At 46.2% G+C, this 112,681-nt stretch carries 133 protein-coding genes, 1 tRNA gene, 1 pseudogene and 1 riboswitch (2 of these 136 running past the window's edge); of the genes and pseudogenes, 30 read left to right on the top strand and 105 right to left on the bottom strand.

Going from position 1 to position 112,681, the window contains the following annotated elements:
• Positions 1–374, bottom strand: partial view of a sigma-54 interaction domain-containing protein gene (locus tag HWY38_RS16370; RefSeq protein ID WP_063636704.1) — the beginning only. It extends 1,696 nt beyond the left edge of the window; 374 of the gene's 2,070 nt are visible here — the first part of the coding sequence; the start codon lies at positions 372–374; the stop codon falls past the left edge of the window.
• 153 nt (positions 375–527) lie between these two features.
• On the opposite strand from HWY38_RS16370, the gene HWY38_RS16365 reads away from it, so the two are divergent.
• Positions 528–770 (top strand): DUF2627 domain-containing protein, encoded by a 243-nt coding sequence (locus HWY38_RS16365; RefSeq protein ID WP_007408378.1) that lies wholly within the window; start codon positions 528–530, stop codon positions 768–770.
• Between the two features lie 27 nt (positions 771–797).
• Here HWY38_RS16365 and prpB read toward each other — a convergent pair whose 3' ends face one another.
• The 10 genes from prpB to ytaF all read right to left on the bottom strand — a co-directional run bounded on the left by prpB (position 798) and on the right by ytaF (position 10,370).
• On the bottom strand, positions 798–1,703 hold the full coding sequence (gene prpB, locus HWY38_RS16360) for a methylisocitrate lyase (protein WP_052827637.1): 906 nt from the start codon (positions 1,701–1,703) through the stop codon (positions 798–800).
• A gap of 18 nt (positions 1,704–1,721) precedes the next feature.
• The gene (locus HWY38_RS16355) at positions 1,722–3,149 is read right to left on the bottom strand and encodes a bifunctional 2-methylcitrate dehydratase/aconitate hydratase (RefSeq protein WP_224182204.1); all 1,428 of its coding nucleotides are present in this window, start codon (positions 3,147–3,149) and stop codon (positions 1,722–1,724) included.
• Positions 3,150–3,174: 25 nt separating this feature from the next.
• Positions 3,175–4,272, bottom strand: coding sequence for a citrate synthase (gene mmgD / locus HWY38_RS16350; protein WP_007612474.1), 1,098 nt, complete (start codon positions 4,270–4,272; stop codon positions 3,175–3,177).
• A 23-nt stretch (positions 4,273–4,295) separates the two neighbouring features.
• Positions 4,296–5,429, bottom strand: coding sequence for an acyl-CoA dehydrogenase (locus HWY38_RS16345; protein WP_224182203.1), 1,134 nt, complete (start codon positions 5,427–5,429; stop codon positions 4,296–4,298).
• A 29-nt stretch (positions 5,430–5,458) separates the two neighbouring features.
• Positions 5,459–6,310 carry a 3-hydroxybutyryl-CoA dehydrogenase gene (locus HWY38_RS16340; RefSeq protein ID WP_224182202.1) on the bottom strand — a complete coding sequence of 284 codons (852 nt, stop codon included), beginning with the start codon at positions 6,308–6,310 and terminating at the stop codon, positions 5,459–5,461.
• A gap of 19 nt (positions 6,311–6,329) precedes the next feature.
• Entirely contained in the window at positions 6,330–7,511 is a 1,182-nt protein-coding gene (locus HWY38_RS16335; RefSeq protein WP_015417795.1) for an acetyl-CoA C-acetyltransferase, read from the bottom strand.
• 140 nt (positions 7,512–7,651) lie between these two features.
• Positions 7,652–8,389, bottom strand: coding sequence for a glycerophosphodiester phosphodiesterase (locus HWY38_RS16330; RefSeq protein ID WP_032874064.1), 738 nt, complete (start codon positions 8,387–8,389; stop codon positions 7,652–7,654).
• Positions 8,390–8,476: 87 nt separating this feature from the next.
• The gene (locus HWY38_RS16325) at positions 8,477–9,103 is read right to left on the bottom strand and encodes an N-acetylmuramoyl-L-alanine amidase (RefSeq protein WP_224182201.1); all 627 of its coding nucleotides are present in this window, start codon (positions 9,101–9,103) and stop codon (positions 8,477–8,479) included.
• A gap of 18 nt (positions 9,104–9,121) precedes the next feature.
• On the bottom strand, positions 9,122–9,439 hold the full coding sequence (locus HWY38_RS16320; protein WP_014721488.1) for a hypothetical protein: 318 nt from the start codon (positions 9,437–9,439) through the stop codon (positions 9,122–9,124).
• 307 nt (positions 9,440–9,746) lie between these two features.
• Positions 9,747–10,370, bottom strand: coding sequence for a sporulation membrane protein YtaF (gene ytaF / locus HWY38_RS16315; RefSeq protein ID WP_007408366.1), 624 nt, complete (start codon positions 10,368–10,370; stop codon positions 9,747–9,749).
• 146 nt (positions 10,371–10,516) lie between these two features.
• On the opposite strand from ytaF, the gene HWY38_RS16310 reads away from it, so the two are divergent.
• The 6 genes from HWY38_RS16310 (at position 10,517) to alr (ending at position 14,829) form a co-directional block, all read left to right on the top strand.
• Entirely contained in the window at positions 10,517–11,149 is a 633-nt protein-coding gene (locus HWY38_RS16310; RefSeq protein ID WP_014418348.1) for a helix-turn-helix domain-containing protein, read from the top strand.
• Positions 11,150–11,445: 296 nt separating this feature from the next.
• Positions 11,446–11,583, top strand: a complete 138-nt coding sequence (locus tag HWY38_RS16305; protein WP_014470646.1) for a hypothetical protein — start codon at positions 11,446–11,448, stop codon at positions 11,581–11,583.
• A gap of 93 nt (positions 11,584–11,676) precedes the next feature.
• Entirely contained in the window at positions 11,677–12,795 is a 1,119-nt protein-coding gene (locus HWY38_RS16300; protein WP_032863662.1) for an NADH-dependent flavin oxidoreductase, read from the top strand.
• A gap of 126 nt (positions 12,796–12,921) precedes the next feature.
• On the top strand, positions 12,922–13,134 hold the full coding sequence (locus HWY38_RS16295) for a spore germination protein (RefSeq protein ID WP_007408362.1): 213 nt from the start codon (positions 12,922–12,924) through the stop codon (positions 13,132–13,134).
• A 125-nt stretch (positions 13,135–13,259) separates the two neighbouring features.
• Positions 13,260–13,472: a spore germination protein gene (locus HWY38_RS16290; RefSeq protein ID WP_014418351.1), complete on the top strand. Its 213-nt coding sequence runs from the start codon at positions 13,260–13,262 to the stop codon at positions 13,470–13,472.
• Positions 13,473–13,647: 175 nt separating this feature from the next.
• Positions 13,648–14,829: an alanine racemase gene (alr, locus tag HWY38_RS16285; RefSeq protein WP_224182200.1), complete on the top strand. Its 1,182-nt coding sequence runs from the start codon at positions 13,648–13,650 to the stop codon at positions 14,827–14,829.
• A 148-nt stretch (positions 14,830–14,977) separates the two neighbouring features.
• On the opposite strand, the gene spo0A is transcribed toward alr, so the two are convergent.
• The 26 genes from spo0A to HWY38_RS16155 form a co-directional block, all read right to left on the bottom strand.
• The gene (spo0A, locus tag HWY38_RS16280) at positions 14,978–15,778 is read right to left on the bottom strand and encodes a sporulation transcription factor Spo0A (RefSeq protein WP_003153177.1); all 801 of its coding nucleotides are present in this window, start codon (positions 15,776–15,778) and stop codon (positions 14,978–14,980) included.
• A 280-nt stretch (positions 15,779–16,058) separates the two neighbouring features.
• Positions 16,059–17,339, bottom strand: a complete 1,281-nt coding sequence (gene spoIVB, locus HWY38_RS16275; protein ID WP_007408360.1) for a SpoIVB peptidase — start codon at positions 17,337–17,339, stop codon at positions 16,059–16,061.
• Positions 17,340–17,502: 163 nt separating this feature from the next.
• Entirely contained in the window at positions 17,503–19,233 is a 1,731-nt protein-coding gene (recN, locus tag HWY38_RS16270) for a DNA repair protein RecN (protein ID WP_007408359.1), read from the bottom strand.
• A gap of 31 nt (positions 19,234–19,264) precedes the next feature.
• Positions 19,265–19,714 carry a transcriptional regulator AhrC/ArgR gene (gene ahrC, locus HWY38_RS16265; protein ID WP_003153173.1) on the bottom strand — a complete coding sequence of 150 codons (450 nt, stop codon included), beginning with the start codon at positions 19,712–19,714 and terminating at the stop codon, positions 19,265–19,267.
• Between the two features lie 96 nt (positions 19,715–19,810).
• Positions 19,811–20,656: a TlyA family RNA methyltransferase gene (locus HWY38_RS16260; RefSeq protein WP_224182199.1), complete on the bottom strand. Its 846-nt coding sequence runs from the start codon at positions 20,654–20,656 to the stop codon at positions 19,811–19,813.
• Positions 20,653–22,554 (bottom strand): 1-deoxy-D-xylulose-5-phosphate synthase, encoded by a 1,902-nt coding sequence (dxs, locus tag HWY38_RS16255; RefSeq protein ID WP_224182198.1) that lies wholly within the window; start codon positions 22,552–22,554, stop codon positions 20,653–20,655. Before dxs ends, HWY38_RS16260 begins: the two co-directional genes overlap by 4 nt.
• 143 nt (positions 22,555–22,697) lie before the next feature.
• Complete coding sequence (locus tag HWY38_RS16250; RefSeq protein ID WP_007408353.1) at positions 22,698–23,588, bottom strand: polyprenyl synthetase family protein; 891 nt, start codon at positions 23,586–23,588, stop codon at positions 22,698–22,700.
• Complete coding sequence (locus HWY38_RS16245) at positions 23,578–23,832, bottom strand: exodeoxyribonuclease VII small subunit (protein WP_007408352.1); 255 nt, start codon at positions 23,830–23,832, stop codon at positions 23,578–23,580. The genes HWY38_RS16250 and HWY38_RS16245 overlap by 11 nt, the downstream gene beginning before the upstream one ends.
• Entirely contained in the window at positions 23,829–25,175 is a 1,347-nt protein-coding gene (gene xseA / locus HWY38_RS16240; protein ID WP_015388015.1) for an exodeoxyribonuclease VII large subunit, read from the bottom strand. Before xseA ends, HWY38_RS16245 begins: the two co-directional genes overlap by 4 nt.
• Before the next feature lie 123 nt (positions 25,176–25,298).
• Positions 25,299–26,150 (bottom strand): bifunctional methylenetetrahydrofolate dehydrogenase/methenyltetrahydrofolate cyclohydrolase FolD, encoded by an 852-nt coding sequence (folD, locus tag HWY38_RS16235; protein WP_007408350.1) that lies wholly within the window; start codon positions 26,148–26,150, stop codon positions 25,299–25,301.
• Positions 26,151–26,161: 11 nt separating this feature from the next.
• Positions 26,162–26,554 (bottom strand): transcription antitermination factor NusB, encoded by a 393-nt coding sequence (gene nusB / locus HWY38_RS16230; RefSeq protein ID WP_007408349.1) that lies wholly within the window; start codon positions 26,552–26,554, stop codon positions 26,162–26,164.
• 264 nt (positions 26,555–26,818) lie between these two features.
• A complete protein-coding gene (locus tag HWY38_RS16225; protein ID WP_003153156.1) occupies positions 26,819–27,226 on the bottom strand; it encodes an Asp23/Gls24 family envelope stress response protein in 408 nt (135 codons plus the stop codon).
• 21 nt (positions 27,227–27,247) lie between these two features.
• A complete protein-coding gene (gene accC / locus HWY38_RS16220; protein ID WP_007408348.1) occupies positions 27,248–28,600 on the bottom strand; it encodes an acetyl-CoA carboxylase biotin carboxylase subunit in 1,353 nt (450 codons plus the stop codon).
• A 14-nt stretch (positions 28,601–28,614) separates the two neighbouring features.
• Positions 28,615–29,094: an acetyl-CoA carboxylase biotin carboxyl carrier protein gene (gene accB, locus HWY38_RS16215; RefSeq protein WP_007612510.1), complete on the bottom strand. Its 480-nt coding sequence runs from the start codon at positions 29,092–29,094 to the stop codon at positions 28,615–28,617.
• Positions 29,095–29,247: 153 nt separating this feature from the next.
• Positions 29,248–29,898 (bottom strand): SpoIIIAH-like family protein, encoded by a 651-nt coding sequence (locus tag HWY38_RS16210; RefSeq protein ID WP_007408346.1) that lies wholly within the window; start codon positions 29,896–29,898, stop codon positions 29,248–29,250.
• Positions 29,899–29,901: 3 nt separating this feature from the next.
• On the bottom strand, positions 29,902–30,594 hold the full coding sequence (spoIIIAG, locus tag HWY38_RS16205; RefSeq protein ID WP_224182197.1) for a stage III sporulation protein AG: 693 nt from the start codon (positions 30,592–30,594) through the stop codon (positions 29,902–29,904).
• Positions 30,587–31,207 carry a stage III sporulation protein AF gene (spoIIIAF, locus tag HWY38_RS16200; RefSeq protein ID WP_003153146.1) on the bottom strand — a complete coding sequence of 207 codons (621 nt, stop codon included), beginning with the start codon at positions 31,205–31,207 and terminating at the stop codon, positions 30,587–30,589. The genes spoIIIAG and spoIIIAF overlap by 8 nt, the downstream gene beginning before the upstream one ends.
• A 16-nt stretch (positions 31,208–31,223) precedes the next feature.
• Positions 31,224–32,432 (bottom strand): stage III sporulation protein AE, encoded by a 1,209-nt coding sequence (gene spoIIIAE, locus HWY38_RS16195; RefSeq protein ID WP_003153145.1) that lies wholly within the window; start codon positions 32,430–32,432, stop codon positions 31,224–31,226.
• 32 nt (positions 32,433–32,464) lie between these two features.
• Positions 32,465–32,854: a stage III sporulation protein AD gene (spoIIIAD, locus tag HWY38_RS16190; protein ID WP_071392571.1), complete on the bottom strand. Its 390-nt coding sequence runs from the start codon at positions 32,852–32,854 to the stop codon at positions 32,465–32,467.
• A 12-nt stretch (positions 32,855–32,866) separates the two neighbouring features.
• Positions 32,867–33,073 (bottom strand): stage III sporulation protein AC, encoded by a 207-nt coding sequence (spoIIIAC, locus tag HWY38_RS16185; protein ID WP_003153142.1) that lies wholly within the window; start codon positions 33,071–33,073, stop codon positions 32,867–32,869.
• Between the two features lie 22 nt (positions 33,074–33,095).
• Entirely contained in the window at positions 33,096–33,611 is a 516-nt protein-coding gene (gene spoIIIAB / locus HWY38_RS16180; protein WP_032874046.1) for a stage III sporulation protein SpoIIIAB, read from the bottom strand.
• Complete coding sequence (gene spoIIIAA, locus HWY38_RS16175; protein WP_015417804.1) at positions 33,605–34,528, bottom strand: stage III sporulation protein AA; 924 nt, start codon at positions 34,526–34,528, stop codon at positions 33,605–33,607. Before spoIIIAA ends, spoIIIAB begins: the two co-directional genes overlap by 7 nt.
• A 77-nt stretch (positions 34,529–34,605) precedes the next feature.
• Positions 34,606–34,887 (bottom strand): YqhV family protein, encoded by a 282-nt coding sequence (locus tag HWY38_RS16170; protein ID WP_003153124.1) that lies wholly within the window; start codon positions 34,885–34,887, stop codon positions 34,606–34,608.
• Positions 34,888–35,034: 147 nt separating this feature from the next.
• Positions 35,035–35,592 carry an elongation factor P gene (gene efp, locus HWY38_RS16165; RefSeq protein ID WP_003153123.1) on the bottom strand — a complete coding sequence of 186 codons (558 nt, stop codon included), beginning with the start codon at positions 35,590–35,592 and terminating at the stop codon, positions 35,035–35,037.
• 24 nt (positions 35,593–35,616) lie between these two features.
• Positions 35,617–36,678 (bottom strand): M24 family metallopeptidase, encoded by a 1,062-nt coding sequence (locus HWY38_RS16160; RefSeq protein WP_032874041.1) that lies wholly within the window; start codon positions 36,676–36,678, stop codon positions 35,617–35,619.
• 131 nt (positions 36,679–36,809) lie between these two features.
• Entirely contained in the window at positions 36,810–37,340 is a 531-nt protein-coding gene (locus HWY38_RS16155) for a YqhR family membrane protein (RefSeq protein WP_224182221.1), read from the bottom strand.
• Between the two features lie 220 nt (positions 37,341–37,560).
• Here HWY38_RS16155 and HWY38_RS16150 point away from each other — a divergent pair, with 220 nt between their 5' ends.
• Both HWY38_RS16150 and HWY38_RS16145 read left to right on the top strand, forming a co-directional pair.
• Complete coding sequence (locus tag HWY38_RS16150) at positions 37,561–38,517, top strand: DUF1385 domain-containing protein (RefSeq protein ID WP_003153120.1); 957 nt, start codon at positions 37,561–37,563, stop codon at positions 38,515–38,517.
• 34 nt (positions 38,518–38,551) lie between these two features.
• Complete coding sequence (locus HWY38_RS16145) at positions 38,552–38,947, top strand: SA1362 family protein (RefSeq protein ID WP_007408340.1); 396 nt, start codon at positions 38,552–38,554, stop codon at positions 38,945–38,947.
• Here HWY38_RS16145 and HWY38_RS16140 read toward each other — a convergent pair.
• The 3 genes from HWY38_RS16140 to HWY38_RS16130 form a co-directional block, all read right to left on the bottom strand.
• Positions 38,944–39,819, bottom strand: coding sequence for a patatin-like phospholipase family protein (locus HWY38_RS16140; RefSeq protein ID WP_012117971.1), 876 nt, complete (start codon positions 39,817–39,819; stop codon positions 38,944–38,946). The two genes, HWY38_RS16145 and HWY38_RS16140, sit on opposite strands and share 4 nt — an antisense overlap.
• Before the next feature lie 114 nt (positions 39,820–39,933).
• Entirely contained in the window at positions 39,934–40,362 is a 429-nt protein-coding gene (gene mntR / locus HWY38_RS16135; RefSeq protein ID WP_007408338.1) for a transcriptional regulator MntR, read from the bottom strand.
• A gap of 99 nt (positions 40,363–40,461) precedes the next feature.
• Positions 40,462–41,298: a biotin/lipoate A/B protein ligase family protein gene (locus tag HWY38_RS16130; protein WP_003153114.1), complete on the bottom strand. Its 837-nt coding sequence runs from the start codon at positions 41,296–41,298 to the stop codon at positions 40,462–40,464.
• Between the two features lie 192 nt (positions 41,299–41,490).
• Between HWY38_RS16130 and HWY38_RS16125 the strand changes: the two genes are divergently transcribed.
• Complete coding sequence (locus HWY38_RS16125; protein WP_224182196.1) at positions 41,491–41,871, top strand: rhodanese-like domain-containing protein; 381 nt, start codon at positions 41,491–41,493, stop codon at positions 41,869–41,871.
• A 52-nt stretch (positions 41,872–41,923) separates the two neighbouring features.
• On the opposite strand, the gene gcvPB is transcribed toward HWY38_RS16125, so the two are convergent.
• The 3 genes from gcvPB to gcvT are packed head-to-tail and all read right to left on the bottom strand — an operon-like array spanning position 41,924 to position 45,853.
• Entirely contained in the window at positions 41,924–43,399 is a 1,476-nt protein-coding gene (gene gcvPB / locus HWY38_RS16120; RefSeq protein WP_224182195.1) for an aminomethyl-transferring glycine dehydrogenase subunit GcvPB, read from the bottom strand.
• Positions 43,392–44,738, bottom strand: coding sequence for an aminomethyl-transferring glycine dehydrogenase subunit GcvPA (gcvPA, locus tag HWY38_RS16115; RefSeq protein ID WP_105937525.1), 1,347 nt, complete (start codon positions 44,736–44,738; stop codon positions 43,392–43,394). Before gcvPA ends, gcvPB begins: the two co-directional genes overlap by 8 nt.
• Positions 44,739–44,752: 14 nt before the next feature.
• Complete coding sequence (gcvT, locus tag HWY38_RS16110) at positions 44,753–45,853, bottom strand: glycine cleavage system aminomethyltransferase GcvT (protein WP_224182194.1); 1,101 nt, start codon at positions 45,851–45,853, stop codon at positions 44,753–44,755.
• A gap of 178 nt (positions 45,854–46,031) precedes the next feature.
• A riboswitch (glycine riboswitch) is annotated at positions 46,032–46,132 on the bottom strand.
• 144 nt (positions 46,133–46,276) lie between these two features.
• Between gcvT and HWY38_RS16105 the strand changes: the two genes are divergently transcribed.
• From HWY38_RS16105 to sinR, 4 genes are all read left to right on the top strand, one after another.
• Positions 46,277–47,947, top strand: coding sequence for a DEAD/DEAH box helicase (locus HWY38_RS16105; RefSeq protein ID WP_224182193.1), 1,671 nt, complete (start codon positions 46,277–46,279; stop codon positions 47,945–47,947).
• A 21-nt stretch (positions 47,948–47,968) separates the two neighbouring features.
• Positions 47,969–48,763, top strand: coding sequence for a YqhG family protein (locus tag HWY38_RS16100; protein WP_224182192.1), 795 nt, complete (start codon positions 47,969–47,971; stop codon positions 48,761–48,763).
• 176 nt (positions 48,764–48,939) lie between these two features.
• Entirely contained in the window at positions 48,940–49,113 is a 174-nt protein-coding gene (gene sinI, locus HWY38_RS16095) for an anti-repressor SinI (protein WP_003153105.1), read from the top strand.
• Positions 49,114–49,146: 33 nt separating this feature from the next.
• Positions 49,147–49,482 carry a transcriptional regulator SinR gene (gene sinR, locus HWY38_RS16090; RefSeq protein WP_003153104.1) on the top strand — a complete coding sequence of 112 codons (336 nt, stop codon included), beginning with the start codon at positions 49,147–49,149 and terminating at the stop codon, positions 49,480–49,482.
• A 47-nt stretch (positions 49,483–49,529) separates the two neighbouring features.
• Here sinR and tasA read toward each other — a convergent pair whose 3' ends face one another.
• The 3 genes from tasA to tapA form a co-directional block, all read right to left on the bottom strand.
• A complete protein-coding gene (tasA, locus tag HWY38_RS16085; protein ID WP_003153102.1) occupies positions 49,530–50,315 on the bottom strand; it encodes a biofilm matrix protein TasA in 786 nt (261 codons plus the stop codon).
• A 63-nt stretch (positions 50,316–50,378) separates the two neighbouring features.
• Positions 50,379–50,963 carry a signal peptidase I SipW gene (gene sipW / locus HWY38_RS16080; RefSeq protein WP_012117977.1) on the bottom strand — a complete coding sequence of 195 codons (585 nt, stop codon included), beginning with the start codon at positions 50,961–50,963 and terminating at the stop codon, positions 50,379–50,381.
• Positions 50,935–51,606: an amyloid fiber anchoring/assembly protein TapA gene (tapA, locus tag HWY38_RS16075; RefSeq protein WP_003153099.1), complete on the bottom strand. Its 672-nt coding sequence runs from the start codon at positions 51,604–51,606 to the stop codon at positions 50,935–50,937. The genes sipW and tapA overlap by 29 nt, the downstream gene beginning before the upstream one ends.
• Before the next feature lie 258 nt (positions 51,607–51,864).
• On the opposite strand from tapA, the gene HWY38_RS16070 reads away from it, so the two are divergent.
• Positions 51,865–52,194, top strand: a complete 330-nt coding sequence (locus HWY38_RS16070; RefSeq protein ID WP_003153097.1) for a DUF3889 domain-containing protein — start codon at positions 51,865–51,867, stop codon at positions 52,192–52,194.
• Between the two features lie 39 nt (positions 52,195–52,233).
• On the opposite strand, the gene HWY38_RS16065 is transcribed toward HWY38_RS16070, so the two are convergent.
• From HWY38_RS16065 to HWY38_RS16025, 9 genes are all read right to left on the bottom strand, one after another.
• Positions 52,234–52,413 carry a YqzE family protein gene (locus tag HWY38_RS16065; protein ID WP_003153093.1) on the bottom strand — a complete coding sequence of 60 codons (180 nt, stop codon included), beginning with the start codon at positions 52,411–52,413 and terminating at the stop codon, positions 52,234–52,236.
• A 56-nt stretch (positions 52,414–52,469) separates the two neighbouring features.
• Complete coding sequence (comGG, locus tag HWY38_RS16060; RefSeq protein ID WP_014305410.1) at positions 52,470–52,847, bottom strand: competence type IV pilus minor pilin ComGG; 378 nt, start codon at positions 52,845–52,847, stop codon at positions 52,470–52,472.
• On the bottom strand, positions 52,848–53,243 hold the full coding sequence (gene comGF / locus HWY38_RS16055) for a competence type IV pilus minor pilin ComGF (protein WP_046559876.1): 396 nt from the start codon (positions 53,241–53,243) through the stop codon (positions 52,848–52,850).
• Between the two features lie 13 nt (positions 53,244–53,256).
• Entirely contained in the window at positions 53,257–53,571 is a 315-nt protein-coding gene (comGE, locus tag HWY38_RS16050; protein WP_015388003.1) for a competence type IV pilus minor pilin ComGE, read from the bottom strand.
• Positions 53,555–53,992, bottom strand: a complete 438-nt coding sequence (gene comGD / locus HWY38_RS16045; protein ID WP_043867285.1) for a competence type IV pilus minor pilin ComGD — start codon at positions 53,990–53,992, stop codon at positions 53,555–53,557. The genes comGE and comGD overlap by 17 nt, the downstream gene beginning before the upstream one ends.
• On the bottom strand, positions 53,982–54,290 hold the full coding sequence (gene comGC, locus HWY38_RS16040) for a competence type IV pilus major pilin ComGC (protein WP_003153087.1): 309 nt from the start codon (positions 54,288–54,290) through the stop codon (positions 53,982–53,984). The genes comGD and comGC overlap by 11 nt, the downstream gene beginning before the upstream one ends.
• A gap of 4 nt (positions 54,291–54,294) precedes the next feature.
• Positions 54,295–55,332, bottom strand: a complete 1,038-nt coding sequence (comGB, locus tag HWY38_RS16035) for a competence type IV pilus assembly protein ComGB (protein ID WP_024085602.1) — start codon at positions 55,330–55,332, stop codon at positions 54,295–54,297.
• The gene (gene comGA, locus HWY38_RS16030) at positions 55,319–56,389 is read right to left on the bottom strand and encodes a competence type IV pilus ATPase ComGA (protein WP_003153083.1); all 1,071 of its coding nucleotides are present in this window, start codon (positions 56,387–56,389) and stop codon (positions 55,319–55,321) included. The genes comGB and comGA overlap by 14 nt, the downstream gene beginning before the upstream one ends.
• Before the next feature lie 191 nt (positions 56,390–56,580).
• On the bottom strand, positions 56,581–57,531 hold the full coding sequence (locus HWY38_RS16025) for a magnesium transporter CorA family protein (RefSeq protein ID WP_014305415.1): 951 nt from the start codon (positions 57,529–57,531) through the stop codon (positions 56,581–56,583).
• A 145-nt stretch (positions 57,532–57,676) separates the two neighbouring features.
• On the opposite strand from HWY38_RS16025, the gene HWY38_RS16020 reads away from it, so the two are divergent.
• On the top strand, positions 57,677–58,978 hold the full coding sequence (locus tag HWY38_RS16020; RefSeq protein WP_224182191.1) for a hemolysin family protein: 1,302 nt from the start codon (positions 57,677–57,679) through the stop codon (positions 58,976–58,978).
• A 37-nt stretch (positions 58,979–59,015) separates the two neighbouring features.
• Here the strand turns inward: HWY38_RS16020 and HWY38_RS16015 are convergent, their stop codons facing one another.
• A complete protein-coding gene (locus HWY38_RS16015; RefSeq protein WP_224182190.1) occupies positions 59,016–59,846 on the bottom strand; it encodes an STAS domain-containing protein in 831 nt (276 codons plus the stop codon).
• Between the two features lie 71 nt (positions 59,847–59,917).
• On the opposite strand from HWY38_RS16015, the gene HWY38_RS16010 reads away from it, so the two are divergent.
• Positions 59,918–59,988: transfer RNA gene (locus HWY38_RS16010), tRNA-Gln, on the top strand.
• A 64-nt stretch (positions 59,989–60,052) separates the two neighbouring features.
• Here the strand turns inward: HWY38_RS16010 and HWY38_RS16005 are convergent.
• On the bottom strand, positions 60,053–60,433 hold the full coding sequence (locus HWY38_RS16005; protein WP_003153079.1) for a Spx/MgsR family RNA polymerase-binding regulatory protein: 381 nt from the start codon (positions 60,431–60,433) through the stop codon (positions 60,053–60,055).
• A 236-nt stretch (positions 60,434–60,669) separates the two neighbouring features.
• Here HWY38_RS16005 and HWY38_RS16000 point away from each other — a divergent pair, with 236 nt between their 5' ends.
• Positions 60,670–60,915 (top strand): DUF2626 domain-containing protein, encoded by a 246-nt coding sequence (locus HWY38_RS16000; protein ID WP_003153078.1) that lies wholly within the window; start codon positions 60,670–60,672, stop codon positions 60,913–60,915.
• 38 nt (positions 60,916–60,953) lie between these two features.
• Here HWY38_RS16000 and HWY38_RS15995 read toward each other — a convergent pair whose 3' ends face one another.
• The gene (locus tag HWY38_RS15995) at positions 60,954–61,592 is read right to left on the bottom strand and encodes an MBL fold metallo-hydrolase (protein WP_224182189.1); all 639 of its coding nucleotides are present in this window, start codon (positions 61,590–61,592) and stop codon (positions 60,954–60,956) included.
• Positions 61,593–61,746: 154 nt separating this feature from the next.
• Here HWY38_RS15995 and HWY38_RS15990 point away from each other — a divergent pair, with 154 nt between their 5' ends.
• Positions 61,747–61,920 carry a DUF2759 domain-containing protein gene (locus tag HWY38_RS15990; protein ID WP_003153076.1) on the top strand — a complete coding sequence of 58 codons (174 nt, stop codon included), beginning with the start codon at positions 61,747–61,749 and terminating at the stop codon, positions 61,918–61,920.
• A gap of 32 nt (positions 61,921–61,952) precedes the next feature.
• Here HWY38_RS15990 and HWY38_RS15985 read toward each other — a convergent pair whose 3' ends face one another.
• The 5 genes from HWY38_RS15985 to HWY38_RS15965 form a co-directional block, all read right to left on the bottom strand.
• Positions 61,953–62,267: an MTH1187 family thiamine-binding protein gene (locus HWY38_RS15985; protein ID WP_003153073.1), complete on the bottom strand. Its 315-nt coding sequence runs from the start codon at positions 62,265–62,267 to the stop codon at positions 61,953–61,955.
• 5 nt (positions 62,268–62,272) lie between these two features.
• The gene (locus tag HWY38_RS15980; protein ID WP_224182188.1) at positions 62,273–63,310 is read right to left on the bottom strand and encodes a hypothetical protein; all 1,038 of its coding nucleotides are present in this window, start codon (positions 63,308–63,310) and stop codon (positions 62,273–62,275) included.
• Between the two features lie 72 nt (positions 63,311–63,382).
• Positions 63,383–64,510, bottom strand: a complete 1,128-nt coding sequence (locus tag HWY38_RS15975) for a M14 family metallocarboxypeptidase (protein WP_224182187.1) — start codon at positions 64,508–64,510, stop codon at positions 63,383–63,385.
• An 82-nt stretch (positions 64,511–64,592) separates the two neighbouring features.
• The gene (gene glcK / locus HWY38_RS15970; protein ID WP_224182186.1) at positions 64,593–65,555 is read right to left on the bottom strand and encodes a glucose kinase GlcK; all 963 of its coding nucleotides are present in this window, start codon (positions 65,553–65,555) and stop codon (positions 64,593–64,595) included.
• Between the two features lie 34 nt (positions 65,556–65,589).
• Positions 65,590–65,799, bottom strand: coding sequence for a YqgQ family protein (locus HWY38_RS15965; RefSeq protein ID WP_007612586.1), 210 nt, complete (start codon positions 65,797–65,799; stop codon positions 65,590–65,592).
• Positions 65,800–65,996: 197 nt separating this feature from the next.
• Between HWY38_RS15965 and nhaC the strand changes: the two genes are divergently transcribed.
• A complete protein-coding gene (gene nhaC / locus HWY38_RS15960) occupies positions 65,997–67,361 on the top strand; it encodes a Na+/H+ antiporter NhaC (protein WP_224182185.1) in 1,365 nt (454 codons plus the stop codon).
• Between the two features lie 75 nt (positions 67,362–67,436).
• Here nhaC and HWY38_RS15955 read toward each other — a convergent pair whose 3' ends face one another.
• The 3 genes from HWY38_RS15955 to rpmG form a co-directional block, all read right to left on the bottom strand.
• A complete protein-coding gene (locus HWY38_RS15955; protein WP_007408311.1) occupies positions 67,437–67,610 on the bottom strand; it encodes a hypothetical protein in 174 nt (57 codons plus the stop codon).
• Between the two features lie 70 nt (positions 67,611–67,680).
• Complete coding sequence (locus HWY38_RS15950) at positions 67,681–68,235, bottom strand: 5-formyltetrahydrofolate cyclo-ligase (RefSeq protein ID WP_224182184.1); 555 nt, start codon at positions 68,233–68,235, stop codon at positions 67,681–67,683.
• Positions 68,236–68,313: 78 nt separating this feature from the next.
• Entirely contained in the window at positions 68,314–68,463 is a 150-nt protein-coding gene (gene rpmG, locus HWY38_RS15945; protein WP_003153056.1) for a 50S ribosomal protein L33, read from the bottom strand.
• Between the two features lie 346 nt (positions 68,464–68,809).
• Between rpmG and HWY38_RS15940 the strand changes: the two genes are divergently transcribed.
• Both HWY38_RS15940 and HWY38_RS15935 read left to right on the top strand, forming a co-directional pair.
• Positions 68,810–69,163 (top strand): hypothetical protein, encoded by a 354-nt coding sequence (locus tag HWY38_RS15940; RefSeq protein WP_003153047.1) that lies wholly within the window; start codon positions 68,810–68,812, stop codon positions 69,161–69,163.
• Complete coding sequence (locus tag HWY38_RS15935) at positions 69,160–69,624, top strand: endolytic transglycosylase MltG (RefSeq protein WP_007408308.1); 465 nt, start codon at positions 69,160–69,162, stop codon at positions 69,622–69,624. The genes HWY38_RS15940 and HWY38_RS15935 overlap by 4 nt, the downstream gene beginning before the upstream one ends.
• 98 nt (positions 69,625–69,722) lie before the next feature.
• Here HWY38_RS15935 and pstB (HWY38_RS15930) read toward each other — a convergent pair whose 3' ends face one another.
• From pstB (HWY38_RS15930) to HWY38_RS15890, 9 genes are all read right to left on the bottom strand, one after another.
• Positions 69,723–70,505, bottom strand: coding sequence for a phosphate ABC transporter ATP-binding protein PstB (pstB, locus tag HWY38_RS15930; protein WP_003153040.1), 783 nt, complete (start codon positions 70,503–70,505; stop codon positions 69,723–69,725).
• A gap of 11 nt (positions 70,506–70,516) precedes the next feature.
• Entirely contained in the window at positions 70,517–71,323 is an 807-nt protein-coding gene (gene pstB / locus HWY38_RS15925; RefSeq protein WP_224182183.1) for a phosphate ABC transporter ATP-binding protein PstB, read from the bottom strand.
• An 18-nt stretch (positions 71,324–71,341) separates the two neighbouring features.
• On the bottom strand, positions 71,342–72,226 hold the full coding sequence (pstA, locus tag HWY38_RS15920; RefSeq protein WP_224182182.1) for a phosphate ABC transporter permease PstA: 885 nt from the start codon (positions 72,224–72,226) through the stop codon (positions 71,342–71,344).
• Positions 72,226–73,155 (bottom strand): phosphate ABC transporter permease subunit PstC, encoded by a 930-nt coding sequence (gene pstC / locus HWY38_RS15915; protein ID WP_012117997.1) that lies wholly within the window; start codon positions 73,153–73,155, stop codon positions 72,226–72,228. Before pstC ends, pstA begins: the two co-directional genes overlap by 1 nt.
• 49 nt (positions 73,156–73,204) lie before the next feature.
• The gene (locus tag HWY38_RS15910) at positions 73,205–74,107 is read right to left on the bottom strand and encodes a phosphate ABC transporter substrate-binding protein (protein ID WP_224182181.1); all 903 of its coding nucleotides are present in this window, start codon (positions 74,105–74,107) and stop codon (positions 73,205–73,207) included.
• A gap of 155 nt (positions 74,108–74,262) precedes the next feature.
• Positions 74,263–76,410, bottom strand: coding sequence for a penicillin-binding protein 2A (gene pbpA, locus HWY38_RS15905; protein WP_224182180.1), 2,148 nt, complete (start codon positions 76,408–76,410; stop codon positions 74,263–74,265).
• Positions 76,411–76,511: 101 nt separating this feature from the next.
• Positions 76,512–77,801, bottom strand: coding sequence for an MFS transporter (locus HWY38_RS15900; RefSeq protein ID WP_007612614.1), 1,290 nt, complete (start codon positions 77,799–77,801; stop codon positions 76,512–76,514).
• 119 nt (positions 77,802–77,920) lie between these two features.
• A complete protein-coding gene (gene sodA, locus HWY38_RS15895; protein WP_003153025.1) occupies positions 77,921–78,526 on the bottom strand; it encodes a superoxide dismutase SodA in 606 nt (201 codons plus the stop codon).
• Positions 78,527–78,691: 165 nt separating this feature from the next.
• Entirely contained in the window at positions 78,692–79,174 is a 483-nt protein-coding gene (locus tag HWY38_RS15890) for a DUF456 domain-containing protein (protein WP_015387996.1), read from the bottom strand.
• A gap of 158 nt (positions 79,175–79,332) precedes the next feature.
• Here HWY38_RS15890 and HWY38_RS15885 point away from each other — a divergent pair, with 158 nt between their 5' ends.
• From HWY38_RS15885 to ispG, 3 genes are all read left to right on the top strand, one after another.
• Positions 79,333–80,097: a DUF1189 domain-containing protein gene (locus HWY38_RS15885; RefSeq protein ID WP_411908476.1), complete on the top strand. Its 765-nt coding sequence runs from the start codon at positions 79,333–79,335 to the stop codon at positions 80,095–80,097.
• Between the two features lie 91 nt (positions 80,098–80,188).
• Complete coding sequence (locus tag HWY38_RS15880) at positions 80,189–80,491, top strand: LysM peptidoglycan-binding domain-containing protein (RefSeq protein ID WP_025285006.1); 303 nt, start codon at positions 80,189–80,191, stop codon at positions 80,489–80,491.
• A gap of 132 nt (positions 80,492–80,623) precedes the next feature.
• Positions 80,624–81,742 carry a flavodoxin-dependent (E)-4-hydroxy-3-methylbut-2-enyl-diphosphate synthase gene (ispG, locus tag HWY38_RS15875; RefSeq protein WP_169510269.1) on the top strand — a complete coding sequence of 373 codons (1,119 nt, stop codon included), beginning with the start codon at positions 80,624–80,626 and terminating at the stop codon, positions 81,740–81,742.
• A gap of 33 nt (positions 81,743–81,775) precedes the next feature.
• Here ispG and HWY38_RS15870 read toward each other — a convergent pair whose 3' ends face one another.
• Positions 81,776–82,153, bottom strand: a complete 378-nt coding sequence (locus HWY38_RS15870; protein ID WP_087920773.1) for a DUF308 domain-containing protein — start codon at positions 82,151–82,153, stop codon at positions 81,776–81,778.
• Positions 82,154–82,286: 133 nt separating this feature from the next.
• Here HWY38_RS15870 and HWY38_RS15865 point away from each other — a divergent pair, with 133 nt between their 5' ends.
• Entirely contained in the window at positions 82,287–82,868 is a 582-nt protein-coding gene (locus tag HWY38_RS15865) for a hypothetical protein (protein WP_224182179.1), read from the top strand.
• A gap of 30 nt (positions 82,869–82,898) precedes the next feature.
• On the opposite strand, the gene HWY38_RS15860 is transcribed toward HWY38_RS15865, so the two are convergent.
• Positions 82,899–83,309 (bottom strand): Fur family transcriptional regulator, encoded by a 411-nt coding sequence (locus tag HWY38_RS15860; protein ID WP_003153018.1) that lies wholly within the window; start codon positions 83,307–83,309, stop codon positions 82,899–82,901.
• Between the two features lie 123 nt (positions 83,310–83,432).
• Entirely contained in the window at positions 83,433–84,314 is an 882-nt protein-coding gene (locus HWY38_RS15855; RefSeq protein ID WP_007408296.1) for a YitT family protein, read from the bottom strand.
• 118 nt (positions 84,315–84,432) lie between these two features.
• On the opposite strand from HWY38_RS15855, the gene HWY38_RS15850 reads away from it, so the two are divergent.
• A complete protein-coding gene (locus HWY38_RS15850) occupies positions 84,433–84,687 on the top strand; it encodes a DUF2624 domain-containing protein (protein ID WP_003153013.1) in 255 nt (84 codons plus the stop codon).
• 32 nt (positions 84,688–84,719) lie between these two features.
• Here the strand turns inward: HWY38_RS15850 and HWY38_RS15845 are convergent, their stop codons facing one another.
• Both HWY38_RS15845 and HWY38_RS15840 read right to left on the bottom strand, forming a co-directional pair.
• Positions 84,720–85,613 carry a deoxyribonuclease IV gene (locus tag HWY38_RS15845; protein ID WP_224182178.1) on the bottom strand — a complete coding sequence of 298 codons (894 nt, stop codon included), beginning with the start codon at positions 85,611–85,613 and terminating at the stop codon, positions 84,720–84,722.
• Positions 85,614–85,624: 11 nt separating this feature from the next.
• Positions 85,625–86,941, bottom strand: coding sequence for a DEAD/DEAH box helicase (locus HWY38_RS15840; RefSeq protein ID WP_224182177.1), 1,317 nt, complete (start codon positions 86,939–86,941; stop codon positions 85,625–85,627).
• Between the two features lie 165 nt (positions 86,942–87,106).
• Between HWY38_RS15840 and vrrA the strand changes: the two genes are divergently transcribed.
• Both vrrA and HWY38_RS15830 read left to right on the top strand, forming a co-directional pair.
• Positions 87,107–87,799, top strand: coding sequence for a VrrA/YqfQ family protein (vrrA, locus tag HWY38_RS15835; protein ID WP_224182176.1), 693 nt, complete (start codon positions 87,107–87,109; stop codon positions 87,797–87,799).
• Positions 87,800–87,921: 122 nt separating this feature from the next.
• Positions 87,922–88,866, top strand: coding sequence for a 4-hydroxy-3-methylbut-2-enyl diphosphate reductase (locus tag HWY38_RS15830; RefSeq protein WP_029326068.1), 945 nt, complete (start codon positions 87,922–87,924; stop codon positions 88,864–88,866).
• A gap of 20 nt (positions 88,867–88,886) precedes the next feature.
• Here HWY38_RS15830 and HWY38_RS15825 read toward each other — a convergent pair whose 3' ends face one another.
• The 25 genes and pseudogenes from HWY38_RS15825 to rpsU all read right to left on the bottom strand — a co-directional run bounded on the left by HWY38_RS15825 (position 88,887) and on the right by rpsU (position 111,870).
• Entirely contained in the window at positions 88,887–90,008 is a 1,122-nt protein-coding gene (locus tag HWY38_RS15825) for a Nif3-like dinuclear metal center hexameric protein (protein WP_224182175.1), read from the bottom strand.
• Positions 90,001–90,714 (bottom strand): tRNA (adenine(22)-N(1))-methyltransferase, encoded by a 714-nt coding sequence (locus HWY38_RS15820; protein ID WP_224182219.1) that lies wholly within the window; start codon positions 90,712–90,714, stop codon positions 90,001–90,003. The genes HWY38_RS15825 and HWY38_RS15820 overlap by 8 nt, the downstream gene beginning before the upstream one ends.
• A 116-nt stretch (positions 90,715–90,830) precedes the next feature.
• Entirely contained in the window at positions 90,831–91,193 is a 363-nt protein-coding gene (cccA, locus tag HWY38_RS15815) for a cytochrome c550 (RefSeq protein ID WP_003152999.1), read from the bottom strand.
• 349 nt (positions 91,194–91,542) lie between these two features.
• Positions 91,543–92,664, bottom strand: coding sequence for an RNA polymerase sigma factor RpoD (gene rpoD, locus HWY38_RS15810; protein WP_003152998.1), 1,122 nt, complete (start codon positions 92,662–92,664; stop codon positions 91,543–91,545).
• 192 nt (positions 92,665–92,856) lie between these two features.
• Positions 92,857–94,668: a DNA primase gene (dnaG, locus tag HWY38_RS15805; protein WP_007408290.1), complete on the bottom strand. Its 1,812-nt coding sequence runs from the start codon at positions 94,666–94,668 to the stop codon at positions 92,857–92,859.
• Positions 94,669–94,689: 21 nt separating this feature from the next.
• On the bottom strand, positions 94,690–95,196 hold the full coding sequence (locus HWY38_RS15800) for a YaiI/YqxD family protein (RefSeq protein ID WP_007612647.1): 507 nt from the start codon (positions 95,194–95,196) through the stop codon (positions 94,690–94,692).
• Positions 95,197–95,451: 255 nt separating this feature from the next.
• On the bottom strand, positions 95,452–96,264 hold the full coding sequence (locus HWY38_RS15795) for a pyruvate, water dikinase regulatory protein (protein ID WP_003152991.1): 813 nt from the start codon (positions 96,262–96,264) through the stop codon (positions 95,452–95,454).
• Positions 96,265–96,289: 25 nt separating this feature from the next.
• A complete protein-coding gene (ccpN, locus tag HWY38_RS15790; RefSeq protein ID WP_003152989.1) occupies positions 96,290–96,928 on the bottom strand; it encodes a transcriptional regulator CcpN in 639 nt (212 codons plus the stop codon).
• A gap of 100 nt (positions 96,929–97,028) precedes the next feature.
• A complete protein-coding gene (gene glyS, locus HWY38_RS15785; RefSeq protein ID WP_224182174.1) occupies positions 97,029–99,068 on the bottom strand; it encodes a glycine--tRNA ligase subunit beta in 2,040 nt (679 codons plus the stop codon).
• Complete coding sequence (glyQ, locus tag HWY38_RS15780) at positions 99,061–99,948, bottom strand: glycine--tRNA ligase subunit alpha (protein WP_003152984.1); 888 nt, start codon at positions 99,946–99,948, stop codon at positions 99,061–99,063. Before glyQ ends, glyS begins: the two co-directional genes overlap by 8 nt.
• A 301-nt stretch (positions 99,949–100,249) precedes the next feature.
• Positions 100,250–101,017: a DNA repair protein RecO gene (gene recO / locus HWY38_RS15775; RefSeq protein WP_224182173.1), complete on the bottom strand. Its 768-nt coding sequence runs from the start codon at positions 101,015–101,017 to the stop codon at positions 100,250–100,252.
• Between the two features lie 36 nt (positions 101,018–101,053).
• On the bottom strand, positions 101,054–101,197 hold the full coding sequence (locus tag HWY38_RS15770; RefSeq protein WP_007408286.1) for a YqzL family protein: 144 nt from the start codon (positions 101,195–101,197) through the stop codon (positions 101,054–101,056).
• Between the two features lie 155 nt (positions 101,198–101,352).
• Complete coding sequence (gene era / locus HWY38_RS15765) at positions 101,353–102,258, bottom strand: GTPase Era (RefSeq protein ID WP_007408285.1); 906 nt, start codon at positions 102,256–102,258, stop codon at positions 101,353–101,355.
• A complete protein-coding gene (locus HWY38_RS15760) occupies positions 102,239–102,649 on the bottom strand; it encodes a cytidine deaminase (protein ID WP_003152976.1) in 411 nt (136 codons plus the stop codon). The genes era and HWY38_RS15760 overlap by 20 nt, the downstream gene beginning before the upstream one ends.
• 123 nt (positions 102,650–102,772) lie before the next feature.
• Entirely contained in the window at positions 102,773–103,147 is a 375-nt protein-coding gene (locus HWY38_RS15755) for a diacylglycerol kinase family protein (RefSeq protein WP_224182218.1), read from the bottom strand.
• The gene (gene ybeY, locus HWY38_RS15750) at positions 103,128–103,601 is read right to left on the bottom strand and encodes an rRNA maturation RNase YbeY (protein WP_003152973.1); all 474 of its coding nucleotides are present in this window, start codon (positions 103,599–103,601) and stop codon (positions 103,128–103,130) included. Before ybeY ends, HWY38_RS15755 begins: the two co-directional genes overlap by 20 nt.
• On the bottom strand, positions 103,602–105,734 hold the full coding sequence (locus tag HWY38_RS15745; RefSeq protein WP_007408284.1) for an HD family phosphohydrolase: 2,133 nt from the start codon (positions 105,732–105,734) through the stop codon (positions 103,602–103,604).
• Between the two features lie 80 nt (positions 105,735–105,814).
• Positions 105,815–106,774, bottom strand: coding sequence for a PhoH family protein (locus HWY38_RS15740; RefSeq protein ID WP_007408283.1), 960 nt, complete (start codon positions 106,772–106,774; stop codon positions 105,815–105,817).
• A pseudogene (gene yqfD, locus HWY38_RS15735) lies at positions 106,738–107,962 on the bottom strand (sporulation protein YqfD). Before yqfD ends, HWY38_RS15740 begins: the two are co-directional and overlap by 37 nt.
• A 17-nt stretch (positions 107,963–107,979) precedes the next feature.
• Positions 107,980–108,261 carry a sporulation protein YqfC gene (gene yqfC, locus HWY38_RS15730; protein ID WP_003152966.1) on the bottom strand — a complete coding sequence of 94 codons (282 nt, stop codon included), beginning with the start codon at positions 108,259–108,261 and terminating at the stop codon, positions 107,980–107,982.
• A 56-nt stretch (positions 108,262–108,317) separates the two neighbouring features.
• Positions 108,318–108,752: a hypothetical protein gene (locus HWY38_RS15725; RefSeq protein WP_224182172.1), complete on the bottom strand. Its 435-nt coding sequence runs from the start codon at positions 108,750–108,752 to the stop codon at positions 108,318–108,320.
• Positions 108,753–108,779: 27 nt separating this feature from the next.
• Entirely contained in the window at positions 108,780–109,772 is a 993-nt protein-coding gene (gene floA, locus HWY38_RS15720) for a flotillin-like protein FloA (RefSeq protein ID WP_174738115.1), read from the bottom strand.
• Positions 109,773–109,796: 24 nt separating this feature from the next.
• Positions 109,797–111,113 carry an NfeD family protein gene (locus tag HWY38_RS15715; protein WP_224182171.1) on the bottom strand — a complete coding sequence of 439 codons (1,317 nt, stop codon included), beginning with the start codon at positions 111,111–111,113 and terminating at the stop codon, positions 109,797–109,799.
• Positions 111,114–111,235: 122 nt separating this feature from the next.
• The gene (locus HWY38_RS15710) at positions 111,236–111,682 is read right to left on the bottom strand and encodes a GatB/YqeY domain-containing protein (protein WP_007408278.1); all 447 of its coding nucleotides are present in this window, start codon (positions 111,680–111,682) and stop codon (positions 111,236–111,238) included.
• Positions 111,683–111,696: 14 nt separating this feature from the next.
• Complete coding sequence (gene rpsU / locus HWY38_RS15705) at positions 111,697–111,870, bottom strand: 30S ribosomal protein S21 (protein ID WP_003152957.1); 174 nt, start codon at positions 111,868–111,870, stop codon at positions 111,697–111,699.
• Between the two features lie 171 nt (positions 111,871–112,041).
• On the opposite strand from rpsU, the gene HWY38_RS15700 reads away from it, so the two are divergent.
• Positions 112,042–112,681, top strand: the 5' portion of a protein-coding gene (locus HWY38_RS15700; protein ID WP_021494332.1) for a Na/Pi symporter. It continues 287 nt past the right edge of the window; 640 of the gene's 927 nt are visible here — the first part of the coding sequence; its start codon is at positions 112,042–112,044; its stop codon lies beyond the right edge, outside the window.

The following is a 112,681-nucleotide window of genomic DNA, read 5'->3' as shown; positions in this document are numbered from 1 at the left end:
GAATTAAAAATCCGGTCATGCTTATACGTCTGCGACTTCAACATTTGGATAAGCTGCTGTTTTTCCTCCATCAGCTGAAACACCATGTACGCCAATTTTCCCGGCATGACGATGGTTTGTTCTTTTTTCTCATGGAGCAGCTCATCCATGACCGCTTTATCGCCTGTTGTATGGATGATAATATCTATATCTTCAGTTATGTAGGGTTTCCAATCTGATGAGGTTGCAATTCCATATCTCCGGGCTTCTTGCAGCCCTTGCGCCTCCGGATCTTGATCAACCACCGCAATAATCCGGATCAGCTTTGTTTTCATCAAAATCTGTAGGAGCGCCGTGCCTCCTTTACCAGCACCTATAATCAGCACCTTCTGCATCCCGATACCCCTTTATATGAAAAAATTTGCACACCTGTATTTCCCGTTGCAATAATTTGCACAACCCCTATGTTACCACGTTTTGATCTCTTGACAAAATATTTTTTCGATTGGACAATAAAGGAAAATATATCGTAAAGGGGTTTTCTGAATATGAGCCGGCTTGTTGCGCTTTTGATTCTGGTCCTCCCCGGCGCTGTCGCGGCGCTCGGCATTAAGCTGATGAGAGATGCATTATTCGGGCATGCGTTTTCCCCGTTTCCGTCCCTTTTTCTTCAGGGGGCGGCCGGATTGGCGTTTTTTTTGTTCGGCCTTTATGTTCTGGCCGGGTTTATTCTGTACAGAGATCGGAAACGCAATCAAGTCAGCCCGCGGTTCAGGAAAAAAAAGCTGTGAAAAAAGCCCTTGCAAAAAAGGGCTTTTTCAGTCGTCCGGCAGTATTGTTTTGGCAATGGATTGATCCAGTTCTTCATAGTCATCGTAAGCGATCGTTTCATATAATTCTTTTCTCGTCTGCATATCCGAAAGCCCCTCTTTTTGCGAGCCTTCTTCTTTCAGAAGGCGGAAAATACGCTCAAAAGCCTTGGCCGCCGTTCTGAGTGACGTGACCGGGTAAATGACCATCTGACAGCCCATATCGGAAAATTCATCAGCACTGTAATACGGCGTTTTTCCGAATTCAGTCATGTTTGCGAGAATCGGCACACTGATTTGTTTGGAAAACGCTCTGAATTCACTTTCGGATTGGAGCGCTTCCGGAAAAACAGCGTCAGCACCCGCTTTTATATAAGCGGACGCCCTTTTTAATGCCCCCTCCAGTCCTTCCTGCTGTCTGGCGTCTGTTCTCGCAACAACAAGAAGAGTCGGCGCGGCCCGCTTGACCGCTTGGATTTTTTGCGCCATTTCTTCAATCGGCACGAGCTGCTTCCCATTCAGATGTCCGCATTTTTTCGGCAGGCGCTGATCCTCCATCTGGACGGCGGCCGCGCGCGCTTCATACATTTCTTTCGCCGTCCGGGCGGCATTCAGCACTCCTCCGAAACCCGTGTCAATATCGACAAGGACGGGCAGATCAGACGAGCGGACCAGATCTTTAACCCGTTCAGCCATTTCCGCCGACGTGATGATCCCTAAATCGGGCAGCCCTCTGCTCGCCGTGTAAGCCGCGCCTGATAAATAAAGAGCCGAAAACCCCGTTTTCTTGGCGATAAGAGCGGCCATCGCATCATGGGCGCCGGGGATCTGCAGTAGATCCGGCGCTGTCATCAGCGTACGGAACCGCTCTGCAAGCTCCTCTTGAGACGACTGCTCGCTGACGATCCACGTCATGTTTGTCACCCTCCTATTTTATACGAGAAATAAGTCCATAAATTCACTAACGCTGAGCTTCTGCATTCGGCCGCTATGTTCGCAGGCCTCTTCGATTTTACGCTGCTGCTTCAATGAAAAATGAGTGCTGATGTTTGCTGAAAACTTGGCAAGAATCTTCGGAACGGCTTCTTTTCTGCGGAACCGGTGCCCGAGCGGGTATTCACATTCAATCCGTCCCGTAGCCGTGCCGTCTGTAAAATGCACCTGTACGGCATTTGATATGGATCGCTTATTCGGGTCTAAGTAATCTTTTGAGTACGCTTTGTGTTCCGTCACCTCCATTTTGCTCCGCAATGTATCAATTCGCGGGTCAGACGCCGTTTCCTCTTCATAATGATTCGCCGTGATATCTCCGAAAAGCAGCCCGATTGCCGTAATGTACTGGAGGCAGTGATCCCGGTCAGCCGGATTGTGAAGCGGCCCTCTTTTATCGATAATCCGGATTGCCGACTCATGCGTCATAATCGTGATCCTGTCAATGTCTTCGATGCGGTCTTTCACCTCCGGATGAAGCCGGACCGCGCATTCCGCCGCTGTCTGGGCATGGAATTCAGCCGGGTAGGATACTTTAAACAGAACATTCTCCATCACATAGGACCCAAGCGGGCGGGCAAGCTTTATTTCCTGCCGGTTAAACAATACGTCTTGAAATCCCCACCCAGATGCGGTCAGAGCCGTCGGGTACCCCATTTCACCTTTGTGCGCCATAAGGGCCAAATATACGCCTCTGCTCGTCGCGTCGCCGGCCGCCCATGATTTGCGTGATCCGGTATTCGGCGCATGACGGTACGTTCTGAGGCTTGAATTATCAATCCAGGCATGAGATACGGCGTTATTGATTTCCTCTTTTGAGCCGCCCAGCATTTGCGCGCAAACAGCCGCAGTCGCCACTTTCACAAACAGCACATGGTCAAGCCCCACTCTGTTTAAGCTGTTTTCCAAAGCGAGAATCCCTTGAATTTCGTGCGCTTTGATCATTGCGCAAAGCACATCGCGCACGATAAGCGGTTCTTTCCCTTCTGAAATCCGCACTCTGGATATATAATCCGCACAAGCCAATATGCCTCCGAGATTGTCAGACGGATGACCCCATTCCGCAGCAAGCCACGTATCATTATAATCGAGCCACCTGTTGATACAGCCGATATTAAAAGCAGCCGTGACCGGATCTAAAACAAAAGGCGTGCCCGGGACTCTGCTGCCGTTGGGCACGGAGGTTCCCGGGACAATCGGGCCGAGCAGCTTTGTACATTCGGGATAGCTGAGCGCCAAAATTCCGCAGCCTATCGTATCAAGAAGCACATGTCCTGCCGTAGCGAAAGCTTCTGAACTATCAATCTCCTGATGGAGCACGTAGTCAGAAATCTCTTCGATTACAGCGTCCATTCGGCGGGGTTCTGTCATGTTTTCATCTTCCTTTCTCATCTGTTTACAGGCGCGCTCCGGTATAGCGGACACGCGGGCGGAAAAGCCGGTTTCGGCTGTGCTGTTCAATAACGTGGGCACACAGGCCGACCGTGCGTGCGCTGAAGAATATAGGCGTGTACAGCGGTATTGGGATGCCGAGCATGTAATAGACCGGCGCTGCGTAGTAATCTAAATTCGGATAAAGGCCTTTTTTCTCCCGCATGACGGTTTCGCCGGCTTCACACATATTATAAAGACGGAAATCACCTGAAAGATCAGACAGCTTTTTTAACGCTTCTTTCATCATGAGCGCCCTCGGATCCATTTTTTTCATGTAGACACGGTGGCCGAAGCCCATGATTTTTTCTTTGTTTGCGAGTTTTTGAGTTAATAATTGTGTAAACCCGTCTGTATCCTTCGCTTCCTCAAGCATGTACATAACCGCTTCGTTCGCTCCGCCGTGAAGGTTTCCCTTAAGCGAGGCGACGGCTCCGGTCAGCGCGCCGTAAATATCCGATTGCGTCGAAGCGATGACACGGGCCGTAAACGTTGAGTTCGGCAATTCATGCTCACTGTATAAAAGAAGCGACCGGTCGAAGATTTCTTCTTCCAAAGATGACGGCGTTTTTCCGGTAATCATATATAAAAAGTTTGCGCTGTATGATAAGGTTCCGACCGGCGCCAAAGGCTCCAGCCCGTTGATGACTCGATAGCTGTTGACCGTCAGATTCGGCATTTTGCCTATCAGTCCGCGTACGCGGTGCTGATTTACGGAAGATGAACGGTCATCGATGTCCTTGTCAAAGCCTCCAAGCGCGGACAAACCCGTCCTCAGTCCGTCCATCGGGTGAGTATGTTCGGGCAGCAGACGGCATATGTGCAAGATTTCCTCGGGAAGGTGTCCGCCGCGCCGAACGTCTTCTTCAAGCGCCGCCTTCTCTTTCGCATCAGGAAGTCTGTCTTCCAATAAGAGATGAACAATGTCCATATAGCCGGCCGTTTTAGAAAGCTCAATCAGATCGTGGCCTTTGATTAAAATACTGCCCTGCTGTGTATCCAGGAAAGAAATCCCCGTTTCCACCGCAATGACGCCATCTAAACCGGGAGAATAAGATTCCATGGTTTCGCTCCTTTGCGCACTTTTTATTGAAGAAGATACTTAGAAATAATCAGCCTTTGAATCTCATTGGTTCCTTCATAAATTTGCGTGACTTTCGCATCCCGAAATAAACGCTCCGCGGGATACTCTTTCATATAGCCGTAGCCGCCGTGAATCTGCACAGCCTCCACCGCCGCTTTCATCGCCGCATCGGACGCGAATTGCTTCGCCATAGATGCTTCTTTTCCGCACGGAAGCCCTCGCTGATACAGATCAGCAGCATGATAGACCAATAATTTGGCAGCTTCCGCATTCGTCGCCATGTCAGATAATTTAAATGAAACAGCCTGATTCGAAGCGATGGGTCTGCCGAACTGGCTGCGGGTTTTGGCGTACTCCACCGAGCAGCCGAGCGCCGCTTCGATAATCCCGAGCGCCTGAGCCGCTATGCCGATCCGTCCGACTTCAAGGTTTTTCATGGCGATTGAAAAGCCTCCGCCCTCTTCGCCGAGCCGGTTTTCAATCGGAATTTCCGCTTGGTCAAACTGCAATTCGACAGTATTGGAACCTAACAATCCGAGCTTTTTTTCTTTTTTTCCGATAGAAAAACCGGGTGTGTTTTTTTCAACGATAAACGCTGAAATCCCCTTTCTCCCCTTACCCGGATCGGTTATGGCGAATGTCAGATACAGATCTGCCGCTCCGCCGTTTGTAATAAAGATTTTTGAACCGTTCAGAATATATGAACCGCCTTTTCGCACGGCCGTTGTTTTCAGGCTTCCCGCATCAGATCCGGATTGAGGCTCAGTAAGCGCAAATGCCCCAATATATTCGCCCGCTGCCAGCTTCGGAATATACGTTTGTTTTTGGGCTTCTGTCCCGAAATGCAAAATCGGGATTGTCCCTACCGATGTGTGGACGGACAAAATGACGCCGACGGCCGCGCTGACTTTTGATATTTCATGAATCGCTAAAATGTAAGATGTTGTATCAGCACCCGCCCCGCCGTAAGTTTCCGGGACGGGAATGCCCATCAATCCCGCTTCGCCCATTTTTTTAATCAGCCGCTCCGGAAATTCATCTGTTGATTCCATGAGCTCAACCACCGGCGCGATTTCCTTGCGGGCAAAATCACGCACCATTTTTCTCATCATGATGTGCTCTTCTGTAAAATGCATGGCTGCCGTCTCCCCTCATGATCTTTACGTCATCTTCCGTACTCATAAAAACCGCGCCCGCTTTTTTTGCCGAGCCAGCCGGCGCTGACATATTTTCTGAGCAGAGGGCATGGGCGGTATTTCGAATCTCCGAGCCCCGCATAGAGAACCTCCATAATGGAAAGGCACGTATCCAGCCCGATGAAGTCAGCTAATGTTAAAGGACCCATCGGATGCCGCATGCCAAGCTTCATCACCGCATCAATCGCTTCCTTTGAAGCTGCTCCTTCGTAAAGGCAATAAACGGCTTCGTTAATCATCGGCATTAATATGCGATTAGATATAAAGCCCGGGAAGTCATTGACTTCGACAGGGGTTTTATTCATCCGGACGGCAAGCTTCTTTACTGTTTCCGCCGTTTCTTCCGATGTGGCGAGTCCTCTGATGACTTCGACAAGCTCCATGACAGGAACCGGATTCATAAAATGCATGCCGATTACTTTTTCAGGCCTTTTTGTGGCCGCGGCAAGCTCCGTAATGGGAAGAGAAGACGTATTGCTTGCCAATACGGCATGAGGGGGACAGATTTTATCTAGTGTGTCAAACAATTCTGCTTTTGCTTTTTTGTTTTCTGCAATGGCTTCAATTACAAAATCAGCATCTCCCGCTTCTGTGAGCTCTGCCGGAGAAATACGGCTGAAAACGGCATCTGTCTCCTGCTGTGACTTCCGTCCTTTTGCCTGCTCTTTCTCCAGGTTTGCCTTTATGTGGTGAAGACCCTTTTTTACCGTTTCCGGCTCCCAATCGTATAACTTGACGGCAAACCCGGCTTCTGCAGCCGTCTGAGCGATGCCTGCTCCCATCTGACCGGCACCTGCGACCATGATTGTTTTCATCTTCATCCGGCGCTCCCTCCTTTGATCAGTACACCTCCAGCAGGACGGCATCTCCTTGAGCCGCTCCGCTGCATATAGCCGCTATGCCTAAACCTCCTCCGCGACGCTTTAATTCGTATATTAAACTCATGATGATTCTCGCTCCGCTTGCGCCGATCGGGTGGCCGAACGCGATTGCCCCTCCGTTTACATTCACTTTTTCCCGGCTGAACCCGGCTATTTTTTCACTCACCAGCACGACGGACGCAAATGCTTCATTTACTTCAAACAAATCAATATCGTCAACGGACAGTCCGGTTTTTGTCAAGAGCCGGCTGATGGCCTCTCCCGGCGCGCTTGCCAGCTCGGACGCTTCCAGTCCGACTGACGCAAAGCCAAGTATCGCTGCGAGCGGCCTGACATGCTGCTTCGCGGCTTTTTCCTCTGACATCAGCACAAATGCTCCGGCCCCGTCATTTACACCGGGAGCGTTTCCGGCTGTAACCGTTCCGTCGGCTGTAAAAATTGGCTTGAGCGCTGCAAGCTGCTCAAGGCTCGTATCAGGACGCAGCCCCTCATCCGCTTCAACAGTATGCTGTTTGCCCTTTTTGCCGGTCCAGGTGACGGGAACGATTTCTTCACGCAATTTGCCCGCTTCAGCCGCCTCTGCCGCACGTTTCTGGCTCAAAAGAGCGTAATGATCCTGTTCATCCCGGGAAATGCCGTACTTTTTGGCCGCAGTGCTTCCGTGGACAGCCATATGCACCTGGTCGAACGCACAGGTCAGCCCGTCATGAACCATTAAATCCTGAAACACCCCGTCCCCCATCCTCACACCCCAGCGGCCGGCCGGAATGGCGTACGGAATGTTGCTCATGCTTTCCATTCCGCCTGCAATCAGCACGTCCGCATCTTTCGCCCGAATCATTTGATCACAGATGGTAACGGCCCTGAGCCCTGATGCACAGACCTTATTAATGGTTTCAGCCGGAACGGACCACGGAAGCCCGGCATATCTTGCAGCCTGCCGTGCCGGAATCTGCCCGGCACCCGCCTGGACGACCATTCCCATCACCGCTCCTTCCGCTTCGCTTTCACTGATAGCGGCGCGCTTGATTGCTTCTTTTATGGCAATGCCGCCAAGCTCGGCTGCCTTTACCTCTTTTAATGCGCCGCCAAATTTTCCGAACGGCGTTCTTGCCGCACTGACGATAACCGTTTTTCCCACAATTTTGCCTCACTTTCAATAAGATAAAAGATAACGCTTACACAAAACGCCCTGTTACAATATATGAACCGGCTGACCGAGTTATGAGTGCACCGCCTTTTTCCCGCCCATAAAAAAAGAAGACTGTCTGAACAGTCTTCTCAGCTGCGGCATTCTTCTTTTATAGAAACAGCCAGCTTTGGATAATCGGTAAAAATTGCGTCTGCTCCCGCTTTCATCAGCTGCTTCATATCCTCAGGACGATTGACAGTGAACGGACGGAGCGCCGCTTGGTGTTTCGCAAGATGTTTGATCACTTCAGCGCTCACCGCCGGCGTACCGAGCTTCGGATGATAACCCGAAGCGGGAATGGCTGCAAGATACCGTTCAGGCCGGTACAGCACATCCATGGTCAGCACCGCCCTTTCAATTTCAGGCGCCAGGGCGTGGCAAACCGCGAGACTTTCATGATTAAATGAAGAAAAAATAACGCGCTTTTCCAGTCCGTAATATCTGACTTTTTTTATCACTTCTTCTTCCATTCCTTCGTAACGGAATACACTGTTTTTCAGCTCAATGTTTATCAGAAAATCAGCACGTTCCGCAAAACGCAGCACATCTGACAAAAGCGGAATTCTGACTCCTTTAAAAGAATCTTTCCATTTTCCGGCGGCATCGGCGGTTCTGATTTTGTCATACGCCGTATCTTTCACAAATCCTTTCAAAGATGTCGTGCGGTCGAGGGTTTCATCGTGAATGACCACGATCCGGCCGTCTTTTGTCATCTGTACATCAAGTTCGATTCCGTCAGCCCCGTCCTCAATCGCTTTTTTGAATGCGGGCATCGTATTTTCAGGGCAGTCGCCCGACGCCCCCCGGTGGGCAAAAATATTCGTCATATGTGTCACCTCAGATGTTTGTCATCGGTTTTCTCTATTATAATCGTTATGCACATAAGGAGGGCGCTATTTACACATATTTTATCATTACCGTCCGCTGTAATAGGTTTCGATTCCGTTTACAACGGCGTCTGCGGCGTGCTCTTGGCCGTTATCGCTTTTCAGCTTGTCCGCATCTTGAGGATTTGTGATAAAACCTAATTCAGCCAGCACACTCGGCATCTTTGAATATGTAATGACATAAAAAGGAGTTTCTTTTACGCCTCTGTCCCTCATCCCTAAAGACGTGACAAGCTGCTGCTGGATGTCGGAAGCAAGCCTTTCGCTGTCTGCTCCTTCATATGTCGAATTAAAATACGTTTCCGTGCCCGATGCCGTTGAGACGGCTGAATTCGTATGGAGGCTGACGAATAAATCGGATTGGCTGGCGCTTGCTTTCGCCACCCGCTCGTCCAAACGTAAAAAAGTATCGTCAGTCCTTGAAGCTACAGGTTTTGCGCCTTCTGTCTCCAATTTAGCAATCACCTTGTTTGACACCGCTAAATTGATGTTTTTCTCAAGCAGTCCATTTCCCCCGGCCCCGCTGTCTTCTCCGCCATGTCCGGCATCGATATAAATGGTTTTCCCTTGCAAAGGTTCAGCTGCATAAGCAGACGGCGCAAGCAGAAGCAGAGCGGCACCGAAGGCAGCAGCGCTTTTTGTCAGTAAACCCACGTTTTTTCCTCCCCGTTTTCACATATCTGTTTCTTTTTTCAGTTCCTCAAGCCGTAATTGTCCGTTGCTCTCTTTTTTATAGGTGATTTGCACCGCCGTATGTTCAGGCAGGGACTGACATTCAAACCGCTTAGCGAAAGGCACCTTCACCTCTTGCCTTTCTCCGTCAATTTCGACCGCGATCGTATCGTTTCCGGCCGCTTTTATAAATGTTCCTTCCTGTGTAAATGACGGCGCCGCATCAGCCTCCGCGGTATACTCGCAGCCTGATAACAGCCATGCGGTGAAGATCAGAAGTATGACAGACTTCACACAGATCACCTCACGTTTTCTCATTCGGCTTTATCTTTGAACAGAATGGCCGATTTGTAAAGGGAGCCTTCATTCCTCCAGCTCTTTTCCATATTTGGAATGAAGGCTATCTGACCTGCTGTTTACCTGAACTTAGAAAGAAAACAAGCTGATCAGTCTATGATAAAGGTTCTGTCTGAAGGCCGAATATGCAGAATTTAACGGAAACGGACGACTTTCTGTTCATTTTGAAAAAATATCAGATCGGCAAAAAAGAGAGCCGCATCATGCGCTCTCCCGAATAGAAACATTCATATTTATTTTGAGCTTTTCATAAAATGAACGGGACAACTTAAAAGAGCAGCGTATTGGCGGCAATGATGAGAATAATCACTCCGCTCAGCACCGTGCTGAACTGTCCGACGTGAAAAGAACCGATGCGTAATGACGCGGCTTTTTTCCCAAGCGAGCAGCCGATCCATATCGTCAAAAAGCTTCCGACCGCCGCAGTGATGGAAATGGCAGCTGGAGAAAGCCCGATCAACCCCGCGCTTAATCCGTTGGTCAGCGCATTTGCGGATACGGCCACCCCGAGAACCATGGATTCCAATATACCGATTTCTCCCGAACCGTCGGCATCCGCTGCCTCCGGATTTTGCAGCAGACCGGCAAAACGGCCTTTTTTTCCTGACGCGCCAACACGCGCTGTTTTTCTCGGCACAGCCAGCAGAATGATGCGGATACCGATGACAGATAAAATAAACGCCGCCAGCAATACAGGAAGAAAGCCCGGTAAAACGGCTGAAATCCATTTGCCGAAATAAATTCCGATATAACTGAATACAAAACAGATAAAAGCGATCATCATATTCGACGCATGCGATATTTTGATTTTTCTGATGCCGTATGACATCCCCACTCCTAAATTATCAATGCTCGAGGACACTGCCAAACCTAAAATCAATAACCAAGCCATGTTCGTTTCTCTCCATTCTTTGATGTCTTTTCAACATGTTGTGCCGTTGAATCTACACTATCCTATTCAGCAGCACAGAAAAGGTACCTTTTCTGCAAAAATTATTGATTAATGATCATCATTCCGGCGGAAACGAGGTGACACCCTTGACAGAAAATAAAAATAAGACACTGGGGCCCCTTTTAAAATCACTGCTTGATAAGCACTCGCTCTCCATGAGAAAACTCGGCGCCTTAACAAATATTGATACGGCCACCATCTCCCGGATTATAAACGGCAAGCAGAAGGCCAATTTAAAGCATCTTCAGGAATTTTCAAAACATCTCCGCACTCCGCTGGAGGAATTGCTTGAGGCGTCAGGCATAGACATCGGCCATGAAAAAGAAGCTGCGCCGCAAGACCCGATGCACGCGATTCAGGATATGCTGAATATGGCCGAGATGTTTGATCAGCCTTTTTCCCGGGAGCAAATCGAGCGCGAACTGACCAGATATGAACAATATGCCAAAACCCAGCAGGGCCATCGCTTGATTTGCGATGAGTTTCAAAAGAAAATGGACAATGAAGAAAGCGTCGGCCCTTTTATTGATCATTTGAAAAACATGCATCATCAGTATATGGATGAATCAACACCGGCTGAAGACCGCGCGATTCTCGGGAGCGCGCTGCTGTATTATATTTTAGCGACCGACGTCATTCCGGATTACATGTTTCCGATCGGCTACCTGGATGACGCCATCGCCGTTCAAATCGCTTTGAACCGGCTGAAAAAAAAGTAAAGGCGCTTAAAAAAGCGCCCTTTTTGTGTTGAAAAATATGAAACACCGCATTACGGTTTTGTCAAAACAGAGACAGCTGTCATATGATACATCAACCTAACAAAAAGGAGGGTGTCTTCTATGGACAGCAACACAGTTGTGGCAGTGTGCGCTCTGTTAAGTGTTGTGATTCAGATCGGAACGATATTCGCCGCAGGAAAGTGGAAAAAAGAATAAATAAAAACAAATTGACGGTTTTTTCGCACAGGCGTATGCTTATAAATAACCTTGTAAAAGATAAGAAAGAAGATATGTATATGAAAAAAATCATTCTCCTCTTCGCCGCCGCTGTCATATTCAGCTCGATCGGCCATCAAATTTCAGGAGGATATAAAGATCCTGAAAAGGAACGGAGAAAACCGTTTCATTCGTTTAAATGGTTCAGCCGGTCATAACCTCAGGAAGAAGAACAAGCAAAATAATTGCACACAATTAAAACATAAGCTAGAATACGGACGAGTTAAACTCCTAAGGAAGAAGGCGAAATGATGAAGCAAACTTATAAACCGCTGTTTGAACCTTTTACGTTCGAAAGCGGCGTCACCATACCAAACCGTATTTCAGTCGCGCCGATGACACACTATTCATCAAATGATGACGGAACGATTTCCGACCGTGAATTAAGCTACATTACTCCCCGTTCAAAAGAAATGGGCATGGTCATTACGGCATGTGCAAACGTAACGCCGGACGGCAAAGCGTTTCCAGGCCAGCCCGGCATCTATGATGATTCTCACATTCCCGGCTTGAAAAAACTCGCTCAGGCGATCCAGTCTCAAGGAGCGAAAGCCGTTGTGCAGATTCACCACGGAGGATTAGAATGCCCTCCTGAACTCGTGCCAAACAACGACGTCGTCAGTCCGAGCGGCTCAGAAGAAGACGGGAGACAAACGTCCCGGGCTCTCACCGAACAAGAAATTGAGCACATCGTGAAAGCATTCGGCGAAGCGACACGCAGAGCGATTGAAGCCGGCTTTGACGGTGTTGAAATTCACGGGGCAAACGGGTACCTGATTCACCAATTTTATTCACCGAAAACAAACCGGCGCACAGACCGCTGGGGCGGAAGCGATGAAAAGCGCCTTGCGTTCCCGCTTGCAGTCGTTGACGCTGTCAAACAGGCAATTGATACACACGCTGAAAATCCATTCGTTCTCGGCTACCGCCTGTCACCGGAAGAGCCGGAAACACCGGGGCTTACAATGAAAGAAACATTCATGCTCGCCGACGCGCTTGCAGAAGAGAACTTGGATTATCTGCATATTTCACTGATGGATGTCAATTCCAAAGCCCGCCGCGGAGCGGATACTTCACGGACGCGGATGGATTTATTAAACGAACGCGTCGGTCATAAAGTGCCGCTGATGGCCGTCGGTTCCATCTATACCGCGGACGAAGCGCTTGCTGTATTAGAAAGCGGAATTCCGCTGGTGGCTCTGGGACGTGTCATTTTGATTAACCCCGAATGGGCGGTGCTGGTCAAAGAAGGCCGCGAACAGGAAATCGAAAAAGCCATTCAAGCATCTGAAATTGAGAAATACCGACTTCCTGAACCGTTATGGGAAATGATTCAGAATACAGGCGGCTGGGTGCCGTTTGAAAAGTAGACTAAAAAAACTGCCGGATGTCCGGCAGTTTTTTTGATTCACAAGTTTTTACCGCTTTGTTTACTCCTATTTCTAACACACAGCGTACATATAGTAAATAGATTAATAGAAAGGAGACCGTATATGATGGCTGGTTTTCCTATTACGATTAACAGTCTTTCCGGAAACGGGGTTGTCAATGTCGGCGGTGCGTTTTCGATAAGTCCTTTAACCGTATCAAAAACCGTCTACGGCTCAGGTGGGGGAAATACAGGGATGGTCCTGCAAATGAATCAATCCAGTACGTCTCAATCTTCAAGCTCTCAATACTCTGATCAAAATGTAACGAAAACATTATGACATCCGTATTCCCCTCCCTTTCCGGCTGGCAGCAGCCGGATTCTTTTTGCCGTTTTGTTTAATCTTATTCCATATCACAGCGTACATATAGTTAGTAGACTGTGAGAGAAAGGAGAAAAAATAGAATGAGCGGTTGCCCGATTACGATAAACAACGTATCAGGAAACGGAGTTGTCAATGTTGGCGGCGCCATATCCATCAGTCCGCTGACTGCATCAAAAACCGTTTTCGGTGCCGGAGGGGGAAATATCGGCATTGTCATTCAAAACAATGCTGTGAGCCACACCAAAATGTTTGAACACCAATTTTCAGATCAGAATATTGTAAAGTCAATTTAAGGGCTGACAAGCAGCCCTTACTGCATAAATAAGCAGGCTCACTGATTTCCCGAAAACTAGATTTTTAAACATCAGCGATCACCTTTCCATGTTTTGAATGATTTCAGTTCAAGGTGAATAGAATGCAGATTGAAAGCATGAGTACTGAAACTCATTAAGGAAAGAAGGAATCGTGATGAAAAAACTTTGCCGGGAAGTTTGGATTGAAGTTGACCTTGATGCGATAAAAAAGAACATACGGGCGATCCGCCGCCATATTCCGAATACGTCTAAAATTATGGCCGTCGTAAAAGCTAACGCTTATGGCCACGGCTCTGTGGAAGTAGCGCGGCAGGCACTGGAAAGCGGGGCGAGCGAGCTCGCTGTCGCCAGCGTCGAAGAGGGAATTGTGTTACGGAGAGCGGGAATTACGGCACCTATTCTCGTGCTCGGCTTCACAGCTCTCAGCTGTGTGAAAAAATCTGCCGTTTGGAACATAACATTATCAGCGTTTCAGGTCAGCTGGATCAAAAAAGCGAATCGGATATTAGAAAAAGAAGCAGATTCGAAACGGCTGTCCATTCATATCAATGTGGATACCGGAATGGGCCGGCTGGGTGTGCGTACGGAAGAAGATCTTTTAGCAGTGGTGAAAGCGCTCAAGTCGAGTACATATCTGTCATGGGATGGCATCTTTACACATTTTTCAACAGCGGATGAACCGGACACTGAGCTGACGATGCTGCAGCACGAAAAGTTTATCAGCTTTCTCAGCTTTTTAAAAAATCAAGACATTACGCTGCCCACCGTGCATATGTGCAATACAGCCGCCGCTATCGCATTCCCGGAATTCAGCGCCGACATGATCCGTTTAGGTATTGGTTTATATGGTTTATATCCGTCCGCCTCGATAAAGGAACTGAACCTCGTGGATCTCACACCCGCACTAAGTTTAAAGGCGCGTATCGCTTATGTGAAAGCTATGGTGACAGATCCCCGGACCGTCAGTTATGGTGCCACATATATCGCCGAACCGGGTGAAATCATCGCGACGATTCCGGTCGGCTATGCTGACGGTTACTCCCGCGCCCTGTCCAACCGCGGGTTTATTCTGCACCGCGGCAGGCGGGTGCCGGTGGCGGGGAGAGTGACAATGGATATGATCATGGTCAGTTTAGGTGAGAATGAGGGCAAACAAGGAGAAGAAGTCGTCATCTACGGTAAACAACAAGGAGCCGAGATTTCCGTTGATGAAATTGCCGAAATGCTCGGTACGATCAGCTACGAAGTCTTATCTGTGTTAAGCCGCCGCATCCCCCGCTTTTATTTCAGAGACGGCAAAATCATTAAAATATCAGCTCCGGTATTATACGTGTAGACGGCATAGACCCCGCATTTATGTATAGAACAAGTACCAGCGTGGGTGATTCCCATTGTTTTCGTCAGCAAAAATTCAAAACGCCTTCTCTTCCGCGTTCATGCACGGAATAGAAGGCGCGAAAAAGACATCTAGCCAAAAGCTTGCGTTACGAAGCTTTATGCTCCAATCTCAGCTTGTCAGCAACCATCGCGATGAATTCCGAGTTGGTTGGTTTTGCTTTTGTCATGCTTACCGTATATCCGAACAGTGAAGAAATGGAATCAATATTTCCCCTGCTCCATGCGACTTCAATGGCGTGGCGGATGGCCCGTTCTACACGGCTTGCGGTCGTGTTGAATTTTTTGGCGATGTCGGGATAAAGGACTTTTGTGATGCTGCCGAGGAGTTCAATATCGTTATACACCATGGAAATGGCTTCACGCAAATAAAGATAGCCTTTGATATGGGCAGGCACACCGATCTCATGGATAATGCTTGTAATGCTGGCATCGAGATTTTTCCGCTTCGGCTCCGGCTGGCTGCGGATAATGCTGCTTTGCGCAGACGGCGCACGGTGTGTGACACTGCTGACATTTCCGCTTACCTGGCGGATATGGCCGACAAGGTTTTCCATATCAAACGGCTTCAGGATAAAATAGGACGCGCCTAAATCGACGGCTTTTTTCGTTACGTCTTCCTGACCGAATGCCGTCAGCATGATGACGTTCGGCTGCTTCTCGAGCTCTGATTCCCGCAGACGCTCCAAAACCGCAAGTCCGTCCAGATGCGGCATGATAATGTCTAAAACGAGCACATCGGGATTCTTATCTTTAAACAACGAAAGACATTCCTGTCCGTTATAAGCAACGCCGATCACTTCCATATCATCCTGTCCCTCTATATATTCACTCAACAGGCTTACAAGCTCTCGATTATCATCAGCAACACAAACTTTAATTTTCTCCACGTTTCTTCCTCCCCCAATGTATTAACAGGACGCAACCCATTTGACTGCTATATGTTACATTCGACAAAACCACTACTTCCCCTTTTAAAAAATCCATATTTACCAATAATAGTGGTATATCTTTGTTTTTCTAGCATTTTCTAGGTTTTTCGACTAAAAATTAAGTTTGACAAATCAGGAAACGTGAATTTGTCGAAAAATCTTCATGTCTTATTTTACATGAATCCAGGAAAGAAGTGAAGAACGCATCACATAAAAAAACTGCCGGATCATCCGGCAGTCAGCTTGCTTTGTCTTTTCCGTAAACATCAACACCCGCTTCAGACAGCATCCATTCGATATGAACGCCGTAGCCGCTTGTCGGATCATTGACAAATACGTGGGTTACGGCTCCCACGACCTTTCCGTTCTGGATGATCGGGCTTCCGCTCATCCCCTGAACGATTCCGCCGGTTCTTTTCAACAGTTTCGGATCTGTCACTTTCAACACCATTCCCTTTGTCGCCGGGAATTTTTGCGGCGTGGTGCTGACGATTTCAATATCAAATTTCTCTACTTTATCGTTTTCGATAACCGTCAGCATTTGTGCAGGTCCTTTTTTTACTTCATTTGACAAAGCAATCGGAAGCGCTTTGTCGGAAATGTTGTTTTTAATCGGCTGATGCAGTGTCCCGAAAATGCCGAACGGGCTGTTACGGTTAATATCGCCGATCGTTTTCCGTTCTGACGAAAACCTTGCCAGTTTTTCGCCGGGATTGCCGCCTTTTCCTTTTTCAATCGATGTTACAGTTGAACGGACGATTTCTCCGTCTTCTACAACAATCGGTTTTTTTGTATCCATATCAGAGATGACGTGGCCCAATGCGCCGTATTTTTTTGTTTTCGGTTCAAAAAATGTCATGGTGCCGATGCCGGCTGCCGAATCGCGGATATAAAGGCCGATTCGATATTTCCCCTCGGCTTCGTCCTTTGTCGGAATCAGCTTTGTTTTGATTTTTTGCTTATCGCGTTTCACCAATAAATCCAAAGATTCACCGGTTTTGCCCGCTTTTTGAATAAACGGGGCGATGTCGCTCATTTTTTCAATTTTATGTCCGTTCATTTTAATAATGATGTCGCCAGATTCAATTCCCGCTTGTTCTCCCGGAGACTTTTTCCCATCCTTTGTCATCACCTGGTGAAAACCGACGACCAAAACACCGACTGAATGCAGTTTTACACCGATGGACTGTCCGCCCGGAATGACCTTCAATTCTGGAAGGACACGCACTTTCGTTTTTTTAATGGGAAACCCGGCAAGATCATATACTACTTCTGACCGGCCTTGTGTTTGCCCTGTTATGTTTGCATGGCCGTGCTCTTCTTTCAGCGTAAAGGCTTCTGATAATTCGCCCTTTTCAGCGCTTATTGATGCATTGACCGGAACGGCCTGTGTCTGGTTTTCAAAGACGCTCATTTCTGACGGTATCAGTAAATATTCTTTAAATGGCTTAAAAAAGCCTACACTTAGTAAAGAAACAAGGAGAATTACACCTATTGCTTTCCTCATGTTATCGTGCATTCATTCCTTCACTCTCCTCGCTCCTATCCCACACCACTTTCTTTTTCTGCTACATCTATACTTTTGCCTTCCTGCGCTTGATTTATAACCGGCATACGAAGAAAAACATTGGATACACTGTTAGAGAAATGGAACAAAAAAATAAGCTGCATGTATCAGCAGCTTATCCTGTCGTTTTTACCTGTCCGGCCTGTTTTAAAAGCTCTTGTGCATGCCGTTTTGTCAGATCAGTCACTTCAACGCCCGCAATCATGCGGCCGATTTCCGCTACCTTGTCCTGTTTGGAAAGCGGCGTGACATGCGTTGTCGTCCGGCCGTCTTTGAATTCTTTTGCGATCAGAAGGTGCGTATCCGCCATGGCGGCAACCTGCGGCAGGTGTGTAATGCAGAGCACCTGTGAACCGGTCGATACTTTATGGATTTTTTCCGCGATGGCTTGGGCAACCCGCCCGCTTACACCGGTGTCCACTTCGTCAAAGATGATGGAGGTGACATCCTGCTGGGAAGAAAAAATACTCTTCATCGCCAGCATCACCCTTGAAAGCTCGCCTCCGGAAGCGACCTTTGACAGCGGTTTTAAAGGCTCACCGGTGTTTGTTGAAATTAAAAACTTCACAAGGTCAATCCCCTTTTGGGTAAGCTGCACGGGCTGCCCGTTAACAACCGGTGCTTCACTGGCTGACGGATCGGTTTTCACGAGAAATTCCGTATCAAACGTTGATTTGCCCATATACAGACTTTTTAATTCCTGATGAATCGCTTCCGCCAGTTTCTTGGCCCAAGCTTTTCTGATTTTTGATAAATTGGCGGCTTCTACGGCCACATCTTTGCCGACCGACTCCAATTCCTTCTTCAGCGCTTCAAGGTGGCTGTCGCGGTTCTCGATTTGATCGATTTCCTCTTCTATTTTGGAGCCGTATTCCAAAATGTCTTCTACCGTCGCTCCGTATTTGCGCTTCAGCTGTTTGATCTCATTTAAACGGGTTTCAATAAAATTCAGCCGTTCCGGGTCATATTCCAGATCATCTAACAGATTGCGCATCTGAAAGGTTGCATCCTCCAGCAGATAATAGGAACTTGACACACTTTCAGACAGCTTTTGCAGCGGTTCATTGATATCCGAAATATCTTCAAGCTGGGCAGAGGCCATTCCGACCCAGTCAAGCCCCCCCTGCTCGCTGCGGAGCGCATTATAGGCGTTTTGCAATGATTCATAAATTTTTTCAAAGTTGGATATCTGCTTCCGCTCTTCCTGAAGAAGTTCGTCTTCATTCAATTCAAGCTTCGCCGACTCGATTTCTTCAAGCTGAAATTGAATCAGGTCTAACCGATGCGCCATTTCCTGCTCGCTTTCTGACAGCTTCTTCACTTTTTTGAGCAGCTTCATATAACGCTCATAGCCTTCATGGTAAGCCTGAAGCGCGGATTCGGCCTCAGCGCCCGCAAACCTGTCCAAAAGCTCCAAGTGTTTGTCATCTTCCATTAACAGCTGGTTATCATGCTGTCCGTGAATATCTAATAAAAGTCTGCCGATCTCCCTTAAAGCCGCAATCGTCACTAATTTTCCGTTGACACGGCAGACGCTTTTTCCTCCGGCATTAATGTCCCTTCTCATGACAATCATGTCGTCAGATGCGTCTATTCCCTGCTCACGGCATACTTCAAAAACGGGATGACCGCTGTCCAATAGAAACAGTCCTTCAAGCTCGGCCTTTGTTTCACCGTAACGGACAAATTCAGACGAGCCGCGGCCGCCGACTAATAGGGAAACGGCGTCTATAATAATTGACTTGCCGGCCCCTGTTTCTCCCGTCAGGACGGTGAGCCCCCGTTCAAACGAAATCGTCAGTTCCTCTATAATGGCAAAGTTTTTTATTGATAGTTCAGCTAACAAACAGCATTCCACCTTTTATCTGATAATTACGCTACAGCAGCTCCAAAAGACGGCTTTGAACGCCCTCCGTATCTTCAGGCGTCCTGCAGATGATTAAGATCGTGTCATCTCCGCAGATCGTGCCCATGATTTCTTCCCATTCGAGATTATCCATCAGAGCGCCGATTGCCTGAGCATTCCCCGGCATCGTTTTTAATACGATCATATGGCTTGCTGAGTCAATTTTTACGAACGCATCCATTAATGAACGCTTCAGTTTTGACAGCGGATTGAACCGCTGATCCGCCGGCAGGCTGTATTTGTAGGAGCCGTTGTTCGTCGGCACCTTTACGAGATGCAGCTCTTTAATGTCTCTGGAGACAGTCGCCTGGGTTACCTTATATCCTTCTTCTCTCAGCATGTCAACTAAGTCATCCTGCGTTTCAATCTCATGGCTTGTAATAAGCTCTCTGATTTTTATATGCCTTTGGCCTTTTGTCATGTAAGCACCTCTGTTTTCAAGCTGTTCTTGTCATTATGTTAACCGCTTCTTGATAAAAAGTACATGATGGCAGAAAAAAGGAATAATAGCCCCCTATTATTCCGGTACATCTGTCTTTTTGGCTTTTAATCTTTCATGTGCTTCGCGGACGGTACGGAGAATGTCTTCTTCCGGCAGTTCAGCGCCGTTTCCGTCTTCTCCGCCCCATTCCAAATGAAGCAGAAACTCAATATTGCCGTCTCCCCCTGTAATCGGTGAGAAGGACAGTCCTTTTACTGTATATCCTTCAGAAGCGGCAAATTGATTCATGCGGCGGAGAACGTCAGTATGAACGCCGGGATCTCTGACAATGCCTTTTTTTCCGACGGATTCCCGTCCGGCTTCAAATTGCGGCTTTACCAGTGCGATACAATCGCTCCCCGGTACAAGCAGCGTTTTTAAAACCGGCAGAATGAGGCGGAGTGAGATGAAAGAAACATCGATTGTCGCAAATTCCGGCAAACCCTCTGTGAAATCGGAAGGCTCGGAATAGCGGAAATTCGTCCGTTCCATGACGACGACCCTCTCGTCCTGTCTGAGCTTCCAAGCAAGCTGATTATAGCCGACATCCACTGCGTAGGACCGCTCGGCTCCGTTTTGGAGGGCGCAATCCGTGAATCCCCCTGTAGACGAGCCGATGTCAATCATCGTTTTGCCTTTTACCGAGACAGGAAACACTTCCAAGGCTTTTTCAAGCTTTAATCCGCCTCTGCTGACGTATTTAAGAGGGTTTCCTTTTACCGTTAACGGAAGATCCCGGGCGATTTTTTCACCCGGTTTGTCCAATCGGTTTTCATTTGAGTATACGATGCCCGCCATAATGGCGCGTTTCGCTTTTTCCCGCGTTTCCGCAAGGCCTTTTTCTACAAGAAGTACATCTAATCGTTCTTTTTTCGCTGTCATGATCCAATTCCTTTATGTGTCTTCGGCGGCATCAGCAGTTTTATCCGGTTCATAACCTCAGCCTTCGTGAGACCGATTTCTTCAAGCAGGGCGGTTACGCTGCCGTGTTCAATAAACCGGTCTGGGATGCCCATTCTGTCAATCGGTGTATGATACATGCCGAGGTCATGAGCGAATTCAAGAATCGTGCTGCCGAATCCGCCTTCAAGCACGGCTTCTTCTATCGTTAAAATCGGCAGACCTTCATTAAGAATGGCCTTCATCATTTGTTTATCAATCGGTTTTATAAACCGCGCATTCACGACACGCACGGACAGGCCTTCTTTTTGCAGTTCTTCAGCCGCTTCCAGCGCCATTTCAATGGTCGTACCGAATGTTAAAATGACCGCGTCTTTTCCGGGACGGAGCACTTCCCATGTTCCGATCGGAATGGTTTTCATCTCTTTATCCATCTTTACGCCGAGCCCGTTTCCGCGCGGGAAGCGCATCGCAATCGGACCTTCCTCGTAGGAAAGGGCTGTATTGACCATATGGCGGCCTTCATTTTCATCCTTCGGCATCATTAAAACGAGGTTTGGTATATGCCGCAAAAAGGCGATGTCAAAAACGCCTTGATGCGTCTCCCCGTCAGCGCCGACCAAACCGGCGCGGTCGATGCCGATAAATACATTCGCGTTTTGACGGCAGATGTCATGGACGACCTGATCGTACGCCCGCTGCAAAAAGGTCGAATAAATCGCAAGAAACGGCTTCATGCCTTGGAGCGCCATTCCAGCCGCCATCGTCGCCGCGTGCTGTTCTGCGATTCCGACGTCAAACATGCGTTCAGGAAATTCTTTCGCAAACCCTTCCAGTTTAGAGCCGACCGGCATAGCCGGTGTAATCGCGACAATTCTGTCATCCTCACGCGCCAGCTCCTGCACGGTGCCGCTGACAAGTCCGCTCCATGAAGGCGCCGCGGCTTTCGGCTTGACGAAATCACCCGTATTGATTTTATACGGACCCGTTCCGTGCCATGTGCCGATTGTGTCAGTCTCAGCCGGTTTATAGCCTTTGCCCTTTTTCGTAATGACATGTAAAAGGACAGGGCCTTTCGTTTTTTTGGCGTATTGCAGGTTTTCAAACAGTTCGTGGTAGGAATGACCGTCAACCGGGCCTAAATACGTAAAGCCCAGCTCTTCAAAAAACATGCCTGACACAAGCATATATTTTAAGCTGTCTTTTATCCGTTCAGCTGTGGCGGCCAATTTTCCGCCGACGGCCGGGATGCGCTTAAATAAATATTCAAGCTCGTCTTTTACCCATTGATATTTGCCGGCCGTGCGAAGCCGTCCCAGCATAGAATGAATCGCCCCGACATTCGGCGCAATGCTCATCTCATTATCATTCAGGATGACGATCATGTCTTTTTTCTCATCACCGATATGGTTCAGCGCTTCAAGCGCCATTCCTCCGGTTAAAGCGCCGTCTCCGATAATCGGGATGATATATTCTTTCGATCCTTTAATATCACGGGCGGCAGCCATTCCCATCGCGCCTGAGAGCGAGGTTGAGCTGTGGCCTGTTTCCCATACGTCATGTTCGCTTTCGCTGCGTTTCGGGAAACCGCAAAGCCCTTTATATTGGCGCAAGGTTTCAAACTCCTTGCCGCGTCCGGTTAACAGTTTATGAACATAGGACTGATGTCCGACATCCCATAAAAATTTATCTTTCGGACTGTCAAATTCTTTGTGAAGCGCAATTGTCAGCTCGACAACCCCGAGGTTCGGCCCAATATGGCCGCCAGAGGCAGACAGCGATGTGATGAGGAAATTGCGGATCTCCTCACTCAGCTCTTCCAGCTGTTCAATTGACATCTTTTTAAGAAATGACGGGTCCTGTATTGATAAAAGATCCAAAGCGGATCAACTCACTTTCAGCATGAATTTCTGCAAATTAAACAGTGTCTTTTTGAAAAAAGAAAAAGACTCCCTTTGTATTTTCATCGAAACTGCTTACATTTTACCATAGGAGCGGCAGCCCCTTCAAATCAGGATCGTTTTTAATGATCTCTCGCCGCGATTAAATCACAGAGGTCATGCAGCAATTCTTTCTGAAGAGAAAGGCCGCTGATGATCTGTTTCGCCTCGCTGATATGATACGCAAGCTTTTCTTTCGCGCCTTCAAGCGTTAAAAGCGACGGATACGTTGATTTTTCGTTCGAGGTGTCTGAGCCGACCGGTTTGCCGATCCTCTCCTCATGCCCTTCAATATCAAGGATGTCGTCTCTGATTTGAAATCCGATGCCGATATGGCTGCTGAACAAACGGAGCTTTTCGACTTCATCCTCCGGCGCATCTGCCAAAATGGCGCCCGCCGTCACGGAAAAACCGAGGAGCTTGGCCGTTTTCCGCTCGTGGATGGATTCCAGCTCCTCAAGCGTTATCCGCTTTTGTTCCGCTTCCATGTCGGCAGCCTGTCCGCCGACCATTCCTTCCGTTCCCGCCGCGCTGATCAGCTCATCGACGAGACGGAGCCGTTTTTCTGCTGAAACCGCCTCAGACACATGAGATGTGATCAATTTAAAGCTTTCTGTCAGAAGCCCGTCTCCGGCCAATACGGCTGCCGCTTCTCCGAAGACTTTATGGTTTGTGGGCTTTCCCCGGCGCAGATCATCATCGTCCATGCAAGGCAGATCATCATGTATTAAAGAATACGTATGAATCATTTCGACAGCGCATCCGACCGGAATCCCGTCTTTTTCATCTTTTCCGTAAGCATTCAGAACGGCTAAGACGACGAGGGGGCGCAGCCTCTTTCCGCCCGCTTCCAAAGAATACAGCATAGATTTTTTGAGGGTTTCAGGCATCGCAAGCCGTTCTGTATACAAAGAAAGCTGTTGTTCAATCAGTTGTTTGCGCGATGCTAAAAATGCGTCCAGTTTATTTGTCACCTTCGTCTTCCTCCTGAACGCTGAAAGGTGCAAGTTCGCCGTTATCTTTTAAAATAAAGTCCATTTGCTTTTCGACATGCTGAAGCTTTTCATGGCACATTTTTGAAAGGGCCATCCCTTCCTGAAAATAATTAATCGCCTGCTCCAGCGGCACGTCTCCTTCTTCAAGCTTTGCCACAATGCCTTCAAGGCCTTTCATCGCCTCTTCAAATGTCAGCTCTTCACTTTTTTTGGTTTCTGTCATTTTCGTTCGCCTCTCTTTTGCAATACTTCACACGTCAGAACGCCGTCTGTCATCTTTACTTCTAGCGTATCATTTTGTTCCACTTGATCAACGCTTTTGATCAGCTCTTTGTCTTTATAGGCCAGACTGTATCCTCTCTCCATCACCTGAAGGGGACTTAATGCATTCAGTTTACCAAGAACCGTCTGAAACTGCGAATGAAGCTGCTTCAGCTGGACATTCATGCTTCGGGCGAGCTGATTTGAGCGCTCCTCGTACCGTTTTTTCGCCTGTTTCAGCTGGGTTTCAGGGTGGAGCGCCGTTAATCTGTACGTATTCCGCTCCAGCTGCCTTTGTTTCATGTCCGTAAGCCCTGTGAGCTGTGATTGGAACTGCTGATACAAAAGGTCAAACTGCTGTTCTTTTTGGGTATACAATCGTTTCGGAAAACGGAACGCGTAGGATGACTGGAGCGATTGAACCCGTTCTTTTTTCTTGCTGATATGCTGCTGCATCGCTCTTGTCAGGCGGACTTCCGCCGTTTTTGTCCGTTCCATTAAGTCCGTCGTGTGGGGGACGGCGATTTCTGCCGCTCCTGTCGGCGTTGCCGCCCGGATATCCGCGACGAAATCACTGATTGTAAAATCTGTTTCATGTCCGACGGCTGATATAATCGGAATGGCGGAAGCAAAAATCGCCCGGGCCACGATTTCTTCGTTAAATGCCCACAATTCTTCGATCGAGCCCCCTCCCCTTCCGACGATCAGGACGTCACACATTTTTTGTGCATTGGCTTCTTCAATGCGCTTCACAATCGATCTGCTGGCATTTTCACCTTGAACGAGCGCGGGAAGCACAATGACTTTCACAAGGGGGTATCTTCTTTTGAGTGTGGTAATGACGTCTCTGACGGCTGCTCCCGTCGGTGACGTGACGACCCCGATCGTGGCCGGAAAAGCGGGGATGGCCTGCTTATGCCGGTCATCAAACAACCCTTCGCCGGCAAGTTTTTTCTTTAATTCTTCATATGCTAAGTAGAGCGCCCCCACACCGTCCGGCTGCATTTCTTTCGCGTACAGCTGATAGCTTCCGCTCGGTTCATAGACGGAGATGCCGCCTCTTACGATGACCTTCATTCCGTCTTCGGGCTTAAACGCAAGCCTCGAACTTTGCCTCTGAAACATGACGGCCTGCATGCGGGCATGCTCATCTTTTAATGTAAAATAAATGTGGCCTCTCGTATGAATTTTAACATTGGAGAGCTCACCCTTAATCCAAATGTCTTCAAGATGAGGGTCCACATCGAATTTTCGTTTAATATATTTGGTCAGCGCGGAAACCGTGACATATGCCGCTTCACTCACATCCTGCACTCCTTTCATAAAGGCTTTTTGCCCTAAACTAAGAAAACCCGCTCTGGCTGAAAGGAGCCTTAAGAAGCGGGTATCGTGCTCATTGTCACACTTTTTGTGACTGTCTCCGGTTATCTATGATAACGTACGTCTGGCAGATTTAACAGTATTATGCGCAAGCATTGTGATGGTCATCGGACCTACTCCGCCCGGCACCGGCGTAATGAAAGATGCTTTTTCTTTCGCTTCATCAAACTGAACGTCTCCGCAGAGTTTTCCGCTTTCGAGACGGTTGACGCCGACATCAATGACAATGGCGCCCTCTTTGATTTGATCGGCTTTGATGAAATTCGCTTTACCGACCGCTACCACAAGAATATCTGCTTTTTTCGTATGCTCAGACATATTTTTCGTGCGGGAATGGCAATATGTGACGGTCGCGTTTTCGTTCAGCAGCAGCTGGCCGACCGGTTTACCGACAATATTGCTTCGTCCGACTACAACAACTTCTTTGCCGGAAAGATCTACGTTCGTCTTTTTCAATAACTCGACAATTCCGTGCGGCGTGCATGGAAGAAATGTATCTTCGCCAAGCAGCATTTTCCCGACGTTGAGAGGGTGGAAACCGTCAACATCCTTATCAGGGGAGATCCGCTCGATTACGGCTTTTTCAGAAATATGATCCGGGAGCGGCAGCTGGACGAGAATGCCGTGGAATTCCGGATTTTGATTATACTGATCAATCACTGTTAAAAGCTCCGCCTCGGTTAAGCTTGAGTCAAAGCGGTCAAGCTTAAATTTCATTCCCATTGTTTCAGCGGCTTTTTTCTTGCCTGTCACATATGAAACAGAAGCGGGATCGTCTCCGATTAAAATGACCGCCAAGCCAGGCACTACGCCTTGTGCTTTCAGCTCTTCTACTTCTTTTGCCAATTGTTCGCGTTTTTCTTTAGCCGTTTCTTTTCCGTCGATGATTGTTGCAGTCATTTTCTTTCCTCCTATGATTCGATATCAGTTTTAATGTTAGAAAGAACCCCGTTTACGAATTTTGCAGCTTTATCGTCGCCGAACCGTTTTGCCAGCTCGATTGCTTCGTTTAATGACACGTTAGCAGGAATGTCGTCAGAATAAACCATTTCATACACCGCCAGACGCAGGATCGCGCGGTCTACGTTTGCAATCCGGTCAAGCTTCCAATTGACGAGATGGCCGGAAATCATTTCATCAAGCTGAACCTGATGTTCGATCACTCCGTACACCAGCTGTTCAAAGAAAGCGTCTGTTTTTTCACCATCAAGCGCGTGCTCAATGGCATCGTTCGGTGCAATATCGCTGACATCAATCTGAAAAAGTGCCTGCAAAGCTTTTTCTCTAGCTGTTCTTCTTTTCATTTTCTTTCTCCTTCAGATCCGCTTTATCCGCTTGTCGTTAAGCTTAAAGAGATCATAACATATTTTTTTCTCAATCGCATGTCGAAATTTAGGTTTTTTCACCCTAATGCCGAATATTTTCACAAACCGTATTAATTTCATTCGGATTTCACAGCATGAAGAAACTCGGCTGCCGTTTGTAAGCCGGCTTTCTTCATGCCTGAAATGACGGGAAACGTATAAAAAACCAAAGGGCTGCCCATCCCCTTGGTTTTTATACGCTCATTACATTTCTTCGTCGATTTCGACTTCTTGGGCTTTCGTGTCAAATTGAATGCCGACGATATGAATATTGATTTCATTAATGGTAAGAGACGTCATGTTTAATAAGGTTTGGCGGATATTCTCCTGAACGCTTGCCGCCACTTTCGGGATCGAGATCCCGAATTGAACGACGCAATAGACGTCGATGGTAATCCCGTCATCGGCTAAATCGACCTTTACGCCTTTGCCGTGATTGATTTTGCCGAAGCGTTCTACGACGCCCGTGGCGAAATTGCCGCGCATTTCAGCAACTCCTTCAACTTCGGAAGCGGCGATGCCGGCAATGACTTCAATGACTTCAGGAGCAATTTCAACCTTGCCTAAATGAGCCTCATCATGATCCATTTTAAGCACACTGTTGTCTTCCATTCAATTCACCTCCCGCAAAAATTATGAGCCCATTACATCATATGTTTCTAAAAACTTTGTATTAAACTCTCCGCTGACAAATGTTTCGTGTTCAAGCAGTTTCAAATGGAACGGAATCGTCGTTTCAATACCTTCAATCACGAATTCGCTCAGCGCGCGTTTCATCCGTGCGACTGCCTCATCACGCGTTGTTCCGTATGTGATGACTTTAGCAATCATACTGTCATAGTACGGCGGGATCGAGTAGCCGGGATATGCGGCTGAATCCACGCGTACACCAAGTCCGCCCGGCGGCAGGTACATGTTAATTTTACCGGGTGAAGGCATGAAGTTTTTCGCAGGATTTTCAGCGTTGATGCGGCATTCAATCGCCCAGCCGTTAAATTCAACGTCTTCCTGTCTGAGCGAAAGCTCCTGTCCGGATGCCACTTTGATCTGTTCTTTGATCAGATCCGTTCCCGTCACCATTTCTGTGACAGGGTGCTCTACTTGAATACGCGTGTTCATTTCCATGAAGTAGTAGCGCTGTTCTCTGTAGTCATAAATGAATTCTACTGTGCCGGCTCCCGTGTAACCGACGGCCTTCGCTGCTTTTACCGCTGCTTCACCCATCTGCTCCCTGATTTCAGAATCAAGCGCAGGTGACGGTGACTCTTCAAGAAGTTTTTGCAGACGTCTTTGGATAGAACAGTCACGCTCTCCGAGATGGATCGTGTTTCCGTAATTATCCGCAAGCACCTGAATTTCAACATGGCGGAAATCTTCTATGTACTTCTCGATGTACACACCCGGATTTCCGAATGCCGTAGCGGCTTCCTGCTGGGTAATCTCAATGCCTTTGATCAGTTCTTCTTCTGTGCGTGCGACCCGGATGCCTTTACCGCCTCCGCCCGCAGTGGCTTTTATAATGACAGGATACCCAATTTCACCTGCAAGCGAAACCGCTTCTTCCGTATTTTTTATGATTCCTTTTGAACCGGGCACAATCGGCACGCCCGCCAGCTGCATCGTGTCGCGCGCGATATCTTTTGTTCCCATTTTTGAAATGGCGTCAGCCGTAGGTCCGACAAACGTTACGTTTAATTCCTCGCACAGCTCGGCAAAGTCGGCGTTTTCAGCTAAAAACCCGTATCCCGGATGAATCGCATCCGTGCCGGTCAGCTTTGCGACGCTGACGATGTTCGTTACATTTAAATAGCTTTCTTTTGATGTTTTCGGCCCGATACAAAAAGCCTCATCGGCCATTTGGACATGCAGGGCGTCTTTATCTGCCTCAGAATAAACGGCTACAGTTTCAATGCCCAGCTCTTTGCAGGCCCGGATGATTCTGACGGCGATTTCTCCTCGGTTGGCGATCAATAGCTTTTTAATCATAATAGCAGGTCTCCTTACTCAGCTTTTACAAGAAATAGAGGTTGTCCGTATTCGACCAGCTGGCCGTTTTCAACTAACACTTCAACGATTTCTCCCTTTACTTCGGCTTCAATCTCGTTAAAGAGTTTCATTGCTTCTACGATACAAACAACTGTATTTTCGCTCACTTTTGAACCTTGGTTTACGTAAGGACCGGCTTCCGGCGATGAAGAAGCATAAAACGTTCCGACCATCGGAGACGTAATTTTGTGCAGGTTTTCGTCTTGTTTCGGCGCTTCCTGAGCAGGAGCGGCTTCACGCGCTTCCGGTTTTGCAGCCTGCGGAGCAGGTGCGTAAGCGGCGGGAACGGCTTGGGCTTGTCCCGTTACATTCACTGCCGGCGCTTCATTTTTTTTCAGTTTGAGGCTTACGCCTTCAATTTCGTAAACAAATTCGTCGATGGAAGATTCATCGATTCTTTTTATCAGTTCGTGAATTTCGTTGATTTTTAACATCAGTTTCCACTCCTATGTATAAAAAATAGAAATTTATGGGTTGCTACTAAAAGTACATACTATGTTTATCTTACAGGAGCGCTTGTGTAAATTCAACACTGATCTAAAATGACATCAGAAAAGCCCGCAGCGGGTGCGGGCGGTTCAGGTCTCTTACTTTGTCGGTTCAAACGTGACGGCGACGTCTTTCATCGTCTTGATTTCTTTTTCCACCAGGTCAATGATAGCGGAAGCTTTTGCGTTTGAATGTTTGTCAGACATGACGGTAATGTTGATTTTGTCTCCTTCAGCATCCACGAGCGCATCTTTGTAACCTTGTGTTTTAATCAGCGTTTCCAGCTGTTTTTCCGTCCCTTCAGCATTGCTCAGCGCCGTCATTTTATCGTAGGCTTCGCTTTTTTCCTTTGCGGTCGCATCATCACTTGAAACAATGCTGTTTAACTGTTCCCTCTCTTTGCTTCTCGCGTCTTCAAGTTCCATACGGTATGCGGTAAATAAGTTTTCATCAGCTGTTTCTGTGGCGACCGATCCGTCTTTGTCCGATGCTTCGGCTGATGTTTCTTTATCCTCTTTTGTGCCTTTAGAATCTTTCGTTCCTTTTGTTCCGTCTTCTTTTTCCGTACCGCTTCCGCTCTTATCTTTCGTTTCAGGAGCGGGCGTTTTTTCAGTGGCGACTTCTCCGCTGCTTTTTTCGCTTTTCATCTGCACGGCATTTTTGCTTTCCGGCGACATAATATAATAAACACTTAATACCACGACGAGACTGAGCATTGTTAAAAGCCAAACCGTTTGTTTTTTCAGCATGATTTATGAATCCTCCTTGATTTTTTTAGGGGCAACCGCTACACGGTAGCTCGGAACATCAAGCACCCTTGTGACGGCATCAATGATGGTTTTTTTTATTTGAACGTTGTCCACTCCCTGAGCGACAACGAGTACACCGCGGATATCGGGCTTTTTCGTCTGGACGACGACCGGGGTTTCCTGATCCCCGTTTCGAATCATGACAATTTGTTCTTCAGAGGTTTGATCGGTTACGCTTCTTTTGCCGCCTTCTTTATCGGTTTCTTCAGTGGTGGTGTCTTTTTTCGTTTTGTTTTTCTCAAACACTTTCAAAGATGTCGCGTCTACGTTTACGACAATTGAGACATCCTCCACGCCGATAATCGTTTCAAGGATTTCTTTCAGCTGGTTTTCATAGTCTCTTTCGTAATCATCGATTGTGGTTTTGGCGCTGCTGTCTTTCGATGCCTTAAAAACGGGTGCACTTCTTTGCCCGCTTTTGTCTTCCGTTCGGCCGGATATGACGGTCTGCGCCGTTTGGTCCTTCCCGGTTTTCTCCGGTGAAGAGAACAGCTGGCTGACCAGCATAAAAGATACCCCGAGCACAAACACGAACAGAAAGTAATGATATTTTGTCAGTTTTGGTTTTTCTCCGTCTTTCGCCTGTCCGATCATCAGCTGTTTTTTGAGTATGGTCCATAGTCCGTTTTTATTCATGGCCGTTTTTCTCCCCGCCTTCCATATAAACCGTAATTTTCTCACTGCCGATTTCCCATATATCCGCAAGTTTTTCTTTGATGTCTGCGGCCTCTTTTTTGTCGGCTGCGCCTTCCGGTTCGTATTTGCGGTCTGTGCGGATGTCGATCGGTGCGACGGTTTGCACGGTTTTTTCAGAAGATGGGGCCATATACACGCTGATCGTTTTTACATCTTCTTCTGAACGAACCTGTTCTTCCGCTGTAAGGCGGATGTCGTCTATTTTGTATTCGTCATGACTGAACATCTCCTCCGCTTTCTTTTTTAGTTGGACAGCCATTTCTTCTAAAACATATGCGCGGTTTGATGCTTGTATTTCTTTTTTTTCTGATTTGATTTGATTTTTTATATCAGCGGATTGAGATTGCTCTTGTTTTGTCAAATAATCGAAGATGATTTCCGGGTCTGTTTTGAAAAGTTTGAAGATCGGGTTGAGCATGACAATGATTAACAGCAGGCTGACAACCATCTTGGCGTATTTTTGCATACTGGAGCTGGGCAGCAGCATGTCGATGACGATGGCGAATAAGATAAACAAAATAATGCTTGTCAGCCATTCTGTTAAAAAGCTCATATCCAATGGGCCTCCTTTATTTCATCATCATGGTGAGGTTGCCTGCTGTAATAATGACTGTGATGCTGAGGAAAAACATGAGAGAGACGATGGCGAGCGCCGCGAAAATATACAGCACGCTTCTGCTGATGACGCCGAGGCACGTAATGACGGGCCCGCCTCCGAGCGGCTGCAGAATAGCGGCCGCGAGCTTATAAATAAAAGCGAGCGAGAGCACTTTGATCGCCGGAAACGCGGAGATGCAGATCAAAATTCCGACTCCTAGGATTCCCACGGTGTTTTTTAATAGGAGCGATGCGCTGATGACCGTATCCGTCGCATCCGTAAACATCCGGCCGAGCACGGGAATAAAATTGCCTGTGATAAATTTTGCAGTCCTGAGCGTAATCCCGTCCGTCACGGCAGCCGAAGCCCCCTGTACGGAGATGACGCCGAGAAACACGGTGAGAAATACGGCAAGCGCGCCGATCGCGATATTTCTGAGCAGATTGGCAAGCTGCGTGACTTTATATTGATCCGTCATCGTGCTGACGATGCTTAAAATCGCTGACAGGAAAATAAGCGGCATGACAATGTTTTGAATGAGAAGGCCGCTCGTATTCATCAGAAATAAAATAACGGGGTGAAAAAAAGCTGCGGAGACGGCTCCCCCGGAAGACGCCAAAAGCGCGAGTAAAAGCGGGATGAGCGCGAGAATGAAACTTGTCATCGTCTGGATCGCTTCACTGGCATAATTGACGGCAACATGAAAGCTGTTTAAAGCGAGAATAATCAGCACCATGTAGACGATTGCATAAGCCACTTTGCTGACGGTGCTCTGCTGAAACGCATTTTGCAAAAGCTGCAGAATGACACAAAAAATGGTGAGAAGAATCAAAGTTCCCAGAAGCTTTCCGTTTGCGAGCACTTCATGAAACAAGTATGAAAATAAAGCCTTCAGCCATGCCTCCGGCGAGAACGTTTTTTCACCGTTAATAAAGTCGATGATGCTTCCCTTTTGGCTTTCAGGCAGAAGACCGCCGTATTCTGTCATGATGTCGTCCCAAAACTTTCCGATGCCTTCTGTTTTCAGCGCTTCGGCCTGCTTTTTCGCCACTTCATCAGCGGATTCTTGGTGAACTGCGGTTTCCTGCGACGCACCGTCTGTTCCGGCAGCTTGTACACATTCAGTCTGAAAAAATAAGAGGATGAACAAAAAAGCCCCCGCCCACCGAAAGCGCTTCATTTTTTGTGCCCCCCTTTCTATTTTATTGATGATCAAGAAGGAATAAGTCCGAGAATCGTTTCAATAATGACGGTGAGTATCGGCACGGCCATTACCAGTATCAGAATTTTTCCGGCCAGCTCTATTTTCGAAGCAATCGCTCCCTGGCCCGCATCCTTTGTCAGCTGCGCACCGAATTCAGCGATGTAGGCGATGCCGATAATTTTTAAAATGGTTTCCACATAGACCATATTGACATTTGCATTGACGGCTATTTTTTCTATCATTCTGATAATGTCGTAAATCTGATCGATGAGATAGAGAAAGATCACGCAGCCGCTGAAGACGACAATCATAAACGCGAAAGTCGGTTTCTGTTCTTTTACGATCAGGGAGAGAAACGTGGCGATCAGGCCTAAACCTACAATTTGAACAATCTCAATCTGTAAGCCCCCCTATCCTTGGAATAGAAACACAGCTTTGATCTTTTTGAACAGGTCATCGACAATCGTCGCCACCATAAATAAAATATAGATAAAGCCAAGCAGCGTCACCCACTGGGCGTATTCTTTTTTTCCCATTTGATCAAGTATGGTGTGCAGAAACGCAACCACGATACCGACTCCGGCGATTTGAAAAATGACATTTACGTCGACTCCCATTTTATGTTTGCTCCCCTCATGTTTACATCAATAGAAGAATGAGTAACAGTCCGGCTAAAAATCCTAAGCTTTTCACCATTTTTTCATTTTTCGCCTGCGCCCGTCCGGCATCCGCTTCCGCCGCTTCCAAATGTGTAAGCGCAAGCTTGATATGTTTCTGCTGAGAAACACGGTCATGGAGCCCGAGCGTCTCTCCGAATTGCTTCAGCACATCATATTCGCTTTTTTTCATCGCCATGGAAGGCCAGTTATGTTTCAAGCTCTGTTCCCAAGCCGTTTTGGCGGAATCACTTCCCTGCTCAAGCCTTCTGCTGAAAGCTTGAAACAGTAACGATACAGGTTTGGAAAGCTGTGCGGCAATTTGTCCCGAGGCGGTATGCAGCGGTGTATGCCCGAACATGATTTCCGCTTCAAGCGATTGGAGCGCCGCGCGCAGCTGGCGGATCTGCCTCGGCCTTTCAATATACATTTTGGCGATCTCAAATCCGGTCCATGTCGTCGCTGTCAGAATAAACACGGCACCCAAAAGCTTCAGCATGTCATCACGCTTTCAGCATGCGGAACAGGTTCCCCGTCCTTTCCGTACATCCTGCTGATCGTTCCCGGACCGCGGCGCCTTGACAGTTCAACATACCGGTCAAACACGTTTTCCTCCCAAAGCATTTTCAGCGACGGCCTCTTTACCAAGTCTTTCATATTCCACCCGTGCGCAGATACGATAACAGATACGCCCGCATGGAGCGCCTCCAGCAGCGCTTGTGAGTCTTCCATTCTCCCTATTTCATCAACAATAATGACATCAGGACTCATAGAGCGAATCATCATCATCAGCCCTTCCGCCTTCGGACAGGCATCAAGGACATCGATTCTGCGGCCGAAACTGTGCTGGGGAATGCCCCGCAGGCAGCCGGCAATTTCTGAACGTTCATCTACGATACCTGTCTTTTTCGCCGGAATGCGTTTTGATCCGGTGCTGGAAAGCCGGGCCAAATCACGAAGCAAGGTCGTTTTCCCCGTTTGCGGAGGACCGATGATCAGCGTGTTCAGCCAGTTTTCTTTCCATAAGAAAGGAATGAGCGGTTCTGCGATCCCCAGCTTCTCCCGGGCGATTCGGATATTAAAAGAAGTAATATCCCGGAGTCCTTTGACGGCTCCGTTTTCGACGATGACTCTTCCGGCCAGCCCCACACGGTGGCCTCCTCTGATTGTGATGTATCCTTTTTTCAGCTCTTCTTCCAGCGTGTACATACTGTAATTGCTGAGCCGGCTGAGGATCAGCTGTGCGTCGCCGGCCGTACAGACATATGACAAATACAAAGGTTGTCCTTTTTGGATCAGTTCAACCGGCCTGTCGACGCGGATTCTGATTTCTTCTGTATCCCGCCTCGCTTCTTCGGGCACGGCGGAGATGGCATGTCTCAATAATTCAGGGAGAACCTCTGTAATTTCATTCAATAGAGTCTCCTCCTTTTTTACCGATTGGCTTCTTTAAAATGTATGATCCGGGACAGACTTTATGACACCCCGGCCCTCTATTTATGCACACCGGCCAAAATCAGCACCACTCCCGCAAAAATCAATATTAATTTTGCATATGAGAGCTGTCCGGCAATCTGATAAATGCCGATCGTCATTGTGATGATAAAGATCAGCGGGCCGACGATTGCCAAAATACTATTCACCACAACCGCTTTTCTGATGTCGTTTGTCAAAAGCATGATAATAGCGGCCGATAATTCAATGAGCGAGGACAAAACTCGTAAACCGGCCATCGTTAAAACAGTAGAATTGATTGAACCAAACAAAAATTTCATTGCAATCCCCCAACTTCAAGCATTTTGTTACACTATATGCTCTAGCTTACGGAAGTAGTCTCACTATTTTCATATAGAAGAAAGATTCTGATGCAGAACGCAAAAAAAGCCTGCCCCCTAAAAGGAGCAGACTCCGAATTTCTATAACTACGCTCTTGAGACGTAAGAACCGTCTGATGTATTTACAACTAGCGTATCGCCTTCGTTCACGAAAAACGGAACGTTTACGACAAGACCTGTTTCCGTTTTGGCAGGTTTTGTGCCGCCTGACGCCGTGTCGCCTTTAATTCCCGGCTCAGTTTCAACAACTTTCAGTTCAACTGTGTTAGGCAGTTCAATACCGAGCGTTTCAGACTGATACATCATGATGTGCACAGACATATTTTCCAGAAGATATTTTAATTCTTCTTCGATTTGGTTTTCGTTCAATTCAAGCTGTTCATATGAGCTTGTATCCATGAACACGTGCTGATCGCCGTTGGCATAAAGATACTGCATCGTTTTTGTTTCGATTTGCGCTTTCGCGACTTTTTCACCTGCACGGAATGTTTTCTCCTGAATAGCGCCCGTGCGCAGGTTACGCAATTTAGAACGGACAAATGCCGCTCCTTTTCCCGGCTTTACGTGCTGGAAGTCAACGACGCGCCAAATGCCGCCGTCTACTTCAATCGTTAGTCCTGTACGAAAATCGTTAACTGAAATCATGTTTGATGTCCTCCTATATTCCGATCACAAAATAATTAATTCTTTTGGGGAATGCGTAATTGTCCGGTTGCCGTCCTCAGTGATGATGATATCATCTTCGATTCTTGCGCCCCCAACATCCGGTATGTATATGCCCGGCTCGACCGTTACCGCCATGCCCGGCTCAAGAACGGCCGATGACCTGAAAGACAGCCCCGGTGATTCATGGACTTCCATTCCGAACCCGTGTCCTGTCGAATGGCCGAAATACTGTCCGTAGCCTTTTGCGGTGATGTGATCCCTCGTCAGGGCGTCCGCTTCTTTTCCCGTCATGCCGGGTTTAATATGCAGGACACCAAGCGCTTGGGCATCGTATACGACCTGATAAATCTCTTTCAGTTTATCACTTGGCTCTCCGACCGCGACGGTGCGTGTGATATCAGAACAATAGCCTTTATAATAAGCGCCGAAATCGAGCGTGACCAAGTCTCCCTTTTCAATCAATTTGCCGCTTGCCACTCCGTGGGGAAGGCTGGATCTGACTCCCGAGGCGACGATCATATCAAAGGAAGAGCCGTCTGCTCCTTGACGTCTCATATAAAATTCAAGCTCGTTTGCAACTGAAATCTCTGAGATGCCTGGTTTGATAAACGTCAGAATATGTTCAAACGCATCGTCCGCAATCTTCGCAGCTTCCTCTAATATCTTAATCTCTTCACTTGACTTAATCAAGCGCAACTTTTCAACGGAATCCGCGACGGGAACCATCTCCGCTTCCTGCAGCACAGCTTGGTAGGATGCATATGTTCCGTACGTCATGCTGTTTTGCTCGAAGCCGAGTTTTTTAATGCCGTACTCAAGAATCGTATCCGCAGCCGTTTGGATTAAGCTTCCGCCGTGCTCGATAATGTCAAAACCCTTCACTTGCGTCTTCGCCTGCTCGGTGTAACGGAAATCCGTGATAAATGCCGCACGTTCTTTCGATATGACCGCAAGGCCTGACGAACCCGTAAATCCCGTCATATACTGCAGATTGGCGGAGCTTGTCACCAATATTCCGTCTATATCCAGCTGACCGAAAAGATTTCGCAATTTCTCAAGTTTCATTCCCTTTCTCCTCCTCGCCGATTCTTGACTGCCGCCTGACAACGCGGGAGCATCCCCGCTCGGTTTTCAGCATAAAAAATGTTCACTTCTCGTGAACATTTTACCATACCGGACAGGGATTATACACTTATTCACTTGTTGCCAAGCGCCCTTGCAAGCTTGTCTGACGTAAGTTCATTGTAGTTGAAGGAAATTGAGTAGCCGACAAACAAACCGTACAGAATGTAAAGGCAAAGCGTCGTCACGATTGTATCTGATTTCAATTCAGTGACGGATTTCACATCTTCGAAAATCGGATTGAATAAGAAAAAAACCGCACACCATAAAATGATGCCGTACACCATTCCCGGCCACATGGTTTTAAAACGCTTCAGGCACACGAAATAAATGAACGCTCCGGCAATTGAAATCAACCCGATGACAACGATGCTGACCATCGTGCCGAGCCATTGTTTTTTCCATTCTCCGATCATAAACGGCTGAAGAATCATGTTGGGGCTGATCTCTGAAAAATGAAAGACATACCCGAGATAGCCGATCAAACTCCAAAATACACCGCCGGCAAATCCGATACCGCAAATTCTGCCGGTAAATGAAACAGGCTGCTGATCATCCTCCTGCTTCTTTTTTTCTTCCTGTTCTGAATGTTTTTCGCTTGTCATCATGGCACCTCCAGTCATAGACTGCCCCAAAATTGAAAAGTCATAAAAAGCTGTGCCATATTTTCATTCAATGAGTAAAATCTAAAGAAAAAGGGTATACTGCATGTGAAAAAGCATTGATTTTCCGGCTGTCTAACTAGAGGTTTACCGAGGTTTCCTGTACAATAGAGTGAAAGGAAATGGTTAGTAAATCCTAAGAAAACAGGCAGGTTGATAAACAATGTCCAAACAAAAAACGCCCCCTGCATACGGCGGGCAGGCTGTCGTTGAAGGAGTCATGTTCGGCGGCAGAAAAAACTATGTTACCGCCATCCGCAGGAATGACGGAAGCATTGATTTTTTCAAGCTTCCGAGAGTGCCGAACGCCAAGCTTTCGGCTTTAAAAAAGATTCCTTTTTTGCGGGGAATCGTCGCCATCATTGAGGCGAGCGCCAACGGCACAAAGCATTTAAACTTTTCCAGCGAACGTTACGGGCTTGATCCTCAAGATGACGCCAAACTGGAGCAGGAAGATAAGAAGGGTTCGGGCTTATCGATGTTTTTCAGCTTGGCGGTGATCGGCGTTCTGTCGTTTTTGTTCAGCAAATTCGTTTTTACGCTCGTCCCGGTCTTCTTAGCGGAGCTTGTAAGGCCCGTATTTTCCTCAGACGCCGCGCAGATCGGAATCGAAAGTCTGTTTAAGCTGATTCTGCTTCTCGGCTACATTTATTTTTTATCAATGACGCCGTTAATTAAAAGAGTGTTTCAATATCATGGAGCCGAACATAAGGTCATAAACTGTTATGAACAGAATTTGCCAATTACAATAGAAAATGTTCAGAAACAGTCACGGCTTCATTACCGTTGCGGTTCAAGCTTTATTTTATTTACGATCATTGTCGGCATGTTCGTCTATTTACTCGTTCCGACAGATCCGCTTTGGGTGCGGATTTTAGACAGGATTGCGCTTATACCTGTCGTTCTCGGCATCTCCTTTGAAGTGCTTCAGCTGACGAACAGAGTGCGGAATATCCCCGTTTTGAAAGTGCTCGGTTATCCCGGCCTGTGGCTGCAGCTTTTAACGACAAAGGAACCGGCGGATGACCAGGTCGAGGTTGCCATAGAAAGCTTTAACGAGCTTCTCAGACTGGAAGACATTTCAGAACAGAGCGAAAAGCCGTCTCACAACGTAATCTGAACCGTTACCGTTATTATTTTGGAGGTGGGCAGTTATGAATCATCGTGTACAACCTTTTTTTGCTGTATTGATAGCCCTTGGCGCATTCGGTTTCATTTATGCGGCGGTAACCAACCCCGGGCAGATGATTTCAAGAGCGATCACCGTTATTATCGCAGGCATCATTATTTATTTTATCGTGAGGACGGTCCTGAACCGCCGCACCGGCCGTGACGGAACCGCTTTCAGAAAAGCGGCCAGACAATCGCGGCTCCGAATGAAGGAGCAAAAAGCGAAGCACCGCGCCGGACACAGAGGCCGGGTCAGCCATTTGCGGAGCGTGCCGAGCAGCAGCAGACCGAAGCCGATGATTCTTAAGAAAAAAAGCCAGACCCAGCTTACCGTCATAGAAGGTAAAAAGAATAAAAAGAAAAACAGAGCGCTTTTTTAATAGCTCCATTGCTTCAAAAATTGCTCTGTTCTGCTTTTTCCTAGCTCAATGAGAGCTAGTTTTTTTTGCGGTGTGAGATGAAACTCCGTCGCCATCACATGTTCCACCGGAATAAAAATAATATTCTGTTCGTACTTTGTCGCGATATGCCTGGCATCATGAGCGTCTTTCATCGTTTCAAACAAAGCCCCGAACAGCTCAAAAGCGTTGCGGATTGATTTTTTCGGGCGCTCTTTTTCGTTGGGCGAAAGCGAAATTCCGATGACCGGCCGTTTGCGTTCTTTTGAATACAGCCAAATCGGGAAATTGCTTAACACGCCGCCGTCAACGACCGTTGAGGTGCCTTTTTCGGTCTTCAGTTTTATCGGTTCAAAAAAATAAGGAATGCTGCAGCTCATTCTGACGGCTCTGGCAACCGGGAACATCTCCGGATTTAATCCGTAGCGGGGAAGATCGTCAGGAAGCACGATCATCGTTCCGTTCGTCAGATCTGAAGCGATGAGACGGAGCGAGCCTTTTTTCAAATCGCCGAACGCGATGATGCCCTTCGCTTTTAATTTATCCGCAATCCATTTTTCCAGCATATCGCCTCTGTATAGTCCGAGGCGCCAATATATCGACACCCACCGCAGGATTTTCAGCGGGAGGAATGAGTATCTCTGATCAAGCAATTGCCTTCCGTCCACCTCATCTATGATGGAATGAACCTCTCTGCTCGTATAGCCCGCAGCGATAAATGCGGCAATAATTGCGCCGGCGCTTGTTCCGGCGAGCCTTTCAAAGCGAAAGCCCTTTTCTTCCAGCGCTTCATAAGCGCCGGCAAGCGCCACCCCTTTTATCCCCCCGCCCGAAAATACGCCGTCAATCTGCATAGCGCGCCCTCTCCCTTCCATCTCAAGGTGTATTATTATTTTAAGAAACGGCTGGGCGAAATAGACCAAAGAATGAAGACATTAAAAAAAGGGCGCCCCATTTCGGGCTGCCCTTTATTCACCGGGATTTTCGGTTTTTTTCTGTACGGATTTCAATTCTTTTTTCCGGCTTTCGTCATCTTCAAAATACTGAACGAGGTCGCCGATGCGGTCAATGCTGTTCCAGCTCAGATGATGTTCGATTCCTTCAACATCATTGTAAATCTTCTCTTCATCAACACCAATGATTCTTAAAAACTGCTCAAGCAATTCGTGTCTGTATACGAGCCGTTTGCCGATCTTTTTGCCTTTTGACGTCAATACGAGCCCGCGATATTTTTCATAAATCAAATACTCGTCTTTATCTAGTTTTTGAACCATTTTCGTTACAGAGGAGGGGTGGACTGCCAAAGCTTCCGCAATATCAGAAACCCGTGCATATCCTTTTTCTTCTATCAGCATATAAATCTGTTCAATATAATCTTCCATACTTGGTGTTGTCATAAGTAACCCTCCCAAAAAGCACCTTAACTTTATAAACCATTACAAGTTTACACTAACGGTCATGAAAAAACAAGGATGCTTCCGGTCTGTCAAGCCTTATCAGCGCTTATAATTCCATTCATCAGACGCGTATTTCGTCTCAGCCAGCTCATTGACAAATGCAAGCTCTTCAGACGTGAGTGTGTAAGGCTCAAGATGAATGTTCAGCCCTTCCTCAAAACCGGCTTTAAAAGCGATTCTGGCCTCATCCATCGTTACCCGTTTCGGCGCTAAGGCGTTGATGGCTACCGCTTTGTTTTTGAAATTCCGCTGCATGCGCTCACGGACTCTGTCGCTCGGATATAAAAACAGATCAAACAGCTTATCCTCATCAATGTCAAGCAGGATGGAACCGTGCTGAAGAATGACGCCTTTTTGGCGTGTCTGTGCGCTTCCGGCAACTTTCCGTCCTTCGACGACCAGTTCATACCACGAAGGCGCATCAAAGCAGACGGACGAGCGCGGATTTTTCAAGCTTTCTTTTTCTTTCTCCGTTCGCGGAATCGCAAAGCAGGCATCAAGTCCAAGGTTTCTGAATCCCTGCAGAATACCTTCTGAAATCACCCGGTACGCCTCTGTCACCGTGGCCGGCATTTCCGGGTGATCCTCTGAAACGATTACGCTGTATGTCAATTCTTTATCATGCAGAACACCCCGTCCGCCTGTCGGTCTTCTGACAAACCCGAGGCCGTGTTTATGTACTGCGTCAAAGTTAATTTCCTTCTTAATATTTTGAAAATACCCGACAGACAAAGTTGCCGGATTCCAGCCGTAAAAACGGATCACCGGAGGAATTTTTTTTTGGCTGTGCCAATATAAAAGCGCTTCATCCAGCGCCATGTTAAATGCCGGGCTTTCATTCCCTGAGTCAATAAACCGCCATGTTTCTTTTTCCATACACTGAACCCTTCTTTATCGTTTTAATAAAATCAGTTTAACAAACTGCCTTGAAAATGAAAAATATTTCGTTTCATTAAGGATGACAATCGCTTCATGCTTTACTATAATAGTATTTGTCCCAAAACGTCCGGTAAGCCTTGTTTTCAGGAAGCAGGGTTTTATTTTATAAGCTAAAGGAGTAGAATCGCATTGTCTAATATGATTGCTTTAATTATTGTTGCGGCGTTTATCGTTTATATGATCGTGTCGTATTTTTACCAGCAGCGTTTAATGAAAACACTTACGGAAGAGGAATTCCGCGCGAGCTACAGAAAAGCGCAGCTGATTGACGTCCGTGAACCGAATGAATTTGAAGGCGGCCATATTCTCGGCGCGCGCAACATTCCGCTGTCACAGCTGAAACAGCGCAAAAGTGAAATCCGTCCTGACAAACCCGTTTATCTGTACTGCCAAAACAATGTCCGCAGCGGACGCGCGGCACAGACGCTCCGCAAACACGGCTGTAAAGATATTTACAACCTGAAAGGCGGATTTAAAAAATGGGGCGGAAAAATTAAAGCAAAAAACTAATCATAAAAAAAGAGCTGTCCGTTTTATACGGAAGCTCTTTTTTTACACCGTGTCAGCGGATGACGTGAGGTGTATGTTCGTACTTTAAAACCGGCTTTCTTGCCGCCTTGGTTTCATCCATTCTTTTGACAACTGTTGTATGCGGCGCCTCCTGAACGATTTCAGGCGATTCCTCCGCTTCCCGCGCAATTTGAATCATGGCATCTATAAACGCATCAAGCGTTTCCTTTGATTCCGTTTCCGTCGGTTCGATCATGATGCTTTCTTCAACATTGAGAGGAAAATACACAGTCGGCGGATGATAGCCGAAGTCTAAAAGCCGTTTGGCAATATCAAGCGTTCGTACGCCGAGCTTTTTCTGCCTTCTTCCCGATAACACAAATTCATGCTTGCAATGACGGTCATACGGGAGATCATAATAAGGCGCGAGTCTTCTCATCATATAATTTGCATTTAAAACCGCGTTTTCGGTCACAGCTTTTAAGCCGTCAGGCCCCATGGAACGGATATACGTGTAGGCTCTGACATTAATGCCGAAGTTGCCGTAATAAGGTTTTACGCGCCCGATCGACTGCGGCCGGTCATAGTCAAAAGTCAAACGGCCCTCTTTTTTCGTGAGAACGGGTTTCGGCAGATACGGAATGAATTCTTTTTTTACGCCGACCGGCCCTGAGCCAGGTCCTCCCCCGCCGTGCGGCCCGGTAAATGTTTTATGCAGATTAAGGTGAACGACGTCAAATCCCATATCTCCCGGTCTTGCTTTACTTAACACGGCATTTAAATTCGCTCCGTCATAATAAAGCTTTCCGCCGGCTTGATGGACGATTTCAGCCATTTCCGTAATGTTTTCCTCAAATAACCCGAGGGTGTTCGGATTCGTCAGCATCAGCGCCGCTGTTTCTTCGTTTACCGCTCTTTTCAAATCTTCAATGTCAACCAGCCCGTGCTCATTTGACTTAACGGTAATCGTTTCAAAACCGGCGACCGTGGCGGATGCCGGATTCGTACCGTGGGCTGAATCAGGGACAATCACCTTCGTTCGTCCGAAGTCTCCCCGCGCTTCGTGATAGGCGCGGATCATCATCAGGCCGGTCCATTCGCCGTGAGCGCCCGCCGCAGGCTGCAGCGTCACCTCGTCCATGCCCGTAATCTCCTCCAAGTGTCCGCTTAAATCGTATAAAAGCTCAAGCGCCCCCTGAACAGTATCCTCGTCCTGAAGCGGATGAATAGCGGAAAAACCTGCGAACCGGGCAATTTTTTCATTTAATTTCGGATTGTATTTCATCGTACAGGAGCCGAGCGGATAAAAGCCTGAATCAACTCCGTGGTTTCTCCTAGAAAGAGCGGTATAATGCCGCATAATATCAAGCTCTGATACTTCCGGCAGCTTTGCGTCTTCATCGCGGATATAGTCACCGGGAAGAAGGCTTTCAAGCTCTGTTTCCGGCACATCAAGCTCCGGAAGGCTGTAACCGACACGCCCTTCGCGGGACATTTCAAAAATAAGCGCCTGATCTTGATTATTCATGTTGATCCCCCAATCCCGCAATAAGCGAATCGATCTCTTCTTTCGTTCTCAGCTCTGTGACGGCAATGAGCATATGCTGATTCAGTTCCGGATACGCAAGGCCTAAGTCATATCCGCCGATGATGCCGTCTTGCAGGAGCCGCCGGTTTGCTTCCTTGACGGGAAGATTCAGCCTGACGGCAAATTCATTAAATATCGGGCCATCAAATGCTACGTGTAAGCCGGCTTTTTCCGCTTGGCGTCTCGCGTAATCAGCTTTCAATATATTTTGGCGGGCCATGTCTTTGACGCCGTTTTTTCCGAGCGCCGTCATCGCGACTGAAGCCGCTAAAGCATTCAGCGCCTGATTTGAACAAATGTTAGACGTGGCTTTGTCTCTTCTGATATGCTGCTCGCGCGCCTGAAGAGTGAGAACAAAACCTCTTCGCCCGTTTTCATCCTCCGTTTGGCCGACAAGCCGGCCCGGCACCTTTCTCATCAGTTTTTTCGTTACTGCAAAATAGCCGCAGTGCGGGCCGCCGAACGCCGCAGGTATGCCGAAAGGCTGCGCGTCCCCGACGACGATATCAGCTCCGTATGCCCCGGGCGGTCTCAAAATACCGAGCGCGAGCGGGTTTGAAGAAACAATCAGCTGGCTGTTTCCTTTATGTGCGAGCGGCTCAATGTCCTTTAACGGCTCGATTTGTCCGAAGAAGTTCGGATATTGGACGATCACGGCGGCCGTTTCATCACAAACGGCATGTTCCAATGCTTCAAGATCTGTGACGCCGTTTTTCGCGGGCACCTCTACAACCTCAATATATTGGCCCTTTGCGTATGTTTTCAAAACATCCCGTGATTCCGGATGAACGGCTGCGGAAATGACGATTTTTTTCTTTTTCGTATGGCCTGACGCAAGCATCGCCGCTTCCGCCAGCGCCGTTCCCCCGTCGTACATAGAGGAGTTTGCGATATCCATTCCCGTTAATTCACAGATCATCGTTTGAAATTCAAAAATCGCCTGCAGCTCTCCTTGTGAGATTTCAGGCTGGTAAGGTGTATATGCCGTGTAAAACTCTGATCGGGATATCACATGATCGACGATAACCGGCTGGTAGTGATCGTACACTCCTGCCCCCAGAAAAGATGCATATGTAACAGCGTCTTTATTTTTCGCCGCAAGCTTCGTCAGCTCTCTCGTCAGCTCAGTTTCTGACTTTGCTTGTTTAATGCGGTAGTCTTTTTGAAACCGTACATTTTCCGGAATATCGGCAAACAGTTCATCAATTGTTTCTGCGCCGATGGCTTTCAGCATTTCTTTTTTATCCTGTTCTGTCGCGGGCAAATATCGATGCTTCATATGACTCTCCTTTTTCAGCTCTGTTTTGGACGTTTATAAAACGGTGTGCGGACAATCTTCGCTTTTACCGTTTTTTTACGGATTTCCACTTCTACTTCCGTTCCGACTTCACTGAATTCCGTTTTGATTAAGGCAAGGCCGATATTTTTCTTTAAAGTCGGAGATTGCGTGCCTGTCGTGACTTCACCGATCGGAACACCGTCTTTTTTCACGGCATATCCGTGTCTCGGAATCCCTTTTTCAATCATCTCAAGTCCGACCAGCTTTCGCGGGGCTCCTTTTTCTTTCTGTTCGCGCAATACAGACTTCCCGAAAAAATCGGAATCTTTCTTGTGTTTCACGGCAAATCCGATTCCGGCTTCAATCGGTGTAATATCTTTCGTCAATTCCTGACCGTATAAAGCAAGCTTCGCTTCAAATCTCAGCGTATCACGGGCGCCGAGGCCGCACGGAACGAGGCCTTCATGCTCTCCCGCTGCAAGTATCTCCTTAAATAGATGAACCGCATCTTCATTGCGGCAATATAACTCAAATCCGTCTTCACCGGTATAGCCTGTTCTTGAAAGCAGGACTTGACGTCTGGCAACGTCCGCCTCGTCAATAAATGTAAACGGCTTTAAGGAGGACAAATCACATTCAGTCAGCTTCGCAAGAACCGACTGAGCATTCGGCCCCTGAACAGCAAGCAGTGAAATCCCGTCAGACTGATTCGTCAGCGTGACATCGCCTTCCGTATGTTCCGTCAGCCAAGCGATGTCTTTTTCAATATTAGACGCGTTAATCACGAGCAGATAGCAGCTCTCGCTTTTCTGATAGATCAGCAAGTCATCGACCGTACCGCCGTCAGGATAACACATGGCGGTATAGAGCGCGTTTCCCGGCTTTAAATCGGCAACGTCATTTGTCATCATTTTTTGGAGAAAAGACAGGGCGTCTTTACCGGATACTTCGACTTCCCCCATATGGGACACATCAAACAGGCCCGCTTTTGTGCGGACGGCTTCATGCTCCTCTTTAATAGAAGAAAATTGAACCGGCAGCTCCCATCCTCCAAAATCAATTGTTTTTCCGCCGTATTCTTTATACACGTCATAAAGCGGTGTTCGTTTCAGCATCATCTTCCCCCTTCAGTCATTGGCGCATTGTAAAAACATATAAAAAAGGACAGAGAAACACCTCATGAAAATGAAGGTTTCTCTGTCCCGGCACCTGAAAGTTTACTTTATGAACATATCATAAAGACGTCCCCTTTGGTGGCCTGCTTCTTCTAAACGCAGACACTCTCCAGAGTTGCGTCGAGCAAGAGTTCTTTTGCCTGAGAGATTCACTCCGCAGTTTGCTCCTTCGGCGCCCGGACGCCCATCTTTCGTCCGAGTCTCTCCCCTTGCTGTCATTCGCTCATATTTACCAATTTTATGGACATACTAAAGCAATATCTTTTAGTGAAATCATTACTTATATCCTACCACCCTCACTTACGTCCGGCAACAAAAATTATGATAAATCAGTTTTTTAAAAGAAAGGCGGTTTTGTTACATATGACAGCAGAGATCATATTTGATGCAAACTGGCCGGGAGAGTTTTCTGAGCGGCTGAAAACGGACGGTCCCTGGTCAAATTGGGAGATGTACAAACTGTCGGCTGAAGTCCAGCAGACCCTTGCCATTCCTGAATTTGAAGGTTTGAGGGCTCCTTTATACCTTCCCGATTTCACTCCGCTTCCCCATCAGCTTGAAGTCGCGCAGAAAGTCGTTGAAAAAATGAACGGCAAGGCAATTTTGGCTGATGAAGTGGGGCTCGGAAAAACGGTGGAAGCGGGCCTGATTTTAAAAGAATATATGATTCGCGGGCTGGCCAAAAAAATCCTGATTCTTGTGCCGGCATCACTCGTTTCCCAGTGGGTGAAAGAGCTTCAGGAGAAGTTTTTAATACCCGCTGTTGAACAGAAAAAAAGCTATGTGTGGGAACAGTGCGATATCGTCGTTTCTTCTATTGATACGGCCAAACGCTCGCCTCACAAAGACATTGTGCTTTCTATTCCGTATGATCTCGTCATTATTGACGAGGCGCACAAGCTCAAAAACAGCAAAACGAAAAATTATGAATTTGCGAGAAGTCTTGTGAAGAAATACTGCCTGCTTCTGACGGCGACACCGATTCAAAACCGAATCGAAGAAATCTTCAATTTAGTGTCACTGTTAAAACCCGGCCATTTAGGAAACGAAAGCGGATTTCAAGAAACCTTCAATCGGAAGGACGGGATTGACGCTCATGAGCATTTGAAAGAGCTCGTCAATAAGGTGATGATCCGCAACACGCGGAGCGACACCGGCCTTACATGGACGAAGCGCCACGTGGAAACAGTGCCGATCACCTTTTCACCAACGGAACAGGCGCTTTACGATGACATCGTCGCACTGAAAAACGGCACGGAAAAGCCCGCCAGCGCATTTTCCATTATGACGCTGCAAAGAGAGTGCTGTTCAAGCAGGGAAGCCGTGTATATGACGCTCAAAAAAATGCTTGACCAAAAAGACAAACAAGCGCCCGCATTCGATGATCAGACGATCGCTAATTTAATGGACCGCATTAATCAAGTCACGCAAAACTCAAAAGCGATTCAAGTTGTTGACTTGATCCAAAAGATTAATGATAAAGTCATTATTTTCACTGAATACAGGGCGACACAGATTTACCTGCAATGGTTCCTTCAGCAGAACGGCATAAGCTCCGTTCCGTTCAGAGGCGGATTTAAACGCGGAAAAAAAGACTGGATGAAGGACCTCTTCCGCGGCAAAGTGCAAGTGCTGATCGCTACAGAAGCCGGAGGCGAAGGGATCAACCTGCAATTCTGCAACCATATTATCAATTATGACCTCCCGTGGAACCCGATGCGGCTTGAACAAAGAATCGGAAGGATTCACAGACTCGGTCAGGAAAGAGATGTCTATATCTACAATATGGCGACAAAACATACGGTGGAAGAGCATATCTTAAAACTTCTGTATGACAAAATTCATTTATTTGAAAATGTCGTCGGAGAATTAGATGACATCTTAACAAAAATCAAAGTGAGCAATTTCGAAGACCATTTGCATGATATTTTATGCCATTCGCTGACAGAGGAAGAAATGAGAATCAAAATGGACAATCTCACCTCTTTTCTGTCGTACGGTACGGAAAAGCCCGCCAGAAAAAAAGGATCTTAATCTAAAAGGAGGAAGCGCGACATGAGACAGCAGGAGGTTCACGAATTTTTACTGCGCTTTTTTGAAGCGAACCACTGTCCGATTACAGAACACGGGCCGGGTTTTATGACGGTTCAGTTGACGGTCGAGATGGACAAACAAATTATGAACCGCCCGTTTTATTGGCATTGGCGTGAAAAAACGGGCGGCGAACCGAACCCGATGAAGATTACGTTCATCACTGATAAAGAAACGGCTCCGGAGGATATGGACGGCGAGTTTATTTACTTTGGAGCCCCGCGCCTCTTTCAAATCTTTCAAGCAGTTAAACAAAATGGGAGATTTACAAGAATATATGAGAAAATTGTATCAGCCGGAGCCAGAGTGCCGCTTCAGCCCTGGCTTGGATTAAATGTAGTGATTTCATACCAATCCGACATGAAAAAAGACAGACTTTTGTCTTTAGGCCTGCATCTTGTTTCTGGAACAATTATAGAAGGGTTTCAGCAGAAGCTTGCACCGCTTCCGCTGACCTCGCAAATATCAGACTATTGCTTTACCATATCGCCGATGATTAAGCCGGAAAGCGGGATTAAAAGGATGGAGCATTACTTAAAAGACGCTGCCTCCAAAGAGCCGTCAGACTGGGCTGACAGCGCGATCGCCAGATGGAAAAAGGACCTCAGGCTGCTCGATCAGTTTTATGAGCAGACAGAAGAAAAACCTGAGGAATACCATTTGGAAAAACAAGCGCTGAAAGCCTTATATCAGCCGAAAATTCACATTCAGATTGAAAACGGCGGTTTATTTTTCCTGCAAAGTAATTTTTCTGGATAAGCGTTATCCATTCGACACCTTTCCCGTTTTTTCTGGAAATTCTATATTATAATAAAAGTATATAGAAAAAATTTCTGGCGTTTCGCATGCGATGAATCACTTCCAGACATGTAAAGATAAGGTCATGGGCGGATTGGCTGAAATACATAAACAAGTATTTTAGGAGGAGAAAATGCATGAAAAATGCAAAAATGGAATTTTCGCAATTAGATAAGGAATGGGTTGAGCTGATATTAGAAGCCCAAAAAGCAAATATCAGCCTAGAAGAAATACGCAAATACCTGCTTTCGCATAAAAAGTCTTCTCAACATATCCAGGCAGCCAGAAGTCATACCGTAAATCCTTTCTGAATGTGCTATAATATCACAAGGAAGGTGATGACATTGATTGGCCAGCGTATTAAACAATACCGAAAAGAAAAAGGCTACTCACTATCAGAACTAGCTGAAAAAGCTGGGGTAGCGAAGTCTTATTTAAGCTCAATAGAACGAAATTTACAGACGAACCCCTCCATTCAATTTCTCGAAAAAGTCTCCGCTGTTCTGGACGTCTCGGTTCATACTTTACTTGATGAAAAACATGAAACCGAATACGATGGTCAATTAGATAGTGAATGGGAGAAATTAGTTCGCGATGCGATGACATCCGGGGTATCAAAAAAACAATTTCGTGAATTTTTAGATTATCAAAAATGGAGAAAAGCGCAAAAAGAGGAGTAGTGCCGCCATATGTGCACAACTCCTCTTTTAACTGTCCGACTTTCGGATTAGTTTTTATCCTCACTGTGAGCCTTTTCATTTTCCTTGACGTAACCGTCTTTATCCGTATGATCTTTCTTAATGGTCAAGCCGTTCCATTGCGTGGCTTCAAAAGAGAATTGAAGAGAAATCGCATTGCCTTGGAACTTGTTTTGCACACTTAATCCGTCCGCAGTTTTTGCGGTGTCATTTTTAAATTGGATTTCCATTCTCACCTGGTCATAATCAGCAGGCGTTTTCGGAACTCCGTCGTACTCAGGAGCTGTTTTGCCGTTAATGGTTGCCACATTGACTTTCCCGCTCTCGCTCAGGAATTTCGGATCAATGTGCTTGCTGATCGCTTCGGCAGCTGCTTTATCCTGCTTTGTTGACATTAAGTATAAGTCTTTCAGGCTGGCCGCCTTTAAAATGATATTTTTAGGATAGCCGTTGCCCCCTTCTTTACCGACTGTCAGAACCGTAATTTCAAACTGGCTGAGGAAATCCTCCGCAGATTCATTGCCTTTCTTTGCTCCTTTAAAGTCAGTAAAATTCAAAGCCATCAGCACTTCTTTAATGGCAAGTGAACCGTTGTTTCTGAATTCAAAATCTTTCGTCAATTTATCACCTGGTTTTAAGTTTGACAAATTGACATTGGCTGATTGTTCTTTAGCCGATAAATCAAGTGTTCCTGACGCAAATGTAGCGTCCGTCGACTTCACATCATTAAATGCGGCCCATGTGCCTCCTCCTACTAATGCTAAACCGAGTGCGGCAGAGGCAACGCCCAAGCTTAATTTCTTTTTCATACCCATGTTTGTACTCCCCTTACTTTTTATTTTTTGTTATCAAATCCTGTCGCCAGGTTGCAACCGTATTCATGTGGAGATGGTTCCCTTTTTCGCATGTTCTTCCAGCGCTTTCGTTTTCCGCTCAATATCGCGGAGGGCGCTGACGATGACTGTTATTGAGTAAATCAAAAGCATGACGCCGGGAACGATTAACAGAATCGCCGTTCCGATCGGCTGGCTTGCCAAATGTATGACATATCCCGCATACGGAAGCTGATATCCCGTATACTGGGCCGCCACTTTTTCAGCTTGAACGGGGGCGGCATCCGGGGCGGCATTATGGTCCCCTTTTGTCTCAAACAGCAGGTTCCCGTCCTTTTTTGTGATCCCGATTATTCTGTGTGTGACGGCTGTTCCGTCATCTTGCGTAAAGGTGATCACATCCCCTTTTTTTAAGTCATTTACGTCAGAAATTTTCTTTACCGCTATGAGCGAACCCGTCTTAAATTCCGGGTCCATTGAACCCGACAGCACGGATTTCAGCGTATAGCCGAAGATGGCCGGCTCACCCCCGGAAGCCCGGGTCGAAATCACCGTTAACGTCAGCACAATAATCAGGCTGAAGATGACGGCATACAAAATATTACTGATCAGTTTCAGCGTTTTTTTCATGTTCTTCCCCGCTTTCTTTTACCGGCTCAGCCGGCTCTTTCTCCGTTTTCTTCAGATCGGAAACGGTTGCCTGTTCCCGGCATTTGACGAGTTTCATCGGTTTTGACCACTCAAATTGTTCTTCGTCCGCCGGATACCCTTCAGGCTTGTAAATCTTGAATGCGTATATGCCCGGCTGCAAAGACCGCTTTGACTCAATTTTATAAATCGTTTTGCTTTTTTTATCAGTAATAAGCCCTTTATCCACAACATTGCCGTTTCGTAAAGGCTGCTGCTGAGAAGTGATTTTATGGAGCTCCCATTTCCAGTCAGAAACAGTCCGCTCTTTTCCCTTATTCTCCAGCTCGGCATAGAGTTGAAGCGGCGCACACACGGTGCCTGACGTATCAGTTTGATTTGTTATATGTAAATCACTCTGATCCCAGCGTTCGTCATAACGGCAATCGTCATCCGTATATTGAAAATCTCCGCACGTTTGAACCGGGAGACTGAAGCTTTTCACATCATTGAAGGAGGAACTTGTATCACCTGTGAACTGAGCACATATCGTCACGGACAGGCAAAAAATGAACGAAAGCCGTAAAAATAGCATCATCCGCCATCTCACCTTGCCCTTTTTTTCCATTCGCAACAATCGGAACATGCCTTACCCCCTGTAAAACTGTTAATAAATATGACAACCGTTCTCTTTAAAGAACCTCATGAACAAAGTATAATCAAGGATTATCGTCTTGAAAAATGTCAAAATCGGTCAATTTGTTCGTTTTTGAGAATGGTATCTTTCAAAAACATCGTTTTGCTTCAAATTACACACCTTTTTGGAATTTTTTCTAATAAAACGTGAGAAAATAACGAGGTGCCTAGCACAAAATGGAAAGTATATACAGCGAAAGGACGAAGAATGATGATCACACAAAGTCTGATTTGCCTTTCTCTTCTTGTTTTCGGGGTTTCAGGAACAGCTCAGGCGGAAACGGTGCCTTATTATGCTGTTCACCATAAATCAAAATGGGAAAAGTTAGCAGAAAAAGAAGCTAAAAAAAGATATCCGCTCGCCCAAACGTTATTTATTCAAAAGGTGTGGGACCGGAAAAGAACGGACGAAGCAGTCAAACAATACCACTTGACATTGCGGGATGGCGCAAAAGAATTTGGTGTGTTTGTTACGATTTCTTTTAATCCCTACAGCCAAAAGGTAAATAAAATTGCCGTCATTGAGGAATACCAATAAGGCCCTCCTGATACAGGAGGACCTTTCGTGTGATTCGCTTTATTTTTTCCGCTGCATCCACAGCTTAAAACTGTACGGCAATATTCCGAACCAGTGCTGAGAAGCCGGCACTTTCTTTTCTTTCCGCACTTCTTTTCGCTCTCTCCGTTCCTGTTTCGGCGTATCGAAATATTTAACGAATTGCTCAGTCATATATTTTACATAATCATTTGTTTTCACGGCTCTCACCTCATAGTGCTGTCTTTACTATGAAGTGTTGTCCCGCCGCTTCTTTTTTATACTTCCGTCCATTGAATCAGCTGTTTCTTCTTCTGATCGAACAAAAGGTGAGCCTCCCGTCTCGTGCCTGACACTGTTTCGGCCTGAATTGTAACCTGAACCGTTTCCCGGCGATCACTCCCGGTGATGCGGAAGGAAACAGTTCCGTACGGAAAACGCTGTGTACCAGTTTGGACCTTTTGTCCCTGTGTCATATGGCGGCTTGACAGCAGCGCGCCGTTTTGGAGCAGATTCTCTCCGATCCAGTACTCCCCGGCCTCTTTCGCAAATGTTTTTCGGGTGATGAAATCAGATGAAGTATAGCTGATGACAAGTAAAACTGCGGCAGAAACAAACAGAACCGCGGGATAGATAAAACCGTCAGATTTGTACATTTAATCACCTTTTAAAGAGCTGTAAACCGGAATGACCGCCTGATTCTTTTTACCTGTAACGCTTGAGATCTCTAATAAGAGCAGGCCGTTTTTCACATCAGCCGTTAATGATGCCGCGTTTTGCAGGATCGGCACGTGGCCTTTTCCGTTTACTCTTTTCCTTATCATCTTATGATAAATTTCAAAACGCACTTCTTCGCCCCCTGTTTTCCGGCATGCTAACGCCCGTCCGCCGTCGGCCGGCTTCACAGTCTCAGCCTGTTTACATTCGTTCATGATCTGCTGAACGGCAATTTGATGCTCCCGGCTGTCTAATCCGCCGTTATCGGTCCGGTTTGATAAAAACAGATGTAAAATCGGGCCCAGGGTGCCTGATAGGAAAAGACAGACTGCCAAGGAGAACAAAACATTAAGAAGCGTAAAGCCAGTCTGTTTTAAGAATGCTGAGGCACATTTCTTTTTCGCCGCGGTCAGCCGCACACACTTTGTAATACTCACCATCCTCCTTCCACTTCACACCGGGAGACGGCGGCTTTTTTCCGGTCATCATATAAGTGCTGATATGTTTCTGAAGAAGCTGGTACGCTTCCTGGCGATCTTCTATTTTCAGACCATCTGTCAGCATGCCCGTCCAGACCGGAATGATAGACGTCATAAGGAACAGCCAAATGGCCATTGCTGATAGTGTTTCAATAGTAGAGAACCCTTTATTTCCGTTTAGCATGGACATTTCCGCTCCCTAAGTAAACTGTGATCTCATAGGTGAACCCGGCGCTCTTCAATCGAATCTTTCCTCCCGAATTCGGATGGCCTTTTTCGTTAAATTCAAGGCTCTCCGGTAAAGTCACAAGTGTAATGTGAAGCGAATCAAAAGAACGCTCGACAATCCTACCGCCTGACTGCAGTTTGTATTTATGCTCTTTTGGAAGAAAAGTGATTTTTGTTCTTTTATGTTCTGCGATAGCCGTTTCCTGCGCAAGCTGAATATCTTTTTGAAGCTGTTCTGTTTTTTGCCGCACGGCAAGGTGGGTGCAGACCGGCGGAACCGTCGTGAACAAAACCGTCAGCAGGACGGACGCCAGGCTTAACACAACCAGGCTTTCAAGAAGGGTAAACCCGTTTTCTGTCCGCCTGTTATTGTTCAACTGTAACTTCTCCGCCACTAATTAAGATCTGTTTACCATTCGGGCAGGCTGTATTCTTTTTGATATACCCCTCTGATTGTAAATCGTTCATATCCGGCATTTTACCTTCATGGTCGATTTCGTACGCCGTCACTTGGGCTTTCACCATATTCTGCAGTCCTTCACAGCCTTTATGCTGAATGCTTTGATTATGTTTTGTAACGTTAGGAATGGTGATTAAAAGCAGAATGGAAACGATAAATAAAACGATCAGCATTTCAATTAAAGTAAATCCATCTTGATTTTTCAGACGAAGCACTCCCTTACATTTGGTTCATCATCTGGTACATCGGCATCAGCATTGACATGTAGACAATTAAAATCATACCGGCCACAACACCGTAAATGACAGGCTGGAGAATGCCGGTATACTTCGCCGCGTTTTGTTCAAGACGCTCCATCATAAACTGGCTGTACGTATAAAGTTCGCGGTGAAGCAGGCCGTTTGCCTGTCCGTGGCTGACTGCAGCCGCAAGATCTTTTTCATAATACGGATGCCCGGAAAGAGCGGATTCTATGGTTTCTCCGGCTTTCAGACGTGTAATGAGCATCTCTGCTTCTTCACGATAAAAAGGCAGAAAAGATTGTTCTTTAAAAGCTGTTAAGCTGTCATAGATAGAAAGGCCGGATTTCAGAAGACTGCTGAGCTGTAAAGAGAAAAAGTAGCTGTTAAAAAGAACGGCCGCTTTTCCCAAGAGGGGTATTTTCACAACAATGAGCATTTTATCTTGCGGGGATTTTTTCTTACATAAGAACCAAACGTACAAAAACAAGCAGAAAGCGGCGGACAGCGCCAGTGCGCAGGCTTCATGAAAATGCCGAAAAAATGCAAAGATGAAAGCAGTCGCACCGGATGTATTCATATTCATTGATTGATAAATCCCAGAAAACTGCGGAATAATTAAACTTTGCAGGATATAAAACATGACACAGACGGAAGAAATTAAAAACATCGGATACCGGAGCATTTTTTTGATTTGATTCGTCTGCATGAGCTTTCTCTGTAATAATTCGCCGCTTTGTTTCATCGCCCCCGGCAATTCTCCGTGTTTCTCTGCGAAATAGCAGATAGAGACGGCTTCTTTATGAAAAGACAGTGCCTCAAGCACTTCGTAAAACGCATCACCTTCCCTCAGCCGGCGGATTCCGTCCGTCAGCTCTGCAAGCTGACGTTTATGCAGCTGGAGTTTCAGCAGTCTGAGCCCTTCAATCAGACTGTATCCTTTTTCCGTCATTTCACCGAGCCTTTTCAAAAAAGCCGCTTGATCCTTCAACGGCCAGGTTCGTTTAATCCGCTTCATGATACACCCACCGATCGTAATTGTCGGTTGTGACATAGCCGAGCGCGATTCCTTTTCTGATCAGCCTGCGGAGCGTCTGATATTGAAAATTGGCGTGCTCTCCCTTTGCTTCCTGAAAGCATTGGGTGAGGTTTTTCCCGTAGAGCAGTTCATAAATGCCCGCACGGCGGGTCTGCCTGTACATCCGGCAGTACACGGAACAGTTTTCCTCTTTGCAGAACGGACATGTTAAATCAACCAGACGCTGAGCGGCAATGGCAATGACGGTTTGTTCAATTTCTGTCATGTTCACCCCAAACTCCAGCAGCCTGTATATGGCGCCCTTAGCATCTCTTGTATGCAGGCTTGAAAGAACGAGGTGTCCCGTCATGGCCGCGCGGACTGCGATTTCAGCCGTTTCGGCATCTCTGATTTCCCCTAAGATGATCATATCGGGATCATGTCTTAAAATCGCTTTTAAACCGGCGGAATATGTGACTCCGGCTTTTTCATTCACCTGAACTTGCAACACATCCTCATCTCTTGTTTCTACGGGGTCTTCAAGCGTGACAATCCGCCGGTTGAAATGCCGTTTTGCATAGTTGACAAGCGAGTAAAGAGTGGTCGTTTTTCCAGAGCCGGTCGGGCCGGTAAACAGAAGCAGGCCGTGTGAATGCTTCAGAAAGGACAATAGTGCGGCGCCCGCCCCCCGAAATAAGGACAGTTTATCCAGAGGGGGAATCTGCCGCTTAGGCAAAAGCCTGATGACAAGACTTTCATCATTCATTGTCGGCAAGGTTGACATTCTCAAATGAACGGTTTCCGTCGGAAGCGGCAGAGACAATGACCCGTTTTGCGGCTTACGTCTTTCTCCTATATCCATGGCCGATAAAAACTTGAAATGAGAAATAAGCCTTACGCATTCCTCTTTTTTTAAGACTCTTTTTTTCACAAGAGCATGGCCGATGCGAAAATGAATGAAAGCATCCTTTTCTCTCGGCACAATGTGTATATCTGAAGCCCTTGCCGTATAGGCCTCGTTTATGATGTTCCTGCTGTATGTTTCAATATTTTTCACAAGACTTCCCTCCTTCCGCACGTATTGTAAATCAGATACACAAAAGCCGGCAAAGGAGAGATTATGCGTTTTACACTGTGTAAAACGCAAAAAAATAAAAAATAAGCCCCCTGACATTGATTTACTGAATGAAATCCGGAACCATTCGGCCATTTTCAGCCATCAAAAAAGCAGGCGTATGCCTGCTCTTCTTAGCGTTTCTTTTCTTTCCGCAAATATTTTTTTTGATGCTCCCTCAAAATGTCCCCTGTCCAGCCTTTCTGCCGCAGATAAATATAAATCAGCAGGGTTGATACAATAATGAGCACGATGGAACAGATATACGCATATTTCCAATGAAGCTCCGGCATGTTATCAAAGTTCATCCCCCAGAGAGCTCCAAGCGCCGTCATCGGTGTAAAGAGAGTTGTAAAGATCGTCAAGGCTTTCACAATTTCATTTCCTCTTTGGGAAGTAATGACTTCCTCGGCGTGCAGCAGATTGCTCAGTTCCTGATCAAACTCATTGATATATGTAATCCCTCTTTCCATCTTATGATGAGCTCTGAGGTAATCTTTCTGCCTGTCATTTTTCGGAAGAAATGCTTCTTTTAAAGCCATTTCCACTTTTTTAGCCCCCAGTGTAAGGCCTTTCCAAATGAACAGCTCATGGCGCAGTTTATGCACATTTTCCAAGATTCCTTTGCTGTTGTCATCATGAATCTGCCATTTCAGCGTCCGCTGCTTGACTTCAAATTCATCCAGTCCGATCAGATAGGAATTCATCAGCTCTCCCAGCAGAACAAAAAAGCCTTCAATCGGATTTTCACAGGTTTGAATCTGCTGTGTGGCATGCTTTTCTTTTACACCGCGCAGCAGCGAAAAATCAAAATTAATCGTAAAAAAGAAGTCTCTCGTAATATAAAAGTGAAATACGGTATGGTTTTTTTCATCATCTAATCCTTGATGATAGATTAAAGATCCGAAAACCGCTTCATTATTCTGATCATTTGTATCTGAGCGCAGAAAGTTTATATGATTTTCATGTTCAAACCACTTTTCGCATTGCGGCCAGTGATTGTGATGGATCATTTTTTTCGCTTCCGTTTTTTCATGCGGACCGAGCTGGTACCACAGCCAGTCCGCACCCGAATGTACATTCATCTCTTGTCATCCTCCAGTATCGCTTTCTTGTTTTATTACCGTAAATGAGGCGGGCTAAACCAGGTTCGATGTTTGAGCAGCTTTCTACAGTGGTATTATTCCGAAAAAAGGGAGGTGCAAGCCTTCCTTCGCGGAAGGCGTTACATTGTATATCATCAAACTATCCGCCATCGTACTATTTATATTATTAACGGCGTGTTTTGTCGCCATAGAGTTTTCAATCGTTAAAGCAAGGCGCTCCCGTATTAATCAGCTCATTGAGGAAGATGTAAAAGGAGCAAAAGCAGCCAAGCATGTCATTACACACCTCGATGAATATTTATCGGCGTGCCAATTGGGCATCACCGTCACCGCTTTGGGGATCGGCTGGCTGGGTGAACCGACAGTCAAAGCAATGCTTCAGCCGTTATTTTTAAAGACCGGAGTTCACGAAGCGGTTGCCCAAGTACTGTCATTGATCATCGCCTTTCTGCTGGTTACATATGTGAATGTCGTCATCGGCGAACTCGCCCCGAAAAGTTTTGCTATCCAAAAAGCCGAGCGGATTACACTTTTGTCTGCCAGACCGATGATTTTGTTTTATAAGTTAATGTTTCCGTTCATCTGGCTGCTCAATCATTCCGCCCGCCTAATTACAGCCATGTTCGGCTTGAAGCCTGCTTCCGAACATGAAATGGCTTATACGGAAGAGGAATTGCGGGTGCTCCTTGCCGAAAGCTATCGAAGCGGCATGATCAAAAAAAGTGAGCTGCATTACGTAAATAACATTTTCACATTTGATAAGCGCACTGCCAAAGAAATTATGGTGCCCCGGAATGAAATGGTGAGCCTGCCGTTAGACAGCGGATCGGGACATATGCTCCGGGACATTATTAAAACAAATAAATATACCCGGTATCCTGTAGTAAAAGGAGATAAAGATCATGTAGTCGGCATCATCAATATAAAAGAAGTTTTATTCAGATTCCTGTCAGAAGGAGCGGCGTTTACAAAACACGAACTCAGCCCTTACATCCAGCCGGCGATCCATGTGATTGAGACGATTCCGATTTATCAATTATTCGTTAAAATGCAACGGGAACACGCCCATATGGCCATTCTCATTGATGAGTACGGCGGAACCGCGGGATTAGTAACGGCGGAAGATATCATTGAAGAGATCGTCGGCGAAATCCGCGACGAATTTGATACGGACGAAACACCTTCCGTTCAAAAGCTTGGGGAGAACCGCTATCTCCTGAACGCCAAATTGCTGATCAGTGACGCCAATGATGTACTCGGAACAGAGATTACGGCTGATCAAGTCGATACACTCGGGGGCTGGTTTCTTACTCAGCATATTGACGCGAAGCCCGGAAGCACCATTGATTTTGAAGGCTGCACATTTACGGTAAAAGAAATCGACAGCCATCATATCATTACGATTGAAGCTGACAAAGCTGAATAGCTGAGGGAGAAATCCCTCCCGGCCATTCAGCTTTTTATCATCTTAATGATTCTTTTACGATAAATCCGTTTTTTGCCAGTGCTTTCGCCAGACTCTGCTCCGTTTTCACCTTTGAAAAATCGATGCCGAGCTTCACGACGGTCTGCGCGATTTCCGGCCTGATGCCTGAGATTGTCGTTTCTATGCCAAGAAGCTTTGTGCTGTCAATCACTTTAAAAATCTGATAAGCGACCATCGTATCCACAATCGGCACACCTGATATATCTAAAAATAAATAAGAAAGACGGAGTGAAGAACATTGGTCAAGCACCGATTCTAAAATCATTTTTGCCCGGTAGGTGTCAATTTCGCCGACGAGCGGCAAAATTCCAATACCATCGGCAATCGGCATAATCGGCGCGCTCAGTTCGTTAATCATTTCTTTTTGGGCGTTTAATTGTGTAACCGTCACTTTATAATATTCCTCTGTAAATACTTCAATCATATGGTCAATTGCTTTGTTCAGCTTCTCTCCCCATTGGAATACCGCATTCGCCCCAGGCTTCTCAGACATCGTTTCACAGCATGTCTGTATGCGGTTCCAGACCAATCTCCGGAATTCTTTAAAGCTCGTGACGCTTTCATAGACCGGTACTTCATGGACGGCCCGGTCCCTTGCGAACTGAAGCGCCCACTTTGTCAGCTCCTCTTCCCCGCCATCTTTTTCCGATAGAATGCCGGCAACGATTTCAATTAACAGACGGTGCTGCATTTCCGCTTTCTGATCATCTGAAGGCCGCCCCGATTTTGGTATGAGCAGCCACTGGCGTGTGATTTCACCTGATTCTTCAATTAAGATTCGAGATAATGTTTCATTCAAATGTTTCACGGGTCTCCTCCATTCAAATTCCTTTGTATGTATAAATCGGCGCCTGACGCACATACTGTAATTACATCCGATGGGCTATAGCCAAGCGGTAAGGCAATGGACTTTGACTCCGTGATCGTTGGTTCGAATCCAGCTAGCCCAGTCCCGCAACCGCAAAAAACGAAGATTAGCTGATAAATTTTGATCAGCGGATCTTCGTTTTTCTCTTATGATACAGATTGATGTACCGTTTTTTTCTTCGTCAGCTTCATCAGTTCTCCTGGATTGTATCCGATAACGAGCTTATTGCGATCGATCAGAATCGGACGCCGCAGCAGTTTCGGCTTCTCAGTCAAAAGCTTCAGCACTTCATTTACAGTCATTTCTTCAATGTTCAGGTTGAGATTTTTAAATGTTTGGCTTCTCGTCGCCAATATTTCATCAATTCCTTCGGTCGTTAATGATAGGATCTGCTTCAATTCATCAATTGTCGGTGTCTCCCTGAATAGATGGCGCTCTTGAAAGTCAACATTGTGGGCTTTTAACCAATGTTTCGTTTTTCGGCATGATGTGCAGCTCGGGTATGAATAAAAAATAAGTTCTTTCATTTTTAAAAATTCCTCCCTCGGATAATCCGTCTCTTTGTTAACATAAGTACCCTGAACTTTTTTTCATTAAACATATTTCAAAAAGATTTTTCGGATCTTTTTCAGAGAGCGGCATAAGATATAAAACACAGGGAAAGACATAAATTCCACAATAAATATAATCATGAAAATGTTTACATTTTGAGTGCCGATCTATTATAATAAACTTCAGATAGACTCTCGGGAGGGGATAAGGAATGAATCGCATGTTCCGGGTGTTAGGATTTTGGACGGGGATATTTGCAGTCATGTTTTTTTTAGGGGGCATGAAAGACGCTTCTCTTTTGTTTTTTGGACAGACGATCTTTTTCGTATTTCTTTCTTATTTGAATCTGACTGAGCGGATGTATATTTATATTTTCGGAGCTTACTTAACCGTATTTTTCGCCGGATTTACATATTACTCTATTTTTATTATGACACCGGGCGGCGGAACCCACTGACAGAAAAAGACAGACCATTATGGTCTGTCTTTTTTCATTTACAGTGAAAAACCATTGATAAACGGGTTTCGCTCCTGCTCTGTCTGGATATCCGTTTCCGGCCCGTGCCCGCTTAATACAAGTGTATGTCCGGGAAGCGTGAGCAGTTTTTGATGAATGGAATCAAGCAATACGTCCTGACTTCCGCCGTGTAAATCAGTTCGGCCGATGCCTCCCTGAAAAAGCACATCACCTGAAATCACCAGATCAGCGTCCTTCACATAATAAGAAACGCTTCCCGGTGAATGTCCCGGCGTGAACAATGTCTCCAAATGGAAAGGTCCGATGTCCAATATGCCGTCGCCTTCAATCAGCCGTTCGGCGGGCCGTGCCGTTACGGCGATGCCCCGCAATATGCCTGATCCGTTTAAGGAAGAGTCCTCCAGCCACTTTTCTTCATTTTTGTGAAGATATACGGGAACATTCCATCTGTCTCTTACTTCATCAAGCGCGCCGATATGATCAAAATGAGCGTGCGTCAGTAAGATGGCCAGCGGCTTCAGATTGTTTTCTTTTATGTAATTGTTGATTTTGTCCGCTTCCCCGCCCGGATCAAAAATAAGACAGGACTGATCCTCACTGACAAGAAAATACGCGTTTGCCTGAATCGGACCGGCCGGCATTCGTCTCCATTTCACTTTCATCACCTCTTTATGTATATGCCCTTATTATGAAGGTTTTCTGCGGAAGATTCAATGAATGCGTCCGGGAAAACGCTATCGACAAACAAAATGAAAACGGTTAAAATGAAATGGAAAGATTTTCAGGTTCCAATGACAAAGGAGGAGCATGATGTTACTTGTTGTAATCTTCGGCCTTGTCGCATTATTAGCTGTATTAGGAGTCCTGCGGGCTGTCAGACAGAGAAATATCCTGGGATTTTTGTTAGCCGCCGCCACGCTGGGCGTGTTTGGCTGGTTTACCGTAATGACCGTTGTAACCAGCGGCTATCCGACTGCACATTAAAAGCCTGTATCCAATGGATACAGGCTTATTTTTTATTGCTGCAAATGTTTGCTGACACTTTTGATTTTGCTCTCCAGCGTCGTTTCTTTATCACGTCTGTCATCAATGCGGATATTTGTCGCCACTCTGTGCAGCCCTTTTTGGAACGGGGCTTCGTGAATGTCCTGAATGACTGCGAATAAGTCGCTCAGCTCACCTTCAATCAAAGTGTTCATCGGCGTGAGCTGAAATTTGATTTTGCCGGCAGCTTTGTAACCCTCCAAAATGTTTTGCACATCCGCTACGTACTCACTGACGCTCGGTGTTTTTGTTCCGATCGGAATGATTGTCACATCTGCAATTGCCATTTGGTTCAAACTCCTTTTTCATTTGTTATGATTGGTTCTGTCATGCCTGTTTTCAGTGAAATCAGACGGTCATACGTAAAGCCGTATAAAGCGTATTCCCCGTTCGGAGAGATCTGAATCGGCTCCATTTCCGTGTTTTTGAGCACCGTCCGCTCCCGTTCGTCTCCTAAGTCAAAGCTGATCAGATTGTAAGAGCGGCCTTCAGGCTTGAATATGTAAAACCGCTTGTGTGTCTGATCGTAATCATATTCCATCGGCGCAAAGCTGTCATACTTTTCTTGGAGAGGAAAGCGGTGTGTCACGGATGCCGGCTTTTGGAAAAGGAACTCGCCGTCTCCGTCCGATTGATCCGTTTGTCTGACGGCAATCGCCATGCCCGGGCGGGAATCAGCCCAGATGACGTGATGAAGCACTCTTTTTTCTTTTTTTGTCTGCAAGTCATAAGAATATAAAGGACCCTCTTCCTCCGTTTTTCCTTGCTTGATATATTGGAATTCATCAGTGGAGGTCCAATGGACAAAAGGGGCCTGAACGGGACTCTTTTTTAAAATGCCGTTGTTCATATCGGCCGTATAGGCTGTGAAGTCCCATGTTTCAGTAAAAACGGTAATCATCATTTGATACGGGTCATACGGATTCCAAGCCGTCTCCAGCTCATAAGAGTTAAAGGCTTTGTGATAAAGTCTTTTCCCCTGCTTGTTCATAAGCACAAGCTCAGTCTGACCGCTGCTTGTCACTTGTACGAGAATCAGCTGTTTTTTCCGGCTGATCTTTACATTGACAATATTGCCCTTTGTTTCATAGAGCCGTTCGGATTTTCCGCTGAAAAGATCATATTTCATCAGCTGATGATGTGCTGTATACAGGATCGTTCTGTTATCCAGCCATCCTTCCGTTTTCTCCGCTTCCTTTTTACTGAGCGGAACGATTTTCTGTTCTGCCGATTTTGCCGAAACGCCTGTGTCTTGCTGCTGATGAGATGGTTCACAGGCCGCTAAACACAGAACGAATGCAGACAGCAGAACACAAACCAAGTATCTCACCAGCCTTCCCTCCATTCTTTTCTATTGTCCCATATTTGTTTATGTAAACAAATGAGAAATTTCACAGATGTCTCAAAAAACAAGCGACCTCCACAAAATACCTTCCGTCGCTTGATAAATATCAGCAAACTGATGAAAAGGCAAAGGGTTTTTTCCCTTCCCGAGCTCAATGGTATAGCCCTCTTTTCCATACTGCTGTATAAACCAATCCCTAAAACCGGCATGGCTGTCAATGGTTTTAACGCCTTGATAGCGGTTTCCGCTTATCGCTTCAAACTCCCGAATCATCCGGGATGATTGCTCCGGTTCACATCCTTCGTATCCCCAATAAATCTCTTCTCCCTGCGTATGAAGAGCGATCAGCCGGTCAGGCGGCTGTTCCGTTATCAGCCGGTGCATCGCCTGCGCCTCCGGTTCAGTGAGCGGCGCCGTCCCCGGAAAATCACGGTATGAAGGGGCTTTCGGTTTGCGCCTCTGTTCAATATCCCAATTGGATGGGAAATGTTTATTTAAATCCACACCGTTTATATTCGCCTTCCATTCGCGGAAATCGGGGCGGTGCTCATTTAATTGATTAAGAAATTCATTTTTTTCTGATAAATCTTCACATCCGTAAAGCACGAGATCAACCCCGTCGGGATTTACGAGCGGAACGAATGACAATGATGTCAGGCTGAATATATCAAGCGCAGAGTGCCCGAAAACGGTTTTATTTTCGCATAATGCCGCGCAATATTCTTTACACCATTTAAGCGCGACCGAGGTGGTGATCCATTCATTGGCATGAAATGAGGCGTTTACATGGACTTTTCTTTCAGCCGTATCCGCACCTATTTTCAGCTCATATAGCGGCTTTCCCAATACGGAACTGCCGATTTTACGGCATGTGACAAACGGAAAGACATGCGTTATTTTCTCAATTTCTTCATAAACCGATTCGGAGCCGTACACCTTTTCTTCCTTCACCCATTGATCAGCGGAAAGAATCCTTTCACAGTGCCGGATGTATCGCGAAAGCCCGCTCAGCGTCTCAAGCGGCGGACCCTCTGACTGCCCGCTCACGGCAAAGCCGGGACAAAATAATTCATCGCTTCCCGCCGTTTTATCAGCGGCTTTCAACAGTTTTTCATCAATTGAAAGCACCTTTGCAATATCTGTCATATGCTGCTTCAATTCAGGTTTGACACGAATTCCCGCCATGTTCATCCCCCTTTTTTAAAAACTATATGACAGGGGAGATAAAAAAAGAAAGCCGCCCGCGATATGGGCAGGCAGACTTTCTTCAGCAGTTTTGATGTTTGAGCCATTCATTTTTGGCAATCCACGCCCCGCCGATGACTCCGGCGTCATTTCCAAGTGCCGCAATCGAAATATCGGCCGCTTCCGCAGAACGCGGGAACGCGGTGATTTTGAAAGTCTCTTCCACTTTTGACCGCAGGATTTCACCCGCTTTAGACACGCCTCCGCCGAGCACGATTTTCGTCGGGTTCATGGCGCTTGCCAGATTTCCGAGCACGAGGCCTAAATGTTTTGCGACATAATCGACGACTTCAAGCGCTGTCTTATCCTGCTGTTTAGCCACTTCGAACACGTCACGTGCCGTCAAATCATCCACTTCTAAGAGCGAAGAGTCGGAAACCGCCGCAAGCTTTTCTTTCGCGATGCGGACGATGCCTGTTGCGGACGCAATCGTTTCGATGCAGCCGGATTTTCCGCAGTTGCACGGAGCTCCTCCTTCCGGAATACTGCAAATATGACCGATTTCTCCGCCGGCCCCGTTTTTACCGTGGACGATTTCTCCGTTGACGATGATGCCTCCGCCGACTCCGGTTCCGAGCGTCACTAAAATGACATCTTTGGCCCCGTCACCTGCACCCTTCCACATTTCTCCGAGCGCCGCGATATTGGCATCGTTTTCAATGACGGCCGGAATACCCGTTTCCGCCTCGAGATGGTCTTTCAGCGGATAGTTTTTCCACCCCATATTTGTCGTCTCATAGACCATCCCCGTCACCATTTCCACGGGTCCGGGCGCTCCCATTCCGATCCATTTTACGATCCGTTTCGGCTTGTTCAGTTCTTCCAGCTTCTGATCAAGCGCTTTGGCGATCGTGACCGTAATTGTGTTTCCTGATTTATCGGTAGGAACTTCCCATTTATGCTGAATTTCACCGTACATGTTGATGAAGGCCAGCTTGATGGTTGTCCCGCCAAGATCAATCCCCGCAAACCATGTATCTTCCATAATAATCTCCTTTTCTTATTAAAATCCTGCTGTGTTATCTGCCTTTGATCCGCTCCGATTCTCTCTGAAGAACACCGGCGGCTTTTTGCCATAATTCTCTTTCAATCACGTTTGACAAGTACATTTCCTTTAATTCATCTTTCATAAAGTCAATCTCGGCTTGTCTATCACCGAAATAAACGATATGTCCGAATGACTTAAACAGCTGCTGCACGTCATAAAATGAATTCATCTGCTTCACCATTTCTATTCTTCTTAATATAAGCGTATTTCATCACTGATCCGGGCGTCAAGCAAAAAACGATTGGAGAAAATATCCTTGTGTCATTTTCATAAATTGTATATTCATAATTGTAAAAAAACACTCATTTATGCGTTTTTCTGTTACAATACTTTCGTGCCCAAAAGCACAAAAGGATTAAAGTTTGATGGGGTGTTGTTTTGAAACAAGAAAAAAGGCTGACGTTCATCTCAGCCATCAGTTTATTTGTCTTGATGTTAGCAGTCATTATGTCCTGCCTGTTTTTCTTTCATACAGAGCCGCATATGCCGCTGTTCTTTTGCGTCATTATTCTGTCTTTCGCAGGTTTGTGGCTCGGTTTCTCGTGGGAGAGTCTTGAAAAAGGAATTGTCAGCGGATTGAAAAACGGTGTGCAGCCGATTATCGTACTGGCTTTGATCGGTATGCTGATCGGCGCCTGGATGTACAGCGGCGCCATTCCCAGCGTCACCGTTTACGCTTTGTCAATTATACAGCCGAGTCAGCTGCTTTTGACCGCATTATTTTCCTGCATGATCATCAGCACGCTTGTCGGCTCAAGTCTGACAACTGTCAGTACAATCGGCGTCGCGCTGTTAGGGGTAGCAAGCGCGGCGGGAGTTCCGCTCGAATGGACGGCGGGAGCAGTCATTTGCGGAGCTTGTTTCGGTGATAAAATGTCACCGATGTCCGACACGACGAATTTTGCCGCCGGAATCGGCGAAATTCCGATTTTTAAGCATATTCGCCATATGATGGGCACTACTGTTCCGGCACTGCTGATCACGATTGTTCTTTTTTATATTCTCGGTTCATCGGTTTCAATAAATGCCGCTTCAACGCAAAATATTGAGGCTGTCATTTCCGGAATGAAAGAGGCCGTGCACGTTACGCCTTGGTCGCTTCTTTCACCTCTGTTGGTGATCATTTTAGCTGTGAGACGGGTTTCCGTGATTCCGGTGCTTACCGCCGGTATTATTTCCGCAGGGCTTCTGACTGCTGTTTTTATTCCTGACAGCAGCATTCAAGGATTTATATCCGCCCTGCAAAGCGGGACGGCGTTTAAAACCGGCGACCAGGCTGTGGCCAGCATTATCAACAGAGGCGGGCTCCAATCGATGATGGGATCAGTCTCTCTGATCATGATCGCCTTTGCGCTCGGCGGCCTGATGGAAAAAACGGGCCTGATCGCGGCACTGCTTCAAGGATTGATAAAAGGCGTGCATACGAAAGGACGTCTTGTCATGGCGACCGTCTTCTCAAGTATAGGCGTAAACCTTGCGACAGGTGAGCAGTACTTGTCGATTTTAATTCCGGGTCAATCTTATAAACCTTTATATGACAGGCTCAGCATTAAGCGGATTCACCTCGCGCGGTCGCTTGAGGACGGCGGAACATTGATCAACCCGCTGATTCCCTGGGGAGTAAGCGGCGCTTTTATGGCAAGCGCTTTAGGGGTTTCCGTCATCGACTACCTGCCGTTTGCCTTTTTCCTGTACATTTCTCCTATGATCTCAATTCTGATCGGTTTCCTGAAAAAAAGCTGACAATACGAGAAAACCTGCCGTTTTTTACCGGCAGGTTTTCTTATGCAAAAAATCCCGCTGAAAAACGGGATTTGTTTAAAATGCCTGCTGAATGAATTTGTTTCTGATAAACGGTATTTTTAAAAAGAAATGAATGAATGACCGTCTGATCCCCGGCTGGCTGAGCACGCTGTTCATCAGACGGTAGCGGTTTTGGTAAACGGCTAAAACAGATACGGCGCATAATGAGTAGATCAACAATTTTTTCATCTTATCCCTCCTGCCCCTATCGTTTGTCAAACAGCGAGAATTATTCCGGTGCAAGAAGTTTTTTATGCGATTAAGCGATGGTTTCAGATTCAGTCACGATCATATCGACCGGAATATCGTGGGGCATGCGGGGAATGCGGTCTGTCAGCTGGCAGTCAAAGAGAAGCGACACGGTACGGCCTTTATAACCGGAGAGGTACCGATCATAATATCCTCCGCCGTATCCGATTCTGAAGCCTTCCCGGTCAAAAGCCACGCCGGGCACAATCACAAGGTCAATGTCATTTTGGACGGCTTTTTCCGTCAGGCTCTCGATCGGTTCACTGAGGCCCGCATATACAGTTTCCAGCTGATCATACGCAGAAAATGTACGGAACTCCATCGCTCCCGTCTGCGGAAAGCATTTTGGGATACAGACTTGTTTTTTCTCTTTCCAGGCCTGTTCAATAATCGGCCGTGTCGGAATTTCCAGGCGTGTCGAGATGGTAACGGCGATCACGCGGGCCTGTTTCCATTCTTTTAAAGAAAACAGCGTTTCACGCATGCTGCGGCATTTTTTCTCCCATTCACTTTCTGACATGTCAGAAAGCTTTGCTTTTATATCGGTTCTGATTTGTGCTTTCACGTTTCTCAAACCTCCCTGAAAGACAAAAAAGCCAGAACTTTATTGAAAGCTCCAGCTTTTTCCGCTGTTTTAAACAGCTTATTTTGTTTCACGGTGTAACGTAGATTTTTTATCACGTGGGCAATATTTTTTAAATTCAACGCGGTCCGGATTGTTGCGTTTGTTCTTTTTAGAAATATAGTTACGCTCACCACATTCAGTGCAAGCCAAAGTAATATTAACGCGCATTATTTTCCCTCCAAACTAAATATCATTTACTTATTCAGACTTATATATAATACCACTATAATGGACGGAATGCTAGAGTGATTTACATGAAATGTTGTTTAAGTGCAGAAAACATCAGTTTACGCTTCTGATCCTCTGAATGAGCTTGCGTCAGATGAAGGGAAAATATGACGAAACAGGACAAAAAAGGGCTTTCTGATGCGAAATCTATAGAGAAATAACCGTTTGCTCCCCGAATAAAAAAGATTTCCCGACAAAATTCCGTTTTTTTCTCTATTTCCTTTAGAATGGCGGCGTTTTATGGTATAAAAAAGAAGGGCAAATTAATAATAGAAGGTGATGAAACGTGGAAATTGCTATTATTGCGTTGTTTATCGTCAGTATAGCGCTTATTGCATTCTCATATTCTCAAAGAGATCCGATGAAAGATGTGGAACAGGAGCTTGAAACGCTTCAGCTTTCCGCCATGCAGGAAATTTACAAGCTGAAAAAGAAAATGACGGTGCTTGAAGAAGAATTGCTGGAAACCAACCTCGTGATCCGCAAAGCCAAAAGCAGCGGCATTAATCAAAAAATCGCCAAACAAATCATTTCAAAATATAACAACGGAATGTCTGCGGAAGCCATCGCAAAAGCGGAGCACGTGTCTGTCGAGGACGTCAATACCATTATTAAAGATAATGAGAAGGTGCTCGTATGACAAAACGGGGCATTCAGGCTTTTGCAGCAGGCATGATTTTAGCGACGGCCGTTCTCGCCGCTGTCTTCTATTTGACTGACCATGACCAGGCAGCCGCCGTTAAAACCGAAAAAACAGCATTGACAGAAAAAGAAGTAAACAGCTACCTCGACGATCAGCAAAAAGTCTCCGTCAACCGGGATGACTATCAAAAACTGCTTGATTCTAAAGAAAAATCGTTAAACAACGACCAAAACACAGACGCCAAAAAGAAAAAAGTAACATACAAACTGACGATTAAAGACGGAATGAGCACTGCTGATGTATCATCCATTCTTGAAAAAGAAGGGATTATTCCTTCAGCGAAGGACTTTAATGATTACGTGATTGACGCAGGCTACCATAAAGAAATCCGGGCCGGCCATTTCAAAGTCGACTCAGATATGAGCTTTAAAAAAATCGTCAAAACATTAACCCGCTAAAAAAGCTTGCAGGCATCGTCCATTCAGATGGATACGGCCGGCAGGCTTTTTTAATAGACAGTATAAAACGGACCCGGTCAATGGCCGGGCCCGTTTTTTCATCCGAATTTTCCGGTGATATAATCATGTGTTTTTTGATGATCCGGCTGAGAAAATATTTTGCCCGTATCGCCCCACTCTACCAGTTCGCCCATATAGAAAAACGCGGTTTGATCAGAGACCCTCGCAGCCTGCTGCATGTTGTGCGTCACAATGACAATTGTATACTTTTCCTTCAATGTCAAAATCAGCTCTTCTATTTTCCGCGTGGACACGGGATCAAGAGCAGACGTCGGTTCATCCATCAGAAGGACGTCCGGTTTTGTGGCGAGCGCCCTTGCGATGCACAGCCGCTGCTGTTGACCGCCTGACAGTGAAAGCGCCTGCTGGTGAAGGCGGTCTTTCACTTCATCCCAGAGCGCAGCTGCCTTTAAAGATTCCTCGGCGATTTCAAGCAGTTTCTTTTTATTTTTTTCGCCGTGAATTCTCGGACCGTACACGACATTCTCAAATATCGACTGGGGAAACGGATTGCCTTTTTGAAACACCATACCGATCTGTTTTCTTAATTCTGCCGCATCCGTCTTTTCTTTCAGCAGATTGCGCCCGTTATAGATCATGTCGCCTGTCACTTTGACATTCGGGGCCATTTGCAGCATTAAGTTTAATGTTTTAATAAAAGTGGATTTCCCGCAGCCGGACGGACCGATGATCGCAGTTACCTTCCGCTCCTCAAAACCGATCGTAATGTCTTTTAAAGCCTGATGGGCTCCGTACCATACGTTCATGCCGTGAATATCAAATAAATTCTGTGTGTGCACCGCTTCCTTCACAAGGCTCACAGTCCTTCCCCCTATCCGAACTTTCCGTTAATGTAATCATCTGTCTTTTTCGCTTTAGGACTCGTAAAAATTTGTTCTGTCTGCCCGTATTCCACCACTTCCCCGTTTAAAAAGAAAGCCGTTCGGTCAGACACCCTCAGCGCCTGCTGCATGTTATGCGTAACGATAATAATCGAATAATCTTTTTTCAGTTCTGTCAAAAGCGTCTCGATTCTGGCGTTTGAAATAGGGTCCAGAGCTGAAGCCGGTTCATCTAAAAGAAGCACGGCAGGTTTCATCGCAAGCGTACGGGCGATGCAAAGGCGCTGCTGCTGGCCGCCTGATAACGACAGAGCCGATGAATGAAGCCGGTCTTTGACTTCATCCCAAAGCGCAGCCTTCGTTAAGCTTTCTTCGACCGCATCATCCAAAACGGCTTTCCTGCGTTCACCCGCATACTTCAGCGCATGTGTGATGTTATTGTAAATGGATTTCGGAAACGGATTCGGTTTTTGAAACACCATACCGATCTCCCGTCTGAGAGACACGACATTAATCGCTTCCCCCAAAATATTCAGCCCTTCATAAAGAATCTCTCCCTCGCTTCTTGCCGAAGGAATGGCATCGTTCATTCTGTTAATCTGTCTCAAAAATGTTGATTTCCCGCAGCCGGACGGACCGATCAGAGCCGTCACCGCATGTTTTTCAATATTCATGTTTACATCTTTAACCGCTTGTTTTTCACCGTAATAAATTGATAGATGCTTCACTTCCAAAATCGAAGACTCCGGCGAACGCTTTGTCTGTTCCGCATGTTCCCTGATGATGTAATCAATCATGTTTTCGCCTCTTTCCGATTAATTTGCCGTAAGCTTTTTATAAATGACAGATCCGAGCCATCTTGCACAAAGGTTAAACAAGAGCACCGAAATCACCAGCACCGCCGAGCCGCCGTTTGCAATCGCTTCGGCGTCAGGGATGATTCCCTGCGTATTGACACTCCATATATGAACCGCCAGCGTCTCAGCCGGCCTGAAAATGTTGAAAGGAGATGCTTCAGAAAACGGATTTAAATCGGTAAAATTCAGCCGCGGCGTTGTCAATCCTGCTGTAAATAACAATGCGGCCGCTTCTCCGAATACTCTTCCTGATGCGAGAATGGCTCCGGTTAAAATCGAAGGAATCGCACTCGGAACCAGCACCGTTTTGACAGTATGCCATCTCGATACACCTAAAGCGAGAGAAGCTTCTTTCAGCTCCTTAGGAACTGCAGTGAGCGCGCCTTCTGTCACCCGGACCATAACGGGAAGGTTAAAGACCGTTAATGCGAGCGCGCCTCCGATAATCGTGTAGCCCCATCCGGTCAGGTTCACAAACATCAGCATGCCGAACATCCCGATGACAATGGACGGAAGCGAAGACAGCACCTCAATACACGTTCTGATAAAATCAGTGATTTTATTTTGGGGCGCATATTCAGCCATAAAGACGCCGCCCCCCACACCAAGCGGTATCGTGATCAGCATGGTGATAAACAGAATGTAAAAGGAGTTAAAAAGCTGATCCCGTATTCCGCCGCCTGACGCAATGGCGCTTGATTTTGACGTAAGAAAATGCAAGGAGATTTCAGAGACGCCGTGAATAAGAATGTACAAAAACAATCCTGCCAAAATCGCCGCGATTACAGCAGCGCATAACCCGAATACACCGGTGGCCAATTTATCCGTTATTTTCCGGTTCATTACACTTTCCTCCTAGATGACAAGTAGCGTATGAGCAATATAAACAGAAACGACATGATAAGAAGAACAAGCCCCATAGACCATAACGTATTATTTTCAATACTGCCGTATGTGGTATGGCCCATGTTTAACGTGATAATCGTCGTTAATGTTCCCGCCGTATCAAGCAGGCTTTCCGGCAGAAGCTTTGTATTTCCGATAACCATCTGTACGGCGAGTGCTTCTCCGAACGCTCTTGCCATCCCGAGCACGACGGCGGTCAGCAATGTCGGAAACGCCGCCGGGATAAGCACCTTTCTGATTGTCTGCCACCTCGTCGCACCAAGCGCGTATGAACCGTCGCGAAGATGTTTCGGAAGTGACGCAAGCGCATCAGCGGAAATCGATGTAACAGTCGGCAGAATCATTACCGAGAGTACGATCGTCCCCGCCAGAAGGCTGTGACCCGTTCCGCTTGATTTAAAAGAGCCGATAAACGGAACCAATACTGTAAGACCTATGAATCCATAAACGACGGACGGAATGCCGACAAGCAGCTCAATTACCGGCTGCAGCACCTTTTTTCCCCAAGTCGGCGCAATTTCCGTCATAAACACGGCACCCGCAATACCGAGGGGCGCTGCGATCAGAGCCGACAGAACCGTGACCGCAAATGATCCGAAAATAAAAGGCAGCGCGCCGAACTCAGGTTTTGCCTGGGTTGGATTCCAATTCAGACTTGTTAAGAACTCAATCGGGCTTACACCATTTACAAAAAAAGATTGCAGCCCCTTAATGCCGAGAAAAATTGTGATCGCCGCTGATGCCGCAATGATAATCGCGGCACACACAGACACAATCACCCTTCCGCGGACTTCATCCATTTGCCTGTTTTGTTTTGAGCTTATTAAGCGTTCGCTTACAGACTCTTTTTCTCTGTGATTTATCATTTGTTTACACTCCTATAAGGAAAGAAGAGGCGGGGAGCCCGCCCTCCCCTCAGCTTTGCTTGCCGTTTGCGTCACGTGTGACTTTCATATCAGAGATCGGAATGTAGCCCTGATCTTTTACGATACTTTTCTGTACTTCATCGCTGTTCATATAGTCAAGAAACGTTTTTGTAAGGCCTGACGCTTCACCTTTCGTATAAGAGTGCTCGTAAGCCCAAATCGGATACTCGCCTGTGACGACGTTTTTCTCTTCCGGTTTGATGCCTCCGATCGATAAAGGCGTTACTTTGTCATCGTTTATATAAGAGAATGCCAGATAACCGATAGCTCCCGGCGTTTCCGCAATGATTTTTTTGACTGTATTGGAGGAATCCTCTGTAATGCCCTCAGCAGGATCTGCTCCGTCAAGCGCGTATTTGACGAACGTAGCGCGTGTTCCTGATGAATCAGGACGGTTCACAAGTGTAATTTTTTGATCTTTACCGCCAAGCTCTTTCCAGTTTTTAATTTTTCCTGTAAAGACGTCTGTCAGCTGTTTTTTGGTTATATCCTTTACGCCCGCACCGGGGTTGACCGTAGCCGCCATCGCCACTACCGCTACTCGGTGGTCTTTTAGGGCTTTTGCATCAATGCCTTCTTTTTCTTCAGCAAAGACATCTGAGTTGCCGATTTGCACTGCCCCTTCAGACACTTGCGAAAGACCTGTTCCTGAACCTCCCGCTTGCACCTGCACATCAGCATCCGGATGTTTTTCCATAAACTTTTCCGCCGCTGCCAGTACTAACGGCTGCATGGCTGATGAACCAGAAATGGTTAAAGAACCTGATGCTTTTTTATCCTCACTTGCAGATTGACTGTCTGTCTTGCCGCTTTCCTTTGCATTTCCGCATGCTGCAGCAACAATCATAACAGCAGCCATCAGAAGCATAAGCATCCATTTGTTTTTTTTCATTTCCTGAATTCCCCCTGCATTTAATGTGTAATTTGTCCTACAGGTCTAGAGTAAAGGGTTCTTGTAAAATGCGTATAAATCAAGTGTTAAGGTTTTGTAAATCCGGATGTTTTTTTGTATAAAAAAAACGCCCACAAGTTGTGAGCGTTTTTCTGTTAGTGATTTGTATTGCCGTTTTCAGCGTCTTCCTGAATTTTATCTTCGTTTTTCTGCTTCGTATTATTATCTTCTTGTTTCTTTTTCAGCTCAAAGTATTTGTCCAGAGCTGCTCTTCCTATATCATTCGTGATCGAATATCGATCGCTGTAATCAATATAGGCCCAAGGAACGACTACAGAAATAGCCACTTCCGGATTATCCGCAGGTGCATAAGCGACAAGAGTCGTATTATACGTTCCTTCACCCGTCTCTGATTTGTCCGGACCGTCATAGAAAGATTGCGCCGTACCCGTTTTACCGGCAGGACTGTATGTCGCCGTCGCAAAATCAGTTGCGGCTGTCCCTTTTGTCATGACGCGTCTGAAACCTGCCTGCACTTCTTTAATATCTGCATTATTCATATCAATCTTGTTCAGTACTTGGGGCTGAACAGACTCTACAACGGCTCCGATTCCTTTTTTCGAATCAGGCTGCCTGACCTCTTTTACAAGCTGAGGCTTCAAACGATAGCCTCCATTGGCGATTGTAGATACATACTGCGCCATTTGCAGCGGTGTAAACGTATCATACTGTCCAATGGCAAAGTCTAACAGAAGACCGGAAATTCGCTGTGATCCTTGGTACCCGGTCGCTTCATTCGGGAGATCAATTCCCGTCTTAACTCCGAGTCCGAACTGATTGAAGTAGTATCTGAAAGTATCGAATGCCTTCATATCAAGCGGCAGGGACTGGCCTTTTTTGTACTCCCCTTTACCGACGGCAATCGCCGTTTTGAACATGAACACGTTTGATGATTCCTGAAGCGCTTTTTGGATATCTACGGGACCTAAATTCGTCCATGATTTTTTCGGGTTTTTACTTCCCTTGAAATACATAGGTTCATCCTGAAAAACGGTGTTCAAATTAATCGCGCCCGTCTGCAGTCCGGTCAACACCGTCGCTCCTTTGACCGCCGATCCCATTGCATAGGAGGAAGTCATTGCGCCGAGGGCATAATCATTAATTTTGTACTTTCCATGGTCATTCGTAATCTGTTTGCCGGCCATCGTCAGCACTTCTCCGTTTTTCGGGTTCATCATGACGACGAAGGCCCGATCAAGAAGCTTCGTGCTCGGTCTCGCTTTTGCCGATTTTAAATTTTTCTCAATGATTTTTTCAACGGATTTCTGCAGGTCCATATCAATGGATAACACAAGGTCTTTGCCGGCCTGTCCTTTTGAAATCACTTTGCTGCCCGTGACATTTCCGGATGAGTCGGTTAAGTTCTGCACTTTCTCTTTTTGGCCCTGCAGCAGGCTTTCATATTGATATTCTAAATAGCTTTTTCCGACCCTGTCATTCCGGCTGTAGCCGAGTGACAGATAGTGATCCAGCAGGTTGGACGGAAGACCTTCGTTTGAACTGGATACACTGCCGAGCAATGTCCGGATCAGGCTTTTATAAGGATAAGACCGTTCCCAGTCAGACGTCACGTCAACTCCCGGCAGTTCATCTAAATGTTCGCTGACGACGGCCATTTCTTTTGCCGACACGCCTTCATTTTTGATGTATTGAGGCGTCAGGGAGTAGCCTGAATCCATCTGCCTTTTGATCGCAAGGATCTGCATGTCTTTTGAAGTGAGTTCATTCAGCTGTTTGTCTGTGATGCGTTTTAGCTGAAGCTGATATAAATCATCGTCAGACAGTTTTTTGTCTTCAGCTTTTTGCTTTTCTTCGGCCGTAATCAGTTTTTTCGCTTCATCAGGCCTCGTTAACATCCAATAGTCTTTTTTATCCCGCTCAGTCACCTTTTTGGTGCTTACCTTAATCATACCCGACAGTTTTTTTGCGATTTTTAACCGCTGTGCCTGGGTGGTTGAGGCTGAACGTGTATATGTAATCGCATTTAATGCTTTATTCGTTACGATGGGATTTAGGTTCCGGTCGTATATTTTCCCTCTCGGAACCGCCGTGCTGACATCAGACTCCTCCTGCTTATTGGCGGCGTTTTTATAATCATCACCCTGAACGATCTGCTTGATGCCAAGCTCGACGATAATCCAAGTGAAAATAAGAAACGCGGCCAAAAACAAAAAATTAAGCCGGATCGGCAGTGATTTTTTCTTTTCTTTGTTTACAGCTATTTTCTTTTTATTTCTCCTCATGACATCACCTTTTCTTATTTACAGAAAGAAATGACACCTTCTGTTCAGGTGCCATTTTTCATTCTAAAGGTTTTTTCGATATTTTTCTACAGATAACCCTTTTATCTTTCTCCTTTTATAAAATTCGGTTCCGCCGCCTGTTTTTGTCGGTCTTCTTCTACTGTTTCATCAGAAGTTTCCGTATCCAGTTTGATGTCTTTTATAAAGTAATAAATCAGCGGATGGCCGGCTCCGAGCAGCACGAGCGCCGCCGGTATTCCCACTTTTTCCTTGAATAATGTAACGATTACAAGGAAACAAAGGATGGAAACGATCCGGCCCGCATTTAAAAATAACTCCCTGAGCACAATGTATTCAATTCTGGCTTTTCTGGCAAGCCGCGCCCGGCCTATCACATCATATGTAAGCGAGACATACGGCACGAGCAGAACTGGATAGCCGATCGCAATAAACACTCCGTACAAAAGGAGCGTCGTGAAGCTCATTTTAAAAATGATGAGAAACAGGGCGCCGTACAAGATCAATCCGCCGATAAGAATCGCCTTTTTCCGCGCTCTTTTTTTGATGAGCCTTGATGCAAAATAATAGGCAAAAAAAGAAACCGCGGAATTGACGAGGCCGAATGTTCCGAGCGCCAGCTCACTGTTTGTCGCAATGAATACAAATACGCTGATTAAAAAAACAAAAATCCCTTCTCTCAAGCCTTGAAAAAAGTGCGCGTTGGTAATCCGGCGCCAATTCAGATTCGTGTGGCGCTCATCAAAAACTTTTTTCAGCATAAACCGGCCTTTCGACTCCCTCCGCTTCAGAAAAAAGCTCATGACCACGGCAAGGGCAAATAAGCCGAGCGACAGGCTGAAAATGATTGTATAACCCGTATTGTTTTCAAGTCTTGAAATGACATATCCGGCCACAATCGGACCGATCATGCCCGCCGATGAAGACAAAATGCCTAAAAACCCGTTAAAAAAATCTCTCGTTTCCGGTTCCGTGATTTCGAAAGTCAGCACATTAAAAGCCAGCCAGTAAAAGCCGTATCCAACTCCGAGCACGGCCCCTATCAAAACGAGACGGGAAGCCGCAGTTTCTCCGGCAAGCAGCACACTTAAATAAAAAGCGGCCAAAAAGATAACGCCGAACCTGAGAATAAACACCCTGTCAATTTTTTTAGCCAGCCGGCCAGCCAGCAGAAAGGTAATCGGCTGCATCGTTACGACCGACAAATTGTATATGGCCAAATCAATAAATTTTCCCGACTGCTTCCACAAATACACGTTGACAAATGTATTTGACAGCGCGATGCCCAATGAGTAAAGGCCGCCAATCGTCAATAGCAGCAGCAGCCCTTTATTTATTTCGATGTCGCCGATAATTTTTTTTATTTTGCTCATCATTGACTCCCCTTTACTACACATTAGTTTGTCTCACTCAAACTGAGATATGTAAAAGGAATCAAAGTCAATAAAAAAACAAGGCCTCCCGCGGGAGACCTTGTGATCATTCAACTCAATTATTTTGCTTCGCTGTAAAGACGGGCAACTTCATCCCAGTTCACAACATTCCAGAAAGCTGAAATGTAATCAGGACGGCGGTTTTGGTAGTTCAGGTAGTAAGCGTGCTCCCAAACATCAAGACCGAGAACAGGTGTTTTACCCTCTGAAAGCGGTGAATCTTGGTTTGGCGTGCTTGTAATTTCAAGTTTGCCGTTGTTTACAACGAGCCAAGCCCAGCCTGAACCGAAACGGCCTGCAGCTGCTGCCGCGAATTTTTCTTTGAATTGATCGAAGCTGCCGAACGTGCTTTTGATCTCTTCAGCAAGCTCACCAGTCGGTTCGCCTCCGCCGTTCGGAGATAAAAGAGTCCAGAATAAAGAGTGGTTTGCATGTCCGCCGCCATTGTTGCGGACTGCCGTGCGGATGTCCTCCGGCACTGCGTTCAAATCAGCAACAAGCTCATCTACAGATTTCTCTGCAAGAGCTGATCCTTCGATCGCTTTATTGAGGTTTGTCACGTATGTGTTATGGTGCTTCGTATGGTGAATCGTCATCGTTTCCTTATCGATATGCGGTTCTAAAGCATCATAAGCGTAAGGCAATTCTGGAAGTTTGTAAGCCATAATTTTTTCCTCCTTTAAATATATGTACTGAAATGCCGCTTAACGCGAACTTTTCTAATCTCAATGTAACAAAAGAAAGCGTGGTAATCAATGAAAAAGCTCACAATCCGGCGATTCCAGCAAACATATTACACTTTATCCGTTCACGGCCGAAATTAAACCTTTCTAAAGCACCGTCCATAAGAAATATCCGATCATAAAGAGCTGAATGACGCCTTTTGCCGCCACACTTGTTAAAAAACCGATTAACGAGCCGAGCCCCACTTTTGCCGCGGACTTGATATCCTTTTGATGAACAAACACCTCAGCGCAGACAGCACCGATAAACGGGCCTAATATAATGCCTGCCACGGGAATGACGAAGGGTCCGATCAATAATCCGATCGTGCTTCCCCAGATCGCCGCCCTGCTTCCTCCGTACCTTTTAACGCCAAGTAAATTTGACACATAGTCAGCTGCGAATAAAACGGCCGCAAATACCGCCTCAATGAGCCAAAACAGGTAAGAATAAGGACTGAAGGAAAACAAAAATCCGTAGAGAAGAAAACCGGCCACAATAAAAATAACGCTTGGAATCACCGGATATACAAGCCCGATAAAAGCAATGACGAAGACCGCAATGATAATCAGCCAATACAAAACACTCATGACAAAAACACCCTCCTTTGTTTTGCGGGCGATCACCGCTTCCCGCTTTATCTTATTATGTATGATTCCTTATCACCGCTTTAAATACTCTCACTTGTGTTCATCCCCTGTGAACGATACAATAAGCAACATATACCAGTTTAGGCTAGGAAGTGAAGATGTTGAACATATTTACGGCTTTATTGAAAAGTACATACTCTCCGGCGGATATTGCAAAAACACGGTTTCAGGGGATAGGAAAAGCGATCCTTTATGTATTTTTGCTGTCTGTCCTTTTTACGCTGCCAAGCGCTTATTACCTTTGCTCTGGCACCGTAAACTCAATGAACGGTTTCAAAACCGTGTTAAAGAAAGATTTCCCTGATTTCAGCATTTCAAACGGAGAATTGCAGACGAAAGCGTCCGCCTCTAAGGAAACGGAAGCGAACGGCTTTGTCATCGTGTTTGATCCGACAGATGCTTACGGCGCGAAACAAATAGCGGCGAAACAAAACGCGATCGGCATTTTGAAAAATAAAATAGTGCTTGCTGTAGACGGACAGGCGACAGAAATGAATTATTCGCTGATGCCTGCTGATATCACAAAAAAAGAAATCATATCAGCATTAAACCAAAATAAAACAATGATCGTCACCGTCCTGTCCGTTTTGCTGTTCATCATGACAGCGGCCGGAAAATTCATTGAAGTATCATTTCTCGCCGTCATCGGCCTGATATTGAAAAATGCGCAAAGAAAGACATTGAATTACCAGCAGCTCTGGAAGCTTTCGGCTTATTCCATTACACTTTCGACCATATTCTTTACGATCATGCGCGCGCTTGTTATTACAGTGCCGAGTGAATTTTTAGTGAATTGGTTTGTAAACTTTATCATCCTTTTCCTCGTCTTAAAAGAGATACCGCCAAGAAAAACAGCTGTGTAACAAAGACTGCCCCCGGCGGTCTTCTTTTTTGTCATGAACAAAATGGGACAAGCATACAATGAAGTAAAAATGTATGCGGGAGGCGGTTGGAATGAAGCGGCTTACTTTTGTATTCGGCAGTTTATTTGTGATATTCATTATCTTTTACGATCTTAAAATCGGCACGATCCCTTCTCAAGACCTTCCAGCATACGCAGCGGCGGCACAGCCAGCAAAACAGGAAGCTTCATACAGAACGGTTACGGTCAAAAAAGGTGATACGGTGATGTCGATAGTCGGCGCACATAAAGCGCCTGATGATATTGCACAAGATTTTGAAGCGCTGAATCCGAATGTAAAAGCAAACGCCATTCGGGCAGGCACCGCTTATAAATTCCCCGTCTACCGCAATTAAACGTTAATTTCTTGTCAGTTCGGCAAATACACTGTTACAATATAACATGTAAATAGAAGTTGCCTGACATGTAAAAGGCTCAGCCTGCAAAAGCGGTAACTACAATTAAGGAGCGATTGACAAGTGAGTGAAATCACACATCGTACAAAAACGCGTCCCGTCAAAGTGGGACCTTTAACAATAGGCGGAAATAACGAAGTCGTTATTCAGAGTATGACGACGACCAAGACACACGACGTAGAAGCAACAGTTGCGGAAATCAACCGTTTAGCCGAAGCCGGCTGCCAAATTGTCCGGGTGGCATGTCCGGACGAACGCGCCGCTAACGCGATTGCCGACATCAAAAAACAAATTTCTATCCCTCTCGTTGTCGATATTCATTTTGACTACAAGCTTGCATTAAAAGCAATTGAGGGCGGCGCCGACAAAATCAGAATCAACCCGGGTAACATCGGCCGGCGCGAAAAAGTGGAAGCCGTCGTAAAAGCGGCGAAAGAAAAAGGTATTCCGATCCGGATCGGTGTAAACGCGGGTTCTTTGGAAAAACGCATTTTAGAAAAATACGGCTATCCGACTGCTGACGGAATGGTTGAGAGTGCGCTTCATCATATCAAAATCCTGGAAGACCTTGACTTTCATGACATCATCGTCAGCATGAAAGCGTCTGACGTCAATCTCGCCATAGAAGCATACGAAAAAGCGTCAAAAGCATTTGATTATCCGCTCCACCTCGGAATTACAGAATCGGGCACGCTGTTTGCCGGAACGGTAAAAAGCGCGGCCGGACTCGGAGCGATTTTAAGCAAAGGAATCGGAAACACGCTCCGGATCTCTCTGAGCGCCGACCCGGTTGAAGAAGTAAAAGTAGCCAGAGAACTGCTGAAATCATTCGGTCTCGCTTCAAACGCGGCTACGCTTATTTCATGCCCGACATGCGGACGGATCGAAATTGATCTCATCAGCATCGCAAATGAAGTGGAAGAATACATTTCTAAAGTCAAAGCGCCGATTAAAGTAGCGGTTCTCGGATGTGCCGTTAACGGACCGGGTGAAGCAAGAGAAGCCGATATCGGGATTGCCGGCGCGCGCGGCGAAGGACTTCTTTTCCGCAAAGGCCAAATCGTCCGCAAAGTTCCTGAAGAAACCATGGTCGAAGAGCTGAAAAAAGAAATCGACAAGCTGGCAGAAGAACACTACGCAAAGCTTGAAGCGGAAAAAGCAAAAGCAGAACAAGAAACACAAAAAGCTTGACGGATATTCCGCCAAGCTTTTTTTTGCGTTGTGTTAAAAAAACGGTGTAATGAAGATGCCGAGCACAAGGGAAACAATACCGATTCCCATCGCCCATCCGCCTAAAGCGCCTGCTCCTCTTCTTCTGGCGATATAGCCGACGATAATGCCGCATGCCCCTAATAAAACAGGGAGCACAAATAGGGAAATGATAGAAATAGCCAATGCTGCATACCCTATCCCCCGGCCTTCACTTACTCCGTCCCGGTTATCATCACGGTCTGCTGCCCGGTCAGAAGCACGATATGGCTCTGAAATTTCAGCCGCTGTTTCTTCTGAATAAACATCACGCGTGATATCGGTTCCTTCCGATCCATGATCCACATAATAGTCGTTGCCTTTTCGATTTTCGTAATCGTATGCCACCTTCAATTCCCCCTTTTTCTTTTATGAAAGGAGCTTTTTTAGTTTCCGCGTTTTTTACGGATTCATGTTTGCTAAACTTTTCTGGTATTGTTAATTGTTTATGTTACACTTGAAGGGATGAATTTATAGGAGTGTGGACATGTTACGGTTAGGTATAGATATTGACGGCACAGTTACGGCACAGGATACATTTGTCCCTTATTTAAACCGCTCATTTCATCTTTCCATTACCTTGGATGATATGACTGATTATGATCTGACGAAGCTTTTGAACATTACAGACGAGGAATTTTGGGAATGGATGAACGTTCATGAAGCAGCCATATATAAAGAAGCGAAGCTCGCGGAATTTGCCAAGCAGGCACTGGACGGACTGAAAGAAGAGCACCGTCTGATCTACATTACGGCAAGACGCGGCCACTTAGAAGATGTTACGCTGGACTGGTTTGCAAACCGGGACATTCATTACGATCACATTGAGCTTGTCGGAGGCCATCATAAAGTGGAAGCCGTCAAAAAACACGGCATTGATTTATTTTTCGAAGATCACCACGGCAATGCGACAATGATCGCAAAAGAAGCAGGCATTCCGGTTATCCTTTTTAACTCCCCATATAATCAGCTCCCCATCGATTCCAATATTATCAGGGTGCAGAATTGGCTTGAAGCCGTCGCCTGGATTAAAAAAAACAAACATAGCTTTCAGCATGTTAAAAGCTGAAAAAAACCTCCTGTATAAGCAGGAGGTTTTTTATCGGCACGCCGGACAGGTGCCGTAAATTTCAAACTTATGGCCGCTGATTTCATACCCTTCCAAATCATCGTGCAGCTTATCCATCGGACAGGACTCAATTTCCTTCGTTTTCCCGCAGGTTAAACAGATAAAATGGTGATGATGATGGGTATAAGAGCATGTAAAACGGAACAGTTTTTCTCCGGAAAGCTCCGTCGTTTCCAAAATGCCGAGTTCTTCATATAACGAAAGATTTCTGTATATGGTATCAAAGCTCAGACCCGGATAGTCGTCATTTAATGCGGCAAGCACGTTTTTGGCGGTCAGATATTTATCAGAATCAGCAAAAAGCTGCAGCATGTCTTCTCGCTTACTCGTATATTTATACCCTTTTTCTTTCAGCAGGTTCAACGCTTCTTGTACGTTCATGAGGACCTCCCCTTTACAACACGGTATCGCTCCAAAAAGAAAATGGCAGCTGTCTGAACAGCAGGCCATTTTCTTATGATGTATCAAATTATACCTATAAAATGATGAAAAGTAAATGAAAGCCTAGTGAATCGCGGTTTTGAACTTACCGCCCCTCGTTTCATGGGTATTCATGATCGTAATAAAGGCGTTTTTATCAATTTCAAACACAATGGATTTCAATTTAGTCACTTCAAGCCTTGTCACGACCGCGTAAATGACTTCTTTGGTTTCATCCGTATATCCGCCTTTGCCCTGAAGTTTGGTGGTTCCCCGTCCAAGCCGGTGCAATATAGCATCTGAGATCTCAGCATATTGCTCTGCAACAATAATGACCGCTTTTGTTTCATCAAGCCCCTGGATGACGGCGTCAATCGTTTTCATGGCAATATAATAAGTCATGAAAGAATACATTGCCTGCTCCGGACCGAACACAAAACCGGCCCAAATGAAAATAAACACATTGATGAGCATAACGAATTCCCCGACTGAAAAGGGCAGCTTTTTCGTGAGAAGGATACCGAGGATTTCAGTACCGTCCATCGAGCCTCCGTTTCGGATGACAAGGCCTACCCCGAAACCGAGCAAAAGCCCGCCGAATACCGTCGCCAAAATAGGCTGGGTCGTAATGGCCTCCACATGGTGCAATGAGGATTCAATCAGCGCTAAACCGACGATTCCGATAACAGTAGAGATGAGAAATGTTTTTCCGATATATTTATATCCGAAAATCATAAATGGAATGTTGAGTAACACAACGAATAAGGCAAAATTGAGGAGGGGATTGGACATAAAGAGGTGGTCTAAAATTAATGAAACACCGATAATGCCTCCGTCGATAAAATTATTAGGGACCAGAAACAATTCAATACTTACGGCGGCTGAACCCGCCCCGATCAGAATCATAATGACCCTGAAGATAAAGTGTAAAAATGATTCTCTTTTATGCTGTTTATTTGGGGTCATAAAATCTCCTTTCCTATAATAACTATTTTAAACAGTAAGCAACTTTATTTTACCATTAAAAGCTGTAACATTTTAATGATCTGCTCAATACATTATGTCTAAAGAGGTGAAAGTATCGATGATTTTAATACAAAGAATTATTTTGCAGCGGCTCAATCAAGTCACTGCGGACGATCTGCTGAAATATTCCAAGCAATACGGAATCAGCATTACAAGAAGTCAAGCGGCTGAGGTAGCGGCTCTGATGCACGGAAAAAACATCAATATTTTTGATGAACAGGAGCGGCTGCGCCTGCTGAAAAAGGTGGAAACGATAACCTCAAAAGAAACGGCGCGGAAAGTTGACGAACTTTTCAATCAATTCTCAGGGTAAGAAAGGAGGGACACCCGCCCCTCCTTTCTTTCTTATTGAGCTGATATTTTTTCAAGAAGCTCCTTATCAAACTGTTTTTCTTTCAGCATTTCGATTTCAAAACGGTACGGCGGCTTCTTATTTTTCTTGTCTTCGCCTACATACGGTGTTTCGAGGATTTTCGGAATATCGGCAAGCTGCTCGTGATGAACGATGTACTGCAGAGCGTCAAAACCGATCTCTCCGAACCCGATATTTTCATGGCGGTCTTTCCGGGCGCCTTTAATATTTTTACTGTCGTTAACATGAAGGACTTTTATCCGATCGATGCCGACGATTTTATCAAACTCGTTAAGAACACCGTCAAAATCATTAGCGACATCATACCCGGCGTCATGGGTGTGGCAAGTGTCAAAGCAGACGGATAGATGTTCATTATGCGTGACTCCCGCAATGATCTCGGCCAGCTCTTCAAAGCTTCTCCCGCATTCTGAGCCTTTGCCCGCCATTGTCTCCAGCGCAATCTGCACGTTTTGCTCGGGAACAATCACTTCGTTTAAACCTTCAATGATTTTTTTGATGCCCGTCTCAGCCCCAGCTCCGACATGCGCTCCTGGATGAAGCACGATCTGTCTCGCGCCGATCGCTGCTGTTCTTTCAATTTCAGAACGCAGAAAATCAACGCCCAGCTCAAATGTTGCCGGATTTGTCGTATTTCCGATGTTAATGATGTACGGCGCATGCACGACAATCTCGTCAATACCGTTTTCCTTCATATGGGCGCGGCCCGCTTCGATATTCAAGTCTTCAATTTTTTTGCGGCGCGTGTTTTGGGGAGCGCCCGTATAGATCATAAATGTATTCGCCCCGTACGAAACAGCTTCCTTGCTTGCGGCAAGGAGCATATGTTTTCCGCTCATTGAGACGTGTGAACCTAATTTCAGCAACCCGATTCCCCCTACTTTCCTCTGTTAGATTGGTTTCTTCTCTGCTTCTTTTTAATTTTTTCCATTTCGTAGCTCATTTTCTTTTTATAGCCCGGCTTTACTTTTTTCGGCTTTTTCACGAGGCGTTTCGCAATTTGGTCAGCCTCATTTGCCGTCTTTTTGCGATTTTTACGGCGGTGGCGGTCATCGCCTTTCTTCCATTCGCCGTTTACAAGCTCCGCATAGTCAAACACAATGCCCATCTTTTCGAGTCTTACGAGCGCATCTTCGTCAGAAAGCTCATAAATGGTCAGTGCTTGGCCTGATGAACCGGCGCGTGCAGTTCTTCCGACACGGTGAACATAAAAATCCAAATCGTCCGGAAGCTCGTAGTTGATGACGTGGCTTACGCCTTTAATGTCAATTCCTCTAGCCGCAAGGTCTGTCGCAATGACATAAGTGAATTCCAGATCATTAATCTGCTTCATTACCTTCTTACGCTCACGCGGCGTTAATCCCCCGTGCAGAAGACCGACTCTCATTCCTTTTTCAGTCAGGTATTTCGCAATATGGTCAGCCGTGTTTTTCGTATTTGCAAACACAATGCCCAGATAAGGGTTCAGATGAGACATCATATCAAAAAGCAGTTTGTCTTTATCACGCTGTTTAGAAGGAACCAACACATGTTCAATCTTTTCGGCTGTGATTCTTTTCGGCTCAACATGCGCGTACTTCGGATTTTCCATATACTTTTTCAAAAACGGCTTCAGCTTTTCCGGAATCGTAGCTGAGAACACAAGCATCTGCAGTTCTTCCGGCATACGCGACCCGATGTAATCAACGTCTTCTAAAAAGCCCATATCAAGCATCAGATCAGCTTCGTCAATGACGAGAGACTGCGCTTTATAGACGTTCAATGCCTGCGCCTTAATCAGATCCGCGATCCGGCCCGGCGTTCCGACGACGAGATGAGGCTGTGTTTTCAGCTTATCAATTGATTTTTGCTTGTCCGTCCCGCCGATGAAGCATTTTGTCCGGATCGGCTCATCTTCCGCACCCTGTGTGATTTTGAGCGCTTCCTGATGAATCTGATTGGCAAGCTCTCTCGTCGGCGCCGTGATAACGGCCTGTACCGTATCAGAACCCGGATCAATCCGATTCAAAATTGGCAATAAATAGGCGTGGGTTTTCCCCGTCCCCGTCTGGGACTGCCCGATCACGCTTTCGTTTTTCAGTACGGCAGGTATCAGACGCTTTTGAATATCTGTCGGTTCATAAAAACCAAGGCGGTGAACTGCATCTATAATAAACGGTTTTAAATTGTATCCATCAAATTTAGTTTCTTTCATTTTTCCCAGCTCCTTAAAGCGGCACATTCTGTGTCCATCATCACATTATAACCGATTTTACTTAAAAACACCATGTCTTGGGGGAATCCTGTTTTCGAGACAGAAAAGCAAATGCCCCCGCCGATGCATATTGTAATAGCAGAGAGACAGAAAGGAGGTACAAGTATGTTTCCACAGCAGCCGATGAGAAATATGGCGCAGCAGGGCCGGCCGTTTATGAATCCGCGTATGATGATGGGAGGAAGACCGTCATTGCCGGGCGGGCAGCTGATGCAGCAGGGCCGGCAGCTTTTCCCTCAGCAGCAGATGGCCGGAGCGGGCCTGAGAAACGCAGGCACGGGCGGCGGAGGGGGCTTAAAAGGGATGCTTTCCCGTTTTTTACCCGGTTCAGGAGGAGGAAGCGCTGCCGCGTCGGCACCGGCGGCCAGCGGAGGAGCAGGTGCAGGACTGCAGGGAATACAGAACCTGGCAAGTCCGGCATCCCTGTCGAGCATGCTCGGCAACGTTCAGAAGGTGCTCGGCGTGGCGCAGCAGGTTACGCCGATGATCCAGCAGTACGGTCCTTTAGTACGGAGTCTGCCCGCCATGATGAAGCTTTACAGCCAATTAAGCAGCAGTGATGACGAGAATGAATCTGACGAGACAAAAGAAACAGACGAACAGGACAAAAAGGATGAAGCTGAAAAAACAGATGAAACAGAAGATGAAACCAAATCAGACGCCTCATCCAAAACATCAAAGAAGACGTCTGAAAAAGCATCCGCTTCAAAAGAAAAAGACGCCGCACAGGCGGACTCAGCGGAACAGCCGCGTCCCAAAAGAACATCGGGCAGATCAAAGCCGAAATTATATATTTAACATTCTTTGATATCTCACGAAAGATTAGCTATAATGAGATCAGAAGAATGCAAGATTTGAGCCGTTTAACTACGGCTTTTTATATTGCCTCTACACTCACTTTTGATAGGAGGACATCTACATTGGACGTTATCAAAATATCGCCGCGCGGCTACTGTTACGGCGTTGTTGATGCCATGGTCATAGCCAAAAACGCGTCACTCGATAAAACACTGCCAAGACCTATATATATACTGGGAATGATTGTTCATAATAAGCATGTCACAGATGCGTTTGAGGAAGACGGCATTTACACGCTTGACGGCACAAACCGTCTGGAGATTTTAAAGCAGGTGGAAAAAGGAACCGTTATTTTCACGGCTCACGGGGTATCTCCGGAAGTAAGAAAAGCCGCTGAGGAAAAAGGGCTTGTTACGATTGACGCCACATGCCCGGACGTCACGAAAACACATGACTTAATCCGAAAAGTAAAAGCTGAAGGCTATCACGTCATATACATCGGTAAAAAAGGCCACCCCGAGCCTGAAGGAGCCGTCGGCGTCGCTCCTGAAATCGTTCATCTCGTTGAAACAGAGGAAGACGTGAGAAATCTCGATATTCAGGCTGAGAAATTAATCGTTACAAACCAAACGACAATGTCCCAGTGGGACGTCCACGATATTATGGAATCAGTCAAAGAAAAGTACCCGTACGTGCAATACCATCAGGAAATCTGCCTGGCCACACAGGTTCGTCAAGAAGCTGTATCAGAGCAGGCAAAGAAAGCGGACTTAACCATTGTTGTCGGTGATCCGAAAAGCAATAACTCCAACAGACTGGCGCAAGTGTCAGAAGAAATCGCCGGAACAAAAGCCTACCGAATCGGAGACATCAGTGAACTGAAGCTCGAATGGCTGAAAGACGTCAATACCGTCGCCGTTACCGCAGGCGCATCAACACCGACACCGATTACAAAGGAAGTCATCCGCTTTTTAGAGCAGTTTGACCACAACGATGAATCGACATGGCAGCTTGAACACAGTGTGCCGCTTAAAAAAATCCTTCCGAAAGTAAAAATAAAAAACTGAGGCCCGGGGCCTCAGTTTTTTTATAAGAAGGTAAATGGGTTTGTATCTGTTTCGGAAGCGAAAATGCGCACATCATAGTTTTTCTCTCCGGCCATTGCCGTAAGCTTCTCAGCCGTGCCTTTTCTCATGATCTTTTCAGCATAATGCCCCGGGTCCACGACGTTTAATCCCATCATCATCGCATCATGCGCTACATGGAAATAAAGATCGCCCGTCACGTAAACATCTGCACCCTTCCGCTTTGCCTGATAAATATATTTATTTCCGTCACCGCCAAGAACCGCGACTTTTTTCACCTTGCTGTTTCGCTCTCCGACCATCCGGACTCCGTTAACGTCAAACTTTTCTTTCACAAACACCGCAAACTCTTCAAGCGTCATACCTTGCTGAAGTTTTCCGATGCGGCCGAGCCCTTTTTCAAGCGGAGACTGCTCTACCGGATAAATATCATATGCCACCTCTTCATACGGATGGCTTTTTTTCAGCGCTTTTACGACGGTTCTCTCCATACTTGCCGGAAAAACGGTCTCAAGTCTCACTTCATGGACGAGCTCCAGTTCTCCCGTCTGTCCGATAAACGGTTCTGCCCCGTCCAGCGGCTTAAAGCTGCCTATTCCCTCAGAGGAGAACGCGCAATGGCTGTAATTGCCGATATGTCCCGCTCCGGCGTTGCCAAGTGCAGTTCTTACAGCTTCTTCATAGTCTTTCGGAACATATACGGCAAGCTTTTTCAGCGGGTCCGAATATGTCGGGACGAGCACCTCTGTGTCTGTCAGGCCGAGAGCTTCGGCAAGCAGGTCATTAACACCGCCGTCCGCCACATCAAGATTCGTATGAGCCGCATATACGGCAATATCATGCTTTATACATTTCTCAATCAGTCTTCCGCCGGGCTGATCAGTGGTGATCTGTTTAAGCGGCCGAAAAATCGGCGGATGGTGGGCGATAATTAAGTCAACTTTTTTCTCAATGGCTTCATCTACCGTTTGTTCCAGAACATCCAATGTCACCATGACATTTTTCACCGGCTTATTCAATGTACCGATCTGCAGACCGATTTTATCTCCTTCCACCGCAAAAGCCTTCGGTGAAAATTGTTCAAACAGCTGGATGATTTCCTGTCCGTTCACATGTTTAGGCATGTCCGATTACCTCCTTCAGCAGAGAAATCCGCTCTTTCAATTCAGCTAATTTTTCATGATTTTCATGCTTTGCGCTGCGGCTGATCTGTTCATAAATTTGTTCAGTATGCTTAAGTTCCTGGCTCCATTTCCGAAGAAACACTTCATTCCTCTCTTTTAATAAAAACGGACCCGCAAGCATTCCGGCAGCCATCGGCACGTCCCGATACGGCGCATCACTGTCGCCAGTTTCCGCAACGAGGATTTCATAACACTTTCCGTCTTCTTCGAGAATCACTTCATCAATCAGTTCATAACCTTCCTGATACAGCCACTCTCTTATATGAATGGCATGAATATTCGGCTGCAGAATCAGCCGTTCACGCCCCGTCAATTTCGTTTTTCCGGACTCCAAAATATGAGCGATCAGCGCTCCGCCCATGCCAGCGATTGTAATGGCGCCGGCTTCTCCTTTTTCAAGGACGCTCAGCCCGTCACCTTTCCTTACGGAGATAAGAGTGCTTAAGTCCAGTTTTTCCACCTGCTGTTTGGCGGATAGATACGGCCCGTCTGTAATTTCACCGGCGATTGCCCGGCTTGCCAATTGATTCAAAACGGCATAGCAAGGAAGATACGCGTGGTCCGATCCGATATCAGCAACCAGGGCACCCGGAGGGATATATTCCGCCACAGACTGCAATCTTTTAGATAACTTCATTTCATTCACAATATCACAACTTTTCTCAGGTTCTTTTTCCTTTACTATCATATAAAAAAACCGCCCGGAATCCAAGCGGCGGATAGAGTTTTTCATATGTCTTTTATATAGGGACCGGTAAAGCTTTATTTAATGTCAGAAACCCATTTTGCCATGTCATCCAGCTTTTCGGCCGGCACAAGGCCCGCGGGCATCCCGTTGCCGCCTTTTTCAATTTTTGTTTTAATCTCAGCGACATCTTTTCTTTTGCCGACGCCTTTTAAGTTCGGCCCTGACACACCTTCATAGTTTTCCCCGTGACAGGTGATGCAGTTCGCTTTATAAATCTCTTCAGGTGAAGCGTTTGCAGTTTCCTTCTCGGCATTTTTGCTTTCACCGCCGCTTGCGATCTGATGCGCATCTCCATTGCCTTTTACAGCTAAAAAGAAAGTCAGCCCTATTCCAAGCACTGCAATGAGCAAAAAAGGAATCAGCGGATTCCACTTCATATCTCCATCCCCCTTTTTCATTCTCCCCCTATGTAAACACTTCTAATTCTAACTTATTTTTACAAAAAGTAAATGGTCTTGCTCAGCAATTTCATTGATTTCACAATTTATACAAAAAGCAAAATAACTGTTTTGTTTATCACAAAATTATCTTTATTCTATTGTATAATGAATTGTATACGCTTACAATAAAGAATATAAATAAACTTATCTCATTTTCCCCCTTTCAGGACATGCCGCATTTTTTCCGAACTCATTTGCAAAACATATGCTTATCCAGTAAAATAAAGGTATATTATCCATATATCTTATACATAAAAAAGAACGGATCAAAAAGACCCGTTCCATTCTATTCGAGAAAATCCTTCAGACGTTTGCTTCTGCTCGGATGTCTCAATTTGCGAAGCGCTTTTGCTTCAATTTGGCGAATACGCTCTCTCGTTACTCCAAACACTTTGCCGACTTCTTCCAAAGTTCTTGTGCGTCCGTCATCCAGACCGAAACGGAGACGCAGCACGTTTTCTTCACGATCTGTCAACGTATCCAGCACATCTTCCAGCTGTTCTTTTAAAAGCTCATATGCCGCATGATCCGACGGAGATGTCGCTTCCTGGTCTTCGATGAAGTCACCGAGATGTGAGTCGTCTTCTTCACCGATCGGCGTTTCTAAAGAAACAGGCTCTTGAGCAATTTTTAATATTTCACGGACTTTTTCAGGTGTAAGATCCATGTCTTCAGCAATCTCTTCCGGTGTCGGCTCTCTGCCAAGATCCTGAAGAAGCTGACGCTGAACCCGGATTAATTTGTTGATGGTTTCCACCATGTGAACCGGGATACGGATTGTTCTCGCCTGGTCAGCGATGGCGCGTGTAATCGCCTGTCTGATCCACCAAGTCGCATACGTACTGAATTTATATCCTTTACGGTAGTCAAACTTCTCGACTGCTTTCATGAGACCCATGTTTCCTTCTTGGATCAAGTCTAAGAAAAGCATGCCGCGGCCGACATACCGTTTAGCAATGCTGACAACTAAACGAAGGTTTGCTTCAGCCAGTCTGCGTTTAGATTCCTCGTCACCCTCTTCAATTTTTTGAGCGTAGGTGATTTCTTCTTTAGCAGAAAGAAGATTTACCCGTCCGATTTCCTTAAGGTACATGCGGACTGGATCATTGATCTTTACGCCAGGCGGTACGCTGAGGTCATTAAGGTCAAATTCTTCTTCGGCTTTGGCAAGCTGTTGAATATTAGGATCTTCCGTTTCTTCATTTTCACTAATTAATTCAACACCTTGTTCTCCTAAAAATTCATAATACTCATCCATTTGGTCTGATTCAATTTCAAAGCTGGACATGCGTTCAGCAATTTCTTCATATGTTAAAACGCCACGTTTTTTTCCAGTTTCAGTAAGCTGCTCTTTTACCTGGTCTAATGTAAGTTCTGTTTCTGTTTCGTGGGTTTGTTTATCAGCCATTATGGATCCCTCCTTCCAAAGCTTGCAACGAATTCTAAAAGCGGTATGTTTCTTATCCGAGCCGGAAGCCTTCTCTCTTTTTCAGCATGCAGGGCTGCGGATAATAAATGACAATTCATGATGAGGTTAAGCGATCTATTTGCTCCTCCGCAAGGAATCATTGCCAATCAGAACGCAAGCCTCTTTTTGGTGTTACTTTAATGATCGGTTCAATGCAACAATTTCTTGAGCCAGAGACGCAGCTTTCACGAAGTCTTTCTGCCTCTCCGCATCCGCTCTTTCTGCTTCTTTTTCCTTTATCATTGACCATTTTCGGTGATCCAACACTTTTTTTACGTAATCGGATAACTCGGCCTCTGAGAGCTCCTCGTTTACTTGGAGCATCCCTATATCTGAAAGCAGCTGGCTGATTTCCTCATCCTGCATTCTCGCCATAAGATGCTGCGGCGTCATGTCAGCCCCCTCTTCATATACAGCGTACAGGTATGCTGCCAGCGCACGATGTCCGTCAATGTTAAATTCAAAGCCGACACGCTCAATCACTTTCTTTATGACGTTTCGGTCTCTCAGCATATGAGCGAGCAGAAGTCTTTCCGCGTTCTCATAGGCGGGACGGAGACGGCGCCGTTTCGCTTTTGTCGTCACCCGGGCCCGTCTTGTCTGCGGTTCGGCGTTTTTGTCGCCGGGGGCGTTTTGTCTGGCGTAGATGGAAAGCTGTTCCGTCAAAGATTCTACCGAAAGAGAAAATTCCGAGGCGAGCTGCTTCACATACATTTCCTGCTCAAGCGACCCGGAAAGAGCGCTGATTTCTTTCAGCACTTCTTTCATGTAAGCGAGCCGGTCTCCTTCGTCAGATAAGTTTTTCCCTTTGCGGAAGTACTGCATTTTAAAAGCCATGACCGTAACGCTTGCATCAATGATATCGGTCCGGAATTTTTCTCCGCCCCGGGTTCTGATATAATCATCAGGATCAAGCCCGTCAGGCAGCATGCTTACTCTTACCTTACAATCGGCTTTCTGGAGCAGGCCGGCCGCTTTCAGCGTAGCTTCGTACCCGGCTTTATCCGAATCGTAGCAGAGAATGACCTCCTGAACATTTCTTCTGAGGATTTTCACATGCTCTTCGGTGAGCGACGTCCCCATTGTGGCGATACTTTCTTTTACGCCTGAGCTGACGGCGGATATGACGTCAGCGAATCCTTCAAACAGAACGGCTCTCTCCTCTTTCCTGATCGGCAGGCGCGCCTTATGAAAGTTATACAGCAGCTTAGATTTATGAAACAGCGGCGTTTCCGGGCTGTTCATATATTTCGGCTGCTGGCTTCCGAGCGCCCTTCCTGAAAAAGCCGCCACGGCTCCGTGGTGATCATGAATGGGAAACATAATTCTGTTTCTGAAACGGTCAAAATACCCGCTGCCGTCTTCCCTTCTGATCAGCAGACCCGCTTTTTCCATCAGTTCTTCCTCAAAACCGCGCTTTTTCAAGAATTTCGTCATGAAATCCCAGGAATCCAGCGCGTAGCCGATTTCAAACTCATCTATGAGCTCTTTCGTAAAACCCCTTGATAAAAGGTAATCTAACGCTTCCTGGCCTTCCTTTGTATTTATTAGCAAATGATGGTAAAATTTCTTCAGAAGCTCGTGGGCTTCCGCCATCTTCTGCTCTCCGGAAGATTCAGGCCTGGATGCAGAGTGAATCGTTATATCATCAGGGAAATCAATCTGATATTTATCCGCAAGGTGAGAAACAGCTTCCGTAAATGAATAGCCTTCCATCTGCCGTAAGAAAGAGAAAACGTTCCCGCCCGCACCGCATCCGAAGCAATGAAAGATCTGCTTATCGCTGGAGACGGAAAACGAGGGCGTGTTTTCCCCGTGAAACGGACAGAGCCCAAAGTAGTTGCGGCCTTGCTTTTTCAATTGGACATAATCACCTATGACTTCAACAATGTCTGCTGACTGCTGCACCTGATTAACTACTTCATCTGGTATGCGGTTTCCCATCTTATAACACTCCGTCGTACATTATTCGATGCTTTGATTTGAAATCCCTTCATCATTCGACAGGATTTTTTTAAGCAGGGTAACAAATCGATTCCGATCTTCTTTATTTAATTTTTTAGGTCCTTTGGAATGAATGCCGCTTCTTCTCATTTTGCCTGACATATGACGGCTCATCAGAGCGAAGTCAATCGTGTCTTCAGTATAAGAACGGCCCCTTTCCGATAAGACGGCAATATTTCTGTTCAGCAAAAGAGAGGCTAAACCGATATCCTGCGTGACTACGACGTCTCCCGATCTCACATGGTTTGCGATATATAAATCTGCCGCTTCTTTATGAGGATCAACGTATACCCAGTTCTCGTCTTTGCTTCTGGAAAGCTGGTAGTGTTCAAATGATGCGACGAAAATAACCCGAACGCTGTATTGCGATGCAATGAGCATTATTTCCTCTTTTACGGGGCATGCGTCTGCATCGACAAAAATCGTCTTTTCTTTTTCATTTAGAAGACTAATTCTCCATCCCTCCATCAATCTCCTGCATAAAAACAAGCGAAATCGCATATGCTCCATGACTGCGGATCTATTTTGAGCTTTGTCGAAAAATTTCCGGGAGTTATTCTTGACATCTTACCCATAATAGTTTATTCGTATCACACGAAGCTTAAACCTAAAAATAAACATTTTATCACAATTTTTTATTATAATACAAACTTCGTGAAGATGCCATCCTTTTTGTTTATTCCCTATTTGCATACCCAAAAACCCAGGATAAAGCGTCCTGAGTTATCGGCCCTTTGTTTTGAGATGATGAATGATGTTCGCTGTTTCCTCGACCGCTTTATTCGAAACGTCAACGACTTGGCAGCCGATCCGGTCCACGATTTTCTCAAAATACTCCAGCTCTTCTTTAATTCTGTTGATATTGGCGTAAATGGCTTTGTCATTTAAGCCGAGAGATTTTAACCGTTCTTTTCGTATATGGTTCAGTTTATCAGGACTGATTTTTAAGCCGATGCATTTTTTCGGATCAACGCTGAACAGTTCTTCCGGCGGATCGACCTCAGGAACGATCGGCACATTGGCCACTTTCAGACGCTTATGGGCAAGATATTGTGATAATGGGGTTTTAGACGTTCTGGATACTCCGAGCAGGATGATATCGGCTTTTAAAATGCCTCTTGGATCCCTGCCATCGTCATATTTGACGGCAAACTCGATCGCCTCGACCTTTTTGAAATAATCTTCATCAAGCTGGCGGACGCGGCCCGGTTCATATTTGGCGGTCAGACCGTAAGCCGATTCCATTTTATCGATGAGCGGACCGATAATATCGTAATACAGCACATTCGCTTTTTCCGCTTGTTCAACCAGGTATTTGCGCATTTCAGGAACAACGAGCGTAAAACAAATAATGCCGCCGTCCGCTTTGGCGAGAGACACGACTTCATTAATGGTGCCGATATCTTCCACATAAGGTATTCTTCTGATATGCGTATCATCGGCTGAGCCGTTAAACTGGCTGAGCGAGGCTTTTACAACGAGTTCGGCGGTTTCTCCGACTGAGTCTGATACTACATAAATGATGCGATTGTCCATGTTATCCCCCCGTTAGTTTTCAAGCTTATATGATTTCATTTTCTGATAAACTGACAAGTATCTTAGTCATATTCGTTTTCGTAAAACGGCCGATGACCTCAAAGCCTTTATCCGTATCTTTAATAACGGGCAGGGCATCGATCTGTTTTTCAATTAAATACTTGGCGATGTCCATCACATAATCGTCACGCCGGCAGACGGCGATATTCGGCATTCTTGTCATGATAATATGAACCGGTATTGAGGCAAGTTCCTGCTGGCCGATGCTCGCCCGCAGCAAATCTTTGCGTGACAGCACACCGACTAAGACAGCATCACGATCTACGACAAATAACGTGCCGACATCTTCTAAAAACATGGTGCAGATGGCATCGTATACCGAGACATTCTCATTGATGACAACAGGGATCGATTGAAAATCTTTCACTTGCAGCTTTTTCAGTTTATCCGCAAGCAGCTGATTTCCCGTTTTCCCCGTATAAAAATAACCGACCCGCGGACGGGCCTCTAAGAAGCCTGACATGGTGAGTATGGCCAAGTCCGGCCGCAGCGTGGCCCTCGTTAAATTGAGCTGTTCTGCGATATGCTCTCCGGTAATCGGGCCGTTTTCCTTTACAATCTGTAAAATTTGTTCTTGCCGTTTATTTAATTCGATCGTACTCACCACCTTTATGGAAGGGTTTCTTTATCTATGTTTTCATTCTGTGATGTTTATGTAAAAGGGGAAAAGACGATTGCCGATCACACAGCAACCGTCTTTTTCTTTATTTTACAATAAGATGATTCATATTAGCAAAAGACTTGATCACATCTGCAAGAGCGGTCATTTGCGCTAAACGGTTGGTTTTTAATGTTTCATCGTCCGCATTTACCATCGTGTGATTAAAGTAGTCTTCGATCGGCTCCTTTAATCCGCTGAGCACATCAAGCGCCTGTTCATAGTTTTTGGAGGCAAAGCTTTCCGCGACACTGTCTTTTGTTTTTTGATAAGCGTCATACAGCTTTTTCTCCTGTTCATTTTCAAACAGATCCGGCTTGACATCGCGGCTCTCGCCTTTTTTGCTGATGGAGATGACCCGGCCGAGTGATTCAGCCGTTTCTTTGAAGCCGGGTGTGCCGAGGTGCTTCTCAAGCACTCTTGCCTTATGAACGGCTGCATACGGCTCAAGCTCTGTGCTGTCCAGAACGGCTTCAATAACGTCATGACGGATGTCTTCAGCGTTTAAGACGTATTTCAGACGCTGTGTAAAGAAATCGAGGAGCTCATTTTCTTTTTCCGTTTCTGTCAATGACAGCAGCTCTTTAAACGAAATGCCCCAATTGCGGTCGATCAGAATGGAAACGATGCCGCTTGCCTGACGGCGCAATCCGTACGGATCCTGAGAACCTGTCGGAATTACGTCAATGCTGAAGAAGGAAGCAATCGTGTCCAGTTTATCAGCTAACGCCACGACCGCGCCGGTAAAGGTTGAAGGCACTTCTCCCCCGGCCGCTCTCGGCATATAGTGCTCATTGACAGCGGCAGCGACGGCATCATCTTCACCGAGCATGCGCGCATATTTTTCTCCCATTACGCCTTGAAGCTCAGGGAACTCATAGATCATATGTGTAACCAGGTCAAATTTAGAAATCTCTGCGGCGCGCTTCACAAGTTTTTGCGTCTGTTCATCCGCTTTCAGGCGGACGGCAAGTTTGCCCGCAATGGCGGTCACTCTTCTTACTTTATCTCCAAGGGAGCCGAGCTCTTCATGGAAAACGATATTTTCCAGTTTCTTCACGTTTTCATCAATGTTCAGCTTTTGGTCTTCTTTGTAGAAGAACGCAGCATCTGAAAGCCTTGCTCTCAGCACTTTCTCGTTTCCGCGGGCAACATTTTCAATTGCATGGCTGTTCCCGTTTCTTACCGTAATAAAATGAGGCAGCAGATTCCCGTTTTCATCTTTTACCGGGAAGTAGCGCTGATGCTCTTTCATTGTTGTTACAAGCACTTCTTCAGGGATAGAAAGAAATTCGGATTCAAAAGATCCGTAAAGCGCTGTCGGGTATTCCACCAGATGGTTGACTTCGTTCAGCAGATCCTCATCGATCGGAATATTCCATTTCTTCTCGGCCGCAAGCGCGTCCAGCTGGCTTTGGATCATTTGTTTGCGTTCTTTCGGGTCAGCAATGACGCTTTGTTCTTTCAGCAGCTTTTCGTATGATGCCGGTGTATCAACAGATACTTCTTGGCCGAGAAAGCGGTGTCCCTGTGTGTGCCGGCCCGTCTCGACATTTGTGATTTCAAACGGAATAACGTCTTTTCCAAAGAGGGCGGCAATCCATTTGATCGGACGGATATAGCGCAGTTCCTGCGTGCCCCAGCGCATATTTTTCGGAAAATGCATTCCGGCAATCAAATTTTCCAGCTGCGGTAAAAGTGTTTTCGTCTCTTGTCCCGCCTGGAATTTTTGAACGAAGACATATTCCGTGCCGTTTACATCTTTTATATACAGGTCATCCACTCCGGCGCCTTGGCCTTTTGAAAATCCGATAGCGGCTTTTGTCCAGTTTCCGTCAGCATCCTGAGCGATTTTTTTCGCCGGGCCTTTTGCTTCTTCCTGAATATCAGCCTGTTTTTCTGCTACGTCTTTTATATATACTGCCAGACGTCTCGGCGTATTAAAAAGTTTCACTTCGCCGTGGGCGATATTTTTTTCAGCCAGCCACCCGGTCAGCTTTTCACCGAGCTGCACCATGCTGTCATGTAAAAACCGCGCCGGCATTTCCTCGAGTCCGATCTCTAAAAGCAAGTCTTGTTTACTCATGGGAAGAGCCCTCCTCTTTAAGCATTGGGAACCCTAATTTTTCCCGTTCTTCATAATACGTTTTTGCCACTTTTCTCGCTAAGTTGCGGACACGGCCGATATAACCCGTCCGCTCTGTCACCGAGATCGCGCCTTTTGCATCGAGCAGATTAAATGTGTGAGAGCATTTCAGCACATAATCATAGGCCGGATGCACAAGCCCGTTATCCATTTGTCTGATCGCTTCTTTTTCATAGGTGCTGAACAAATGGAAAAGCATATCCACGTCAGATGTTTCAAAAGTATAAACGGAATGCTCATATTCAGCCATCATAAATAAATCTTTCACAGTAAATCCTGACGTCCATTCAAGATCAAAGACGTTTTCTTTATCCTGAATATATGACGCGAGACGTTCAATACCATATGTGATTTCAACGGATACCGGTTTACATTCAATTCCGCCCACCTGCTGGAAGTATGTAAACTGAGTAATTTCCATCCCGTCAAGCCATACTTCCCAGCCGAGACCTGCACAGCCTAAAGACGGGTTTTCCCAGTTGTCTTCTACGAAACGGATATCATGTTCAAGCGGGTCAATGCCGAGCGCACGCAATGAATCAAGGTAAAGCTCTTGAATGTTATCAGGCGACGGCTTGATAATGACTTGGAATTGGTGATGCTGATAGAGCCTGTTCGGGTTTTCACCGTACCGTCCGTCCGCAGGCCGTCTGGACGGCTCAACGTAAGCCACTCTCCACGGTTCCGGCCCGATGCTTCGTAAAAATGTATACGGGCTCATTGTGCCTGCGCCTTTCTCCACATCATACGACTGCATGAGCACACAGCCTTCATTCGACCAGTGCTTCTGCAAGGTTAAAATCATATCTTGAATGTTCATTTCAAGCACCTCCACTTTCTCCATTCTTTTACAAGTGCGGCGGCAACCAAAAAACTCCCGTCTCTATGCTTGCCGGCCGCAAACATAGGGACGAGAGTTCTCCCGCGGTTCCACCCTAGTTGCTGAGGATGTGAATCACTCAGCCTCTTTTTAAAGGGTTGCTCGAGAATGCCTTTCGTTGCGCGCTCATCCTTAGCTTACACTGCCCTAAGGTCGCTTGTATGAGTTGGACGCAAGTACTTCTTTCTGTCACTGCAACATATTTTATAATAAATGATCATATAAAAAGATGGGCAGAATGTCAACTTTTGTTTTCATCCAAAAGGTTCTTCATGCTTTCCATCTGATCTAAAAACCGTTTTGACTTTAAATAAAGTCCTGAATATTCCTCGTAATACAGATCAATGACCTGTTTAATTTCGTTTTTGGTTTCCTGTTTTAACGAGACGCTGCCGAGCCTTCCGATATCAAAGTAATAAAAAAGCCTTAGCAGCCTTGCCGTTTGCGGCGACATCGGAACTCTGTACGGATCCTTTTCAAAGCAGCGGTGGCAGATAAACCCGTTATCTCTTATCGAAAAATGAAACGTCCCTTCCCCGCTTTTGCAGTGGACACAATGATTCAGCTCCGGATACAGCCCCATGACGCCGAGCATTTTCATCTGCACGATGAAGGTGATCACGTCTGGGTCAGTCCCGTCATTCAGCCTCTTAAAGGATTCGAGAATCAATTCGAATAAATAGGGGTTCGGTTTCTTCTCTTCCGTTCCTTTGTCAGTGAGTTCAGCGATAAAAGCGGCATACGCCGTCAAAAATAAATCTTCTCTGATCGTTCTCATGCTGAGAATCATTTCACCCTGCTGGAGCGTGCCGAGTCCGGATGTTCTTTGCATTAAAAATGACCCGTACAAAAACGGCTGGCTGACTGCTGACAGCCGGCTGGCTGACTTCCTGGCGCCCCTTGCCATGACGCCGATTTTGCCGTGTTCCCTCGTCAGCAATGTCACAATTTTATTCGTCTCCCCGTAGTCATTCGTACGGAGCACGATTCCTTCACATTTAGTCAGCATTTCCGCACCTTCCAACAACGGGAGGGGCCAAGAGGTTTACAAAATTGGAAAATCAATTCGGGCTAGCTCATCTTCCGGTTCTTCGGGTCTTTCCAGGTTCTCTTTTTCCAGTTCTTTAAAAAGAAGGTACGTATCAACACTTCCTGTTTGAGAAAATACGTTCCAGGTAAAATTCAACACAAAAAACCCACCTTTCATCATTAAACTAGCTTTACAATCCAAATTCTTACCCTTATCTTGACCTGATGTCCTCCTTTTCATGTTAAACAAATTTTGCTAACGAATCCCTGCTTCTGTGAGGTAATCTCACACCTCAGGCATGCGCCTTAGATGAATTAATATTCATCCTCTTTAAAGCCGAAATCACGCAGCTGAGACATTTTATTCCGCCAGTCCTTCTGCACCTTCACCCATAATTCCAGGTAAACGCGTGAGCCCAAAAGAGCTTCAATATCAGCCCGCGCTCTTTTGCCGACTTCTTTCAGAAGCGCTCCTTTTTTGCCGATGACAATGCCTTTTTGAGAATCCCGCTCGACCACAATGGTGGCGGCGACATGGACGGAGCCGTTTTCCTGCCCTTTAATGGACTCGATGGCGACAGCGATGCTGTGCGGCACTTCTTCCCTTGTCAGATGGAGCACCTTTTCCCTGATCAGTTCAGAAATAATGAACCGCTCGGGATGGTCAGTCACCTGATCGCTCGGATAGAACTGAGGCCCTTCCGGTAAATACGCTTCAATCTGCGCGAGAAGGGTTTCGACGTTGTTCCCTTCCAAAGCTGAGATCGGCACGATTTCCTTAAACGGATAGCGCGTACGGTACTCATCAATTAAAAGAAGCAGCTGGTCAGGGTGGATCTTATCAATTTTGTTTACGATCAGAAAGACCGGCGTGGACGTCTGTCCGAGCTTTTCAATGATAAACTCGTCGCCTTTTCCGTACCCTTCTTCGGCGTTAATCATAAATAACACCAAGTCAACTTCTTTCAGCGTATTCTGGGCCACTTTCATCATAAAGTCGCCAAGCTTGTGCTTTGGTTTGTGAATGCCCGGTGTATCAATAAAAATGGTCTGCGACGTGCCGGTTGTCAGCACCCCTTGGACTTTATTTCTTGTCGTCTGAGGTTTGTCGCTCATGATGGCGATCTTTTGACCGATGACCCTGTTTAAAAAGGTAGACTTTCCTACGTTCGGTCTTCCGATGATAGATACAAATCCTGATTTAAAGCTTTCGTTCGTCATGTAAATCCTCCGATGAAAATGCGCCCGGCAATAATTCTTCCGCAGTCATTTCTTTTATTTGTCCTTGTAAGTTGGTCAGAATAACAAGCATATCCTTTGAGCACAGCTCCGAAATTACTTGTCTGCAGGCTCCGCACGGCGAAACCGGTCCCGGAGTATCCGCAGCCACGGCGAGCATCGCAAATTCCGTATCCCCCTCGGAAACAGCTTTGAATATCGCCGTGCGTTCAGCACAGTTGCACATGCTGTATGCCGCATTTTCAATGTTGCAGCCTCTGTACACTTTTCCGTCTTTGGTAAGAAGAGCGGCTCCCACTCTGAAATTTGAATACGGCACATACGCTGTGTCCCGCGCTTTTAATGCTTCTGCAATCAATTCTTGTCTGTTCATGTGTACTTAATTCCTCTCTTACCTTTATCCTGTATGATACCGCTGTCACTTTTATTTTACATAATTATGATTGGTTTTTCACGCCCATTTTTGGCAATGTAAAATAATTGTAAGAATCTTCTGCTAACATATCTTCGGCAAGAAGATGAGTAAACCAATGATACACGATATCACGGCAAAGACGCAAACGGCTCCGGCGGCCGCGTCCTTTGCAGCTTTTGCGAGCGGGTGATACTGATCGGTAACTAAATCCACAACATGCTCTATCGCCGTATTTAAAAGCTCCAAAGCAAGCATCCCTCCGATCAGCACCAAAACAACGGCCCATTCGGCTGTGCTCAGCCCGGTGAGAAAACCGCAAACGATAACGGCGCAGGCCGCGGTAATATGAAATTGAAAATTCCGCTCTGACCGCACCGTTTTCCAGATTCCCCTCCATGCATGGACAAAGCTCTTCAGGAACCTGCTCCACTCGTTTTTATGATCTCGTGAGTCCATACTCATCCAGCAAATCCTTTTGCTTTGAAAACATTTCTTCCTCTTCTTCTTTTGTCATGTGATCATAGCCAAGCAAATGCAAAAAGCCGTGGACGGCCAGAAAACCGAGCTCTCTCATAAATGAATGGCCGTACTCTTCCGCTTGCTCTTTCGTTCTGTCAGCGCTGATGATAATATCTCCTAAAACAGGCGGCATGTCGGCGCCTACGATTTCAACCTCGTCTTCGCCTTCTTCTTCAAGCGCAAACGAAATGACGTCAGTCGGAGTGTCTTTTCCCCGGTAGTCTCTGTTGATTTCTCTGATTTCCTCATTTGTCACAATCGTGACCGATACTTCAGCCTGGTCCTGAACGCCTTCTTTTTCCGCCGCGAATTGGAGCAGCTTCTCCACTTCTTGGAGAGCATCAGCTGAGACGCTGTTCGTTTCATCAACAATATCTATGAGTAAACCCATTTATTTCACCTTCTTCGTAGCCTCCGGATATTCAATCCGGGAGTGGAAAATTCCTTTTAAAGTCGCACATAGTGTTTTTGCGATCGTATCCAGTTCTCGGAACGTGAGATCACATTCTGAGAATTGTCCGTCCTGAAGCTTATCGGATATAATTCCCCGCACCAGTTTTTCGATCCGCTCGGGATTGGGATTATGCATGGAACGGACGGCGGCTTCAACGCTGTCGGCCACTGAGATAATAGCCGCTTCTTTCGATTGCGGCTTCGGCCCCGGGTAGCGGAACTCTTTCTCTGTAATCTGGTCGCCCTTTTCTTTCGCTTTATAATAAAAGAATTTCAAAAGGGACGTTCCGTGATGCTGCTCCGCGATATCCACAAGCTCTTTCGGAAACTTATAGCTTCTGAGCATATTCGCACCGTCTGTCGTATGTGCGATAATGATATTTTTGCTGAGCTGCGGAGACAGCTTGTCATGCGGATTATCCATATTCATCTGATTTTCAATAAAATATTGCGGACGTTTCGTTTTGCCGAGATCGTGATAATACGCTCCGACCCGTGCTAAAAGACCGTTTGCCCCTACGGCTTCACAAGCCGCTTCCGACAGATTTGCCACCATGACGCTGTGATGATATGTACCGGGTGTTTCCGTTAAAATCTTTCGAAGCAGGGGATGATTCGGATTAGACAGTTCAATCAGTCTCATCGTTGAAAGAATGCCGAATCCCGTCTCAAAAAACGGCATCAGACCGATAATCAAAACGGATGAAGCAAGTCCCGAGACGACCCCCATCAGCATCAGCGTTCCGATTTCAACCGGTGACAGCGCCGTATTTTGTATTAATAAAAGCGACAGCACGATAATCATATTAATAAATGAGACGAACAGTCCCGTCTGCAATATTTTTGATCTCGCATTATGTTTTCCCAAAAACAGAATGCCTGAAATGCTGCTGATTAAATAGTAAATGCCGATGACGTAATTAAATGTTCCCGTCACACCCTGATTAAACATCATACTGCCGCAGATCGCCAGAATGATGCTTCCTAAAATGGCGAGCCTTTCATTGAGCAGCAGCCTGATTAAAATCGCGCCGGCGGCGATCGGTACAAGATAACCGATATTGGTGTATTCAATCTTCTGAAAGAGACTGACGACTTCCATAATGACGAGAATAAGCGTTGTAATGATAGAAAACAGCAAAAGAGATTTATTTTTCAGCTTAAGCTCCTGCTGCTGTTTCTCAAAATAGTAGACAAGCGTGGCGATAAACAGCCCGATCATCAGAAGCAGACCGCTGATCGGTTTTAACAGGTTGGAATTATTCAAAAGACCCGTCAGTTCAAGCTTCCTGTATACTTCCCGGTCGATCAGGTCATTCTCTTCCACGAGAACCTGTCCCTGTTTGATCTGTACCGGCTGGACGCTGTCTGACGCTTCCTGGCGTTTTTCATCGGTCGCTTTCGGATCAAATACGTAATTCGGGATGACCGCGTATTTTCCGATTTCAGTCGCAGCCGCTAAATATTTTGACGGCACAGAAGCGCTTTTCAGCTCTTTTGCGACCTTATCCTTCGCTTCAGCAAGCTTTTCAGAAGGAATTTCACTGCTCATCACCGTATTCACCGCGGTAATGACGGAATCCCTCACAAATGAGAAATCTTCATTGTTTGCATGGAGAAGCGATTTAATGGCATCTTCCGAGACGGATTCATTGACATCCTGTGTCAGCTTGTTTTTCACCGATTTTACCAGTGATTTTTCCGAAGGTGACTTTTTGTCTTTTTCCGCATCTTTTTTCACTTCGCCGATGCTGTCAAAAATGGAAGTGATCAGGTCAAGCCGGTTGTCGGTATAGCCTTTTTTCAGAGTGTATTGGTCTTCCACCGCATCTTCGGCCGCCTGCTTTTTCGATTCCGTCGCCTGCTGATCTTCCACTGTGGCGGGCGCGTAAATCGTCTTATCACTGACTGCAAACAAATCCAAATTAAGTGATTCAGGTTTTACATGAATAAAGAGCAAACCAAACATGATCGCTGAAAGCAGCAGGTACAGCAGCACATGGGCTGAGCGGGCATGTCTGAAACTGCGGAACCGTTCCCGGGCGCTTTTGCCCTTTCCCTTCTTTTTCAAAACAAGAACCTCCTCCCTGAAACATCAGGAACACATCATATAAAAATGACCCGATAACGGGAGATCGGGTCATTTTTGCATTACTTTTGCTTATCATAAGCTTCAATAATTTTTGCAACAAGCGGATGCCTGACCACATCTGTCTGGTCAAGTTCAATCACGGAGATGCCGTTTACGTCCTTCAGCATGTCCTTCGCTACTGCAAGTCCCGATGTGACGCCTTTCGGCAGGTCAATTTGGCTTACGTCGCCCGTAATGATCATTTTAGAGCCAAAACCCAATCTCGTCAAAAACATTTTCATTTGAGCGGGAGTGGTATTCTGGGCTTCATCAAGAATCACATACGCGTCGTCAAGCGTCCGCCCTCTCATATAGGCAAGCGGGGCGATTTCAATAACCCCTCTTTCCATAAGACGCTCCGTATGGTCGCTTCCGAGCACATCATGGAGCGCGTCATACAGCGGGCGCAGATAAGGATCTACTTTTTCCTTTAAATCTCCGGGCAGAAAACCGAGGCTCTCGCCGGCTTCCACAGCGGGTCTTGTTAAAATGATTTTTTTAATGTGGCCGTTTTTTAAAGCGTGCACCGCTTTTACGACCGCCAAATAAGTTTTGCCGGTTCCCGCCGGCCCGATGCCGAACACCATGTCGTTTTTCTTCATCGCCGCCACATATTCTCTTTGGCCGATGGTTTTGACACGGATCGGTTTGCCTTTTGCCGTTTTCGTTATTTCCTCTTCATACATGCTTTCAAAATAGTCCAGTTCATCTTTTTTTGCCATTTTCACGGCATACAGCACATCACGTTCCGAAATCTCGATCCCCTTGCGAATTAAAGTAAGGAGCGAGCCCAATAATCTGTCAGCGATCTCAAATGTTTCATCATTCCCGGAAACGTAAATGGTTTCACCGCGTGTGATGAGGCTAATGCCCAGATCCTTCTCCATTAAATGTAAAAAGGCATCTTGGCTGCCGAACAAAGAAAGTGCTTCGTCCGGGCTTTTCAGTTTGTGATTAATCGCAAGTAAATGTTCTGCCATTCTTTAGTCTCCCTGAACAATAGGTGTGGTTTGAACGATATCTTCTATAACTTGGTAGAGAATAATCAACTTTACTTTACCATTCTCAACGGATTGGTGCAAAACTTTTTCACTTTCCACCTCTCCGCTGCCGTTTAATCGCTTTTCTACATCTTGTCTTCCCATTTTGATACCGGCCTGAACCGCTTCGCCTTTCGTATAAGTCCGCACGGATGTTTCACTTTCTCTTGTCTGTTCTTGAACGTAAGAAACCGGAAGCTTCATCCCCAGAAATTGAAACGGATGCTTTTCTTCCTCTGTTTTCGGATGTTTCAGCGGCTCCTCATTAAACCCGAAGCCCCAAAAAGGCACGCCCCATGATCCGAAAGACAGCTTGTGCTTCGTCCTTACTTTACCCGTATATAGCGTAAATGATGTTTCAAGAGGCACGGTTACTTCTGACTTGTACCATGTTTCTCCGTAAATTTCCGCTTTTGAGGCGACTTTCCGGTCTTCATTTCCGATCAGTCCTGAGACGAGGAGCTGTCCTTTGTCAACATGATCGTTCACAAAAGCCATCGGCTGCCCCTTTTGCACGAACATCCTTTTGATGACCGCCTTCTTTTTGGCAACGATATGGCGGGGGCTCACGTACTTTTCTTTTGTCGGTTCGTTTTTTTCGACCACTTTCATATGAAGGGCTGTCCCGTTCAATTCCACACCGACCCACGTAATATTATCGATACCGTTTGTTAAGGATTTTTGAATTTTCTCCGGCGTCATCATTAAAAATTGCAAACGGCCTTTTTTTACACCGATTTCTTCAAGGTGCTTTACCATCTGATGCTCGGTCTCTGGCTTGGCCCCTTTAATATCAATTTCCCAAATCATGTTGGACAAAAGAAACAATATAACAAAAAATATCACAAATCCCGCAGTGAAACCCAGGTTTAATTTTGATTTGAGAAGCAGAAAGGGAAGACCCTTTCTTTTTGTAAAGCTTGCTTTGCATTCATGTTTTCTGATGACTCTTCTGAAAGCATGTACATCCTGAAGCTGAATCATCAGCAGAACACAGTCTTGCTTTTTTTTCACCGCAAAGATGGCGATTCCGTTTCTCGTGCATTCATTCAGCAGCCGTTCAATCCCTTTTCCTTTGACTTCCATTTGGACTTTACCCGAAAAAAATGACAGCCATTTGTTTTTCACATTATTTCCCCCCGGCTTTATGAATCGACATATCGTACGTGATCTATCGTGCCTTCCAAAAGGATTTCCTCAGGAAGGATTGCCTTAATGACCAAGTTTTTTCCTGATATGATACACTGCCCCTGCTTGAGCATCAGCCTGACTTCTTCTTCGCTGAACAGCAGGAGGCCTCTGTGATTCTCTATGTAGATATGAAGTCTGCCGACCATCGTAATACGAGGCAGATCCATCATAACGTCCGGGGGAATTTCCAATGCTCTTGTCAGCCATGCCTTTACACGATTCTTTCTTTGCCCCATAAAAAAAGAACCCCCTTTCATCTCATATGTATGATTTGAAAAGGGGTTCTAACACTTTATTTTTTACCGATGTTCCGCATGGTCCGGTGCGGTTTTTTTGCACGGGGCGGCCCCAAAACCTCACTGAATATAATGCCTTGGACCGCAGTTTCTTTATTTATTTTGAGGGCTGATTTCTTCAGAGACGCGTTTCGTGCGCGTGGGGATGCCAGCTTATGTTCAAGCCCGTTAAACATCTGCTCCGTCTCCGCTAAGCGCTTTTCAGCTTCCCTTCTTTTTTGCTCAAAAGGGTTCTCTTCTGAAACGGCAGGCAATTCTTCCGCTTCCGGCTTATGCTCTTTCTGCGGCTGTTTTTGATCCTGCTTTTTTGCCTGATTTCCGGAACGTGTACCCGGCGGACGTTTTTCATCTTTGTTTTTCTTGCCGAATATTGCCGATATAATGCCGATGACGGCGGCAATGACGAGCGGATTTGTCAGAATCTCGTGCATATAGCGGCTCCCTCCTTAATAGAGAGGTTATTGTTGGTCTTCATCTTGCTGGTCATTCGTCAGCTTGCCGATAGAATCCCTCATGTCCGTATCCGCGTCGATATTTTTTATGTTCATATAGTCCATGACGCCGATGTTTCCTTCACGCAACGCTTCTGCCATCGCAAGCGGCACTTCGGCTTCTGCTTCCACGACTTTCGCACGCATTTCCTCTACGCGAGCGCGCATTTCCTGCTCTTGGGCGACCGCCATGGCGCGGCGCTCTTCGGCTTTGGCCTGCGCAATGTTTTTGTCTGCTTCTGCCTGATCCGTCTGAAGAATCGCTCCGATGTTTTTGCCGATATCAACGTCGGCGATGTCAATCGAAAGAATTTCAAATGCGGTGCCTGAATCCAGCCCTTTGCCAAGTACGGTCTGCGATATCATATCTGGGTTTTCAAGCACTTTTTTATGATTCTGTGAAGAACCGATTGTCGAGACAATCCCTTCTCCGACACGGGCGACAATCGTCTCTTCTCCCGCTCCTCCGACAAGGCGCTCGATATTAGCTCTTACCGTGATTCTGGCTTTTGCTTTTACTTCAATTCCGTCCATGGCGACACCCGCGATAAACGGTGTTTCAATGACCTTCGGGTTGACGCTCATCTGTACAGCTTCCAATACGTCACGCCCGGCCAGGTCAATGGCTGCACAGCGTTCAAATGTCAGCTCAATATTGGCGCGCTGTGCCGCAATCAGGGCATTGACCACCCTGTCGACATTACCTCCGGCCAGATAATGGCTTTCGAGCTGATTTGTTGTTGCGGCAAGGCCGGCTTTGTGCGCTTTAATTAACGGATTGACAACGCGGCTTGGTATGACGCGCCGCAGCCTCATCCCGACCAAAGTGAAAATGCTGATTCTGACTCCTGCCGCAAGCGCCGAAATCCATAGCATCACCGGTACAAAGGTGAAGAATATGGCTAACACAATAATGGCAGCAGCAACTAATGCTAAAATCGCCAAACTTGACAGTTCCATCTAATTCCTCCTCAAGGTTATCATCTATATTTCTCTCACGACAATGCGTGAGCCTTCCGCTTTCACTACTTTCACCTGTCTGTCTTTTTCAGTGAATGATCCTTCCGAGACGACATCCAGACGTTCATCATCAATAATGACGGTGCCTGACGGTCTGAGGGCTGTAGCGGTAACGCCGACTTTTCCCAACAGCTCCGTCCGGTTCTGATTTGAAACATAGCCGCTCTCCGTGCTTGTTGAATCAGTTAATATTAATTTTTTAAAGAATTTCATTCGTTTCCCCAACACCCTTGTTAATATGATAAAGGCTGTAATAGACACAGCAATGGCGATCAAGAGAGAAACCGCCATTACGGTAAAGCTGCCCGCAGCGAGAAAGAGGCTCGCGATGACGCCTGCAATACCGATAAGACCGATTATGCCTCCGGGCAGAAATATCTCTAAAAGGATAAAAACGAAGCCCGCGCAAAATAAGAATATGCTGTCATAGCCGGCGAATCCGGCAGCGATATGCCCGGTGAAAAACAGCAGCATGGCCGTCAGTCCGACGGCACCCGGTATCCCGAGGCCCGGCGAGAACAATTCAATGGTCAAACCAAGCAAAGCAAGCGTTAATAAGACGGGGACAACAAACGGATTTGTCAGCCATCTGCCCAGTTTGCCGACGAAACCTTCTTCTGAATGGTGAACATCCGCTTTGTCAAAACCGAGCTTTGTATATAAAGCATCAAGGTCTGAAACCGTGCCCTCCGAATATCCGACTTCCTTGGCTTTTTCAGCTGTCAGTGTCAGCAGTTTTCCCTTTGGGGCGCCCGCTTCCTTTGCATTGATGGCGGGATCTGCCATGGCCAGGGCGTATTTCGGATTTCGGTTGTTTTTAACCGCTGCGTCCTCCATTTCTGCATGCCACAGTGATTGGGCCTTTTTGTCCGCCGCGTTTCCTTTTCCGTCGATGATGGCTGCGGCACCCATTTTTCCGCCCGGCGCCATATAGATTTCATCTGCCTGAAGCGCTATATACGCTCCGGCAGAAAGCGCCCGTTTATTAACGTAAGCGGTAACAGGCACATCCGCGCGGCCGATGATATCCGCAATATCCAAGGCTGATTGAACGGCGCCTCCCGGTGTATTGATGTCAAGAATAATGTGTGACGCGCCGGACTCCTTCGCTTCTTTGAAAGAACGCGATAAAAACGAGGCGAGTCCCTGTTCGACATTTTTCTCAACCGGGATGACATAAACCGATGGATGATCAGCTTTCGCGTTCAATTGAACCCCTAATAAAGATAATACAAATAAGCCCAATAGAGCAACAGCAATTCCGGTTTTTTTTCGGAACAAGGCAAATATACCCTCCTTCCCGTTTCGTTCTTCTTTATATACGTAACAAATGTACTTTAGTTTCATTTTTTTATGTATAAAAAAAGACATCTCTCAAGGAAAGATGTCTTTTTTCTTGTCAATTAAGATAATTGACTGCTGACAAGTCTGTTAATTACGCTTCCGTCAGCTTTACCTTTTACTTTAGGCATAATAGCACTCATCACTTTGCCCATGTCCGCTTTGGAGCTCGCACCGACTTCAGCGATGGTTTCATTTACGATTGTCTGCAGCTCTTCTTCAGAGAGCTGCTTCGGTAAATAAACTTCTAAAATGTCCAGCTCTTTTTGAACTTTATCTACTAAATCTAAACGATTAGCGTTTGAAAATTCATGGAGGGAGTCTTTACGTTGCTTAAGTTCACGAGATAGGACAGTAAGTTCCTCATCCTCGGTCAAACTGTCTTTCTTAAGCTTAATTGCTTCGTTTTGAAGTGAAGCTTTCACCATTCGAACGACAGTCAGTTTGTCTTTCTCACGGCTTTTCATATACAGCTTCATATCTTGGTTAAGTCGCTCAAGAAGACTCATAAATCCACCCTCTTTTAGAATTTGCGTTTTCTAGCAGCTTCTGACTTTTTCTTGCGCTTTACGCTAGGTTTTTCATAAAATTCGCGCTTTCTTGCTTCTTGCAAAGTACCTGTCTTTGATACACTGCGTTTGAAGCGACGAAGAGCATCTTCAAGCGATTCGTTTTTTCTAACGACCGTTTTTGACATTCTCTTTCCCTCCCTCCGAATACACCAATCGACTACCTTTAAAAAGATACATATATAAACATGTACTTTGACATTATAATATAAGCCATCAGTCAGGTCAACTAAGCGAGCTCACTTTTCCGTCATGAATAAGGCTGCTTGTCTATATAATGATGGAAAGGGGTGTTTCATTTGATGATACTGATTCTCTTTACCGCACTTATCCTGATTTTTTTACTCGGAATGAGCCTGCTCAGGCAGGGGCTGATCGCATTAACGTATTCAAAAATTGAGAAGAGCCTGCTCTTATTTACCGACCACCCTTTGAAAGCTTTTCTCATAAGCATCGTATTCACTGGTTTTCTTCAGAGCAGCTCAGCCTTCATGGTCATTGTCATCGGCTTTGTCAGCGCAGGCGCTTTATCTTTTAAACGGACTATTCCGATGATTCTCGGCACGAATGTCGGCTCCACGTTTACGACGGAGTTTTTAGCCATAAAGATGGATGTGCTCATTTGGGTGCTTTTTATCGGAGGCCTTGTGTTTATTCTCATCCGTAAATATCCGTTCAGGCAGATCGGCATAAGCTTCCTCGGTCTCGGCATCATCTTCTTTTGCATCACATGCTTCAGCCGGCTCGCCGTTCCGCTGACAGAAATGAAGGCGGGGGCGGAGGTTTTGCGACATGTGAATGATTCGAGCTGGTCCGCTCTTTTTATCGGTATGATATTGACGGCAATCATTCATTCAAGCTCCGTCTGCATCGGCATTTTGATGAGTTTTATGAACGAAGGGGTGATCGGCATTGAACAAGCGGTCAGCGTCGTTCTGG

Origin of the sequence: Bacillus sp. KS1 (genome assembly GCF_020075515.1) — a bacterium.
In the GTDB taxonomy this organism is placed as follows: domain Bacteria; phylum Bacillota; class Bacilli; order Bacillales; family Bacillaceae; genus Bacillus; species Bacillus velezensis.
Note: the sequence above shows the minus strand (reverse complement) of the source record. Positions and strands in the feature narration are given on the sequence as shown.

Excerpts from the sequence above, each read along its gene's own strand:
- HWY38_RS16365 (WP_007408378.1), top strand. The coding sequence starts at position 528 with ATGAGCCGGCTTGTTGCGCTTTTGATTCTGGTCCTCCCCGGCGCTGTC.
- prpB (WP_052827637.1), bottom strand. The coding sequence starts at position 1,703 with ATGACGTGGATCGTCAGCGAGCAGTCGTCTCAAGAGGAGCTTGCAGAG.
- HWY38_RS16355 (WP_224182204.1), bottom strand. The coding sequence starts at position 3,149 with ATGACAGAACCCCGCCGAATGGACGCTGTAATCGAAGAGATTTCTGAC.
- mmgD (WP_007612474.1), bottom strand. The coding sequence starts at position 4,272 with ATGGAATCTTATTCTCCCGGTTTAGATGGCGTCATTGCGGTGGAAACG.
- HWY38_RS16345 (WP_224182203.1), bottom strand. The coding sequence starts at position 5,429 with ATGCATTTTACAGAAGAGCACATCATGATGAGAAAAATGGTGCGTGAT.
- HWY38_RS16340 (WP_224182202.1), bottom strand. The coding sequence starts at position 6,310 with ATGAAGATGAAAACAATCATGGTCGCAGGTGCCGGTCAGATGGGAGCA.
- HWY38_RS16330 (WP_032874064.1), bottom strand. The coding sequence starts at position 8,389 with ATGACGAATATTTTTGCCCACCGGGGGGCGTCGGGCGACTGCCCTGAA.
- HWY38_RS16320 (WP_014721488.1), bottom strand. The coding sequence starts at position 9,439 with ATGAGAAAACGTGAGGTGATCTGTGTGAAGTCTGTCATACTTCTGATC.
- ytaF (WP_007408366.1), bottom strand. The coding sequence starts at position 10,370 with ATGGCTTGGTTATTGATTTTAGGTTTGGCAGTGTCCTCGAGCATTGAT.
- HWY38_RS16305 (WP_014470646.1), top strand. The coding sequence starts at position 11,446 with ATGAAAAAAATCATTCTCCTCTTCGCCGCCGCTGTCATATTCAGCTCG.
- HWY38_RS16300 (WP_032863662.1), top strand. The coding sequence starts at position 11,677 with ATGAAGCAAACTTATAAACCGCTGTTTGAACCTTTTACGTTCGAAAGC.
- HWY38_RS16295 (WP_007408362.1), top strand. The coding sequence starts at position 12,922 with ATGGCTGGTTTTCCTATTACGATTAACAGTCTTTCCGGAAACGGGGTT.
- HWY38_RS16290 (WP_014418351.1), top strand. The coding sequence starts at position 13,260 with ATGAGCGGTTGCCCGATTACGATAAACAACGTATCAGGAAACGGAGTT.
- alr (WP_224182200.1), top strand. The coding sequence starts at position 13,648 with ATGAAAAAACTTTGCCGGGAAGTTTGGATTGAAGTTGACCTTGATGCG.
- spoIVB (WP_007408360.1), bottom strand. The coding sequence starts at position 17,339 with ATGCACGATAACATGAGGAAAGCAATAGGTGTAATTCTCCTTGTTTCT.
- ahrC (WP_003153173.1), bottom strand. The coding sequence starts at position 19,714 with ATGACAAAAGGCCAAAGGCATATAAAAATCAGAGAGCTTATTACAAGC.
- HWY38_RS16260 (WP_224182199.1), bottom strand. The coding sequence starts at position 20,656 with ATGACAGCGAAAAAAGAACGATTAGATGTACTTCTTGTAGAAAAAGGC.
- HWY38_RS16245 (WP_007408352.1), bottom strand. The coding sequence starts at position 23,832 with ATGACAGAAACCAAAAAAAGTGAAGAGCTGACATTTGAAGAGGCGATG.
- folD (WP_007408350.1), bottom strand. The coding sequence starts at position 26,150 with ATGACTGCAACAATCATCGACGGAAAAGAAACGGCTAAAGAAAAACGC.
- nusB (WP_007408349.1), bottom strand. The coding sequence starts at position 26,554 with ATGAAAAGAAGAACAGCTAGAGAAAAAGCTTTGCAGGCACTTTTTCAG.
- HWY38_RS16225 (WP_003153156.1), bottom strand. The coding sequence starts at position 27,226 with ATGGAAGACAACAGTGTGCTTAAAATGGATCATGATGAGGCTCATTTA.
- accC (WP_007408348.1), bottom strand. The coding sequence starts at position 28,600 with ATGATTAAAAAGCTATTGATCGCCAACCGAGGAGAAATCGCCGTCAGA.
- accB (WP_007612510.1), bottom strand. The coding sequence starts at position 29,094 with ATGTTAAAAATCAACGAAATTCACGAACTGATAAAAAGAATCGATGAA.
- HWY38_RS16210 (WP_007408346.1), bottom strand. The coding sequence starts at position 29,898 with ATGCTGAAAAAACAAACGGTTTGGCTTTTAACAATGCTCAGTCTCGTC.
- spoIIIAG (WP_224182197.1), bottom strand. The coding sequence starts at position 30,594 with ATGAATAAAAACGGACTATGGACCATACTCAAAAAACAGCTGATGATC.
- spoIIIAF (WP_003153146.1), bottom strand. The coding sequence starts at position 31,207 with ATGAGCTTTTTAACAGAATGGCTGACAAGCATTATTTTGTTTATCTTA.
- spoIIIAE (WP_003153145.1), bottom strand. The coding sequence starts at position 32,432 with ATGAAGCGCTTTCGGTGGGCGGGGGCTTTTTTGTTCATCCTCTTATTT.
- spoIIIAC (WP_003153142.1), bottom strand. The coding sequence starts at position 33,073 with ATGGGAGTCGACGTAAATGTCATTTTTCAAATCGCCGGAGTCGGTATC.
- spoIIIAB (WP_032874046.1), bottom strand. The coding sequence starts at position 33,611 with ATGCTGAAGCTTTTGGGTGCCGTGTTTATTCTGACAGCGACGACATGG.
- HWY38_RS16170 (WP_003153124.1), bottom strand. The coding sequence starts at position 34,887 with ATGAAATTTTTGTTTGGTTCAATCAATTCTACTGTTTTAACGATGGCC.
- efp (WP_003153123.1), bottom strand. The coding sequence starts at position 35,592 with ATGATTTCAGTTAACGATTTTCGTACAGGACTAACGATTGAAGTAGAC.
- HWY38_RS16160 (WP_032874041.1), bottom strand. The coding sequence starts at position 36,678 with ATGAAACTTGAGAAATTGCGAAATCTTTTCGGTCAGCTGGATATAGAC.
- HWY38_RS16155 (WP_224182221.1), bottom strand. The coding sequence starts at position 37,340 with ATGACAAGCGAAAAACATTCAGAACAGGAAGAAAAAAAGAAGCAGGAG.
- HWY38_RS16150 (WP_003153120.1), top strand. The coding sequence starts at position 37,561 with ATGTCCAAACAAAAAACGCCCCCTGCATACGGCGGGCAGGCTGTCGTT.
- HWY38_RS16145 (WP_007408340.1), top strand. The coding sequence starts at position 38,552 with ATGAATCATCGTGTACAACCTTTTTTTGCTGTATTGATAGCCCTTGGC.
- HWY38_RS16140 (WP_012117971.1), bottom strand. The coding sequence starts at position 39,819 with ATGCAGATTGACGGCGTATTTTCGGGCGGGGGGATAAAAGGGGTGGCG.
- mntR (WP_007408338.1), bottom strand. The coding sequence starts at position 40,362 with ATGACAACACCAAGTATGGAAGATTATATTGAACAGATTTATATGCTG.
- HWY38_RS16130 (WP_003153114.1), bottom strand. The coding sequence starts at position 41,298 with ATGGAAAAAGAAACATGGCGGTTTATTGACTCAGGGAATGAAAGCCCG.
- gcvPB (WP_224182195.1), bottom strand. The coding sequence starts at position 43,399 with ATGAATAATCAAGATCAGGCGCTTATTTTTGAAATGTCCCGCGAAGGG.
- gcvPA (WP_105937525.1), bottom strand. The coding sequence starts at position 44,738 with ATGAAGCATCGATATTTGCCCGCGACAGAACAGGATAAAAAAGAAATG.
- gcvT (WP_224182194.1), bottom strand. The coding sequence starts at position 45,853 with ATGCTGAAACGAACACCGCTTTATGACGTGTATAAAGAATACGGCGGA.
- HWY38_RS16105 (WP_224182193.1), top strand. The coding sequence starts at position 46,277 with ATGACAGCAGAGATCATATTTGATGCAAACTGGCCGGGAGAGTTTTCT.
- HWY38_RS16100 (WP_224182192.1), top strand. The coding sequence starts at position 47,969 with ATGAGACAGCAGGAGGTTCACGAATTTTTACTGCGCTTTTTTGAAGCG.
- sinI (WP_003153105.1), top strand. The coding sequence starts at position 48,940 with ATGAAAAATGCAAAAATGGAATTTTCGCAATTAGATAAGGAATGGGTT.
- tasA (WP_003153102.1), bottom strand. The coding sequence starts at position 50,315 with ATGGGTATGAAAAAGAAATTAAGCTTGGGCGTTGCCTCTGCCGCACTC.
- sipW (WP_012117977.1), bottom strand. The coding sequence starts at position 50,963 with ATGAAAAAAACGCTGAAACTGATCAGTAATATTTTGTATGCCGTCATC.
- tapA (WP_003153099.1), bottom strand. The coding sequence starts at position 51,606 with ATGTTCCGATTGTTGCGAATGGAAAAAAAGGGCAAGGTGAGATGGCGG.
- HWY38_RS16070 (WP_003153097.1), top strand. The coding sequence starts at position 51,865 with ATGATGATCACACAAAGTCTGATTTGCCTTTCTCTTCTTGTTTTCGGG.
- comGG (WP_014305410.1), bottom strand. The coding sequence starts at position 52,847 with ATGTACAAATCTGACGGTTTTATCTATCCCGCGGTTCTGTTTGTTTCT.
- comGE (WP_015388003.1), bottom strand. The coding sequence starts at position 53,571 with ATGCTAAACGGAAATAAAGGGTTCTCTACTATTGAAACACTATCAGCA.
- comGB (WP_024085602.1), bottom strand. The coding sequence starts at position 55,332 with ATGAAGCGGATTAAACGAACCTGGCCGTTGAAGGATCAAGCGGCTTTT.
- HWY38_RS16025 (WP_014305415.1), bottom strand. The coding sequence starts at position 57,531 with ATGAATGTACATTCGGGTGCGGACTGGCTGTGGTACCAGCTCGGTCCG.
- HWY38_RS16005 (WP_003153079.1), bottom strand. The coding sequence starts at position 60,433 with ATGAAAGAACTTATTTTTTATTCATACCCGAGCTGCACATCATGCCGA.
- HWY38_RS16000 (WP_003153078.1), top strand. The coding sequence starts at position 60,670 with ATGAATCGCATGTTCCGGGTGTTAGGATTTTGGACGGGGATATTTGCA.
- HWY38_RS15990 (WP_003153076.1), top strand. The coding sequence starts at position 61,747 with ATGTTACTTGTTGTAATCTTCGGCCTTGTCGCATTATTAGCTGTATTA.
- HWY38_RS15985 (WP_003153073.1), bottom strand. The coding sequence starts at position 62,267 with ATGGCAATTGCAGATGTGACAATCATTCCGATCGGAACAAAAACACCG.
- HWY38_RS15975 (WP_224182187.1), bottom strand. The coding sequence starts at position 64,510 with ATGGCGGGAATTCGTGTCAAACCTGAATTGAAGCAGCATATGACAGAT.
- glcK (WP_224182186.1), bottom strand. The coding sequence starts at position 65,555 with ATGGAAGATACATGGTTTGCGGGGATTGATCTTGGCGGGACAACCATC.
- HWY38_RS15965 (WP_007612586.1), bottom strand. The coding sequence starts at position 65,799 with ATGGTGAAGCAGATGAATTCATTTTATGACGTGCAGCAGCTGTTTAAG.
- HWY38_RS15955 (WP_007408311.1), bottom strand. The coding sequence starts at position 67,610 with ATGAAAAAATTGTTGATCTACTCATTATGCGCCGTATCTGTTTTAGCC.
- rpmG (WP_003153056.1), bottom strand. The coding sequence starts at position 68,463 with ATGCGCGTTAATATTACTTTGGCTTGCACTGAATGTGGTGAGCGTAAC.
- HWY38_RS15935 (WP_007408308.1), top strand. The coding sequence starts at position 69,160 with ATGACAAAACGGGGCATTCAGGCTTTTGCAGCAGGCATGATTTTAGCG.
- pstB (WP_224182183.1), bottom strand. The coding sequence starts at position 71,323 with ATGATTGATTACATCATCAGGGAACATGCGGAACAGACAAAGCGTTCG.
- pstA (WP_224182182.1), bottom strand. The coding sequence starts at position 72,226 with ATGAACCGGAAAATAACGGATAAATTGGCCACCGGTGTATTCGGGTTA.
- pstC (WP_012117997.1), bottom strand. The coding sequence starts at position 73,155 with ATGATAAATCACAGAGAAAAAGAGTCTGTAAGCGAACGCTTAATAAGC.
- HWY38_RS15910 (WP_224182181.1), bottom strand. The coding sequence starts at position 74,107 with ATGAAAAAAAACAAATGGATGCTTATGCTTCTGATGGCTGCTGTTATG.
- pbpA (WP_224182180.1), bottom strand. The coding sequence starts at position 76,410 with ATGAGGAGAAATAAAAAGAAAATAGCTGTAAACAAAGAAAAGAAAAAA.
- HWY38_RS15900 (WP_007612614.1), bottom strand. The coding sequence starts at position 77,801 with ATGAGCAAAATAAAAAAAATTATCGGCGACATCGAAATAAATAAAGGG.
- sodA (WP_003153025.1), bottom strand. The coding sequence starts at position 78,526 with ATGGCTTACAAACTTCCAGAATTGCCTTACGCTTATGATGCTTTAGAA.
- HWY38_RS15890 (WP_015387996.1), bottom strand. The coding sequence starts at position 79,174 with ATGAGTGTTTTGTATTGGCTGATTATCATTGCGGTCTTCGTCATTGCT.
- HWY38_RS15885 (WP_411908476.1), top strand. The coding sequence starts at position 79,333 with ATGTTGAACATATTTACGGCTTTATTGAAAAGTACATACTCTCCGGCG.
- HWY38_RS15880 (WP_025285006.1), top strand. The coding sequence starts at position 80,189 with ATGAAGCGGCTTACTTTTGTATTCGGCAGTTTATTTGTGATATTCATT.
- HWY38_RS15865 (WP_224182179.1), top strand. The coding sequence starts at position 82,287 with ATGTTACGGTTAGGTATAGATATTGACGGCACAGTTACGGCACAGGAT.
- HWY38_RS15860 (WP_003153018.1), bottom strand. The coding sequence starts at position 83,309 with ATGAACGTACAAGAAGCGTTGAACCTGCTGAAAGAAAAAGGGTATAAA.
- HWY38_RS15855 (WP_007408296.1), bottom strand. The coding sequence starts at position 84,314 with ATGACCCCAAATAAACAGCATAAAAGAGAATCATTTTTACACTTTATC.
- HWY38_RS15850 (WP_003153013.1), top strand. The coding sequence starts at position 84,433 with ATGATTTTAATACAAAGAATTATTTTGCAGCGGCTCAATCAAGTCACT.
- HWY38_RS15840 (WP_224182177.1), bottom strand. The coding sequence starts at position 86,941 with ATGAAAGAAACTAAATTTGATGGATACAATTTAAAACCGTTTATTATA.
- vrrA (WP_224182176.1), top strand. The coding sequence starts at position 87,107 with ATGTTTCCACAGCAGCCGATGAGAAATATGGCGCAGCAGGGCCGGCCG.
- HWY38_RS15825 (WP_224182175.1), bottom strand. The coding sequence starts at position 90,008 with ATGCCTAAACATGTGAACGGACAGGAAATCATCCAGCTGTTTGAACAA.
- cccA (WP_003152999.1), bottom strand. The coding sequence starts at position 91,193 with ATGAAGTGGAATCCGCTGATTCCTTTTTTGCTCATTGCAGTGCTTGGA.
- rpoD (WP_003152998.1), bottom strand. The coding sequence starts at position 92,664 with ATGGCTGATAAACAAACCCACGAAACAGAAACAGAACTTACATTAGAC.
- dnaG (WP_007408290.1), bottom strand. The coding sequence starts at position 94,668 with ATGGGAAACCGCATACCAGATGAAGTAGTTAATCAGGTGCAGCAGTCA.
- HWY38_RS15800 (WP_007612647.1), bottom strand. The coding sequence starts at position 95,196 with ATGGAGGGATGGAGAATTAGTCTTCTAAATGAAAAAGAAAAGACGATT.
- HWY38_RS15795 (WP_003152991.1), bottom strand. The coding sequence starts at position 96,264 with ATGGACAATCGCATCATTTATGTAGTATCAGACTCAGTCGGAGAAACC.
- glyS (WP_224182174.1), bottom strand. The coding sequence starts at position 99,068 with ATGAGTAAACAAGACTTGCTTTTAGAGATCGGACTCGAGGAAATGCCG.
- glyQ (WP_003152984.1), bottom strand. The coding sequence starts at position 99,948 with ATGAACATTCAAGATATGATTTTAACCTTGCAGAAGCACTGGTCGAAT.
- recO (WP_224182173.1), bottom strand. The coding sequence starts at position 101,017 with ATGCTGACTAAATGTGAAGGAATCGTGCTCCGTACGAATGACTACGGG.
- era (WP_007408285.1), bottom strand. The coding sequence starts at position 102,258 with ATGACGAACGAAAGCTTTAAATCAGGATTTGTATCTATCATCGGAAGA.
- HWY38_RS15760 (WP_003152976.1), bottom strand. The coding sequence starts at position 102,649 with ATGAACAGACAAGAATTGATTGCAGAAGCATTAAAAGCGCGGGACACA.
- HWY38_RS15755 (WP_224182218.1), bottom strand. The coding sequence starts at position 103,147 with ATGGACTCACGAGATCATAAAAACGAGTGGAGCAGGTTCCTGAAGAGC.
- ybeY (WP_003152973.1), bottom strand. The coding sequence starts at position 103,601 with ATGGGTTTACTCATAGATATTGTTGATGAAACGAACAGCGTCTCAGCT.
- HWY38_RS15740 (WP_007408283.1), bottom strand. The coding sequence starts at position 106,774 with ATGGCAGAACATTTACTTGCGATTAATCACAAACTGAAAAGCCCGGAC.
- yqfC (WP_003152966.1), bottom strand. The coding sequence starts at position 108,261 with ATGGGGCAAAGAAAGAATCGTGTAAAGGCATGGCTGACAAGAGCATTG.
- HWY38_RS15725 (WP_224182172.1), bottom strand. The coding sequence starts at position 108,752 with ATGCACGAGATTCTGACAAATCCGCTCGTCATTGCCGCCGTCATCGGC.
- floA (WP_174738115.1), bottom strand. The coding sequence starts at position 109,772 with ATGGAACTGTCAAGTTTGGCGATTTTAGCATTAGTTGCTGCTGCCATT.
- HWY38_RS15710 (WP_007408278.1), bottom strand. The coding sequence starts at position 111,682 with ATGAGTCTTCTTGAGCGACTTAACCAAGATATGAAGCTGTATATGAAA.
- rpsU (WP_003152957.1), bottom strand. The coding sequence starts at position 111,870 with ATGTCAAAAACGGTCGTTAGAAAAAACGAATCGCTTGAAGATGCTCTT.